The sequence below is a fragment of the Pacificibacter marinus genome, from assembly GCF_018860665.1.
Lineage (GTDB): Bacteria > Pseudomonadota > Alphaproteobacteria > Rhodobacterales > Rhodobacteraceae > Celeribacter > Celeribacter marinus_A.
In genome coordinates this window covers 57009-172351 of the sequence record NZ_JAHKPK010000055.1, presented here as the reverse complement: position 1 = coordinate 172351, position 115343 = coordinate 57009, and the positions used below count along the sequence as shown (strand labels likewise).

Annotated in this window: 116 protein-coding genes and 1 tRNA gene (2 of these 117 cut by a window edge); 49 read left to right on the top strand and 68 right to left on the bottom strand. The window is 53.0% G+C overall.

The features are described 5' to 3' along the window. A protein-coding gene (gene purE / locus KO497_RS14795) for a 5-(carboxyamino)imidazole ribonucleotide mutase (RefSeq protein ID WP_215944846.1) crosses the window boundary here: on the top strand, positions 1 to 414 show its 3' portion. 75 nt of this gene lie to the left of the window's left edge; only the last 414 of its 489 coding nucleotides appear in the window; its start codon lies beyond the left edge, outside the window; the stop codon is at positions 412 to 414. Next, positions 407 to 1480, top strand: coding sequence for a 5-(carboxyamino)imidazole ribonucleotide synthase (locus tag KO497_RS14790; protein ID WP_215944718.1), 1074 nt, complete (start codon positions 407 to 409; stop codon positions 1478 to 1480). Before purE ends, KO497_RS14790 begins: the two co-directional genes overlap by 8 nt. A 75-nt stretch (positions 1481 to 1555) precedes the next feature. Here KO497_RS14790 and KO497_RS14785 read toward each other — a convergent pair whose 3' ends face one another. Beyond that, positions 1556 to 2380, bottom strand: a complete 825-nt coding sequence (locus tag KO497_RS14785) for a DMT family transporter (RefSeq protein WP_215944717.1) — start codon at positions 2378 to 2380, stop codon at positions 1556 to 1558. 49 nt (positions 2381 to 2429) lie between these two features. Then, on the bottom strand, positions 2430 to 3200 hold the full coding sequence (locus tag KO497_RS14780) for an esterase/lipase family protein (protein WP_252729692.1): 771 nt from the start codon (positions 3198 to 3200) through the stop codon (positions 2430 to 2432). 74 nt (positions 3201 to 3274) lie between these two features. Here KO497_RS14780 and KO497_RS14775 point away from each other — a divergent pair, with 74 nt between their 5' ends. Further along, complete coding sequence (locus KO497_RS14775) at positions 3275 to 3733, top strand: NUDIX domain-containing protein (RefSeq protein WP_215944716.1); 459 nt, start codon at positions 3275 to 3277, stop codon at positions 3731 to 3733. 7 nt (positions 3734 to 3740) lie between these two features. Here KO497_RS14775 and KO497_RS14770 read toward each other — a convergent pair whose 3' ends face one another. From KO497_RS14770 to KO497_RS14755, 4 genes are all read right to left on the bottom strand, one after another. Continuing rightward, positions 3741 to 4250, bottom strand: coding sequence for a GNAT family N-acetyltransferase (locus tag KO497_RS14770; RefSeq protein WP_215944715.1), 510 nt, complete (start codon positions 4248 to 4250; stop codon positions 3741 to 3743). Between the two features lie 198 nt (positions 4251 to 4448). Beyond that, complete coding sequence (gene groL / locus KO497_RS14765; RefSeq protein WP_215944714.1) at positions 4449 to 6098, bottom strand: chaperonin GroEL; 1650 nt, start codon at positions 6096 to 6098, stop codon at positions 4449 to 4451. An 85-nt stretch (positions 6099 to 6183) separates the two neighbouring features. Further along, positions 6184 to 6471: a co-chaperone GroES gene (locus tag KO497_RS14760; RefSeq protein ID WP_215944713.1), complete on the bottom strand. Its 288-nt coding sequence runs from the start codon at positions 6469 to 6471 to the stop codon at positions 6184 to 6186. Positions 6472 to 6786: 315 nt separating this feature from the next. Then, the gene (locus KO497_RS14755; protein ID WP_215944712.1) at positions 6787 to 7428 is read right to left on the bottom strand and encodes a DUF2161 domain-containing phosphodiesterase; all 642 of its coding nucleotides are present in this window, start codon (positions 7426 to 7428) and stop codon (positions 6787 to 6789) included. A gap of 136 nt (positions 7429 to 7564) precedes the next feature. Between KO497_RS14755 and KO497_RS14750 the strand changes: the two genes are divergently transcribed. The 7 genes from KO497_RS14750 to KO497_RS14720 all read left to right on the top strand — a co-directional run bounded on the left by KO497_RS14750 (position 7565) and on the right by KO497_RS14720 (position 12948). After that, positions 7565 to 8485: a manganese-dependent inorganic pyrophosphatase gene (locus KO497_RS14750; RefSeq protein WP_215944711.1), complete on the top strand. Its 921-nt coding sequence runs from the start codon at positions 7565 to 7567 to the stop codon at positions 8483 to 8485. Between the two features lie 76 nt (positions 8486 to 8561). After that, entirely contained in the window at positions 8562 to 8972 is a 411-nt protein-coding gene (locus KO497_RS14745) for a GNAT family N-acetyltransferase (RefSeq protein WP_215944710.1), read from the top strand. Positions 8973 to 9056: 84 nt separating this feature from the next. Next, positions 9057 to 9932 (top strand): TIGR01459 family HAD-type hydrolase, encoded by an 876-nt coding sequence (locus tag KO497_RS14740; RefSeq protein ID WP_215944709.1) that lies wholly within the window; start codon positions 9057 to 9059, stop codon positions 9930 to 9932. Between the two features lie 133 nt (positions 9933 to 10065). Beyond that, positions 10066 to 10509, top strand: a complete 444-nt coding sequence (locus tag KO497_RS14735; protein WP_215944708.1) for a MaoC family dehydratase — start codon at positions 10066 to 10068, stop codon at positions 10507 to 10509. 29 nt (positions 10510 to 10538) lie between these two features. Then, positions 10539 to 11465: a bifunctional riboflavin kinase/FAD synthetase gene (locus tag KO497_RS14730; RefSeq protein ID WP_215944707.1), complete on the top strand. Its 927-nt coding sequence runs from the start codon at positions 10539 to 10541 to the stop codon at positions 11463 to 11465. After that, positions 11462 to 11911 (top strand): YcgN family cysteine cluster protein, encoded by a 450-nt coding sequence (locus KO497_RS14725; protein WP_215944706.1) that lies wholly within the window; start codon positions 11462 to 11464, stop codon positions 11909 to 11911. The genes KO497_RS14730 and KO497_RS14725 overlap by 4 nt, the downstream gene beginning before the upstream one ends. Beyond that, entirely contained in the window at positions 11911 to 12948 is a 1038-nt protein-coding gene (locus KO497_RS14720; RefSeq protein ID WP_215944705.1) for a threonine aldolase family protein, read from the top strand. The genes KO497_RS14725 and KO497_RS14720 overlap by 1 nt, the downstream gene beginning before the upstream one ends. 10 nt (positions 12949 to 12958) lie before the next feature. On the opposite strand, the gene KO497_RS14715 is transcribed toward KO497_RS14720, so the two are convergent. Beyond that, positions 12959 to 13561, bottom strand: coding sequence for a 2-hydroxychromene-2-carboxylate isomerase (locus tag KO497_RS14715; RefSeq protein ID WP_215944704.1), 603 nt, complete (start codon positions 13559 to 13561; stop codon positions 12959 to 12961). Between the two features lie 109 nt (positions 13562 to 13670). Here KO497_RS14715 and KO497_RS14710 point away from each other — a divergent pair, with 109 nt between their 5' ends. After that, positions 13671 to 14687 carry a ribose-phosphate pyrophosphokinase gene (locus KO497_RS14710; protein ID WP_215944703.1) on the top strand — a complete coding sequence of 339 codons (1017 nt, stop codon included), beginning with the start codon at positions 13671 to 13673 and terminating at the stop codon, positions 14685 to 14687. Between the two features lie 102 nt (positions 14688 to 14789). On the opposite strand, the gene KO497_RS14705 is transcribed toward KO497_RS14710, so the two are convergent. The 7 genes from KO497_RS14705 to KO497_RS14675 form a co-directional block, all read right to left on the bottom strand. Beyond that, positions 14790 to 15137, bottom strand: coding sequence for an H-type lectin domain-containing protein (locus KO497_RS14705; RefSeq protein ID WP_215944702.1), 348 nt, complete (start codon positions 15135 to 15137; stop codon positions 14790 to 14792). Between the two features lie 230 nt (positions 15138 to 15367). After that, positions 15368 to 15778: a F0F1 ATP synthase subunit epsilon gene (locus KO497_RS14700; RefSeq protein ID WP_215944701.1), complete on the bottom strand. Its 411-nt coding sequence runs from the start codon at positions 15776 to 15778 to the stop codon at positions 15368 to 15370. Between the two features lie 136 nt (positions 15779 to 15914). Beyond that, positions 15915 to 17339: a F0F1 ATP synthase subunit beta gene (atpD, locus tag KO497_RS14695; RefSeq protein ID WP_215944700.1), complete on the bottom strand. Its 1425-nt coding sequence runs from the start codon at positions 17337 to 17339 to the stop codon at positions 15915 to 15917. Between the two features lie 18 nt (positions 17340 to 17357). Further along, entirely contained in the window at positions 17358 to 18230 is an 873-nt protein-coding gene (locus tag KO497_RS14690; RefSeq protein ID WP_215944699.1) for a F0F1 ATP synthase subunit gamma, read from the bottom strand. 21 nt (positions 18231 to 18251) lie between these two features. Further along, positions 18252 to 19787 carry a F0F1 ATP synthase subunit alpha gene (gene atpA, locus KO497_RS14685; RefSeq protein WP_215944698.1) on the bottom strand — a complete coding sequence of 512 codons (1536 nt, stop codon included), beginning with the start codon at positions 19785 to 19787 and terminating at the stop codon, positions 18252 to 18254. Further along, on the bottom strand, positions 19787 to 20347 hold the full coding sequence (locus KO497_RS14680) for a F0F1 ATP synthase subunit delta (protein ID WP_215944697.1): 561 nt from the start codon (positions 20345 to 20347) through the stop codon (positions 19787 to 19789). The genes atpA and KO497_RS14680 overlap by 1 nt, the downstream gene beginning before the upstream one ends. A gap of 626 nt (positions 20348 to 20973) precedes the next feature. Next, a complete protein-coding gene (locus tag KO497_RS14675) occupies positions 20974 to 21840 on the bottom strand; it encodes a fumarylacetoacetate hydrolase family protein (protein ID WP_252729569.1) in 867 nt (288 codons plus the stop codon). A gap of 305 nt (positions 21841 to 22145) precedes the next feature. On the opposite strand from KO497_RS14675, the gene KO497_RS14670 reads away from it, so the two are divergent. The 3 genes from KO497_RS14670 (at position 22146) to KO497_RS14660 (ending at position 25682) form a co-directional block, all read left to right on the top strand. Further along, positions 22146 to 22811: a GntR family transcriptional regulator gene (locus KO497_RS14670; protein ID WP_215944696.1), complete on the top strand. Its 666-nt coding sequence runs from the start codon at positions 22146 to 22148 to the stop codon at positions 22809 to 22811. Between the two features lie 85 nt (positions 22812 to 22896). Continuing rightward, the gene (locus KO497_RS14665) at positions 22897 to 24195 is read left to right on the top strand and encodes a malonyl-CoA decarboxylase (RefSeq protein WP_215944695.1); all 1299 of its coding nucleotides are present in this window, start codon (positions 22897 to 22899) and stop codon (positions 24193 to 24195) included. After that, positions 24192 to 25682, top strand: a complete 1491-nt coding sequence (locus KO497_RS14660) for a malonate--CoA ligase (RefSeq protein ID WP_215944694.1) — start codon at positions 24192 to 24194, stop codon at positions 25680 to 25682. Before KO497_RS14665 ends, KO497_RS14660 begins: the two co-directional genes overlap by 4 nt. Positions 25683 to 25958: 276 nt before the next feature. On the opposite strand, the gene KO497_RS14655 is transcribed toward KO497_RS14660, so the two are convergent. Further along, the gene (locus KO497_RS14655) at positions 25959 to 26720 is read right to left on the bottom strand and encodes a glutathione S-transferase family protein (RefSeq protein WP_215944693.1); all 762 of its coding nucleotides are present in this window, start codon (positions 26718 to 26720) and stop codon (positions 25959 to 25961) included. 10 nt (positions 26721 to 26730) lie between these two features. Beyond that, positions 26731 to 27279, bottom strand: a complete 549-nt coding sequence (locus KO497_RS14650; protein ID WP_215944692.1) for a cupin domain-containing protein — start codon at positions 27277 to 27279, stop codon at positions 26731 to 26733. Between the two features lie 164 nt (positions 27280 to 27443). Between KO497_RS14650 and KO497_RS14645 the strand changes: the two genes are divergently transcribed. The 6 genes from KO497_RS14645 to KO497_RS14620 all read left to right on the top strand — a co-directional run bounded on the left by KO497_RS14645 (position 27444) and on the right by KO497_RS14620 (position 33820). Beyond that, on the top strand, positions 27444 to 28373 hold the full coding sequence (locus KO497_RS14645) for a TAXI family TRAP transporter solute-binding subunit (protein WP_215944691.1): 930 nt from the start codon (positions 27444 to 27446) through the stop codon (positions 28371 to 28373). Positions 28374 to 28445: 72 nt separating this feature from the next. Further along, entirely contained in the window at positions 28446 to 30335 is a 1890-nt protein-coding gene (locus tag KO497_RS14640; RefSeq protein WP_215944690.1) for a TRAP transporter permease, read from the top strand. A gap of 1 nt (position 30336) precedes the next feature. Next, a complete protein-coding gene (locus KO497_RS14635) occupies positions 30337 to 31095 on the top strand; it encodes a sulfite exporter TauE/SafE family protein (RefSeq protein WP_215944689.1) in 759 nt (252 codons plus the stop codon). 242 nt (positions 31096 to 31337) lie between these two features. Continuing rightward, positions 31338 to 32528, top strand: a complete 1191-nt coding sequence (locus tag KO497_RS14630) for an AGE family epimerase/isomerase (RefSeq protein ID WP_215944688.1) — start codon at positions 31338 to 31340, stop codon at positions 32526 to 32528. Between the two features lie 215 nt (positions 32529 to 32743). Continuing rightward, positions 32744 to 33172: an FKBP-type peptidyl-prolyl cis-trans isomerase gene (locus KO497_RS14625; RefSeq protein ID WP_215944687.1), complete on the top strand. Its 429-nt coding sequence runs from the start codon at positions 32744 to 32746 to the stop codon at positions 33170 to 33172. A gap of 141 nt (positions 33173 to 33313) precedes the next feature. Next, positions 33314 to 33820, top strand: coding sequence for a hypothetical protein (locus KO497_RS14620; protein ID WP_215944686.1), 507 nt, complete (start codon positions 33314 to 33316; stop codon positions 33818 to 33820). A gap of 20 nt (positions 33821 to 33840) precedes the next feature. Here KO497_RS14620 and irrA read toward each other — a convergent pair whose 3' ends face one another. Then, complete coding sequence (gene irrA, locus KO497_RS14615; protein WP_252729690.1) at positions 33841 to 34278, bottom strand: iron response transcriptional regulator IrrA; 438 nt, start codon at positions 34276 to 34278, stop codon at positions 33841 to 33843. Between the two features lie 216 nt (positions 34279 to 34494). On the opposite strand from irrA, the gene fabA reads away from it, so the two are divergent. Continuing rightward, positions 34495 to 35004: a bifunctional 3-hydroxydecanoyl-ACP dehydratase/trans-2-decenoyl-ACP isomerase gene (gene fabA / locus KO497_RS14610; RefSeq protein WP_215944684.1), complete on the top strand. Its 510-nt coding sequence runs from the start codon at positions 34495 to 34497 to the stop codon at positions 35002 to 35004. Between the two features lie 90 nt (positions 35005 to 35094). Here the strand turns inward: fabA and KO497_RS14605 are convergent, their stop codons facing one another. Next, positions 35095 to 35466 carry an STAS/SEC14 domain-containing protein gene (locus KO497_RS14605; protein WP_215944683.1) on the bottom strand — a complete coding sequence of 124 codons (372 nt, stop codon included), beginning with the start codon at positions 35464 to 35466 and terminating at the stop codon, positions 35095 to 35097. Between the two features lie 174 nt (positions 35467 to 35640). On the opposite strand from KO497_RS14605, the gene fabB reads away from it, so the two are divergent. After that, positions 35641 to 36870 (top strand): beta-ketoacyl-ACP synthase I, encoded by a 1230-nt coding sequence (fabB, locus tag KO497_RS14600; protein WP_215944682.1) that lies wholly within the window; start codon positions 35641 to 35643, stop codon positions 36868 to 36870. 127 nt (positions 36871 to 36997) lie between these two features. After that, positions 36998 to 37399, top strand: coding sequence for a hypothetical protein (locus KO497_RS14595; RefSeq protein WP_215944681.1), 402 nt, complete (start codon positions 36998 to 37000; stop codon positions 37397 to 37399). Positions 37400 to 37518: 119 nt separating this feature from the next. Here KO497_RS14595 and KO497_RS14590 read toward each other — a convergent pair whose 3' ends face one another. Then, positions 37519 to 37923, bottom strand: a complete 405-nt coding sequence (locus tag KO497_RS14590) for a carboxymuconolactone decarboxylase family protein (RefSeq protein WP_215944680.1) — start codon at positions 37921 to 37923, stop codon at positions 37519 to 37521. Further along, a complete protein-coding gene (locus tag KO497_RS14585) occupies positions 37871 to 38284 on the bottom strand; it encodes a MerR family transcriptional regulator (RefSeq protein ID WP_215944679.1) in 414 nt (137 codons plus the stop codon). Before KO497_RS14585 ends, KO497_RS14590 begins: the two co-directional genes overlap by 53 nt. 258 nt (positions 38285 to 38542) lie before the next feature. Between KO497_RS14585 and KO497_RS14580 the strand changes: the two genes are divergently transcribed. From KO497_RS14580 to KO497_RS14550, 7 genes are all read left to right on the top strand, one after another. Then, a complete protein-coding gene (locus KO497_RS14580; RefSeq protein ID WP_215944678.1) occupies positions 38543 to 39331 on the top strand; it encodes an enoyl-ACP reductase FabI in 789 nt (262 codons plus the stop codon). Positions 39332 to 39486: 155 nt separating this feature from the next. After that, positions 39487 to 40596 carry a Gfo/Idh/MocA family protein gene (locus tag KO497_RS14575; RefSeq protein ID WP_252729689.1) on the top strand — a complete coding sequence of 370 codons (1110 nt, stop codon included), beginning with the start codon at positions 39487 to 39489 and terminating at the stop codon, positions 40594 to 40596. A gap of 186 nt (positions 40597 to 40782) precedes the next feature. Next, positions 40783 to 42558, top strand: coding sequence for an SLC13 family permease (locus KO497_RS14570; RefSeq protein WP_215944677.1), 1776 nt, complete (start codon positions 40783 to 40785; stop codon positions 42556 to 42558). A 265-nt stretch (positions 42559 to 42823) separates the two neighbouring features. Continuing rightward, positions 42824 to 44311 carry an ATP-binding protein gene (locus KO497_RS14565; protein WP_215944676.1) on the top strand — a complete coding sequence of 496 codons (1488 nt, stop codon included), beginning with the start codon at positions 42824 to 42826 and terminating at the stop codon, positions 44309 to 44311. Next, positions 44308 to 44985, top strand: a complete 678-nt coding sequence (locus KO497_RS14560; RefSeq protein WP_215944675.1) for a response regulator — start codon at positions 44308 to 44310, stop codon at positions 44983 to 44985. Before KO497_RS14565 ends, KO497_RS14560 begins: the two co-directional genes overlap by 4 nt. A 147-nt stretch (positions 44986 to 45132) precedes the next feature. After that, a complete protein-coding gene (locus KO497_RS14555; protein ID WP_215944674.1) occupies positions 45133 to 45498 on the top strand; it encodes a hypothetical protein in 366 nt (121 codons plus the stop codon). Positions 45499 to 45714: 216 nt separating this feature from the next. Continuing rightward, a complete protein-coding gene (locus KO497_RS14550) occupies positions 45715 to 46827 on the top strand; it encodes a patatin-like phospholipase family protein (protein ID WP_215944673.1) in 1113 nt (370 codons plus the stop codon). Between the two features lie 232 nt (positions 46828 to 47059). On the opposite strand, the gene KO497_RS14545 is transcribed toward KO497_RS14550, so the two are convergent. The 12 genes from KO497_RS14545 to KO497_RS14490 all read right to left on the bottom strand — a co-directional run bounded on the left by KO497_RS14545 (position 47060) and on the right by KO497_RS14490 (position 56541). Then, entirely contained in the window at positions 47060 to 47935 is an 876-nt protein-coding gene (locus KO497_RS14545; protein ID WP_215944672.1) for a TonB family protein, read from the bottom strand. Then, the gene (locus KO497_RS14540; protein ID WP_215944671.1) at positions 47932 to 48339 is read right to left on the bottom strand and encodes an ExbD/TolR family protein; all 408 of its coding nucleotides are present in this window, start codon (positions 48337 to 48339) and stop codon (positions 47932 to 47934) included. The genes KO497_RS14545 and KO497_RS14540 overlap by 4 nt, the downstream gene beginning before the upstream one ends. A 2-nt stretch (positions 48340 to 48341) precedes the next feature. Then, entirely contained in the window at positions 48342 to 48686 is a 345-nt protein-coding gene (locus KO497_RS14535) for a biopolymer transporter ExbD (protein WP_252729688.1), read from the bottom strand. A 25-nt stretch (positions 48687 to 48711) separates the two neighbouring features. Further along, positions 48712 to 49326, bottom strand: a complete 615-nt coding sequence (locus KO497_RS14530) for a MotA/TolQ/ExbB proton channel family protein (protein WP_215944669.1) — start codon at positions 49324 to 49326, stop codon at positions 48712 to 48714. After that, on the bottom strand, positions 49323 to 49736 hold the full coding sequence (locus tag KO497_RS14525; RefSeq protein WP_215944668.1) for a hypothetical protein: 414 nt from the start codon (positions 49734 to 49736) through the stop codon (positions 49323 to 49325). Before KO497_RS14525 ends, KO497_RS14530 begins: the two co-directional genes overlap by 4 nt. A 10-nt stretch (positions 49737 to 49746) precedes the next feature. Beyond that, positions 49747 to 50148 carry a bleomycin resistance protein gene (locus KO497_RS14520; protein ID WP_215944667.1) on the bottom strand — a complete coding sequence of 134 codons (402 nt, stop codon included), beginning with the start codon at positions 50146 to 50148 and terminating at the stop codon, positions 49747 to 49749. Positions 50149 to 50170: 22 nt separating this feature from the next. Next, entirely contained in the window at positions 50171 to 50980 is an 810-nt protein-coding gene (locus tag KO497_RS14515; RefSeq protein WP_215944666.1) for a heme ABC transporter ATP-binding protein, read from the bottom strand. Between the two features lie 2 nt (positions 50981 to 50982). Beyond that, a complete protein-coding gene (locus KO497_RS14510; RefSeq protein WP_215944665.1) occupies positions 50983 to 52086 on the bottom strand; it encodes a FecCD family ABC transporter permease in 1104 nt (367 codons plus the stop codon). A gap of 4 nt (positions 52087 to 52090) precedes the next feature. Beyond that, a complete protein-coding gene (locus tag KO497_RS14505; RefSeq protein WP_215944664.1) occupies positions 52091 to 52951 on the bottom strand; it encodes a heme/hemin ABC transporter substrate-binding protein in 861 nt (286 codons plus the stop codon). Then, the gene (locus KO497_RS14500; protein WP_215944663.1) at positions 52948 to 54003 is read right to left on the bottom strand and encodes a hemin-degrading factor; all 1056 of its coding nucleotides are present in this window, start codon (positions 54001 to 54003) and stop codon (positions 52948 to 52950) included. Before KO497_RS14500 ends, KO497_RS14505 begins: the two co-directional genes overlap by 4 nt. Positions 54004 to 54096: 93 nt before the next feature. After that, a complete protein-coding gene (locus KO497_RS14495; protein WP_215944662.1) occupies positions 54097 to 56106 on the bottom strand; it encodes a TonB-dependent receptor domain-containing protein in 2010 nt (669 codons plus the stop codon). 270 nt (positions 56107 to 56376) lie between these two features. Continuing rightward, on the bottom strand, positions 56377 to 56541 hold the full coding sequence (locus KO497_RS14490) for a hemin uptake protein HemP (RefSeq protein ID WP_215944661.1): 165 nt from the start codon (positions 56539 to 56541) through the stop codon (positions 56377 to 56379). 616 nt (positions 56542 to 57157) lie between these two features. On the opposite strand from KO497_RS14490, the gene KO497_RS14485 reads away from it, so the two are divergent. From KO497_RS14485 to KO497_RS14475, 3 genes are read left to right on the top strand one after another with little or no spacing between them, the layout of a single operon-like run. After that, positions 57158 to 58057 carry a 2-dehydro-3-deoxygalactonokinase gene (locus tag KO497_RS14485; RefSeq protein ID WP_215944660.1) on the top strand — a complete coding sequence of 300 codons (900 nt, stop codon included), beginning with the start codon at positions 57158 to 57160 and terminating at the stop codon, positions 58055 to 58057. A gap of 3 nt (positions 58058 to 58060) precedes the next feature. After that, complete coding sequence (locus KO497_RS14480) at positions 58061 to 58912, top strand: SMP-30/gluconolactonase/LRE family protein (protein ID WP_215944659.1); 852 nt, start codon at positions 58061 to 58063, stop codon at positions 58910 to 58912. Beyond that, positions 58912 to 59916, top strand: coding sequence for an aldose epimerase family protein (locus KO497_RS14475; protein WP_215944658.1), 1005 nt, complete (start codon positions 58912 to 58914; stop codon positions 59914 to 59916). Before KO497_RS14480 ends, KO497_RS14475 begins: the two co-directional genes overlap by 1 nt. A gap of 52 nt (positions 59917 to 59968) precedes the next feature. On the opposite strand, the gene KO497_RS14470 is transcribed toward KO497_RS14475, so the two are convergent. From KO497_RS14470 to uraH, 3 genes are all read right to left on the bottom strand, one after another. Beyond that, positions 59969 to 60283, bottom strand: coding sequence for a hypothetical protein (locus KO497_RS14470; protein ID WP_215944657.1), 315 nt, complete (start codon positions 60281 to 60283; stop codon positions 59969 to 59971). 103 nt (positions 60284 to 60386) lie between these two features. Beyond that, positions 60387 to 61619, bottom strand: coding sequence for a urate hydroxylase PuuD (locus KO497_RS14465; RefSeq protein WP_215944656.1), 1233 nt, complete (start codon positions 61617 to 61619; stop codon positions 60387 to 60389). Between the two features lie 3 nt (positions 61620 to 61622). Beyond that, the gene (gene uraH, locus KO497_RS14460) at positions 61623 to 61982 is read right to left on the bottom strand and encodes a hydroxyisourate hydrolase (RefSeq protein WP_215944655.1); all 360 of its coding nucleotides are present in this window, start codon (positions 61980 to 61982) and stop codon (positions 61623 to 61625) included. Between the two features lie 164 nt (positions 61983 to 62146). Here uraH and puuE point away from each other — a divergent pair, with 164 nt between their 5' ends. The 4 genes from puuE (at position 62147) to KO497_RS14440 (ending at position 65565) form a co-directional block, all read left to right on the top strand. Beyond that, positions 62147 to 63580, top strand: a complete 1434-nt coding sequence (puuE, locus tag KO497_RS14455; protein WP_215944843.1) for an allantoinase PuuE — start codon at positions 62147 to 62149, stop codon at positions 63578 to 63580. Continuing rightward, on the top strand, positions 63577 to 64407 hold the full coding sequence (locus KO497_RS14450; RefSeq protein WP_215944654.1) for a bifunctional allantoicase/(S)-ureidoglycine aminohydrolase: 831 nt from the start codon (positions 63577 to 63579) through the stop codon (positions 64405 to 64407). Before puuE ends, KO497_RS14450 begins: the two co-directional genes overlap by 4 nt. Beyond that, entirely contained in the window at positions 64404 to 64889 is a 486-nt protein-coding gene (locus KO497_RS14445) for an ureidoglycolate lyase (protein ID WP_215944653.1), read from the top strand. The genes KO497_RS14450 and KO497_RS14445 overlap by 4 nt, the downstream gene beginning before the upstream one ends. A 599-nt stretch (positions 64890 to 65488) precedes the next feature. Beyond that, positions 65489 to 65565: transfer RNA gene (locus KO497_RS14440), tRNA-Met, on the top strand. Between the two features lie 145 nt (positions 65566 to 65710). Here KO497_RS14440 and urtE read toward each other — a convergent pair. From urtE to urtA, 5 genes are all read right to left on the bottom strand, one after another. Further along, positions 65711 to 66409 carry an urea ABC transporter ATP-binding subunit UrtE gene (gene urtE / locus KO497_RS14435; protein WP_215944652.1) on the bottom strand — a complete coding sequence of 233 codons (699 nt, stop codon included), beginning with the start codon at positions 66407 to 66409 and terminating at the stop codon, positions 65711 to 65713. A 3-nt stretch (positions 66410 to 66412) separates the two neighbouring features. Continuing rightward, positions 66413 to 67153, bottom strand: coding sequence for an urea ABC transporter ATP-binding protein UrtD (gene urtD / locus KO497_RS14430; protein WP_215944651.1), 741 nt, complete (start codon positions 67151 to 67153; stop codon positions 66413 to 66415). Next, on the bottom strand, positions 67150 to 68382 hold the full coding sequence (urtC, locus tag KO497_RS14425; RefSeq protein WP_215944650.1) for an urea ABC transporter permease subunit UrtC: 1233 nt from the start codon (positions 68380 to 68382) through the stop codon (positions 67150 to 67152). Before urtC ends, urtD begins: the two co-directional genes overlap by 4 nt. A gap of 4 nt (positions 68383 to 68386) precedes the next feature. After that, positions 68387 to 70342, bottom strand: coding sequence for an urea ABC transporter permease subunit UrtB (gene urtB, locus KO497_RS14420; RefSeq protein WP_215944649.1), 1956 nt, complete (start codon positions 70340 to 70342; stop codon positions 68387 to 68389). Positions 70343 to 70423: 81 nt separating this feature from the next. Next, positions 70424 to 71719 (bottom strand): urea ABC transporter substrate-binding protein, encoded by a 1296-nt coding sequence (urtA, locus tag KO497_RS14415; RefSeq protein ID WP_215944648.1) that lies wholly within the window; start codon positions 71717 to 71719, stop codon positions 70424 to 70426. A gap of 638 nt (positions 71720 to 72357) precedes the next feature. On the opposite strand from urtA, the gene KO497_RS14410 reads away from it, so the two are divergent. Continuing rightward, the gene (locus tag KO497_RS14410; protein WP_215944647.1) at positions 72358 to 75162 is read left to right on the top strand and encodes a methyl-accepting chemotaxis protein; all 2805 of its coding nucleotides are present in this window, start codon (positions 72358 to 72360) and stop codon (positions 75160 to 75162) included. A 269-nt stretch (positions 75163 to 75431) separates the two neighbouring features. On the opposite strand, the gene KO497_RS14405 is transcribed toward KO497_RS14410, so the two are convergent. Then, positions 75432 to 77981, bottom strand: coding sequence for an ABC transporter permease (locus KO497_RS14405; RefSeq protein ID WP_215944646.1), 2550 nt, complete (start codon positions 77979 to 77981; stop codon positions 75432 to 75434). Next, positions 77978 to 78670, bottom strand: a complete 693-nt coding sequence (locus tag KO497_RS14400; protein WP_215944645.1) for an ABC transporter ATP-binding protein — start codon at positions 78668 to 78670, stop codon at positions 77978 to 77980. Before KO497_RS14400 ends, KO497_RS14405 begins: the two co-directional genes overlap by 4 nt. Before the next feature lie 16 nt (positions 78671 to 78686). On the opposite strand from KO497_RS14400, the gene KO497_RS14395 reads away from it, so the two are divergent. Then, on the top strand, positions 78687 to 79385 hold the full coding sequence (locus KO497_RS14395; RefSeq protein ID WP_215944644.1) for an arylesterase: 699 nt from the start codon (positions 78687 to 78689) through the stop codon (positions 79383 to 79385). A gap of 3 nt (positions 79386 to 79388) precedes the next feature. Here KO497_RS14395 and ccoS read toward each other — a convergent pair whose 3' ends face one another. The 9 genes from ccoS to ccoN form a co-directional block, all read right to left on the bottom strand. Continuing rightward, a complete protein-coding gene (ccoS, locus tag KO497_RS14390) occupies positions 79389 to 79550 on the bottom strand; it encodes a cbb3-type cytochrome oxidase assembly protein CcoS (RefSeq protein ID WP_215944643.1) in 162 nt (53 codons plus the stop codon). Continuing rightward, positions 79547 to 81724: a heavy metal translocating P-type ATPase gene (locus KO497_RS14385; protein WP_215944642.1), complete on the bottom strand. Its 2178-nt coding sequence runs from the start codon at positions 81722 to 81724 to the stop codon at positions 79547 to 79549. Before KO497_RS14385 ends, ccoS begins: the two co-directional genes overlap by 4 nt. Before the next feature lie 14 nt (positions 81725 to 81738). Then, the gene (locus KO497_RS14380) at positions 81739 to 82197 is read right to left on the bottom strand and encodes a FixH family protein (RefSeq protein WP_215944641.1); all 459 of its coding nucleotides are present in this window, start codon (positions 82195 to 82197) and stop codon (positions 81739 to 81741) included. 1 nt (position 82198) lies between these two features. Beyond that, a complete protein-coding gene (gene ccoG, locus KO497_RS14375; protein WP_215944640.1) occupies positions 82199 to 83629 on the bottom strand; it encodes a cytochrome c oxidase accessory protein CcoG in 1431 nt (476 codons plus the stop codon). A 244-nt stretch (positions 83630 to 83873) separates the two neighbouring features. Then, the gene (gene yghX, locus KO497_RS14370; RefSeq protein ID WP_215944639.1) at positions 83874 to 84782 is read right to left on the bottom strand and encodes a YghX family hydrolase; all 909 of its coding nucleotides are present in this window, start codon (positions 84780 to 84782) and stop codon (positions 83874 to 83876) included. Positions 84783 to 84932: 150 nt separating this feature from the next. Further along, positions 84933 to 85793 carry a cytochrome-c oxidase, cbb3-type subunit III gene (gene ccoP / locus KO497_RS14365; protein ID WP_215944638.1) on the bottom strand — a complete coding sequence of 287 codons (861 nt, stop codon included), beginning with the start codon at positions 85791 to 85793 and terminating at the stop codon, positions 84933 to 84935. After that, positions 85790 to 85972, bottom strand: coding sequence for a cbb3-type cytochrome oxidase subunit 3 (locus KO497_RS14360; protein WP_215944637.1), 183 nt, complete (start codon positions 85970 to 85972; stop codon positions 85790 to 85792). The genes ccoP and KO497_RS14360 overlap by 4 nt, the downstream gene beginning before the upstream one ends. An 11-nt stretch (positions 85973 to 85983) precedes the next feature. After that, positions 85984 to 86709: a cytochrome-c oxidase, cbb3-type subunit II gene (gene ccoO / locus KO497_RS14355; protein WP_215944636.1), complete on the bottom strand. Its 726-nt coding sequence runs from the start codon at positions 86707 to 86709 to the stop codon at positions 85984 to 85986. Positions 86710 to 86722: 13 nt separating this feature from the next. Beyond that, a complete protein-coding gene (gene ccoN, locus KO497_RS14350; protein ID WP_215944635.1) occupies positions 86723 to 88318 on the bottom strand; it encodes a cytochrome-c oxidase, cbb3-type subunit I in 1596 nt (531 codons plus the stop codon). Positions 88319 to 88577: 259 nt separating this feature from the next. Between ccoN and KO497_RS14345 the strand changes: the two genes are divergently transcribed. Beyond that, positions 88578 to 89417: a universal stress protein gene (locus tag KO497_RS14345; protein ID WP_215944634.1), complete on the top strand. Its 840-nt coding sequence runs from the start codon at positions 88578 to 88580 to the stop codon at positions 89415 to 89417. A 120-nt stretch (positions 89418 to 89537) separates the two neighbouring features. Here KO497_RS14345 and fnrL read toward each other — a convergent pair whose 3' ends face one another. Then, positions 89538 to 90269 carry a transcriptional regulator FnrL gene (fnrL, locus tag KO497_RS14340; protein WP_215944633.1) on the bottom strand — a complete coding sequence of 244 codons (732 nt, stop codon included), beginning with the start codon at positions 90267 to 90269 and terminating at the stop codon, positions 89538 to 89540. Between the two features lie 74 nt (positions 90270 to 90343). Here fnrL and hemN point away from each other — a divergent pair, with 74 nt between their 5' ends. Beyond that, a complete protein-coding gene (hemN, locus tag KO497_RS14335; RefSeq protein WP_215944632.1) occupies positions 90344 to 91699 on the top strand; it encodes an oxygen-independent coproporphyrinogen III oxidase in 1356 nt (451 codons plus the stop codon). Positions 91700 to 91920: 221 nt separating this feature from the next. Here hemN and KO497_RS14330 read toward each other — a convergent pair whose 3' ends face one another. Together KO497_RS14330 and KO497_RS14325 are read right to left on the bottom strand one after the other, a co-directional pair. Next, on the bottom strand, positions 91921 to 93063 hold the full coding sequence (locus tag KO497_RS14330) for an HPP family protein (protein ID WP_215944631.1): 1143 nt from the start codon (positions 93061 to 93063) through the stop codon (positions 91921 to 91923). A 176-nt stretch (positions 93064 to 93239) separates the two neighbouring features. Beyond that, complete coding sequence (locus tag KO497_RS14325; protein WP_252729687.1) at positions 93240 to 94082, bottom strand: LysR substrate-binding domain-containing protein; 843 nt, start codon at positions 94080 to 94082, stop codon at positions 93240 to 93242. 163 nt (positions 94083 to 94245) lie between these two features. Between KO497_RS14325 and KO497_RS14320 the strand changes: the two genes are divergently transcribed. Further along, positions 94246 to 95421 (top strand): MFS transporter, encoded by a 1176-nt coding sequence (locus KO497_RS14320; protein ID WP_215944629.1) that lies wholly within the window; start codon positions 94246 to 94248, stop codon positions 95419 to 95421. Positions 95422 to 95565: 144 nt separating this feature from the next. Here the strand turns inward: KO497_RS14320 and hemC are convergent, their stop codons facing one another. Then, on the bottom strand, positions 95566 to 96510 hold the full coding sequence (gene hemC / locus KO497_RS14315) for a hydroxymethylbilane synthase (RefSeq protein WP_215944628.1): 945 nt from the start codon (positions 96508 to 96510) through the stop codon (positions 95566 to 95568). Between the two features lie 100 nt (positions 96511 to 96610). Here hemC and hemE point away from each other — a divergent pair, with 100 nt between their 5' ends. Together hemE and KO497_RS14305 are read left to right on the top strand one after the other, a co-directional pair. After that, complete coding sequence (gene hemE, locus KO497_RS14310) at positions 96611 to 97648, top strand: uroporphyrinogen decarboxylase (protein ID WP_215944842.1); 1038 nt, start codon at positions 96611 to 96613, stop codon at positions 97646 to 97648. Then, entirely contained in the window at positions 97645 to 98142 is a 498-nt protein-coding gene (locus tag KO497_RS14305) for a GNAT family N-acetyltransferase (RefSeq protein WP_215944627.1), read from the top strand. Before hemE ends, KO497_RS14305 begins: the two co-directional genes overlap by 4 nt. A gap of 123 nt (positions 98143 to 98265) precedes the next feature. On the opposite strand, the gene KO497_RS14300 is transcribed toward KO497_RS14305, so the two are convergent. The 3 genes from KO497_RS14300 to hemF form a co-directional block, all read right to left on the bottom strand. Continuing rightward, complete coding sequence (locus KO497_RS14300; RefSeq protein ID WP_215944626.1) at positions 98266 to 98991, bottom strand: DUF1499 domain-containing protein; 726 nt, start codon at positions 98989 to 98991, stop codon at positions 98266 to 98268. A 70-nt stretch (positions 98992 to 99061) separates the two neighbouring features. Next, on the bottom strand, positions 99062 to 99337 hold the full coding sequence (locus KO497_RS14295) for a helix-turn-helix domain-containing protein (protein WP_215944625.1): 276 nt from the start codon (positions 99335 to 99337) through the stop codon (positions 99062 to 99064). Positions 99338 to 99421: 84 nt separating this feature from the next. Continuing rightward, complete coding sequence (gene hemF, locus KO497_RS14290; RefSeq protein WP_215944624.1) at positions 99422 to 100315, bottom strand: oxygen-dependent coproporphyrinogen oxidase; 894 nt, start codon at positions 100313 to 100315, stop codon at positions 99422 to 99424. Between the two features lie 115 nt (positions 100316 to 100430). Between hemF and KO497_RS14285 the strand changes: the two genes are divergently transcribed. After that, a complete protein-coding gene (locus KO497_RS14285) occupies positions 100431 to 100805 on the top strand; it encodes a hypothetical protein (protein WP_215944623.1) in 375 nt (124 codons plus the stop codon). Positions 100806 to 100811: 6 nt separating this feature from the next. Here the strand turns inward: KO497_RS14285 and KO497_RS14280 are convergent, their stop codons facing one another. Genes KO497_RS14280 through clpS form a run of 3 tightly spaced genes read right to left on the bottom strand, consistent with a single transcriptional unit; the run spans position 100812 to position 102979 of the window. Then, a complete protein-coding gene (locus KO497_RS14280) occupies positions 100812 to 101624 on the bottom strand; it encodes an SDR family NAD(P)-dependent oxidoreductase (protein WP_215944622.1) in 813 nt (270 codons plus the stop codon). Positions 101625 to 101653: 29 nt separating this feature from the next. After that, a complete protein-coding gene (locus KO497_RS14275) occupies positions 101654 to 102634 on the bottom strand; it encodes a class I SAM-dependent methyltransferase (RefSeq protein ID WP_215944621.1) in 981 nt (326 codons plus the stop codon). A 21-nt stretch (positions 102635 to 102655) separates the two neighbouring features. After that, complete coding sequence (clpS, locus tag KO497_RS14270) at positions 102656 to 102979, bottom strand: ATP-dependent Clp protease adapter ClpS (RefSeq protein WP_215944841.1); 324 nt, start codon at positions 102977 to 102979, stop codon at positions 102656 to 102658. Positions 102980 to 103115: 136 nt separating this feature from the next. Between clpS and KO497_RS14265 the strand changes: the two genes are divergently transcribed. After that, a complete protein-coding gene (locus KO497_RS14265) occupies positions 103116 to 103814 on the top strand; it encodes an HAD family hydrolase (RefSeq protein WP_215944620.1) in 699 nt (232 codons plus the stop codon). Positions 103815 to 104119: 305 nt separating this feature from the next. Then, positions 104120 to 105616: a D-alanyl-D-alanine carboxypeptidase family protein gene (locus KO497_RS14260; protein WP_252729719.1), complete on the top strand. Its 1497-nt coding sequence runs from the start codon at positions 104120 to 104122 to the stop codon at positions 105614 to 105616. A gap of 51 nt (positions 105617 to 105667) precedes the next feature. Here KO497_RS14260 and KO497_RS14255 read toward each other — a convergent pair whose 3' ends face one another. The 5 genes from KO497_RS14255 to KO497_RS14235 all read right to left on the bottom strand — a co-directional run bounded on the left by KO497_RS14255 (position 105668) and on the right by KO497_RS14235 (position 112187). Then, positions 105668 to 107275 carry an ABC transporter ATP-binding protein gene (locus KO497_RS14255; protein WP_215944618.1) on the bottom strand — a complete coding sequence of 536 codons (1608 nt, stop codon included), beginning with the start codon at positions 107273 to 107275 and terminating at the stop codon, positions 105668 to 105670. Next, a complete protein-coding gene (locus tag KO497_RS14250; RefSeq protein ID WP_215944617.1) occupies positions 107272 to 108378 on the bottom strand; it encodes an ABC transporter permease in 1107 nt (368 codons plus the stop codon). The genes KO497_RS14255 and KO497_RS14250 overlap by 4 nt, the downstream gene beginning before the upstream one ends. Beyond that, positions 108375 to 109469: a microcin C ABC transporter permease YejB gene (locus tag KO497_RS14245; protein WP_215944616.1), complete on the bottom strand. Its 1095-nt coding sequence runs from the start codon at positions 109467 to 109469 to the stop codon at positions 108375 to 108377. The genes KO497_RS14250 and KO497_RS14245 overlap by 4 nt, the downstream gene beginning before the upstream one ends. Before the next feature lie 62 nt (positions 109470 to 109531). Next, entirely contained in the window at positions 109532 to 111430 is a 1899-nt protein-coding gene (locus KO497_RS14240; RefSeq protein ID WP_215944615.1) for an extracellular solute-binding protein, read from the bottom strand. A gap of 241 nt (positions 111431 to 111671) precedes the next feature. Beyond that, positions 111672 to 112187, bottom strand: coding sequence for a c-type cytochrome (locus tag KO497_RS14235; RefSeq protein WP_215944614.1), 516 nt, complete (start codon positions 112185 to 112187; stop codon positions 111672 to 111674). A gap of 122 nt (positions 112188 to 112309) precedes the next feature. Between KO497_RS14235 and KO497_RS14230 the strand changes: the two genes are divergently transcribed. Beyond that, positions 112310 to 113140, top strand: coding sequence for a prephenate dehydratase (locus KO497_RS14230; RefSeq protein ID WP_215944613.1), 831 nt, complete (start codon positions 112310 to 112312; stop codon positions 113138 to 113140). Positions 113141 to 113239: 99 nt separating this feature from the next. On the opposite strand, the gene KO497_RS14225 is transcribed toward KO497_RS14230, so the two are convergent. Together KO497_RS14225 and nudC are read right to left on the bottom strand one after the other, a co-directional pair. After that, positions 113240 to 113713, bottom strand: a complete 474-nt coding sequence (locus KO497_RS14225) for an SRPBCC family protein (protein WP_215944612.1) — start codon at positions 113711 to 113713, stop codon at positions 113240 to 113242. 45 nt (positions 113714 to 113758) lie between these two features. After that, positions 113759 to 114700, bottom strand: a complete 942-nt coding sequence (gene nudC / locus KO497_RS14220; RefSeq protein WP_215944611.1) for an NAD(+) diphosphatase — start codon at positions 114698 to 114700, stop codon at positions 113759 to 113761. 289 nt (positions 114701 to 114989) lie between these two features. Between nudC and KO497_RS14215 the strand changes: the two genes are divergently transcribed. Then, on the top strand, positions 114990 to 115343 hold the beginning of the coding sequence (locus KO497_RS14215) for a bifunctional 2',3'-cyclic-nucleotide 2'-phosphodiesterase/3'-nucleotidase (protein WP_289846688.1). Its footprint extends 1557 nt past the window's final position; the window shows 354 of its 1911 coding nt (coding positions 1–354); the start codon lies at positions 114990 to 114992; its stop codon lies off the right edge, out of view.

The following is a 115343-nucleotide window of genomic DNA, read 5'->3' as shown; positions in this document are numbered from 1 at the left end:
TTGGATGAATTGGGCGTGGCCTATGAAACCAAAATCGTCTCTGCCCACCGCACACCAGATCGCCTGTGGGCTTATGGTAAAACCGCTGCTGAGCGTGGTCTAAAAGTGATCATCGCGGGCGCTGGCGGCGCTGCACATTTGCCGGGCATGATGGCCTCAAAGACCCGCGTGCCTGTTGTGGGCGTGCCGGTGCAAACCCGTGCCCTGTCTGGCGTGGATAGCCTGTATTCTATCGTGCAAATGCCCAAAGGTTTTCCTGTGGCCACCATGGCCATCGGCGAAGCGGGGGCTGCCAACGCCGGCCTAATGGCCGCTGGTATTTTGGCCACCTCTGATGATGCCTTGGCCGCACGCCTTGATGCATGGCGCGACGCTCTTGCCGCCTCAATTCCAGAAGAGCCAAGCAATGACTGAAGTGCTTAACACCGGATCGACCATTGGCATTTTGGGCGGTGGACAACTGGGCCGGATGCTGTCTGTTGCGGCCTCGCGTTTGGGGTTTAAAACCCATATTTTTGAACCAGGAGCCAATCCCCCTGCGGGTCATGTGGCAGACGTGGTGACGACAGCATCTTACGACGATGAAGCCGCCCTGAAAGCTTTCGCGTCTTCTGTGGACGTGATCACCTATGAATTTGAAAATGTTCCGACATCTGCGCTGGATTTACTGGAATCGGTGAGCCCTATTCGCCCAAACCGCCGGGCTTTGGCCGTGTCGCAAGATCGCATCACGGAAAAGGATTTTCTATCCGGTCTTGGCCTGAAGGTTGCGCCCTATGCGGCTGTAGATACGGCTGAGGATTTGGACAAAGCGCTGGCCGAGATTGGCGCGCCTGCGATTTTGAAAACCCGCCGCTTTGGCTATGATGGCAAGGGCCAAGCCCGCATCATGGATCGGGCTGATGCTGCGTCTGCATTGGCTGATATGGCCAGTGCACCGTCGGTTTTGGAAGGCTTCGTGAGCTTTTCCCACGAGGTATCGGTGATTGCCGCGCGCGGCCAAGCGGGCGATGTGTCTTGCTTTGACCCCGGTGAAAACGTGCATGTGAACGGCATTTTGCACACCACCACTGTGCCCGCCAACCTGACCAGCACCCAGCGTATGGACGCTGTGCTTTTGGCCGCGAACATCCTCAATGCGCTTGATTATGTTGGTGTTATGGGGGTTGAGCTGTTTGTCACGCCTGAGGGTTTGGTGGTCAACGAGATCGCGCCCCGCGTGCACAATTCTGGTCACTGGACGCAAAACGGCTGTGTGATCGATCAATTCGAGCAACACATCCGCGCTGTCGTCGGCTGGCCTTTGGGCGACGGCAAACGCCATTCAAACGTGGAAATGCTAAATCTGATTGGCGACGACATGGACAGCGTGGCGGACTACGCTAAAGACGGCAGCGTGGCCTTGCATCTTTACGGCAAGGCCGAAGTCAAAGCAGGTCGTAAAATGGGTCATGTGAACAAGGTGACAGGCGCCGCGTGATACGCGTCTCGAGTATGAATAAAACGCCGTGCAAGAGTTTGTGCGGCGTTTTGCGTTTCGACGTTTCAAATAATCTTAGCGCTTCACCAATGAAATTCCTACACCGCCCAACACCAAGGCGCTTGAAATCATCAGTTTCAGCGTCACGGGCTCGGCAAGCCAGATCACCCCGCCAACCGTGGCCAAAATTGGCACGGACAGCTGCGCCACACTGGCACGGCTGGCCCCAAAACCGGGCAGAACAGCGTACCAAATTGCATAGCCAACGCCCGAAGTGATCGCTCCTGCGATGATCCCCAAAAGCACGCCGCCAGCCGTGATATCATCTTGCACGATGAACCAAGCAAAAATCGCAGGCACAAGAGCCAAGGCAAAGTTATAGGCCGTGTCCGCCAATGGATTTTTAGCGCCACGCCCCAGCAATGAATAGACGCCCCAGCCAAAACCAGCGGCCATCATCGCCAAACAGGCAGCAAAGGGCAAAGCAACATCATCACTTGGCCACAAAAGATAGCTCAAGCCGCCAAGGGCCACCAGCGCCCCAAGCCAACGCAGAGGGGGGATCACATCTTTGCCAAGGCACGCGCCACCAAACATGGTGATCTGCACGGTGCCAAACAACACCAAAGCCCCCGCGCCAGAGGGCAATGCGAGATAGGCGATAGAAAACCCGAGCATATAGAGCGCGAGCATGGTGGCGGGCATAAGCCGCGTCTTCAAACGCAAAGCGGGCATAACGCCACGCATACGCGTTAAAACCAGCAACATAACAGCACCGGCCGCCAGTCGCACAAGTGTAAAGGCAAAGGGATCAGATCCCCCGACGATGGCAAGGCGCGTCAAAACAGAGTTCGCGGCAAAGGCCGTCAAAGCAGCTATTGTGAGCCAAAGAAGTTTCATACGCGCGGATCCTTATCGGGGCCTCAGCGTCATCCTTTGCTGAAGATCATCAATTGCCAGCCTTGAGATATTTCACGGCCTGAACTGTGGTCATACTGACCTCGAACCGTCCTGTCTTTAAAAACATGAGGGTTTGCGCCATCACTTTTGGGTTATGCATCATAAAAGTATGCGTCACAGGCAAGGTGATATGGGCGCGCATCCCAGCGACTTTGGTGGACTCGATGGACACTTTTCCATCGTCGATCCCGTCAACCAAAGCCGAAGTCGCTGGGTTCAAAGATTGACTGCCCGCGATGACGCCCGCCTCAAATGGCACAGACGGCAAGCGGTCAGGCAGTCCCCCTGTTTTCAGCTGTTCGGCCGCAGGGCCGTTGAGCAACTGAAACCATTTACGGTCACCATGCTCGTCAATAATGCCAGACCCATGATTGGGTGGGGCCAACATGACCACGCGCCCCCAGTCAAGTTTGGGGTGCGCTTGCGCATAGGAACGCAGTAAAATGCCCCCCATCGAATGGGTAACCACGTCAGGGGCACTGTCATCGGCGCAAGTCTGACGTGCCGTTGTCAAAGCCTTTTCGGCCAGTGCCTCAATCGGGGCCGAACGTGATGGGTAGCCTTGGTTCACCACGTCAAAACCCGCATGGATCAATGATTGCTCAAGTGTCATCATAGAGGTCTTGGTACGAGCCAACCCGTGTAACAAAATCACGCACGGGCGCGAGCTGATAGATGGCGCGATCTCAGCCAGTACAGGCCGACTTGGCGTGCCAACGGCCAACGCCAAAAATAAAGCAAAAACAATAGGTTTTTTCATGTTTTGAATATGGAGATCAACCTAAAGGGTTTCAATAGGCTTGCATCAAGGCCCGCCTCTGCCCATGCTGAGATATGTCACCCGCAATTCAATCCCCCCGCTTGGCCGCCCGTGCTCTCATCATTCAAGAGGGCCGCTTGCTGCTGGTGAACGCTTATCCGAAACATCATCTGGGATTGTGGTGCGCCCCAGGCGGCGGAGTGGAACGTGGCAGTTCAATCCCCGACAACCTGATCCGCGAAGTGTTTGAAGAAACGGGGCTCATCGTCACGGTCGGAGACTTGGCGTTGATCAACGAATTTCATGACCCTCAAAGTGGGTTTCACCAAGTGGATTTGATCTTTCACTGCACGCTTGTGAAGGGACAGATTGACCCCAATTGGAAAGACGTCGCCGGTGTCGTGAGCAAACGAAAATGGGTCACGAAAGCGCAAATGGAGACGCTGACCATCAAGCCCAGCAGCTTGGCAGACATCGCTTTTGCCTCACCCGGTCCTGCGATTTACGACCCTCTAGAGGCCATATTAAAATAGAGCGCGTTTAAGCAGAAGCCGCTCTAGGTACATCACCAACAGGTTTGAAAGCGTCTGGGTAGACCAATTCATGCCGCGACAACCCTGTGCCTGGGGCAATAGGGTAAAGCGATGTGAAGTCTTTTGCGTATGGCAAATCCAAATTTTGTGCAGCCGCCTGTGAGAACCCCACTTGCGCAAAATATGCAGGATCACCGACCACAACAACAGCAGGCGCGTTTTCGCGACGCGCATGGTTCATACCACGGTACACCAACTCGCGACCAATACCCTTTTTGCGGTGGCTTGATGAGACGACCAAAACAGATAAAACCCACCAGTCAGATGGGTTAACCATCTTGGCACAGCACAGATAACCAACGATTTTGGTGCCCTCAAACGCCAAACGCTCCATCGCAACCATATTGGTATCGCGCAACTTAAGAACAGTTTGATAGGTATTATGTTTTCCAAACTCGCTGTCCAAAAAGATGGAAAGAGCAAGGTTGTCTGATTCAGTGAAAGGGCGAAGGTTCATAATCTATTCTTTCGAACATTTGTTGCCTACTGATCTCGCGTTCAGGTGGGAATATCAAGTCAAAACTTGGTAATTTTTTATTTGCAATTCGGGGAGGGCATTGCGCGGTGAAATCCTGTGCGATTCCCCAAAAAACGCGAAAACGGAGGGCGCTTTACGCACCCTCCGCCTTATAGTGTCAGTCAGATGACCGGCTGATTACATCATGCCGCCCATGCCGCCCATGCCACCCATGTCAGGCATACCGCCACCTGCAGCGCCGCCGTCTTTGGATGGTTTTTCAGCAACCATAGCTTCGGTTGTGATGAGCAAGCCAGCGATAGAGGCCGCGTCTTCCAATGCTGTGCGTGTCACTTTGGCTGGGTCAATCACGCCGAAGGAGAACATGTCGCCATATTCTTCTGTTTGCGCGTTGAAGCCGAATGACAGGTCATCAGATTCACGAACTTTGCCAGCCACAACAGCACCGTCAACACCAGCGTTTTCAGCGATCTGACGCAAAGGTGCCTCAATCGCGCGACGCACGATTGCGATACCAGCGTCTTGGTCAGCGTTTTCGCCTTTAAGATCGATAAGACCTTTACCAGCTTGAACCAGAGCGACACCGCCACCCACAACGATACCTTCTTGAACAGCAGCGCGTGTCGCGTTCAATGCATCGTCAACGCGGTCTTTGCGTTCTTTCACTTCAACTTCGGTCATGCCGCCAACGCGGATCACTGCAACGCCGCCTGCGAGTTTAGCAACACGCTCTTGGAGTTTTTCACGATCGTAGTCAGATGTTGTTTCTTCGATTTGCGCGCGAATTTGGCTTACACGTGCTTCGATTTCAGCTTTTGCGCCATTGCCTTCAACGATAGTTGTTTCGTCTTTGGTGATGGATACTTTTTTCGCAGTGCCGAGCATGTCCATAGTGACGTTTTCAAGCTTCATGCCGAGATCTTCGGAAATCACTTGGCCGCCAGTCAGGATCGCGATGTCTTGCAACATGGCTTTGCGACGATCGCCGAAACCAGGTGCTTTCACAGCTGCGATTTTGAGGCCACCGCGCAATTTGTTCACAACCAAAGTTGCAAGCGCTTCGCCTTCAACATCTTCTGCAATGATCAAAAGTGGTTTCTGGGATTGGATCACAGTTTCCAAGAGTGGAACCATGGCTTGCAAAGAAGACAATTTCTTTTCGTGCAAGAGGATGACGCAGTCTTCCATCTCGGCAACCATTTTGTCTGGGTTTGTCACGAAGTATGGTGACAAGAAACCACGGTCGAACTGCATGCCTTCGACAACAGTTGTCTCAGTTTCCATGCCTTTGTTTTCTTCAACAGTGATCACACCGTCGTTGCCAACTTTTTGCATCGCGTCTGCGATTTGGCGACCGATTTCAGCTTCGCCGTTGGCAGAAATTGTACCAACCTGCGCAACTTCAGCGGAATCGTTTACAGGGCGTGACGCCGCTTTGATCGCTTCAACAACGTTTGTTGTCGCAAGATCGATGCCGCGTTTCAGATCCATCGGGTTTAGACCAGCAGCAACCTGCTTGAGGCCTTCTTTGATGATCGCTTGCGCCAAAACAGTCGCGGTTGTCGTACCGTCGCCAGCTTCGTCATTGGTACGGGAAGCAACTTCCTTAACCATTTGCGCGCCCATGTTCTCGAACTTGTCTTCGAGATCGATTTCTTTGGCAACTGACACACCGTCTTTGGTGATGCGTGGTGCGCCGAAAGATTTGTCCAAAACAACGTTACGACCTTTTGGGCCGAGTGTCACTTTAACAGCGTTTGCGAGGATGTTCACGCCGCGGAGCATTGCATTGCGGGCGTCTGTATCGAACTTGACTTCTTTAGCCATGAGTTCTCTCCTTAAGTCGGATTAAATTGAATGAAGGGACATCAGCGCGGCGCGCGGATTTGCGGCTGCGCCAAAGGGAAATCGCTTAAGCGATGATACCCAAAATGTCGGATTCTTTCATGATGAGCAGCTCTTCGCCGTCAACAGTGATCTCTGTACCGGACCATTTGCCGAAGAGAACTTTATCGCCAGTGGCAACAGACATAGCGATCAATTCGCCGTTGTCTTTGCGTGCACCTTCACCAACGGAAACAACGATAGCTTCTGCTGGTTTTTCTTTTGCGGAATCAGGGATGATCAACCCGCCAGCTGTTTTCTCGTCGCTTTCAACGCGGCGAACAACGACGCGGTCGTGAAGTGGTTTAAAGGCCATGTGGAACGGCTCCTTGCACAAAGTTTCAATTCTATTTTGCCCGTAAGCAAACTTTGATCCCCGCCTAAACGGCAAAGGTAAATTCATCGTTAGCACTCAAGGTGTGCGAGTGATAACGATGCATAGTTAGGAACGGATTGAAGATGTGTCAACACGCGAGGTCAAGAATTCTTCAAATACGCGTGTCGATCTGTGCGGGTAATCTCTGGGCACTGAGCATCCCCCATTCCCCTGCCCTATTGAAAATCAGGCTAAAGAAATATGAGCGCCCCCTCTGGTAGTGATGGTCGCCAAGAGAGACACAATAATCTCGTGTTAATCTCGTGCGCCGTAAACGCCCGTCTCAACTTTCTCAAACCATCCATAATGATTAGATCGCATGATAGCCGTCGCGCGCTCAACGCCGGTTTCTTTCGCGACCACTGCACCTTTGGTTGGTCCGTGTTTTGCTAAGTAGTCACGGCATTTTTCCGCGTCTTGTCGGTAGGCTGTGTTACGCGCACCGCCGGGCGTGCCGCCTATATTGCGGTCGCCGGTTCTGCCCTTGAATTCCTTCAGCGTGGTCTCTTTGCGTTTTAGGTTTTTGCGGGGCTTGAATGGCTTTGGCTCGTTATGCACTTGCACCGTACCCTCTGCCACGTTCACCGAAATCACACCCATCTCAAGGCGTTTGCAGATAGAGATATTGCCCTTGAACACTTTCCAAGCGGCACGGCCTTTCCAGCGGGGCACGGCAACATAGACTTGATCTGTGATGCTTTGGCGCGCGATGGCTTGGTGCAAAAGTTTGAGTGAAAAAACTGTCTTCAACTCGACAATCACAGGCGGCGCCTCTGGATCATCGGGGCGTATGGCCATGACATCCGCATCCTTGACCTCGGCTTTCACCTCATAGCCAAGCGCCTCGAAATGGGTTTTCACAGGCAGATACAGATCGGTTTCGCGTAGTTTGCTCATGCCGTGTTGTAACGAGGCAGACGAAGATGGGAAAGCCCCGCGACATGCTGATCGCCGCGCCCTGATCTGAACAGGTGACAAGCAATGCTGCACTGCCTATAAGAACGAGAAATCGCTCTTTTTACGGATATATCACATGACAACTTTCGTTTTTGGCCACAAATCCCCTGACACCGATTCCACAGGTTCCCCTATCATCTGGGCGTGGTACCTAAATGAAATCAAAGGCGAGACATCCGAAGCTGTTTTGCTGGGCGAGCCAAATACAGAAGCAGCTTTTGTGATCAAAAAGTGGGATTGCCCAAAACCACAAATCAAGACCGCATTTGACGCAGACACCAAAGTTGTCATCGTTGACACCAACAACCCAGCTGAATTGCCAGATAATATCAACGACCTTGATATCACGGCGATCATCGACCACCACAAACTGGTAGGTGGCTTGGAAACCAAAGGCCCGATTGACATCACCATCCGCCCTCTGGCCTGTACCGCGACGATCATGTTCGACCTGATGGGGGATGATACGGCCAAAATGCCGGATTGGGTCAAAGGCCTGATGCTGTCTTGCATCTTGTCTGACACGCTTGAATTCCGCTCCCCCACCACAACGGATCACGACAAAGCTGTGGCCCAGAAACTGGCCACTGAATTGAACATCGATATGGCGGCCTATGCGGCTGAATTGTTCGAAGCCAAATCTGACGTCTCCGCCTTTTCTGACGCTGAACTGATCCGCATGGATTCAAAAGAGTTCACGGTTGAAAGCACAAAGTTCCGCGTCTCTGTTTTGGAAACGACTGCACCGAAAATCGTGCTCGACCGCAAAGCCAGCCTTTTGGGTTCCATGGTTGATGTCGCCGCCGAAGACGGCGTGGATCACGTACTCTTGTTTGTTGTCGACATCTTGAACGAAGAAGCGACTTTGTTCATTCAAAACGACACTGTCAAAACCGTCGCAGAAAAATCATTCGGCGCGACAGTGACCGGCGATGCAGTTGTTCTGCCAGGTATCATGTCTCGCAAGAAACAAATCATCCCGAACCTCAAAGTCTAAGCGTTACGGAATATCTAAATGATCTAAAGGGCGCTCCATCGGGGTGCCCTTTTCGTTATTATGCATGAGGTTTTACATGATAGAGCTGTCACACGTCGAAAAAACTCCCGAAGGCGAAGCACGCATTTTGGACCTTTTGATCGCCGATGCCCTGCACAAAGGTGTCCCCTTTGAAACAGAGCATTGGCAAATTGATGCAACTGAAGATGATGTTTTCCTTGGCGGACTAACAGCCAAGGCCAGCAAAGACATGATTTTTGTGCAATTTCTTGCTGTCGATGTCGCAGCCCAAGGGCGCGGTATCGGACAACAGTTGCTAAGAGCGGTCGAAGAGCGTGCACGTAAAGCTGGCAAGCACGGCATTTGGCTCGACACATTCGCGTTCCAAGCGCCTGAATTTTACAAAGCACTCGGCTATACGGAATTTGGACGCCTGACGGAGGCGCATTTTGGCCAAGACCGTCTGTTTTTCGTAAAATACCTTTGAAGACTGCGCGTACGGCCGCCCGTCTCTTTCCTTTTACATGTCCAATCTATACCACAGCCATGAACCGCAATGCATGAGGCCGCTATGACCCGCTTGATCCAAAACCTGTCCGAGATTTCCACCAATTACGACGCACTTTTTGTCGATCTTTGGGGCTGCGTACACAACGGGATCAAAGCCTTTCCCGAGGCTGTGAAAGCCTTGCAAGACTACCGCAAGGGCGGCGGTATCGTGATTTTGGTGACCAACTCTCCACGCCCTTGGCGATCTGTCGCGGCACAGATGCTCAGCTTTGGCGTGCCCGAAGATGCCTATGACTCCATCGCCACCTCAGGCGATTCTGCGCGAACAGCGATGCACATGGGCGCTGTCGGGCAAAAAGTGTACCACATCGGCACGCCTGACGAGATCGCAGTGTTCTTTGCCCCCAGCGACATTTTGGACAACGCGCTTGAGATTGAAACTGTGCCCTTAGAAGAGGCCGAAGGCATCGTTTGCACTGGCCCGCGCGATTCTCTGGCCGATGTTGATGTAAACCGGCCTGAGTTTTTATACGCCAAGCAAAAGGGGCTCAAATTGCTCTGCGCCAATCCTGATATCGTTGTGGATCGTGGCGAAACACGGGAATGGTGTGCTGGCGCTTTGGCCGCTCTTTACACGGAAATGGGCGGGGAAAGCCTGTATTTTGGCAAACCTCATCCACCTATTTATGATCTTGCGCGTCGACACTTGTCGAAAATCGCGCAGGTGGATGACGCGAAAATCTTGTGTATCGGTGATGGCATTGGCACTGATGTTATGGGTGGCATTGGTGAAGGCTTGGACGTTTTGTTCATCACCGGCGGCTTGGCGGCGCATGAGTTTGGCAACGATCCAGCACATCCCGACCTTGAGCGTTTGAAAATGTGGTTGGCGGACCAGAACCTGTCACCAACAGCGGCAATTTCCTTTCTGCGCTAAGTTCGATTAAAAATTCATCGCGCAACTTGATGCCCTCAAGAGGTCAATTTAAGAAATTAAATTGCGCTATCAATTGATATCTGATCTGCCTTGTGTTATGCTGCAGCGCAACATAACCAAGGACTCGCCTCATATGCTCGACAATTTTCCCCGCGGGACGATCTGTATCGAAGATATCGAAATCGGTATGACCCGATCCTTGCGCAAAATCGTCACAGACCGTGATATCGAACTGTTTGCCGAGGTTTCGACCGACCGCAATCCCGTTCATCTGGACGAAGACTATGCCCAAGACACCATTTTTGAAGGCCGTATCGCCCATGGCATGCTGACCGCAGGTCTCATTTCTGCGGTGATCGGGGAACAGTTGCCGGGGCATGGGACGGTCTATTTGGGGCAAACGCTTAAGTTTCTCGCCCCTGTGCGGCCCGGTGATATGGTGCTGGCAGAGGTCACAGTCAGCGATATCATCCATGCGAAACGACGTGTCGCCCTTGAATGTAAGTGCTCGGTGGGCGATACCGTGGTTCTAAAGGGCGACGCCATGGTGCTTGCGCCCAGCCGCAAATTTGATTGACGCGCGGGGGTTGCCCCGCGAGGAGCCCCATGAAGACGCACACACATTGGACAAACATCCCTGACACCGCCCGTGGGGCAAGTGCCGCTATCGGAAACTTTGATGGCGTTCACCTTGGCCATTGTGCGGTGATCGATATCGCGCGCGCGCATGGCCCGCTTGGCATTTTGACGTTCGAACCACATCCCCGAGAATATTTTGCCCCCCACAGCAAATCGTTTCGCCTGATGAATGCGGAATCGAAACAAAACCGTTTGGAAAAAAACGGCGTCGAGCATCTGTTTCAGTTGCCTTTTGGGGCTGAACTGGCGGCGATGCCCCCTGAAGAGTTTGCGCGAAAAGTTCTCAAAGACGGGCTTGGCCTCAGTCATGTTGTGGTCGGTGCGGATTTTTGCTTTGGCCAAGGCCGCGCTGGCACCGCAGACGATTTGGTACGGTTTGGCAAAGAGATGGGCTTTGGCGTCACCGTCGCGCCTTTGTTGAAAACCGAAAGTGGCATTTCGTCTTCATCCGCCATTCGCGAAGCCTTGGCAGACGGGCGCATGACCCACGCCAAAGATATGCTGGGCCATTGGCACCGTATCGAGGGCGCAGTGAACCACGGTGACAAACGTGGACGCGACCTTGGATTTCCCACTGCAAATATGTCCATCGACGGGCTGCACGCACCAAAATTTGGCGTCTATGCCGTGCTTGTCGATGTGCTGACAGGCAAGCACCAAGGCAGCTATCACGGCGCTGCGTCCTTGGGCGTCAAACCGACCTTTGGCGCGAATGTGCCTTGTCTGGAAAGCTTTATTTTTGATTTTGATGGCGATCTTTATGGCGAGCATCTGTCAATCGGGTTTGTCGAATTCCTGCGCGGTGAAGAAAAGTTTTCCAATTTGGATGATCTGATCACCCAAATGCATGCCGATTGCGATAAAGCGCGGCGCATTTTGGCGGCCCTCGCATGACCCTGCGCCCTCGATTTTGGGAAGAAGTGCCTCTGACCAAAATGAACAGTGATGAATGGGAAGCGCTTTGTGATGGCTGCGGTAAATGTTGCCTGAACAAGATCGAAGACGAGGATACAGGCGACGTGTTTTTGACTCGCGTGGCCTGTCGTTTGCTTGATGATCAAAGCTGTCAGTGCGGCCAATATGAGACGCGCAAAAGCCTTGTACCGGAATGCATCATGTTGACGCCCAGCACCCTGGAAAAGCACATCTATTGGATGCCCGAGACCTGCGCCTATCGCTTGCTGCACAAAGGCCATGCCCTGCCCGAATGGCACCCGCTTTTGACCGGCGATCCGCAAAGCGTCCATGACGCAGGCGTGTCGGTACAAGGCATGACAGTCTCTGAATTAAACGTAGAAGATGACGACTGGGAACACCACATCATCGAGGAGCCAGTCTGATGTTTTTCGCCTCTGACAATACTTCTGGGGTTCACCCCAAAATCATGGAAGCCTTGGTCGAGGCCAACAGCGGCTTTGCCCCTGCTTATGGCAATGATCACTACACAGGCGCGCTGCAAGAACGCTTACGGGATATGTTTGATGCCCCTGATGCGCGGGTTTATCCGATGACCTCTGGCACGGGCGCCAATGCGGCACTTTTGGCGGCTATGACCCCGCCTTGGGGGGTGATCTATTGCCACGAAACAGCGCATATCGAAGTCGATGAACGCGGCGCTGCGACGTTTTATGCAGGCGGTGCTAAGCTCAAGGCGCTACCGTCACATGACAGCCGTATTGACGCTGACCTTTTGCGCACAAAAGTGATTGAGGATCGTGGCAACACAGATGTACACAGCATGCCGCCCGCCGCTGTGTCGCTCGCCAATCTGACCGAATTTGGTGAACTTTATACACCAGCCCAAATCGCAGAGATCGCCACGGCATCTGCCCTGCCCGTCCATTTCGACGGTGCGCGTTTCGCCAATGCCATGGCCACAAGTGGCGCGACACCTTGGGAAATGACCCGCGAATTGAGCACGCTCTCGCTCGGCGCCACGAAAACCGGCGCGATGGCCGCAGAGGCCGCCGTGGTGTTTGACCCGCAACTGGTTCAGTCCTTTGAAAGCCAAAGGATGCGCGGCGGGCACAATATATCAAAAGCGCGCTTTGTGTCCGCGCAAATTTTGGCTTGGCTTGAGGATGATCTTTGGCTTGAATTGGCCTCACACGCCAATGCTATGGCCACGCGCTTGTCCAAAGGGATCACTGATCTGGGCGGGCAGCTGAATTATAGCGTCGACGGCAATATAATCTTTGCCACCCTGCCCCGCGCAAAACATGCGCAGGCCAAGGCGAAAGGTGCTGTCTATCATATTTGGGGCGCAGACACCGCGCTGATCGGTGATCCGGACACCCCGCAGATGGCGCGATTTGTGGCCAGCTGGTCCACAACGCCTGCGCATGTGGACGCTTTGCTGGCCGCTTTCGCAGATTAGACTGAAGCGTCTAGATTTTGCCCTCAAGGTGAAGCTCTAGGTCCTCAAGGCTGTTTTGGCCCCAAAAGCGCTCACCTGTATCTTTGACGATGTAGAATGGTGATCCGAACACGCCCGCAGCCAAGCCCTCTTCCGTGTTACGCACATAAGTGTCCGCCCCTTGCAGCATGCCTGTCATCGACAGCATAGGATCGAACCCGCCCGCTTTGAGCGCCTCGGCGATCACAGCGTCATCGGCGATGTCTTTATCCTCAGCCCACATGGCATGGTTCAACGACGCGATCACAGCAGCAACATCACCGCCGCCCGCGTCAACCGCCGCAATAATCGCGTAGGATGCAGGCGCTGCGTTGGTTGGCCAGAACTGAGCGTTCAGTTTCAATGGCAGGCCGGTTTTCTTGGACAAACGCGTGAGCTCTTGGGTGCGATAAACTTTGCGTCCTTCAGGACGATCCGCCGGTTTTGGCACGCCCAAAGCCGCAAACAGCGCCATGATGTCATAGGGTTTATAGTTGATGGTCACGTCATGTTTGGCTGCAATCTTTTCCAAACGATCCCCCGCCATGTAGGCAAAGCCTGAAAGCAGTGAAAAATAGTAGTCAATTTGTTTCATTATGCGTCTCTCCTGATCAGCGCTGTTTTCAAGACCGTAGAGGGATGGTAAGCGGTGTCAACATCACGATTCCATGACATTTGCTCAATAACTCATCGGGAATGCTGCAATGGCGAACGCTTCTGAACCTAAACTTATTTCTGGTAACGCGAACAGACCGCTCGCACAGTCTGTCGCCCGTCGCTTGTCGATGCACCGCGGTATGAATGTGCAGCTGTGTGACGCGCGTGTTGAACGCTTCAATGATGGCGAAATATTCGTCGAGGTCTACGAAAACGTGCGCGGTGAGGATATGTTTATCATCCAGCCCACGTCTAACCCGGCCAATGACAATTTGATGGAATTGCTGATCATCACGGATACGCTGCGCCGCTCAAGCGCAGGGCGTATCACGGCTGTGATCCCCTACTTTGGCTACGCGCGCCAAGACCGCCGTACAAAGGCCCGCACACCTATTTCCGCCAAGCTGGTGGCCAATCTAATGGTCGAAGCAGGAATCGAGCGCATTTTGACCATGGACCTGCACGCGACACAGATCCAAGGGTTCTTCGACATTCCGGTGGACAATCTCTACGCATCGCCTGTGTTTGCCTTGGACATCAAACACCACTTCAAGGACAACATGGAGGACATCATGGTGGTCTCTCCTGACGTTGGCGGAGTGGCCCGCGCCCGCGAACTGGCCAAACGTATCGATGCCCCTTTGTCCATTGTCGACAAACGCCGCGAAAAGCCCGGCGAGATTGCAGAAATGACTGTGATCGGCGACGTGGCAGGCAAGAAATGTATCATCGTCGATGACCTTTGCGATACGGCTGGCACGCTGTGTAAGGCGGCTGAGAACCTGATGGATCACGGTGCCGCAGAGGTACACGCCTATATCACCCACGGCGTGCTGTCAGGCCCTGCGGTTGAGCGTGTGACCAACTCTGTGATGAAATCTTTGGTGATCACCGATTCTATACAAGCCTCTGATGCAGTTAAAAATTGCCCGAACATTCGCATTGTGCCCACAGCGCCGCTGTTTGCCCAAGGCATCATCAACACATGGAATGGCACATCGGTGTCGTCTTTGTTTGACAACGAGACCTTGGTGCCTTTGTACGAAGGCCACTACCACTTCTAAGCGGTCAGCACGTCGGATACAAAAGTGGCGCGGAAGGGAAACCTTGCGCGCCACTTTTCAATTTAGGCTCAGGCTTTGGACCATTACCTGTCTGTCAGGGTGTTAAACGTCCCAGTCATCCGCATGGCGCACTGGGCCAATGGCCATCCAGTCGGCGCGCACACGCGCCACACGGGTGTCCCCCCAAGTCCGAAACACAATCACAAACCCTTCTTCGGTTACCATCTCTGCGCAAATATCAACACGGTGGTTGGTGGCTTGATCAATATCAAGCATCGACAGACCTACGGTGATCATAGGCGGCGCTGAGAAAGATTCATCAAAATCAATCAGGCGGCGTAATTCACGCGGACCTGTGCCTGTCCACATCACCCCACCGTCTTGGAAATCGGAAAACAACAAAAGGGAATCTTGCTCAATGCCCAGTTGGTGCGTGTCAATTCTTTGCATAAGTCAGTATATCTCTAGCGTTCTCAATCGGTCAGACTAAATCTAAGGGGCAGCCAAATGTCAGTTGTGCCACTCTAAGCTGCACGTTTAGGCTTGTCCACGTTCAGACGATCTAAGTGCGCATTACGGCATTTTGATGCTGCCACAATGACGATAATCGGGATATAATATGCAAAAAGCCCCATGGCGCGAACCAAGGGGCTTTTAAAAAATCAAAACAGTGCCAGACGTTACAGGTGAGCGTCGAAGCCCAAGTGTTCAGCAATGTGGACGAGATCCGCGAGAAGCTTTTGCGTCTCGTGATGCGCATCTACCTCTGCCTCTTCATGCGCCTGAGTGGCTGTGGCCACCAGATCGGCAAGAATCTCAGGTGTCACTTCAGCACGTGGCAAAGCAATTTCAGCCAAAACAGAAATGGTGTCTGCTGACAGTTCAGCAAAACCGCCTGTGACAACAAACTGCTCTTCGCCTGCAGTTCCCTTTACGGTCAGGAAACCAGGGCGCAATGACAAGATAGTTGGCTCGTGGCCAGCCATCGCAGTCAAGTCACCGTCGGCGCCTGGGATCTGCACCTCTGACGCAACCATAGACGCAAGTTTGCGCTCAGGAGAGACGAGGTCGAATTGGACAGTATCAGCCATGAATGGCCTCCTTTAAAGCGTTTTGCCCCCGCCACCGATCCGTCACAATAGAAGGCATCTACGAGACGGTTGGTGACAAACGATCCGAGATCACGCCCTGATGGGCATAGACCCCGAACCGCTTGGAGTGTCAGACTTAAGCAGCGTCAGCCGCCATTTTCTCAGCTTTAGCAAGCACTTCGTCGATGCCACCAACCATGTAGAAAGCGCCTTCTGGAAGGTGATCGTACTCACCAGCCACAACAGCTTTAAACGATTTGATAGTGTCTTCGAGAGGAACCTGTTTACCGTCAGCGCCAGTGAACACTTTGGCAACGTCAAATGGCTGGGACAAGAAACGCTCGATTTTACGGGCGCGTGTCACAGTCATTTTATCGTCTTCTGACAGCTCGTCCATACCAAGGATGGCGATGATGTCTTGCAAAGACTTGTAACGCTGCAAAATTTGCTGAACGTCAGTCGCCACTTTGTAGTGCTCGTCGCCGATGATCAAAGGATCGAGCAAGCGAGATGTGGAACCGAGTGGATCAACCGCTGGGTAGATACCTTTCTCAGAGATAGAACGATCGAGAACGGTCGTCGCATCCAAGTGAGCAAAAGATGTCGCAGGCGCAGGGTCAGTAAGGTCATCCGCAGGAACGTAAACCGCTTGAACCGACGTAATGGAACCGTTTTTCGTGGAAGAGATGCGTTCTTGCATCGCGCCCATGTCGGTCGCCAATGTTGGCTGGTAGCCCACAGCGGATGGGATACGACCCAAAAGCGCAGACACCTCGGAACCCGCTTGTGTAAAGCGGAAGATGTTGTCGACGAAGAACAGAACGTCTGAACCGGATTCGTCGCGGAATTGCTCGGCCAGTGTCAAACCAGTCAAAGCAACACGCATACGCGCACCGGGAGGCTCGTTCATCTGACCGTAAACGAGAGCAATTTTGGACTCTTCGAGGTTGTCAGGAACGATAACGTTGGATTCGATCATCTCGTGGTAAAGGTCGTTGCCTTCACGTGTACGCTCACCCACACCCGCGAACACAGACACACCAGAGTGCACTTTCGCGATGTTGTTGATGAGTTCCATGATGAGAACTGTTTTACCAACACCCGCACCACCGAAGAGACCAATTTTACCACCCTTCGTGTAAGGCGCGAGAAGGTCGATAACCTTGATGCCTGTCACGAGGATTTCAGTCGCTGTGGACTGTTCTTCAAACGCAGGGGCGTCGCCGTGAATTGGGCGGCGATCAGCTGTGTTTACAGGACCTTTTTCGTCAACAGGATCGCCTGTGACGTTCATGATGCGGCCCAAAGTCGCTTTACCAACTGGAACAGAGATCTGGTTGCCAGTTGCTGTGACGGCTTGACCACGTACGAGGCCTTCAGTCGCATCCATAGCGATGGTACGTACAGTACCTTCACCAAGGTGTTGCGCAACTTCGAGAACCAAACGGTTGCCATTGTTGTCTGTTTCGAGCGCGTCCAAAATCGCCGGCAAGTCGCCGACGAACTGAACGTCAACAACGGCGCCAATCACCTGCGTGATTTTGCCTTTTGCTTGTGCCATGTTTCGTTACTCCGGTTCTTAGAGCGCTTCAGCGCCCGAGATGATTTCGATAAGCTCGTTGGTGATGACAGCCTGACGCGAACGGTTGAATTCGATGGTCAGTTTGTCGATCATGTCGCCTGCGTTGCGTGTGGCGTTGTCCATAGCGGACATACGTGCACCCTGCTCGGAGGCAGCATTTTCCAAAAGAGCTGCAAAGATCTGCGTGGCGACGCCGCGCGGCAGAAGGTCTGCGAGGATGGCTTCTTCGGACGGCTCGTAATCGTAGAGAGCACCTCCGTCATCTTCGCTTGCTTCATACGCTGCCGGGACAACCTGCAAAGCCGTTGGTATCTGGGACACTACGTTGACGAATTTCGAGTAGAAAATCGTCGCAACGTCGAATTCTTCTGCGTCAAAGCGACCAAGGATATCCTTGGCAATGCCTTGAGCGTCAGCATAGCCCAGACGTTTCACGCCGCTCAGATCGACGTGATCGATCATGAGGTCGCCAAATTCACGGTTCATCTGTTCGCGACCTTTTTTGCCAACAGTGAGAATTTTCACTGTCTTGCCAGCCGCTTGCAATTCTTCGACGCGTGTTTTTGCGAGTTTCACGATCGAAGAGTTGAAGCCGCCACACAGGCCGCGCTCTGCAGTCATCACGACGAGCAATTGCACATCGTCTTTGCCCGTCCCGGCAAGAAGCCGGGGCGCGCTATCAGAGCCACCAACTGAGGCGGACAAGGCACCCAGAACGGCGTTGAACCGTTCTGTGTAGGGCCGTGACGCTTCAGCCGCATCTTGGGCGCGGCGCAATTTTGCGGCCGCGACCATTTGCATGGCTTTCGTGATCTTGCGTGTGGATTTCACACTCGCGATCCGATTTTTTAGGTCCTTGAGATTAGGCATTTAACTGTCCTTTTCCCGGGATTAAGCGAAGGTTGCTGCGAATTCGTCCAGAACAGCCTTCACCTTATCGGCGGCGTCGCCTTTGATTTTTGGATCTTCATCAGAAATCCAAGTCAAAAGGTCTTTGTGCTTGCCGCGCAAGAACTCAAGAAGGCCTTTTTCGAAACGGCTCACATCGGACACTTCGATTTTGTCGAGGTAACCGTTTGTACCCGCGAAGATCACGCAGACGATTTCTGCGTTGGTCAGCGGAGAGTACTGAGCTTGTTTCATCAATTCTGTCAAACGCGCACCACGGGCCAGCAATTGCTGAGTGGAGGCATCAAGGTCAGAGCCGAACTGAGCAAAAGCAGCCATCTCGCGGTACTGAGCGAGAGAGAGTTTCACTGGACCAGCAACGGAAGACATCGCTTTTGTTTGCGCAGAAGAGCCAACACGAGACACAGACAAACCAGTGTTCACCGCAGGGCGGATACCTTGGTAGAAGAGCTCTGTTTCAAGGAAGATCTGACCATCGGTGATGGAAATCACGTTGGTTGGAATAAACGCAGAAACGTCGCCACCTTGGGTTTCGATGATCGGCAGAGCCGTCAAGGAACCTGAACCGTAATCTTCGTTCAATTTTGAAGACCGCTCAAGAAGTCTGGAGTGAAGGTAGAAAACGTCACCTGGGTAAGCTTCACGTCCTGGTGGACGGCGAAGCAGCAAGGACATCTGGCGGTAGGACACAGCTTGTTTGGAGAGATCATCATAGATGATCAAAGCGTGGCGGCCATTGTCGCGGAAGTGCTCAGCCATAGCTGTGGCAGCGTATGGCGCGAGGAACTGCATAGGTGCAGGATCGGACGCCGTTGCTGCCACAACGATAGTGTACTCAGACGCACCGGACTCTTCGAGCTTTTTCACAAGCTGAGCAACAGTGGAGCGTTTTTGACCAATCGCCACGTAGATACAGTACAATTTGTCGTTTTCAGACGTTGCAGCATCGTTGTAGGATTTTTGGTTGAGGATAGTGTCGAGCGCCACAGCTGTTTTACCAGTTTGACGGTCACCAATGATGAGCTCGCGCTGGCCACGGCCAACTGGGATCATCGCGTCAACAGATTTAAGACCTGTCGCCATTGGTTCGTGAACGGATTTGCGTGGGATAATGCCCGGCGCTTTCACGTCTGCAACGAGGCGTTTGGACGTTTTGATTTCGCCCTTACCATCGATTGGGTTGCCAAGGCCGTCTACGACGCGGCCCAGAAGTTCGTCACCCGCAGGAACGTCCACGATGGAGTTCGTACGCTTAACGGTGTCGCCTTCTTTAATGTCTTTGTCAGACCCGAAGATAACGATACCGACGTTATCGGCTTCAAGGTTCAGTGCCATCCCGCGGATACCGCCGGGGAACTCAACCATTTCACCAGCCTGAACATTGTCGAGACCGTAAACGCGGGCGATACCATCACCAACGCTCAGTACACGACCAACTTCAGCAACTTCGGCATCTTTGCCAAAGTCTTTGATCTGATCCTTGAGGATCGCAGAAATTTCAGCTGCTTGGATTCCCATTATCCGACCTCTTTCATAACATTCTGGAGGGACGCGAGTTTGGAGGCGATTGACGTATCAATCATCTTCGAGCCCACTTTAACGATAAGACCGCCGATGATGCTATCATCCACGGTCGCATTGATGGTGACGTCTTTGCCAAATTGAGCCGATAAAGTCTTGGCCAATTTGTCACTCTGCGTTTTGGTCAAAGCCTTAGCAGATGTAACGTCCGCAGTCAGTTCGCCGCGCTCTTCTGCAAGCATGGCGTTCAGTGCGTCCACGAGTTGTGGAAGCACAAAAAGACGACGGTTTTGCGCCAGCAAGGCCAAAGTATTGGCCATGATGGGCGAAAATTTCGCTTTTTTCGAGATTGCTGCAACAACAGCACCATGTTCCTCACGCGAGACAACAGGTGATGCGATAACCGCATTCAAGTCAGCACTATCGGCCAAAGCCGATGCGAGAGACGCAACATCGCCCTCAAGCGCTTTTAGCTCTTTGCTTTCCTTGGCCAGATCAAACAAGGCCGTGGCGTAGCGTGCGGCAATACCGCGGGAAATCGAAGCTGGTTCGGACACGTCCACCCTTCCGATGTCGTTGGGCCTTTCCCTCTCAATACACGGATTTGCGCACATCAAAGGTCGGGCATCTTGAGAAGCCCGTGCGGATGCACAGGCAGCAAAAATCGCGCTGGGTATAGCTGAGCATTTGCCACCTCGCAACCTTGTTACTGACCTTTCGTGCCAAGATGTCGCGGGTGCATTTACACAATTTCAATCACTTAGATGAAATGGCACACCAAAGGGATGAAAAAAAGTTAAATAACGCTGCCGTTTTGCCGCAGAAATTGGCGAATCCGATCTTTAAATGACGAGGTGACTCGATTTTAGAGTACCGGTCCTGTCCAGAGCAAAACCAAGTTCAACGCAGCATTTTTTTGCCTCAGCGCAGCAATGCAAAATCGTTTCGACTTCGACATAATGCCTCACCGCGCTACACGCAGGGCCCCGCGGCATGAATAACGACAAAAGTTGATCGATTTTAACATGATGGCGCATCAGGCATGAGAACGATTTAACCTGTTGCAAGTAGGCTTGATCTAACATTGTCCTGACAGGATCATCCGGCCTTCAACTGACGGCACATCCGGCTTAGAAGATGCACGCGACAAAATGCTGCCTTTGCACCCTGCTCAATACACTCATCACGCGTTCACCTCGTCTACGATTGGGTTTGAACAAATGCCGATGCCTTCGATTTCGATGTCCACAATTTCACCGGGCTTCAGCCAACGCGGGTTTGGCTTTTTGGCGTGGCCCACGCCGGGGGGCGTGCCCATGGCAATCAGATCGCCGGCCTCAAGCGTCGTGTATTCGGAAATCGTCGCAATCGTTTGTGCGACCGACCAAATCATGTTGCCTGTGTTGGACGATTGTAAAATCTCACTGCCAACACGGCTTTCGATTTTCAGACCGCTGGCCCCTGCTGGCACTTCGTCAGGGGTCACGACAATAGGACCAATCGCGCCGGTGTTGTCAAAGTTTTTCCCCGGCGTCCATTGATGTGTTTTGCGCTGATAATCACGCACAGACCCGTCGTTAAACACAGTGTAGCCAAAGACGTGATCCAGCGCGTCGGCTTCAGAAATATGACGCCCGCCTTTGCCGACGATGATCATCAATTCGGCTTCGTAATCAAGCTTGTCTGAACAGGTCGGACGCACGAGCGGCGCGCCGGCAGCCATGATGGAATTCTTGGAGCGCATGAAAAGCGCGGGGTAGTCGGGGATCTCGTAGCCGCCCTCTTTGATGTGGTCTGTGTAGTTCAAACCAAGACAAATGATCGTGCCGGGCTTGGCAACAGGCAGTGCCGGCGTGATGGAGGAGACCGCCACTTGCGGTGCGCCCGCGATTTGATCAGCCACCGATTCGATCAATTCAGGAGACTGGATCAACGCCATCAAATCCGCCCCGATCGCAGGGTTCAAAGCCGTAAGATCAACAGCGTTTTCGCCCTGTACAGCAAAAACTGCAGCGCCCGAAGGTGTTTGCCCAACCAAATATTTCATCATCTCAATCCTTGTAAGTTCACACCATTTCTGCCTACTATATTGTCATATGTCAATTAATATCGATATTTTTGAGATTCTAGAGCAATTCGTCTTTGCCAAGCCAATTTGCAAAGCTTAAATGGATTGTTTCATAAAGAGAGCCTAGACACTGCCCGTCGAAGGGCAAAGGCTGGCTCGATGCATAAAAGCGGAGCGTGTGCTTTCACGTTGCGGCGGTGGATGATAAACGAAGGGTCACTGCCCTTCCTATCTACGCTACAACCAAGGCAGTTAACCTGACTTAAATACCAGCATAAGGGCGTGCAATGAATATGAACGATGACATGAGCGGCAAAGAAAGCTCCGCGACACACGGCGCCTATATGACTCTGCGCGATATGATTTTAACGGGCGAATTACCCGCAGGTCAAAAGCTCAAGATCGAGCAACTGCGCGGATTACTGAAGACGGGCGCCTCGCCTGTGCGTGAAGCACTCAGCCTGCTGACGTCTGATATGCTTGTTGAACGGATAGACCAACGCGGGTTTCGCGCGGCCCCCGCCAATAAAGCAAATTTTGAGGAAATTTTAGAGCTGCGTTGCACGTTGGAAGATCTTGCACTGCGCAAATCCATTGCCGCTGCCACCCCTCAATGGGAAGAACAACTCATCCTGACGCACCATCGTATGCGTAAATCCGTTGGACAGGACATCAAAGTTTTTGAAGAGGCTCATAAGACATTTCACATGGCGTTATTGGCCAATAGTGGCTCGCCAATGCTGGAACGCTATTGCGCGCAGCTTTATGATTTAAACATCCGCTACCGTAATCTTGCAGCGGGCGGCAGCAAATATCAAAGCCGTGACATTGCAGCTGAGCACGAAGAAATTTTAGAAGCGGCAGTTCAATACAATGCGGATTTGGCCTGCACTTGTCTGCTGAAGCATTACCGCCTGACGGGCGAGTATTTAGCACGCGAAATGGATGCGTAACTCTTTTTTTGACGATTTAATTGGACGCGTTTAAAAAATATCGATATTAATTATTCCAGCGAGTCTTGGATAGCTGGAGATTATAATGCAACGAAATCGGTTTCTCGGGGATCTATTGTCCCAACTCTTTGACCGCAGTAGCACCGTGCGCGGCAAAGATGATCAACGTGATATTTACATGCTTTGTGACGCGCTTATGTCTGCAGAGGGCGAAGTCTCTGGACTGAGGCTGGCCTCGTCCATCCTTGCGCGCTACGCCGATCTAAACGAAGACGAAAAACTGGCGTTTTTCCTGTATCTCAACTCGGAACTGGACGTCGACGCGGCACATGTTGCAAAAGTCGCAACTGATTACGCCGAAACCAAAAGCCCAGCCGGGTTTACTGAACTGTGCAAAGCCGCCGAACCAAAACGCCAAGAATTATTGCGCCGCTTGAACCAGCCGTTTGGCGCCACGCATTTGCTGGTTGAAATGCGCGTCGATCTTCTCAAACTTCTAAAAACGCACCCCGAACTCGCGCGGACGAACATTGATTTTGTACATTTGTTGCGCAGTTGGTTTAATCGCGGATTTTTGGTGCTCAAGCAAATCAATTGGGACACGCCAGCGCGCATCTTGGACAAAATCGTCGCCTATGAAGCCGTGCACCAGATCGATGATTGGGATGATTTACGCCGCAGACTTTATCCACCTGATCGCCGCTGTTTTGCATTTTTCCACCCTTCCATGCCCGAAGAACCGCTTATTTTTGTCGAGGTCGCCCTGACGGCTGACATTCCAGGGTCCATCGATGCGCTGCTATCCGACAACCGTACACCCCTTGATGAAGATCAAGCGAAGGTTGCCGTTTTCTATTCCATCTCAAACTGCCAAAAGGGACTGACTGGTATCAGCTTTGGCAATCTGTTGATCAAACAAGTCGTGGCCGAACTGTCCTTGTCCTGCCCCAACATCGATACCTTTGTTACGCTCTCACCAATCCCCCTTATGACACGTTGGCTTGCAGCACCTGAAAGCGACGATGACCTGACATCCTCTGCCAAATCGGTATTGGATGACAGCGCCAGCGCCGAAACCGTGCGCGCGATGGCAGCAAGGTATCTTTTGACGGCCAAGCGCGGAGATGGCCTGCCCTATGACCCTGTCGCGCGGTTCCATTTGGGAAATGGTGCCGAAATTCACGATGTTCATGCGGGGGCGGATAGCTCTGAAAATGGATATAAACAGTCGCGTGGTGCGATGGTCAATTATCTCTATAATGTTGATCACACCGAAAAAAATCATGAAAATTTTGCACTGAGATCGACCGTTAAAGCGTCGCGCACTGTGCAAACCCTGTCGACCGCAAAGCTAGAAGCAAAGACAAAGGAACCAGCGTCTTGACCAATACACTTTATGACGCCCTGATCGCGCCGCACGCCACCAATACAAATAATTTTTTGATTTGCGACGATGGGTCGACGATCACTTATGCGGGATTTGTGCGCCGCGTGGCACAACTTGCCAATGTCCTCAAAGATGCCGGAGTCCAAGCAGGCGACCGTATCGTGGTGCAGGCGCCAAAGACCGCTGATACGATCGCGCTTTATGGGGCAGCGGTCCAAACCGGTGCAGTTTATCTGCCGCTGAACACAGCTTACACGCAGTCAGAATTGTCTTATTTTATCGGCGATTCTGGTCCACGCGTGATTGTCTGCGATGCCAAAGACACTGCGATGATGCAAGCGTTTGACGCCAAAGTTTTGACGCTGGATATGACGGGCACCGGCACGCTGTCACTGGCGGCCAATGCGGCAAGCGATCAATGCGCAACCTGTCCGCGCGGACCAGACGATCTGGCCGCACTCTTGTATACATCCGGCACCACTGGACGCTCTAAAGGCGCGATGTTGTCGCATAAAAACTTGTTGTCAAACGCGGCCTCATTGACGGATCTTTGGCAAATCACGGATCAAGACCGCCTGATCCACGCCTTGCCTATTTTCCATACGCACGGGCTTTTTGTGGCAATGAATACAAGTCTTTTGGCGGGGGCTCAGGTGCGTTTCATGGCCGCGTTCAACCAAGATAGCGTTATCGAAGAATTGCCAAAATCCACAATGTTGATGGGTGTGCCCACGTTCTACACGCGTCTTTTGGACGATCCGCGTATGGACAAAGCCCTCTGCGCCAAGATGCGGTTGTTCGTGTCTGGATCTGCGCCGCTTTTGGCCGAAACACATACCGCATTCCATGACCGCACAGGCCATCATATCCTTGAGCGCTACGGCATGACCGAAACCAATATGATCACATCAAACCCTTTTGATGGCGCGCGCATCGCAGGCACAGTGGGCTACCCATTGCCCGGAACCGAGGTGGAAATCACCAACGCACAGACAGGCGAGCCCCTTCCATCTGGCGAGATCGGCATGATCGAAGTGCGTGGGGACAACGTGTTTCAAGGCTACTGGAACATGCCTGAAAAAACGGCCGAAGAGCTGCGGACGACAGGTTTTTTCATGACCGGCGATCTTGGCATTAAATCTGCTGATGGGCGCGTGAGCATCGTTGGCCGCCAAAAAGACCTGATTATTTCTGGTGGTTACAACATCTATCCCAAAGAAATCGAAGACGTGATCAACGACATCGATGGCGTGGTTGAAAGCGCTGTTTTTGGCGTGCCACATCCGGATTTCGGCGAAAGCGTTTTGGCCGCCGTGATCTTGGAAAAAGGCGCGGACATTGCGCCTGAGACCATTGCGGCACATGTCGAACCTCTGCTGGCCCGTTTCAAACACCCGCGCAAATACATCTTACGCGATGCCCTGCCGCGCAACACGATGGGCAAGGTCCAAAAGAATGTTTTGAGAGACGAATTCAGCAGTTAATCTAAGGCGGGGGACTTACGACGAGCGCCCCGCATATAGACTTAAGCACTTATGCCTTTTGGCATCTTTGACGAAGCCGATTGGCTTCGTCTTTTTTTTACCTGACAAATTTGAGTGCGTTTTGGTTCAAAACACGATCAAGTCCGACGTCCCTCACATCTAAAATGAGTTCAGCCACATCGCAAAGTCCACCAACACCATTGATGTGGGGTGAAACTTGCGACATGGCTGATTGTCTTAGCACATATATGTCAGGGGGCGGCTTTCGCGTCAGCCTTAGTTTTCTTCTTTAAGAAGGGCCGCAATGGCGTGGGTCTCAGACAGGCGTGCGCCTTTGTACATCGCGACATCATAGCTAGAGCGCGCTTTGAGGCGATCAAACCAATCTTGTACCAATGGGAACTCTTCCGTCCAAATATCACCCATTCCTAAATCATCGATCCGGTCGATCAGAGGCGCTGCGACGACATCGGCAAGACTGAACTCATCGCCAGCAAGCCAAGGCCCGTTTTCCAATGCACGCTGCATTCGTCCACAGGTGAGCTTCATTTGATCGATGCTTTCTTGAACCGCATCTGACCCAAAACCATCTTTGGACATTTTGAGATAGAAGTGCTTGCGCAAAGGGCGCGGGCCCGCTTGTTGGTCGGCGAATTCTTCGTTTGAAAGGCCATCAAAGCGCGACAAGAACGCTTTGTTAAAAGACGGAACCCGCACTGCGTAAGTGGGCACTTCTTCAAGGAACCGCATCCAAGTGCGTACCTTTGCGCGAGCGACAGCATCTTTGGGAACAAGTGGATGATCAGGGAAGACCTCATCGATGTATTCCACGATGACACTGCTATCCATAATGGAATCGTCGTCATGCACGAGCGTTGGCACAACACCGTTTGGATTGATCGCAAGATATTCGGGCGTCAGGTGCCCTTTGTTCGCCAAATCGACGATGATGCTCTCGTATTCCAAGCCCTTTTCAGCCAAAGCAAGGCGGACTTTTTGACTGCACGTTGAATGATGTGCGTGGTATAATTTCAACATCTTTTTGCTCCTACCAGCGATCTACATCGCCATCTGCATCCATCAGGACAAAGGCGATAATACAGGTTTCGTCGAACTTGTTTGACCAAGCGTGATTGTTGCCGCGCTGAACAAGCACATCGCCAGCTTCCAAGACAAGGTCATCTTCTTCTTCATCCATCATCATCACGATCTTACCTTTGACGACGACAGCATAATCAACACTGTCCGTGCGGTGCATGAAAGGATGGCGTTGATTGTCTTTGATCCGATCCGCAGCGCCCATTTCAGCAAAGGCAGCGCGACCATCAAGCGTTTTCATCACTTCAGGGTCTTCGGGTTCAAATTCAACAAAGCGGAAAACTGTGCCATTTTTTGGTGGTTTAAGCACCAAAGGACCGTCGAGCGTCTCATCTGGTCCGTCGAATTGTGGATGGCCTTCTGTTTTCCAGAAGTTCGTCAGCGTCACGCCTGGGCGATTTGGCCTGCTTAAGACATTTGTCGCGATGTCATCGGAAACGACAATTGCTTTTCCTGTTTCATCATGCCCTGTAACGACACGCCTGATACCTTTTGACATTGAGATGTCCCCCTTTCACCTAGAATCTAGGCCAAACGGTAGCAATGCACGCAATAAATGTCGATGATTATTTTCTAATGCTTAAATATCGATATTTTTGATTGACCCGAGAATGATCAAAAGAGTAGCATCCAAGGGAGGAAAATAAGATCTGGGAGGATTCTATGCTTAACTTCAAAACATTCGCGCGCGGCGTTTCACTTGGCATGATGCTGATGGCATCACCGCTTATGGCTCAAGAAGAGCTACGTATGGGAACGGCAAGTCTTGGCGGCGCGTTCTATCCGGTGGGCCAAGCGGCCTCTAACCTTGTGAACAAATACGCCGAAGGCTACTCCATGGTCCCCGTTGTGACCTCTGGCGGCACAGAAAATCCGCGCCTGATTGGCAACGGCGAACTCGACTTTGCCATCGGCAACGCAAATACATCCTTCTTTGCACATGAAGGCCAGGCCCCTTACGCAGACCCCATCGCAATCGCGTCGATTGGTACATTGCACAACTCAGTTTTACACATTGTTACGCTCGCAGGATCTGATGTCACCTCTATCGCGGACCTCAAAGGCAAACGTGTCGCTGTAGGCCCCGCCGGTGGTGGCACATTGAACCTGCTTGGCGATGTCATGGAAATCAACGATCTGAGCTTTCGCGACATAACACCAAGCTTCGTGTCTTATGCAGATGGTTTCAGCCAGCTTTCTGATGGTTCAGTAGATGCGGCAGTTGCCTTGTCAGGCTATCCCGCTGGTGCGGTGATCCAAACGAGCACAACAGCTGATATCGCATTCGTTGATATCGGAACCGAAGGTTTGAATGAAATCATCGCCAAGCATCCCTACTACTCTATCGTTGAAGTGCCTGCAGAAGCTTACGGCACTGATGCACCGCTGACCTTGCTCGGCACGAAAAACATTCTAATCACGCAAGCTGATGCGGATGAGGAAAAAGTCTACCAAGTGACCAAAGCGATCTACGCGCATTTGGATGAATTTGCAGCCGAGAACGCCAATGCGGCACAGATCGTTGCAGAGGACGCATATGATATTGCTGTTCCCCTTCACCCAGGCGCCAAGCGTTACTTTGACGAACGCTAAGTCGTAAAATCGCCCCGTCGCATCACCAGATGTGACGGGGTTTTTCTGTCGCAATTTACTGGACCGATCACCATGAAAAAAGCCCTGTCAGCACTCACCTTTACAACCCGATGGATGGCTATTGGACTCAGCCTTTGGCACCTCTACGTTGTATCAGGCTTTGCATCCTTTTCGACACTCGAAGTGCGCATTACACACTTAACAGTGATGTTGGTTCTTATTTTTCTGGTGCTTGCATTGCGACGGTTGGAAACCCGCCCAGAAACAGGCCCGCTTATGCTGGCGATGGACCTCGGCTTGGCCGTTGCGGCGGCGGGGACCGGATATTACCTCTTTTCACGTTGGCTAGACATTGCCATGTCTGGCGGGATCACCACAGCAACCGATGCGCAAGTCGGGATGGTCGTGATCGCACTGGTAATGATCGCCGTTGTCAGACGGATCGGCTGGTTTCTCGCTGGTATTATTCTGATCTTTCTCGCCTACCCGCTGATCTCTCCTATCTTGCCCGGAGTGTTCACTTCTCGCGGCTATTCTTTGACGCGGATCTCTGAGTTTATGACAACCTCGTCGGAGGGCATCTATGGCATTCCATTGGGCGTCTCGGCCACGTTCATCATCATGTTTTCGATCTTCGGATCATTCCTCAATGTCTTTGGCGCGGGCGATTTCTTTTTCCAAATCTCCAGCCGCTTAACCAAAGGGTCTAAGGCTGCATCTGCAAAAACAGCTGTCGTGTTTTCCACATTGCTCGGTATGATTTCAGGATCTGCGGCAGGCAATGTCGCCGTCACAGGCACCATGACAATCCCGATGATGAAACGCGAAGGATATAAGCCGCACCAAGCTGCCGCTATTGAAGCCGTGGTTTCAACAGGCGGGCAACTTATGCCACCGGTCATGGGGGCTGCGGCCTTTATCATGGCTGAAATTATCGGCGTGCCCTATTCGGAAATTATGGTCGCAGCCTTGATACCTGCCATCTTGTTTTTCACATCGATCTTTTTCATGGTACACCTACAAGGCGAAAGAATGGGCATTGCGCCCGCGCCACAAAACGAAGACGAACTGCCGTTAAGCGCCATCCTTATTCCGGGTCTGCGGTTTATGATCCCGTTCTTTTTACTCGTTGGCATGATGGTCTCTGGATATTCGCCGTTCAAGTCGTCATTCACAGCACTCGGTGTTTTGCTTCTTGGATGCATTATTTTCGAATTCAGAGACTTGCGCGGTTTCTTCGCAAAATGCTTTGACGCATTGGAATCTGGCACGCACTCCGTCATGTCGATTGCCGTAGCCTGTGCGGGCGCGGGGTTGATCGCTGGCATTTTGGCAATGACCGGACTTGGATCCAAGATTTCCGGCCTGATTATCGGCGTCTCTGCTGGCGTGCCATTGATTGCGTTGATCTTGACGATGTTCGTCTCGATCATTCTCGGAATGGGGCTGCCCACAACGGCTGCCTACCTTATCCTTGCGACCGTCGTGGCCCCCGCCCTTGTTGAAATGGGTGTGCCGGTTTTAACTGCGCATTTGTTCGTGTTCTTCTACGGATGTATTTCAACCATCACCCCACCCGTTGCCCTTGCGTCCTATGTCGCAGCAGGGATAGCTGGTTCGGATATAAACAAGACAAGCTGGACCGCCTTTGCCTTTGGCATCACCAGCTACATCTTGCCGTTCATGTTCTTCTTCGGACCCGCGCTTTTGATGCAAGGCACCCCTATAGAAATTGTGGCATCTGTGACAACAGGCCTGCTCAGCGTGTTCTGTTTTTCAATCGCTGTTGTTGGTTACTTCCAACGCACTTTGGGACTGAATCTACGCATTGTGTTTGCCGTGACAGGAATCGTCATGATGTATCAATCTTGGCTAAGTGATGCGGTTGGCATCGCGGTCTTTGTCGGACTGGTCTTGTTCTTGCGTGCAGGTTCAACGTCAAACCCAAAATTGCAGGCATAAAATGAATATGGACATATCTGTCACCGACCCATGGGCGCTCATAGCCGTCGCAATTGCTATGACGCTCGGTGGCATCTTAAAGGGTGCAACCGGCGCTGGACTGCCCGTTATTGCGGTGCCAGTTCTTGCGTCGATCTATGACGTACGGGTAGCTGTTGCCGTGATGGTGGTGCCAAACCTGATTTCAAACTTGCGACAGGTTTGGAAATTCAGGAAAGCGCCCGTGGACCCTGTATTTGTTAAAATTTTGGCTGTTGTTGGGGCACTGGGCGTTGGTCTTGGCACATTTGTTTTGGCCAAGATAGAACCCGTCTATGTGCAGTTTGTGATGATCGTAATCATAGTCGTCTATATCGGCCTGAGGCTTTCAAAGCTCGACCTAAGGATCACGAAAACCAAAGCGCGTCGCTGGGTTGCCTCCGTTGGCATAATCGGCGGCGTGCTTCAAGGCGCAGTGGGTATCTCAGCACCAGTCGCTGTCACATTCCTCAACGCGATCCGACTAGACAGACCCGCCTTCATCTTGACCGTATCGACGTTTTTCGCAGCCATGTGCGTGGTGCAACTGCCAATGCAAATCAGCTTCGGCATTATGACGTTCCACACCGCACTCATCGGCTTACTTGCATTGATACCTCTCACTTTTGCGATGCCGATAGGAGAATGGATCGGCAGTAAATTCAGCGCGCGCGTTTTTGACCGAGTCATCCTCTTCTTCTTAGCAAGCCTTGCTGTAAAACTCCTGTTTGATTTATTTTAACCCACACCAAGGCTCAATGAGTTTAGCGTTGAAGGGTCAATTCGAGTTGAAGGCGTATAAAAGCGGGGAATAATCCCCCGCAAGCCCCCCAAACACATGCATTGGAGTGTTTGCGGAAACTTTTCCCACATCACGATCATAGTGACTTGCAAGATCAGACCACTGTGCGAAAACAGGCTTACAATTACAAATCTGGCTTTTGCGGGTGCTGGATGCAATTACGTTCAAATGGATATTCATCGATGACAAAAGACGCACAACATTGGTCTCAATGGTTCTGGAACAGCTTTTTTGCCGATTGGCTGGCTCGTGTTCAAGACGATCAAGGCGGCGTATTTGACGCATTGAATGCCGACGGCACCCCTGATCCAACCGCTAAAAAATCGCTTCTGGCCCAAGCCCGCACCTTATTTACGCTGTCACATGCCGCATTGGTGACGGGTGACCCATCCTTGATTGTTGCAGCCAAAAGGCAGGTCACTTTCTTGGAACACTTCCAAAAAACATCTGGATTGTATCGCTGCATGACTGCGCGTGATGGCAGTCTTACTGGACAGATAGAGGACGAATACGCGCGCAGCTATGACCAGACTTTTGTCATTCTTGGGCTGGTGACGTGGAATAAGTTGTCACCATCAGACGAGGTCTGCGCGCGGATCGATGACTGTTGGACCGCACTTGAATTGCACCTGACAGACCCCGTCACAGGACTGCTTCGCAACGATGACAGCGGCGCAAATACAGGGCCCGCACAAAACCCGCATATGCATCTGTTCGAAGCCTGTCTTCAGGCCTTCCGCATGACAGATGATGCCATCTGGCTCGCACGTGCTGCAAAGTTGCGTGCGACCGGATTGCGGTATTTTATGGACGATCAAAGCGGCAGCATTGCTGAGTTCTTGACACCCGACCTGAACCCCCTGCCCGATGCCGCAGGCCTGCGCCGCGAGATTGGGCATCAGTGCGAATGGGCTTGGCTTTTGATAGAAGAAGCCGAGCTTGCCAATGACGACAGTCTTCGTATCCCAGCAAATAGGCTCATCAACTTTGCCGATACATATGGTTTCGCGCAGGACGGTATGTTGAAAGGTGCAGCTTTTGATGCGGTCTCAACCACAGGAGATGTGGTTGAGAACAGCTTTCTGATGTGGCCACAAACCGAGGCAATCAAGATTTTAGCGACCCGTCACAGAGCCGGAGAAGCAAAGGTCGGCGCACGCGCTCAGCAGTTATTATGCCAGATGTTCGAGCACTGGTTTGAGCAGCATCCTGTCTTTATCAATCAAGTCGATGCGGCAGGAAACGTCTTATGGGATGAAGGTCTGACACGGTTGATGTATCATATTGTCATAGCAATGAGCGAGGGCGCGCGGGCAGGATTATGGAGCCTGCCATCAGCCCCCCGCACTTATTCGGTACACAAAACATCTTAAATCCAGGGCCCCATGCACCCAACTGGAACAGTCAAACGAAACACCCTGTTATTATCAGCCGCGAAGGCCCTGTTATGGGCAACTGACCGAATACAAGGTTTGCATGGGTTTACACCCCGACAGGTTTTGTTATCTTGGCGACCAATCTTGAGCACCCGCGCCACATAGGTTTGAAGCGGCCTCACAATTCACCCCAAAATCGAAAGAGTTTTCTGATGTCCGAAGTCAAATCCGGCGACAAAGTTCGCATTCATTATAAAGGCACCCTTACTGACGGCACTGTTTTTGACAGTTCCGAAGGCCGTGACCCATTGGAATTCACTGTTGGCGCGGGCCAAGTGATTGTGGGCATGGACAAAGAAATGGTTGGTATGACTGTTGGTGAAAAGAAAACCATCGTCGCTGTCGCCGAAGAGGCCTATGGCCCACGTCAAGACGAAGCGCAGCAAGACGTGCCACGCGAAATGATCCCCGCTGAGATCCCACTCGAAGTTGGAATGCAATTGCAAATGCAATCGCCAGAAGGCCAAGTGATCCCTGTGAGTGTTGTGTCTATCGGCGAAGACGTCGTGACATTGGACGCGAACCATACGTTGGCTGGGAAAGACCTGACATTCGACATCGAGCTTGTCGAAATCGCATAAGGGATAACGGTGCGATGGTGACCTTAGACCTTTACTGTCTTAAGGGCTCACCACATGTACCGATCTTACGTAGAAGACGGCTCGTCGTGGCGGGCCGTCTTTCTTCTTGCCACAGATGCCGTGGAATGACAGATTTTTCAGATGATAAAACCTATAGATTTCACGTCTGATTGCGCCAATTGCGCCGCCCTGTGCTGCCTGTCTTTGGCCTTTGACCAAGGCGACAGCTTTGCCCACAACAAGGCGGCAGGAACACCCTGTCATAATCTGTCTGGTTTTGGCTGCGCCATCCATAAAGACCTGACATCACAGGGGTATTCTGGCTGCGTCGCCTATCAATGCTTGGGCGCAGGGCAGCGGGTTACAGCACTGTTTGACATCACATGGCGCGATGACCCAAAAATGACGGCCCCAATGATGGACGCGTTTCGGCAAATGCGTGCGGTGCAATCCGTGCTGCAACTGCTTGATGCCGCAAGTGCCCTGCCCTTGCCCACCTTGCAAGAACAAGAACGCCGCCTTTGGCTGAACCAGCTCACGCCAGACCACTGGACACCGCGTGCGTTGGAAACCTTTGAGAATGAGGGCGTAGAGGCCGCGATTAAAACTTGGCTGCGTGGATTGGCAAAGTTCGTCCCAGCCGCGTGATCAATCAAAAAACGCGTCGCTTAGGTTTTGCGCAATCGGATCACCACATCAACTGAGGCAATTTCCATACCATCTGGCGCTGCGGGCAGACCAACAATTTTGAGATCTTCAGCGGGGGCGTCGGTCAATTCACCGCTGTCTTCCCAAAAGAAATGCGGATGCTCGTCCATATTGGTGTCGAAATAGGACCGCGTGCCATCGACGGTAACCTCTTGCATCAGCCCCGCATCACAAAAGGCGCGCAGCGTGTTATACACTGTGGCCAATGATACTTTTTCGCCAGACCTGCACACATTTGAAAACAGACTTTCCGCTGTGACATGCCGATCTTGACCATCCCCCACCAATAACGCGGCCAAAGCAACACGTTGACGTGTGGGGCGCAAATCGGCACTGGCCAGCCACGCTTCGCCACGCCGCGTTTGCACGGTCAATGATGGGCTGGTCTGTTGGCTCATGTCACTCATTCGCGTCTCGCTTCGAAAAAAGCCCCTTAATGAGGCCCTCCAATTGGCTAGTTTTGACAGTATAAGGCCTTGCGCGGGTGTTATTCAAACGAAATCCCCATATTCGCTTTAACCAAGGCTGCCCCCTGTACACTTGCACGTTTTGCTCGCACAGTGATACAGAGCCTTCAAACTGAAAAAAGACCCTAACATAAGGCAATCGCATCTATGGCCGATTTTCCGACGAGCTTCGACAAAGAAGACCTACTTAAATGCGCCCGTGGCGAACTGTTTGGTGCAGGCAATGCCCAACTTCCAGCCCCCCCCATGTTGATGATGGACCGCATCACCGATATCTCAAGTGATGGCGGCGCACATGGCAAAGGCCACGTGATGGCGGAATTCGACATCACACCAGACCTATGGTTCTTTGAATGCCACTTCCCAGGCAACCCGATTATGCCCGGCTGTCTTGGCCTTGATGGGCTGTGGCAGCTTACAGGGTTCAACCTCGGTTGGCGCGGCTGGACAGGTCGCGGTTACGCACTCGGCGTTGGCGAAATTAAACTCAAAGCCATGGTGCGCCCTGAAGCCAAGCTTCTCACATACGAAATCGATTTTACCAAAGCCATCCAAACCCGCCGCCTGACCATGGGTGTGGCCGATGGCATCGTCAAAATCGACGGCGAAGTGGCCTATGAAGTGAAAGACATGAAAGTGGCTTTGTCTGAAAGCTAGGTGCCTGCGGCACGGCGCTTTGACGTTGAAAATAAGGGCGGCGGCATGAAAGTGCTGCCGCTTTTTCACATCCGACTGACCTGCGGATCATCAACTTTTTGGGCTCAGCCACCCCTCAGCCAGAGCAGCCTCACTTGGCTCAAAGCTCTTGATCTCAAGCCCCGGGAATAGCGCGCCCTCAACCATAGCAGCTTTTCGTAGCCACGCTGATTCAGTGACCACAGCGCACTTGTCGAATTTGGCCAAAAGGCCGAACAGCTTTGGAAGGCGACTCATTTCAACCCCGAACGCTCCCAATGTTGGCATCGAGAAATCCGAAATTCTGTACAGCATACGACCTTGCGTCACATCCTCAGACAACGCGATCAATTGATCCAATCCTGCGCGCATCCCATCCGCATCAAGCGTACCAGACAGCTTGATATCCAAACGATCGGCTGTGTGTTTCGTAACATCAAACATAACAATGTCCTCCTGACTTATCCCCTCTATCCTAACAGATAAGAACGTAGGGTCGTTGATCTCAATCAACACGCAGGGCTTACCGCGCCTAAACCGTCCCTCACTGCCCCTCCCCCCTTGCACCTCTTGCCCAAGCTGCCGTACAAAAGGCCAAACTTATAAAAGGAGCACGCCATGCGCCGTGTCGTTATTACAGGTCTGGGAGTCGTCTCCTCTATCGGCAACAACGCCGAAGAAGTTTTGGCATCCCTGAAATCAGGCACCTCTGGCATCACTGCCAATGAAGATATGAAAGAATATGGCTTTCGCAGTCAGATCGCGGGCAATGTGAAACTCGACATCAAAGACCATGTTGAAAAGCGTGCTTTGCGCTTCATGGGGCCTGGTGCGGCCTATGCCTCTATCGCGATGTCTCAGGCGATTGCAGATTCAGGTCTGGAAGAAAGTGATGTCATCAATGTGCGCACAGGTCTGATCGCTGGCTCTGGCGGCCCGTCCACATCGGCGATGTTTGCGGCGCATCAAACTGTGCTGAAATCAGGTGCCACTAAGCGCGTTGGTCCGTTTGCTGTGCCAAAATGCATGGGCTCGACCATCTCTGCGAATCTCGCGACAGCGTTTCAGATCAAGGGCATCAACTATTCCATCACCTCGGCCTGTTCCACATCTTTGCACTGCATCGGGTCTGCCTCAGAACAGATCATGATGGGCAAGCAAGACGTGATGTTTGCAGGCGGCGGCGAAGAGTTGGATTGGTCACTCTCTTGCCTCTTCGATGCAATGGGCGCGATGTCCAGCAAGTACAACGACACGCCGACACGCGCCTCACGTGCCTTTGACGCGAACCGTGATGGTTTTGTCATCAGTGGTGGCGGTGCTATCTTGGTGCTTGAAGAACTCGAGCACGCAAAAGCGCGCGGCGCGAAAATCTATGCAGAAGTCACAGGCTACGGCGCGACATCTGACGGCGCTGACATGGTGGCTCCATCCGGTGAGGGCGGTGAACGCGCCATGAAAGTGGCCCTGTCCACACTCGGCGCTGATCGCAAAATCGGCTACATTAATGCACACGGCACATCCACGCCTGTCGGCGATGTGGGCGAAGTGGAGGCGGTCCGCCGCACATTCGGTGAAGGCTCAACGCCACTAATTTCATCCACGAAATCCATGACCGGCCACTCTCAAGGGGCGACGGGCGCGCAAGAAGCCGTCTATTGTCTGCTGATGCTGCAAAACGATTTCATCGCACCGTCGATCAACGTGGAAACGCTTGATCCAGCGATCAACGCAAATGAAATCGCAACCACACGCATCGACAATGCGGGCCTTGATAGTGTCATGACCAACAGCTTCGGCTTTGGCGGCACCAACGGGTCTATGATCATGTCAAAATACCGCGATTAATTTTGAGACCTATACAACATGTCAACGGCCGCGCCTCATCGCGTGGCCGTTTTGCGTTTACCCATACGTCACAAGCAACACACCGACGAGCCCCCCACAAAAACGCTTTGGGTTAGGAATGAGTAAAATGAAAACAATATTGAAAATTTGTATTTTGGGAGCCGCTTTGGCGGGTTGCACGCAAGGATCAGGCAATCTGCCTGTGCGCACGACACCACAAGCCCAGCACCCAAGCCAGTGGGCGCGCGCACAAAGTCATGCGACCCCTAGTTATACAGCTGCAAGCGCTGTTACGGTGGCACCTGTAGAGCAAGCCGACACATGCGGCGCGTCTCGGTATCAAAGCCTTGTTGGCGGTCCGTCCCGTGCGACATCTGGGCTAAATATCCCCAGCAGCTCAAGACATTACGGCAGCGATGAAATCGTCGCCACAAACACGCCCTCACGGTTGAATTTTGTTCACAGCGGCACGGCTGTCGAATCTGTGATTGATCCCATGTCCAAAGTTATCCGCGTCTTTTGTGGATAGACATAGCTGAGATTATGCACGCCAGTTTCCCACATGAAAGAAACGAAAAAATCAAAACGGAAACGCCCAGGCAATAGCTGCTTGGGCGTTTTGTAATATGCATCCTACTGCAAATCAGTTTAGGCAGCGGCTCTCGCTGCAAAGATTTCTTTTGCGGCGAACAGCCCATTTAAGGCAGCAGGAAAGCCAGCATAGACAGCCATCTGCATGATAACCTCTACTATTTCGTTTTGCGTCAAACCAACATTCAAGCCCGCCTCGATGTGGACTTTCAATTGTGGCGTGGCGGTTCCCATCGCGGTCAGTGCGGCAATCGTTGCAATTTCCCGATCCCGAAGAGCAAGCGCGGGACGTGCATAGATATCCCCGAATGCAAACTCGAGCAGATAGGTTGCGAAATCGGGCGCTATATCTGCCAATGCATCGATGACATTCTGGCCAGCTTCTCCGTCGATTTCAACCAAAGCGCGCTTACCGCGTTCCAGCCGCGTCAGGGAACTGTCTATCTGGTGTGTTGTCGTCATGGTGCGTCCTTTTCTCTGTGTCGACATAACTGTCGATTTTGGTGTCAAGAACGAGAAGGCTGACCTGTAAGGCGTTAAGTTTGCGCCGAACCATTTCACGATGCGTTTCAAGAATCGCGCGACGTTCAAGTCCCGTATGCGTACCTTGTTCGCGCAAACGCGCATAGCGCAACATGTCTTGGATCGACATTCCAGTGGTTTTCAGGCGGCCCAAAAACTCGGTCCAAATTAAGATCGAGGGATCATAGTCACGCCGCCCCCCAGCATCACGATCCGCAACAGGCAACAAGCCGATCCGCTCATAATAGCGGATCGTATGTGTCGACAATCCCGAACGTTTCGCAAGCTCACCAATCTTCATTTCAGTATGATTCCCGTTAAGACGCGGCAACAGATACAGGTTAGAGTGTACTCTAAGTCAAGAACTTCGCTGATAAACAAAACCATGGTCCAGTCTGTGATGCACGGCGCTCAGCAAGATCGCCGAAATATCTCGACGACTTTTAACTGCAATGGAGGCGCGCTAAAATAAGTGCACCACCCTTTGGGCCCTTCCAAAAACTTGACGTTGCCTGCGAAACACGCCAAACACACGACCAACAAAATAAGGGGTTTTACGATGGCGGATCTACTCAAAGGCAAGCGCGGTCTCATCATGGGCGTCGCGAACGAGCGCTCAATTGCTTGGGGCATCGCGCGATCTTGTGCAGCTGAAGGCGCTGAATTGGCATTTACCTATCAAGGCGAAGCCTTTGGCAAACGTTTGGCCCCTTTGGCAGCAACCGTTGGCTCGGACACGATGGTCGACGTTGACGTCACCAACCCTGAGCAAATGGATGCGGCGTTTGCAGCTCTCAAAGACAAATGGGGCACGCTGGATTTCGTTGTCCACGCCATCGCATATTCTGACAAAAACGAACTCACAGGTCGCATCCGCGACACCACTGTCGAGAACTTCAAAAACTCGATGCACATCTCGTGCTATTCGTTCATCGACGTGGCCAAACGCGCGGCTGAACTGATGCCTGATGGCGGGTCGCTGATCACGCTCACTTACGGTGGTTCAAACCGTGTTACGCCAAACTACAACGTTATGGGTGTGGCCAAAGCCGCACTTGAATCTGCTGTGCGCTACCTCGCCAATGATCTCGGCCCGCAAGGTATTCGCGTCAATGCAGTTTCACCTGGTCCGATGAAAACACTTGCAGGCGCTGCCATCGGTGGCGCGCGTCGCACCTATCGCTTTGCCGAAGAAAACGCGCCTTTGCGTTCGAATGCGACTTTGGACGCTGTTGGCGCAACTGCTGTATATCTAAACTCAGATGGCGGCGCCTATACCACTGGTGAAATCATCCGTGTTGACGGCGGGTTCCACACCATCGGTATGCCGCAAGTCGAAAACCTGTAAGGCAACGTGATATCCAAAATGAAACGGCTCGCAATTTTGCGAGCCGTTTTGTGTTTTTTCAAACCCATGCTGCCTGAATGAACCAAGACAAGGCCAAACGCTAGACAAGAAAATCACGCGCGAGATCAGGCGTAAACTAAAAGGATGTTAGGTCTATGAAACGTTTAAAACTTGGTATGGTTGGTGGCGGTCAGGGTGCGTTTATCGGAGCAGTGCACCGTATTGCCGCCCGTCTTGACGCAAAGTGGACTTTGACGGCGGGAGCCCTATCGTCCGATCCCAAGCGCGCCGCGGCATCAGCAGCCGATCTCGGCATCGCAGCGGATCGCGCCTACAGCAGTTACAGTGATATGGCCAAGGCAGAAGCCGCGCGCCCAGACGGGATTGACGCTGTTGCAATCGTGACCCCAAACCACATGCACGCAGGACCCGTGATCGCATTTTTAAACGCAGGCATTCATGTGATCTGTGACAAACCACTCACAACGACACAAAAAGATGCGGATGCCATAAAGGCCGCCACCCAAACGTCTAAGGCAAAATTCTTCCTGACTCACAATTACACTGGATATCCGCTCATGCGGCAAGCCCGCGAAATGATCGCGCGAGGTGATCTGGGTCGATTGCGTGTGGTTCAAGCCGAATATGCGCAAGATTGGCTGACCGAGGACATCCAAAACAAGCAAGCCGATTGGCGCACGGATCCCAAACGATCAGGTGCAGGCGCGATTGGTGACATTGGTACCCATGTTTACAACCTGCTGACTTTCGTGTCTGGGCTTAAAACCGACGCGCTGTCAGCAGAGCTGCACAGTTTTGTGGATGGACGTCAGGTCGATGACAACGCCCATATCCTTTTACGCTTCAAAGGCGGCGCAAGAGGCATGATTTGGGCAAGCCAAGTCGCTGTAGGATGTGAAAATAATCTGACGCTGCGCATTTACGGCGACAAAGGCAGTATTGAATGGGACCATGTAAACCCAAACCAAATGCGTTTTACCAAGTTTGGCACCCCCACACAGATCTTAACCCGCGGCGGTGCTGGATTGGGCGTGGGGGCTGACCGCTGGACTCGTCTCCCACCAGGGCATCCCGAAGGCTATCTTGAGGGCTTCGCCAATTTGTACAGCGATGCTGCAAAGGCAATCATCGGTTCGCATCATGACGACCTTCTGCCAGGAATCGATGCTGCGATGGACGGGATGTGGTTTATTTCAGCTTGTCAAAAAAGTTCAGCGCAAGATACGGCGTGGGTTTTCAAATGAGGCATTAATCTGCATGTGACCGACAAAATGGTGTTGAAGCCCTCTGATCATTCATGCTCCGTGGTCGTATTTCAATGCGTCGGTCACCTTCAGTTTTCCCCCTGTAGCCTGCATAGGTTAGAGCAATAAAACGACGCTTCGCGAATGGGGATGTATGTGCCAGCACAATTGGGCTAGATTCGACACATGCACATTGAACTCCTCCAAATCTTCGCTCTCCTCGGTCTCGTCTTTGCTCTACTGATCTGGGGGCGCATCAGATACGACCTTGTCGCCTTTGGCGCCTTAATCCTTGCTGCGGTCCTTGGTTTGGTGCCGACCGAAGACATATTTTCGGGCTTCGGACATTCTGCAGTGGCGATCATCGCCTTGGTTTTGATCGTCAGTCGCGGGCTGTCATCGTCGGGCGCGGTTGAACTGGCAGCGTCTAAACTGATTGACCCAGAGCGGCCTTTACCACTTCATATCGCCGTGATTGCGGCACTCGCGGCGGGCTTGTCTGCAATCATCAACAATGTCGCGGCCTTAGCCCTTTTGATGCCGCTTGATATTGAAGCCGCCCAAAAAGCAAAACGCGCCGTTGGTCAAACTTTGATGCCGCTGTCTTTTGCGACAATTCTTGGCGGCATGGTCACTTTGATCGGCACGCCGCCGAATATCGTGATCTCAGAATATCGGCGTGGGGCCTTGGGTGACCCCTTTGGAATGTTTGACTTTGCCCCCGTTGGACTTGCCGTCGCCATCACAGGAATTGCCTTTGTTGCCCTGATCGGGTGGCGCTTTTTACCTGCGCGCACCTCGCTGCATGACGCGGAAAAAGCGGTTCATATCGGGCGGTATGTCGCCGAAATTCGCATTGGCGATCAAAGTTTTGAAGACGGTATGGTGGTCGAAGATCTGTATCCAAGCGCCAATGAGGTGGACGTTCATATATTGGGTCTTATCCGGCGCGGAAAACGCATTCCCGGCCTTGCGCGCCGCACGGAATTGCGCGCAAGTGATTTCCTTGTTGTCGAAGGTGAACCCAAATCCATCGAAGCCTTTATGGGGCAAGCTAAACTTGATTTCGCAGGGTCCGAAAAACACGAGGGCGGTGTCGTTGCACCGGGCCTGACATTGTCCGAGGTCATTGTCCCTGATGGCGCACGCATACAAGGTCGGACCTCAAGAAGCCTCAAACTGCTGCAACGCCATTCGGTGACGCTTTTGGGTGTGGCACGCAGCGGCAAGAGTTTTCAAGACCGCGTCCGGCTGCTGCCCATTCATGCAGGTGATGTTTTGCTGCTTTTGGGCACACCAGAGAATGTTGAAGCCGCGACAGAATGGCTGGGCGCGCTGCCGATTGAAGGACGCAAAACCGAAGTGGTTCAACGTAAAAAAGCAGGGCTGTCCATCGGGGTTTTCCTGCTTGCTGTGGCCTTAACTGTTGCAGGGCTTGTTCCGCTGTCTGTGGCTCTTGGGGGAGCTGTCATCGCTTTCGTCGCTTTGGGCTTGGTCAGCGGACGTGAGGTCTATGCTTCCGTCGAATGGAAGGTCATCGTTCTACTTGCCAGCTTAATTCCACTTGCTGAAGCTTTTGAACACTTTGGCGGGGCGGAACTGATCGCCAACCAAATCGTTACGCTGACGGCTGGCTATCCGGCTTGGGTGTCTCTGGTTGCCCTGATGATCGTCACCATGACCCTATCCGATTTTCTCAACAACGTGGCCACGACACTGATCGCGGCTCCGATTTCTATGTCGATTGCACAGGCTACAGGCACAAACCCAGATACCTATCTGATGACCGTTGCCGTTGCCGCGTCCTGCGCCTTTCTCACGCCGATCGGACATAAGAACAACACCATCATCATGGGGCCAGGCGGATACCGGTTTGGGGACTATTGGCGCATTGGTCTGCCATTAGAAATCATCGTCGTCTGCGTCGCTGTGCCAACCATTCTGATTGTCTGGCCTTTATAAGCATTCTTGGACAAAAGGTTGATATGATCTTGAACAGCGGCACTGCCTGCCACTGCAAAACTGTGACAATTGAACGGAACTGGAGCCGCCCGCTTTGGGCTCAAAACACTTCACAGATGTTCCACCGCTGACCGAAGTTCTTATGAGGTTGCAAGAGCATAAACCCTCTGTATAGAACCCCAAGTCTGACCGCACTTTGGACGTGTCACGACAGGAGCACTAAAAAATGCATCCTCTTTGCACATTTTTATGTCAAAGGACGATAATGACTTTTGTTCGCAATTCCCTCGCCATCCGCATCTTTCTCGCCATCGCTGCAACCTCCATCGTGATTGTTGCAATCATGGCCGTATTGGTTGCGCTTTCAATGCGAGATGGCTTTGCGCGATACATATTGCGCAGCGAGCTTGCCCGTTTTGATGCGCTTGAGCAGGCATTGGTTTTATCGCATGCCTCAAATGATCAGGGGTGGCCGGAACTGACAGCCACGCCAAAAGCATGGAACGATTTTGTCAGGTTATATATCTCTCCACCGGATCTGCCCACAGGCCCACCACCAGACCACCCTTTTGAAAGTTTAGGCTTTGAGGGGCTGATGTTTGGAGGACCGCCTCCCGGCGGACCTAAAGGCGGCCCAGAGGGGGATGGTACGTTTAAGATCGGCGATCGTTTGACTTTGCTCGGTCCAGATGGGGAATGGATTGCCGGATCAACCAACAGCTCTGGCCTGTTTGAACGCCGCGCGATTTGTTCTGATACGCTATGCGCGGATCAAAATGTGCTGGGATATCTTGGCCTGAGCGCACCACTGTTGGCTAAAACTCCCAGCGATACCTTTTTTCTGCGCGGTCAATATGCCTCGCTGGCGCTGTCGGCTTTGATTGCGATTTTGGTTTCAGCGGGGGCTGCAATCATCGTTGCGCGTTACGTTTTGACCCCGATCCGCCAGCTTGAGTCAGGTGCTAAAACCATGGCCTTGGGAGATTATTCAACTCGTATTGATCTCAAACGTACCGATGAATTGGGCCAGTTGATCGACCATTACAATGTCTTGGCGGCGACCTTGGAAAAAACGGACAAAGCCGAACGGGAATGGATATCCAACACCAGCCACGAATTGCAAACTCCACTGGCCACGCTACAAGCACAAATCGAAGCCGTGCAAGACGGTATCCGCAAACCAGATGCAGAAACCTTATCACAAATGCACGCAGCCACGATGCGACTGTCGCGTTTGGTGGAAGATGTGAAAATATTGTCCCATTCGCGTGAAAAGGGTTTAACCACAGCGTTTCATCGCGAAGACCTATGTAAAATCGCACGCAGCTGCGCAGCTGTTGCGCGCCCGCAAATGTATGACAAAGGCCTAACCCTTACAGTCGATATGCCTGACACAATGCCCATTGTTTGCGATCGCCTGCGTATCGGTCAAGTAATCGACAACCTCCTGCAAAATGCAGTCCGCTATACCAATGCCCCCGGATCGGTCCGGCTCTGTGTCCAGAGTGAGGGCGATGTGGTGCACTTGAGTGTTGAAGACACCCCGCCAGCCCCACGCAATGAGGATCTGCCAAAACTTTTCGACCGGTTCTTTCGCGCTGAAAGTTCTCGCTCTCGCGCTCATGGCGGATCGGGTCTTGGGTTGTCGGTGTGCAAAGCCATCGTGGACTCACATAGTGGCACGATCACAGCGGGATTATCGATGAAAGGTGGACTTTGCATCACCGTCACCCTACCGAAAGCGACACCATGACCGGACCACGCATTCTGATTGTCGAAGATGAAAGTACACTGGCCGAAATTATCCGCGATTATTTGATCGCTGAAGGCATGGCGGTCGACCATCTTGTTGAGGGGACGGACGCCGTCGCCACGGCCTTGCAGAATCGCCATGATTTGGTGGTGTTGGACATCATGCTGCCCGGTGTTGACGGGCTAACGATTTGCCGCGAATTGCGCAAAACATCTGATGTGCCGATTATCATGACAACTGCCAAAGTCGAAGAAATTGACCGTCTATTGGGGCTTGGGCTTGGGGCTGATGACTACCTGTGCAAGCCTTATTCACCGCGCGAACTTGTGGCGCGGGTGCAGGCCATTTTGCGCCGTACGGGCCACCGCAAAGATACCCCCCCCACGCGCATTGGGCGCCTGCTCACCAATAGCGAAAATTGGACCGCAACCTTGGACGGCACCTATCTTGATCTCACCCGCCGCGAATTTATGCTGGTGACCGCCCTTGTTACGCGCCCTGGTCGGGTCTTTTCACGCAATGAACTTCTTGGGCTGGCCTTCCCTGACGATGCGGATGTGTTCGACCGGACCATCGACAGTCATATTCGCAACATTCGCCGCAAAATTTCCAAGCTCACGGATGCCAATCCTATTCGTTCTGTTTATGGTGTTGGATATGCCTATGACGATTGATAAAAAGTAAAATCTCATAACAAAATCAAAATAATATAAGATTTTAGCCCCTTGCACACTCGCTGCATATTGACTGCAAAACTGCTCCTTAATGATCTGGCAAATTGGCTTTATACCCACGAACCAATCTCATCACAGGAGAGAAAAGTGTTTACCATATCAAAGAAAAAGGCCGCCGCATTCAGCAAGCCACGCAGCACGCCCATGCGTTTAGCGCTGACTGCACTGGCCTTGGTCGCCCTGTTTACCGCGTCCTTTGCACCACAAGCCTATGCACAGGAAAAACATGGTCCAAATCCGATGGATGATGTGGCCGAAGCGCTGAGCCTTGAGCCGGAGCAATTACGCGGATGCCTTGGCGAGCCACCAGCCCCCGGAACGCAGCCCTCAGACAGTGATCGTGCGGCCATGATCACATGCCTGCAAGGTCAGAATGCCTCTCTTACCGCAGATCAAATTGATGCAGCGATGCAAGCCATGCATGATGCGCGCCCGCCCAAGCCGAGAAGCTAAAACACCTCTTTCCGTTCTCGCACAAAAGCCCGCCGCCCCAAAAGCGGCGGCGCTCATGCCCCAATTGTATCGAGACCGTATTGCCCGATTAAAATGATAGTGGCGTGTGACAGTGAAACCGCGATGCCTTGCCTGCCCAGCATCAGACAAAGTTTAAACCTTTTTGACAGAACCTCGTGATCGACACTGCCCAAGACCATTGATCGGACGATAATCATGACATCCCTTATGCCACGCAGGAAGGTGCTTTTGGGCCTCGCAGCCAGCACTCTGTCTGCCTGTGCCAACACCAGCACACTCTTGAAGCCTGCCCCAACACCAAGCGAGGCTGATCCCTTCGCAAAGTTTCGTATGGACGCCAATGCCGGTGCTGACGAATGGGCTTATCACCTGAACCCGTCACAAAATATCACCAACCGAACCATGCTTGCCATTTCCGCAGGTGGCGAAGATGGCGCGTTTGGCGCTGGTGCGTTGACGGGGTGGTCGGCCACAGGTCAGCGGCCTGAATTTGATCTGGTGACAGGTATATCCAGCGGCGCTTTGATTGCGCCTTTTGCCTTTCTTGGCTCCAATTATGATGATGAAATCACGCGCATTTTCACCACGCATGATGGAAGTGACATCATGCAACTGCGCCCGATGCAGGCGGTGTTTAACGGGTCCTTATACGACACAGCACCGCTTGCGGCACTGATCGCGCATTTCATGCCCGATAGGTTTCTAGATCAGGTCGCTGCGCGTCACGCATCGGGAGGACGGCTGTTTGTTATGACCTCTGAACTGGACAGCGCGCGTGCCTTTGTCTGGAATATGGGTGCGATTGCACAGGCCCGTCAGTATGATCTGTTTCGCCTCATCATACGTGCCTCAACGGCGCTTCCGGGGCTCTTTTCGCCTGTAAAACTGCGATACAGCTCAAATGGAGTGACCTATAAAGAAACCCATATTGATGGCGGGGTTCATATGCAATTTTTAGCCATCCCCAGTTTTGCACTCACAAGCTCCGACCCGAAATTTTCAGGCGGGCGTCTGTTTGTGCTGATCAATAATACCCTAAACCCCGCGCCAGTCACGACATCAAGCTCGGCCCTTGCCGTGTCGCAGCAAGCCTTATCAACAATGATCCGTGCCAGCGCGCTGGCGTCAGTTCAAACGACCCAGCTTTTCTCCAGCAAGAACAACATCGATTTATTCATCACCTCAGTCGATCCCGCGGCTGGCATTGTCTATGATCCGTCAGAACGATTTGCCTCTGCCTACATGAATGCTCTTTATGAGCACGGGTACGAGCGGGCGATAGATATGGAATTATGGACGTTTCATTAGCGTGAAATCGTCGTGCTTTTTGAACGGTTTTATCGCTTGGTTAAGATGTAAACGGGTTGTTTTCATGCCGCCATTTGATTTCGCAATCTGTAGCTGTCTCGTTTTGCCCCAAATGTTCGTATTACCCACCCTGTGCATAGGTTGATCGTAACGACGGCTCCCTTAGGTGCTGCGTCACGAGATCTACACGGGAAAACACAAACAAGGTCGAACATAAGGGCCTCAATCCACCTCACGCAGCACTATCAAATCGCACCACCACATTCATAGATTTGCCATTGGGCGGGGGCGCGAACGGTCCTGCGCGTTTGACCTGTGCCACGGCCACTTTATCAATGCCTGCATGCCCTGATGACGTAACAATCACCACTTTCGAGATGGCACCTGATGCGGAAATGGTGATGCCAACCATGGCCTTGCCGCGTGCACCGGCAGAGCGCTTAGGAACACGCGCGATCTTGCGCAGCACAGTGCTTTTGTACGATCGCACAGCCCCATCACCGGCTGCTTTTGCCGTTGATTTTGTCGCGTTTTTCGACGTTTCTGCTTTTGTACCTTGCGACGTGCCTGCGGCTTGTCCTTTGCGTGCGCTGACCGGCGCATTTCCTGCTTTGGCTTGCCGTGGTTCCGTTTTTTTCTGCGCAGGCGCTGCGGCTTGCCGTTTCGCAGGTCTCGGCATGGGAGGTGTGGCAGACGGTTTTGATACCTCGGTTTGCGCAGTCATAGAGTGGCCAGTGATTATTGTCGGTTCTGCTGCCGGCGCTGGTTTGTAGCCCACGTGAGACGCGTCATTTGGCGTCGCTTTTGCGGCCATCATTGGGGTGGGACTGGGTTGAAGTGATGCGGGCGGCGCAATTGCGGCCATGACTGTCGGAGTGGCCGCAGCCACGACAGCATCAGGTGTTACAGGTTCTGTGACGGGCGCAGAAGTCGCTTTGGCTCCAGCACGCGCTTTGACCAGATCCTCAAATCCCAACCCTAGCGCCACCACGCCTGAAACCTCTGCGCCCTCAAGCACGGGCGATGGTGCGCTTTGCCCCAAGCCTGCGCCGAAAACGTGCAATGTGATTGACAGCCCAAGCGCAGCGGGGAACCAGTAGGGTCTCATGGCAAACTCTTTTCGGTCATAATCATAACCTTCTGTGTCTGTGACGTGGTATGGGCCGCACGGGCAATTTTTAATAATTCAAGCGCAGGGGCATCGCGATCAGGCATAATGCGCAGCTGTTCTGCATCTTCGCTATCTTTTTGCATGTCACGCATCGCGGCCAAGCCTTCATCAATCGTCACGGTTGATCCGAGCCACGTCAGCCTGCCGTCTTTGTGCAAGACCAACGCATCACTCGGCGGAATCACATTCGGATCGTCCATCTGAACCAACGACAGGTCCGCATCCAAAGGGCGGGCAACCTGCGCGGCCACAAGGAAAAAGATCAACATCAAAAACACGATGTTGATCAAAGGTAATGTTGGCTCACTCCCGCCACCTCGGCGTTTTGCGACAAAGCTCATGATCACTCCAAAACGGCAAATTTTACATTGGGCAAAGTGTTAAAAACCTGCAATGTGTCGACCAATCCCTGCGCCTGCGCGTCTTGGCCAATCGATAAAAGCAAATGTACGTCCCCATTGCGCCGCAAAGGGTCGATGGCGGTAGGCAAGGCGTCCAAGGTCGTTGTCTGACCATTGATTTTCAGCCCATCTGCCGTGAGACGGGCAAAAACAAGGGCCGTGTCGTTGAAATCCGTGCGAGTCGACCCGCCTGCCACCGTCAACTCAATGTCCCCGAATTTCGAAAACGTCGAGGACAACATGAAAAACAGCAAGAGCAGAAAAATGACATCAATAAGAGAGGTCAAAGACAGCCGCCCTCGTCGTTTGGCACTACGCCGGTGCATGTTCACCTCGTGCTGGGGTTAGATCCACAGCGCCTTGTGCAAGGACCTGAGGGGATAGAATTTCTTCCAGCGCATCGCGAACCACAAGATCGAAACGTTCCAAACGGCCATCAAACCACGACAATGCCATAGACGCAGGCATGGCCACGACCAGCCCTGCAGCGGTTGTCACCAAGGCCACCCAAATCCCACCTGCCAAAACAGCAGGGTCTGCCGTGCCGCCTGCCTCTTGAAGGGTGCGAAAAGCGTCGATCATGCCCAAAACTGTACCGAACAAACCCAGCAAAGGGGCGACTTGCGATATCACATCTAACAAACGCAAACCTGAGCCAGCCCGCTGGAAATCTCGTTCCAGACGTGCAGCGGCGCGTGCGCGCAAGGCCTCTTCTGTGACGCCATTTGCTTTGGCCTCGGCGATCTGCGCCAGAATGGATCGTGCAAATCCACGGCTCACACGTGGCCCAATGCCTTCAACCGCAAACACGCTGAGTTTCCATAAAATACAGGCCAAAGCGATCACGGAAAACCCCAACAAGATCGCGACAACTGGCCCCCCCAAAGCGACGATCTCGGACAGACGATCCTGAGCAATCGCAATCATTGCTGAACCTCCATGGTATCAACGCGCGACGAAAACCTCGGCATGACGGTGCAAGCGGCCCCATCCGTCGTCGTACAAATGGACACTTCGTTGAACAGAACCATTTTTATATCGTCGCATTGGGTCTGTGGCATATCAAACTGACGCACGCGCACCCCCTGAGACGGTACCGCCCCAAAATCAAACAAGGTAAAGGTCTGCACCGCGCCGTCTTGATCAAACAACACTGTTTGGGTTTGCAGTTCGGACAAGCCTTGCTCGGCTGTGACAGTAAAGGTCAGGCGGCACGCCTTATCAGTTTGCGCGATGCTGTTCAAATCGACCACGGCAGGCTGTACGGCAAAAGCAGGGGTGGATGACAGCGCAAGCGCAAGTAGGGTCGCCTGTATAATATGTGAGGTCTGGGTCATAAAAACTCCATCATGAAAGAGAAGTGGGCGCAGGCCCTTCGGTGGCGGAGCGTCCAAAGACAAGCAAAATGCCAGACGGGTCCGACACATAAAATTCAAACATATTCCATGGGGTCTGAACAAAGCTACGAAACCCTGGTACGTTACGCGCGGCGAATTCGTCATGCAGCGCATCAATACCTGCACCACGAATGTAGCAGCGCGCTTCGGTGTTCAATGGACCTGTACCGTCGGCGGCATAGGATTGCGCATGATCAGGTGGGCAAAAATGCAACTCGATCTGATCTCGGCGCATAATGAGATAATCTGGCGCAACGCGTTCCGGCGTAAATCCGAGTTGGTCAGTATAGAAGGCTGACGTTTTATTCAGATCACTCGATCTGAGGACTGGAATAACGGTTAACTCTGTCATGTTATGTTCCCCATATAGTGGCTCATTCTGCAAAACCCGCAGCGCAAGACGCCGCTTGGGGCAGTATCCATGGCCCCCCCAAAGGTGGCGGGGTATTGGTGCGCACGGCGCAGCCATAACACATCGACAAGTTCTCATTCGTCAGAACATGTTGCGGCGTGCCGGTGCTTTGCACCTTGCCTTTGTTGAGCAAAATCACTTTGTGCGCGAACATGGATGTTAAATTGAGGTCATGCATGACTGCGATTACCCCACCACCTGCTTGCGCAAAATCACGTGCGATTTCCATCACCACCAGTTGGTGTCCGATATCGAGCGCAGACACGGGTTCATCAAGTAAAAGCCAACGCGAAGAACCATCCAATACTGGATCCCATATTTGCACCAGAACACGCGCCAACTGGACACGCTGACGTTCTCCGCCAGACAGATCTTGCACAAACCGCCCTTCAAATCCACGCAGACCAACACGCGCCAAAGCTTTGTGTGGCAGCGCCTCCATGGCTGTTCGGCTATCGGTGCCACGACCACTGGTCAGACCAAGGCGCACCAATTCCAGCACGGTGAATGGAAAGGCGACAGTTCCTGACTGTGGCAGCACCGCCCTGCGTGTAGCGCGCTCTACGGATGACATATCTGACAGCAAACGCCCATCCAATAGCGCATCACCTGTCGATGGAACTTCTCCGGTGATGGCTTTCAATAGCGTGGTTTTACCAGAACCATTGGGCCCAACGATTGCAGTCAATTCACCTGGGCGCGCCTCGAAATCAACGCTTTGCAACACTTGTCGCTGACCAAATGTGACCGTGATATTTTTGGCTTGTAACATTGTTAAACGTCCAACATCGCGCGATTTTTCAGCAAGATCCACAAAAAGAAAGGTCCGCCAACTGTAGCTGTTACGATACCGACAGGCAGTTCTGCTGGCGCCACAACAACACGGCTCAACATGTCTGCAATCAAAAGAAACACAGCCCCCAAGAGCGCCGCGTTTGGCAGAAGCATACGGTGTACAGGTCCTTGGAAGAGACGCAAAAGATGCGGCACAACAATGCCCACAAACCCGATACCGCCCGTGATGGCGACAGATGCACCAACAGAGGCGGCAACACTTAAGATGGAAATGCGTTTCATCCGTTGAACATCGATCCCCATATGTTCCGCAACCGGTTCGCCCAATGCCAAGGCATCAAGGGCGCGGGCTAAAAACGGCGTTGCAACCAGTGCCAAAATGATAATCGGACCTGCTGTCATAAGTTTGAACCAAGACGCACCGGCCACCGACCCCATGCCCCAAAAGGTCAGATCACGCAGTTGGTCATCATCGGCGCGGTAGACCAAAAAACCAGTGGCAGCGCCCGTAAGCGCGCCAAGCGCGATGCCTGCAAGCAACATCGTAATCACGGATGTCCGCCCGCCACGGGTCGCAATGCGATACAGAATTAATGTAGATGCCCAGCCGCCAAAGAATGCCGCCAAGGGGATGAGATAAGGTCCAACAAGACCGAGCAATGCTACAGGCAAGAACCCACCCAAGACGATGGCGACAACTGCGCCAAAACCCGCGCCAGCGCTGATGCCGACCAAACCGGGGTCCGCCAGCGGATTGCGAAACAGCCCCTGCATCACCGCGCCAGATACCGCCAGTGCGGCACCGACCACAGTGGCTGTCAGCATTCTGGGCATACGAATATCCCAAACGATGGACATGTCGCGCGCGCTTGCGGAACCAACCCCAAATTTCGCGCCAATTGCACCTAAGACATCCGTATCAGACGCAGCGCCCCAACCCAAACTGAGCAACATCATCAACAGCAAAAGAACCAATAGGCCGGCCTGTAGGGCAAAAGATTTTGCCGTTCGGTCCCCCTGCTGTGCAGGCGTGCGTAGAGTGATCAAGGTGCGTTTTACGGCAGGAAAAGATACAAATGCCATCGGATTACTGCGCCTTTGCCGTCGTCACAACCGCCAAATCCGCATTGAGCGCTCTTGCGAATTCGGCTGTACGGGGGCCAAAACCAAGAGCGGCGGGGTCAATGGTGATGAAGGCATCATTCAAAGCAGCAGGACTATGCGCCAAGGACGGAAGCGCAAAGATATCTTCTTTACGGCCCGCATGATCTTCGCGTCCTGTCATCATCAAAACGACATCTGGAGCGGCCTCGATCAAGGCTTCATCGCTCATGATTTTGTAGCCTTCAAATGCCTCGCCCATGACGTTCTCACCGCCCGCAAGCGTGATCATGCCATTCGCGCCCGTGCCGCGCCCAGCAACATTCAACCGTCCACCTTGGTTGGACAGAATAAACAATACACGCGGAGCTGTTTCTTGTTGCGTGACCACTGTTTCAAGCGCGATGAATGCCCCTTCGATCTGTTTGTACAACTGCGCCGCTGAATCTTGCTTGCCAAGGGCTTCGCCGATAATTTCGACCGAAGTCAAAACGCTTTCTTTTGTGAAAGCATCGTGAACCTCAACCAAAGGCACGTTGGCGGCGCGCAATTGATCTAAGGTCTCAGGCGGACCAGCTGTATCCCGCGTGACGATAAGATCAGGACTGACGGACAGCACGCCTTCTGCTGACAATTGGCGCATATAGCCAACGTCAGGCAGGGCTTCTACCGCGCTTGGGAAATGCGATGTGGTATCGCGTGCAACAATGCGGTCCCCAGCGCCGAGGGCGTAAATCACTTCTGTGACGGGGCCCCCGATGGAAACGATAGATCTGGCATCTGGATAACTTTCGGCCGGTGCCATTGCCGGAAAGGCAACAACCATCGCTGCAAGGAAATACTTCATGCCAAGGCCTCTTCTTCGGTGTTCAATGCGGCCAAAATATTAGCCCAACGCGCGGCATCCTCCTCTTCGGCCTTTTGACCAAAGCATTGAAAGATCAAATTTCCGGCTGCATCGAAGGCCTCGAATGACAGCGCAGGGCCACGTTTGGTTGGTTTTTCAACGACATAAGCTTCGGCGACATGGTCATCGCGCAGGTGCAGATTGAATTTCGGATCAAGCACATTAAGCCACGGCCCCATTGGTTTGATCGTATCAAGCGTACCCCAATGGATTTGAATGTTACCAAGATTGCCAACAAACAAGATCACCTTTTGACGCGCTTCAGACACAGCATTCAAAAAGGTCGCAGAGCTGTCCTTGGCCACAGGGCGCACCCATTTTTCACCTGACACAAGCCGATAAGCCCCAAGGCGGTTCATACCAAGATTGCGCGTGATACGATTAAATTGATGTGTGTCTGTCATCGTCGCCCATGCATCAAGCAAGGCATCGCGTTTATCCGCACTGCCTTGCGCGCCCTCAACGGGCTTGCGCGGCGCAACCTCCAAACTGTCGCTGGTGTCATCGATTTTCAGCGCTGCAACAAGCGGTGCCCAGGCGTCGTGGTTTGACGTCTCACGCATGTAAATTTTTTGCAGCGCGTCGCCTGAGGCATCAAAGAACTGCAAAGATTTGCGCAGACCTTTTTCGGTTTGTGTCTCAACAGCAAAACCGAAGCTCCAGTGTTTGGGAAAAATACGGGTGTCGATATCGGGGCCCAGCACCATAGAGGCGTGTTGGCCAGACGTGTATTTCTCAAATGTGCCAACACGTTCATGCACACAAGACTCGTTACGCGTGAGTGCCATGACCTCCCCCAAAGAGGTGATCTGCGGCATCACGTCATCGGGATGGTGAGCGATACGAGTGACACTTTGACCGTCATGTTGCCCAACAAAGGCGGCAACCAATTGGGCTTCGGAAATACCCAAGCTTTGCGCTAGATCACGATCTCGCATCGTGGCATCGGATTTGGCTTGGCGAATATCAGTGGCGGAAAGAGGCGTTGTCATAGCAGTGTCCTGTTGGCTTGAATTGCGTGGAAACACAAAAGAGGGAAAGGGCGATGCTGCGCACGAGGGTACGCCGCATCGCCAGCACCAAGATTAGAATGTCTTGGTGATTGAAAGCGTCAGATTGCGGCCAGGCGCAGATCGACTGCTGAGATAGGGCTGGTAGTCAAGATCAAAGACGTTATCGAGCGATGCGCGAAACTCCACACCCTGAGTCAAACCACTGTCTGGAATATAGGCCGCCGTTAGACCTGCGACTGTGTAGCTGTCACTGGCTGCGGTGGCCCCTGAGGTGCTGGTCGTGCGATCATTCGACCACCCGTGCAGAACTTCAACAGCCAAATCCAACTGGTCGTTAAGGAAATGTTTGCCAAGCGTGAGCTGCGCTGTGTCACTTGGTGTGTTGTTGAAATACTCACCCGTGACCCATTCGCCGCGAATGCGGGAGGCGTTGAAATCCATATAGAACGCCGCAGTGGCGTATGAGGCTTCAAATTCGACACCCTTCAATTCGATATCTTCGTATGAGCCTGTTGAATCGGAATAGGTTGTGTTGTCCCATATTTGTGTTTTGAAACCCGTCAATTTGGCTTTCACACTGTCACCAGATTTGAACACATCAGCGGCGTCATAAGAGACACCAAATTCAACAGTTGTGGCTTTTTCAGATGTCTCGATAAAGGCGTTGGACAGGTCATCGATGATCGGCATGTTCTCGTTGTATGCAAGCGTACCAAACACGGCGAAGTTTTCACCAAGCCTGTAACGCGAAGACAAAGCACCTACGGTGGAGTCTTTTTCATATGACGTGCCATCGGCGACTGTGTCATTGCCTTCAGAAGTGATTTTTTGTTTCTCAAAGCGCAGTTGAGGCGTCAGCGTGAGATTGCCCATAACGATTTCATCTGTCGCGTAGACTGCAATAAATTCATCAGTTCCACCCGGAGACGAACCTGCATTTGAACCGGTGTGACTGATGGAAGAACGCGTACGCTTACCTATTTCAGCACCAACCAATACGGTATGATCTGCGCTTCCTGTCGCGAAGATCGCTTCGTTTTCAACGCTCAAAGACAATCGTTCGGTTCTGTTGTCAGCATTGTAAATTGTCGAAGATGTCGTATCTGAAATATTCGAAATCAACTCGTCAGAATATGTGAGTTTAGCGGTCAAATTCACAAGATCATTGTCGAGCGGATTATATTGCACCTGCGCATAGGCTGTGGTGTCTTCGATATCCGCATCTACACGCGCGTCAAACAAAGAGCCGATATAATCATAGCTCACATCCTCTAGACGATTCTTGGTCTTCGACACGGATGCGGTAAAGCTTAACGCCTCGGTCGCGCTGTATTTGAGCTTGAGCATCGCGGACGGCATTTCATAGGCCGTATCAACTTGTGTCGTGCCCGACCCGTCAGTGTAATCGTCATTGGACCGGTAACCGTAGAATCCAAGCACTTCGAGTTTGTCATCAGGGGCCCAAGCCACGATTGAGCTGCTCAGAAATCCATCGCCATTGCTTTCATAAGCCAGTTTTTGGCGAACTGAGAAAGTGTCGCCATCCTCTAAAAAATCAGACGCATCTTTGGTGACAGCTTCGACTGTTCCCCCAATCGCCCCTCCAGAAAAACGAAAGCTTTCGCCAGGACCACGGATCACTTTGACAGTTTTGAACAACTCTGGTTCCATCGTCAAAATACTGCCTTGGCGATAGATCTCTTCTTGGCCTTTTGCGACACCATCGATCACAACAGCGACTTTGGTGTTCGACCCGTATGTGCCAGCGTCCGCGCCAAGGCCGCGAATGTTGATAGATGACCCCTGAGGCGTGGCAGAGTTTGAAAGCGTCACACCCGGAATCGTACCGAGCAGTTCGGCCAAGGTAGAGGCCTGACGCGCATCGAGTTCTTCTTGCGAAATAACGGTTTCGGATGTTGCGGTTTCGGTCTGAATGCCCCTGCGGCTTTCCCCCAATGTCACTACGCCGATGTAGTCGCCAAAATCTGTCGTATCGATGTCTTGGGCGAAAGTTGCCCCTGCCAATGCCGGTGCAACTGCGACTGTTGTCATAAGCGCACGCAAGCTTGTTTGAGTTCTCATGGTTGTCCCCTTGGTTGTTCCTTTTAGCTGGCTACCAAGGGAGGGAGCTTGCGTCATTTGTGGACCAACTACCCTAACCTTATTATTTTTGTCAAGAATATATTGGCCGCGGTTTTATCTCATTTTTAACCACATTTCTTGTCTGTGCTTGATGACTAAAATCTTGCACCAGATGCAATCCCCCGCATGTGGGTGAAATGTCATGCAAAAAAGTGGGGCGGCCAACCAACCGGTAGACCGCCAACGAATTCTTTTATTTTACGTGTTGACCTATTTGGTCAAGATGAGCTTGCCAGCGCGGGTTATGCGCAAGACATAGGTCTGGTCACCTAAGACAATGCACGCGGGCTGCCCGTCAGGCATTAAATCTTGTGCGTCATATGTTTTGGGGCGCGCAACATCTCGGGGCTGCGTCGGGATCGCTATATCTGTCATTGCAGATCCCCTTCTATCCCAAACGCGCCCAAAACATCATGTGGGCGACAGTCACCACAAAACATGTCTGTGGTTTTGCTCGGCTGGAGTGTTTTTTGATTGCGCTGCATAGGGCATGTCTGTGTGCGCCAGACCATGACATTTCTCCTTAATGGTTATGGTCTGGGCTTTCCATTGAGGGTGGCTGGGACCGATTTCACACATTCTGACTAAATTAGTCGGAAATGTCAATGCAAGGAAACCACTCAAATAAAAACCAAACCCAGTAATCAAGTTAAATAAATAATTTCAATTACTTGAATGCAAAGCGCCCCCCTCAAAACACTTACTGTAAATCCCCTGATTGACGACGGACGACGTAATCAAATCAATCGAAGAACGCGGCATTTAGCGCCGCAAAGCGATGAGAGTACCACGCGGGACCAATTCGGGAGGCTGCATCAAACGAACCTGTGAGATATGTCACGATAAACGCTCCATCTTTCCAAAATAATCAAAGTGTTGCGACATCTCCCTCAAACCACAGGAGCAAACTTGCCATTGCATACCGACAGACTGTTGGCGATAACGCTTGCGTCCAACAGTAAGACTTTTGATTGCCAAAGGAGACGTATAGGTGAACACCGACTGGATTGCCGTTGACTGGGGAACCTCATCTTTGCGCGCTTGGGCAATGGGGGCGGATGATACGGTCTTGGCCGACGCACAATGCGCCAAAGGCATGGGAACAGTGACACCTGCTGCGTTTGAAAGCACGCTGCTTGAACTCATCACGCCATGGCTGGAAAACGCGCGCCTGCCTGTCCAGATCATCGCCTGCGGCATGATTGGCGCGCGCCAAGGTTGGGTTGAAGCCCCTTACGCCAGCGTTCCGTGCTTGCCGATCAGCGCGAGCCTGACCAAGGCCCCAACGGCAGATCCACGGATTAACGTGCATATTGTCTCAGGCCTGTCGCAAAACACCCCTGCGGATGTGATGCGTGGCGAGGAAACTCAGATCGCAGGCTTTCAAGCCGAATTTCCGAAATTTGATGGCATCATCTGCCTGCCTGGCACCCACACAAAATGGGCGCATGTCAGCGCGGGTGAAGTGGTGTCCTTCCAAAGCTTTATGACCGGCGAACTCTTTGCGTTTTTATCTCAACACAGCGTGTTGAAACACAGCCTGCGCGACGGCATTTGGGATGACACAGCTTTTGATGACGCTGTGTCAGACAGTCTTTCTCGACCTGAACGCATTTGCGCCAAATTGTTTTCCCTACGTGCCGAAGACCTGTTACATGGGCTGAACGGCGGCGCAGGCAAAGCACGTCTGTCTGGCCTGTTGATTGGTGCGGAACTTGCGGCGGCCAAACCCTATTGGTTGGGGCAAATGGTGGCATTGATTGGCGCTGATGGATTGACTGATCTATACGCGACCGCGCTGAAATCCCAAGGTATCATCGCCCAGCGCACGGATTCGACGGACATGACACTCGCTGGGCTCAAGTCCGCCCGCGCCAGCATTTTGGAGTAATCTATGAGCTATACCGTTTACAGCGATACGAAATCGGAGCTTGGCGAAGGGCCGATTTGGCACCCAACCCGCAACCAATTATTCTGGTTCGATATCATCGGCATGTGCCTGCACACAATGTCGGATGGCGCACAGGTCACATGGCAGTTCGACGAACATGTTTCCGCCGCAGGTTGGGTCGATCACAACACTTTGCTTATGGCGTCAGAGACGTGTTTGCAGGCCTTTGACATCGAAACCGGCGACACGGAATTCATTTGCGCTTTGGAAGCAGACAATCCCGCGACCCGTTCAAACGATGGGCGTGCAGACCCCTTTGGCGGGTTTTGGATTGGCACCATAGGCAAAAATGCCGAAGCCAAAGCTGGCGCGATTTACCGGTATTTTGACGGCGCTTTGCGCAAGGTTGTTAGTAATCTTACTATCCCCAATTCCATTTGCTTTTCCCCTGATGGACAGCACGCCTATTACGCCGACACAGCAACCGATAAAATCATGCGCCTCAATTTGGATGATGACGGCTGGCCCGTAGGCAAAGCGGACCTATTTGTCAAAGATGCCAACCACCCAGACGGGTCTGTTGTCGATGCGGATGGCAACCTGTGGAACGCGCAATGGGGCAGCTACCGCGTGGCCTGTTACGCCCCTGATGGGGTATTGCAGCATCATATCGAGGTGGGCGGTGCGCAAAGCTCTTGCCCTGCCTTTGGCGGCGCTGATGGCACCACCCTGTTTGTCACCTCAGCGCAACAAGGTCTCTGTGATGCTGATCTTGAGAAAAGCGATCTGCACGGGCATGTATTTTGCGTTGAAAATGTCGCCAAGGGCCAGACAGAACATCAGGTGATCTTGTAATGACCGCCTTTGGCACCACGCGAAACGGCCAAACGGTTGAGGCCATCACAATAGCCAAAAACGACCTGACAGCAACCATTTTGACATTCGGCGCCACGCTTCACAGCCTCCACCTGCAAGGCGTGCCCCATAGTCTCACCTTGGGCAGCGACAGCTTGCAGGCTTACGAGGCTGATCTGTTATACTTTGGCGCATTGGTCGGGCCGCTTGCCAACCGCATCAGCAATGCCTCTGCTCCACTCAACGGACAAATGCTGCAACTGGTGGCCAATGAAGGCACGACATCTTTACACGGTGGCCCCCGTGGCATCCATCAAGAGGTCTGGACGGTCTTAGCGCAAAGCACCGACAGTGTGACGCTTGAGCTTGTGCTGACAGATGGCAAAGACGGTTACCCGGGTCATAGGGTGATAACCGCCCGCTTTACAATTTCCGAGGCCGCCCAGCTAACACTTGAGATTTCGGCCACCACAGATGCCGACACGCTGATCAATATTGCCAATCATTCCTATTGGAATTTGGATGGGTCCACCACCATTGACGGCCATATACTGACCGTGCCCGCCGACAGCTATGTGCCCATTGATGCCGCCTGCATTCCCACGGGTATTGCAACCGTTGACGGTACAGGATTTGACCTGCGCGAAGCCACCGTCATGGACCCGAAGCACAGACAACGACTTGATCATAATTTTTGCCTGAAAGGCGATGAAGGCGTTCTCAAACCCGCCTGCACATTGACCGGACAAAACGGCGTGACGATGGTGATGCAAACCACAGAGGTGGGCCTGCAAGTCTTTGACGCTTGGCCCATTTCATCTGGTGAATTCAAAGGCCATAACGGTGCACCCTATGCGCCACATTCCGGCATCGCGCTAGAGGCACAACGCTGGCCAGACGCGCCCAATCAGACAGGTTTTCCGTCTTGCATGCTGCGCGCAGGTGAGACTTATCAGCAGGTCACAAACTGGACGTTTACGCGCCTAAACCTATGTCAACCTTAGGCTGGTTCAATGGTTCATTTACCATAAATAAAGTAATTTATTAGCCCCTCGATTAAGGTAGCTGCAGCAAGATTATCCCATATGGCACCGCCATTCTAGGTTGACCTGGCAGTTGAAAAATAAAGTGGTCCATACCTGCTGCTATGATTGCTCCACCGCCACTACGTACAGGCGTAGCTCTCAAATACTGAGGGAAGTTACTGTTAAACGCTATTCTATAGCCGAGGTTCTTCAATTCAGACATCCTCTCCCCCATAGAGAAGAGACCTTGCTTGGCAAACTCTAGCTCAGTCCTCAAATTTTCTACTTCGCTTTCACTCAGCGGGGTGAATTCGCTTGTCACGATACTTTCGTCAAATTCGATCACTATTTTTCCTCCTTCAAAAGGCCACGAGCTTATACGTCAACCGCACGTCGAGCAAGTTTCTCAAAGCGCCACCTTAGTGCACAAGCGCTCCCCACAAAGCGTGTCACCCCTTCAAACCTGCCTCGTACCATTTGCGGATCATCGCGCGGCTCTCGTCTTCCATATAGGTGAGGTTCGCAGGGGGCATCGCGTGAGTTGCCCCAGCCTGAAGCCAGATCTCGCGTGCATGGGTGGCCACTTGCTGCGCCGTTTCCAACACGACACCTTTCGGGGGCGACGCCATGCCATCCCATGCAGGCTCAACCGCATGGCACATGGAGCAGTTGCCCAGCACCAGTTCATGCACATCCTCAAACCCGTCTGCGCTGGCAAAGCGCTGCGCCACGGGGCCTAGTTGAGACAGATCATCATCGCCGCTGTCTTGGTTGTAAATCCCAATTGTTGACAACCAAATCACCGCCACAAACAGAGCCGCCGTTAAACCCCAAGTCCACCACAACATGCCTTCGCGTTTGTGCATGGTGTTGAAAAAGTGCCGAATGGTCACGCCCATCAAAAACACCAGTGCCGCGATCAGCCAATTGTACTGGGATGCAAAGGCCAAGGGGTAGTGATTGGACAACATCATGAAAAGCACAGGCAAGGTCAGATAGTTGTTATGGGTTGAGCGTTGCTTGGCGATCTTGCCGTATTTCGCATCCGGCGTGCGGCCTTCTTTCAGGTCCTTCACCACGATACGTTGGTTTGGCATGATCACCATAAACACATTCGCTGTCATGATCGTCGCCGTAAAGGCCCCCAAATGCAAAAGCGCGGCACGCCCTGAGAACACCTGCGTATAGCCCCATGCCATGACCACAAGGATCACATACAACAAGATCATCAATCGCGTGTTATCGTCGCCAAATTTACTTTTACAAATAAGATCGTAAGCAATCCAACCGAATAGCAAAGACCCGATGGAAATCGCGATACCAGCCCAAATCGGCATCTCTAACACATTGGGATCAACCAAATACAATTCGGCCCCAAGGTAATAGACAAGGACCATCAAAGCAGCGCCCGACAGCCATGTCGCGTAGCTTTCCCATTTGAACCAAATCAGATCCTCTGGCATCCGTTCTGGGGCGATCAAGTACTTTTGAATAAAGTAAAATCCGCCACCGTGTACCTGCCATTCCTCACCATGAACGCCTTTGCGACCGTCGGTTGAAGGGCGCAGACCCAAGTCCAAAGCGATAAAGTAAAACGATGATCCTATCCATGCGATCGCCGTGACGACATGCAGCCAACGCACCGCGAATTCCAACCATTCCATTAAAATCGGATAAATCATTTGTTAGCTCCCGCGGTATGTTGAAAATCCAAACGGCGACAGCAAAAGCGGGACGTGATAGTGCGACGCCATATCGTTTATGCCAAAGCGGATTGGGATGATGTCTAAGAAAAATGGCTCAGGCTGCGTAGTGCCTTGAGCGCGCAGATAATCGCCAGCATGAAACACCAACTCATACGCGCCACATTGAAAATCACCTTTGGGTAAAATTGGACTGTCGGTACGCCCATCGTCATTGGTGATCATCTCGACCAGCTTGACCCGACTGTCCCCGTCCAAGGCAAACAGTTCGACCCTAAGGCCACCCGCAGGCAAACCAAGCGCTGTGTCGAGAACATGTGTCGTCAAATATCCGGAAGTCATAGGTTATATGCTCAATTTATTCGCTATTTGACTTTAAGCTGTCGGAAAGACGGCTCTTGCGCAATCAATCTTTTGCAGACCTTAGGGAAGAAACGGTAGTAAAAGAGGCGAAAAGCCTATCAATTAGTCAAAAATTTTGAAAGCCTCTCAAAATGCAACAAAAACTGTCTCGTTACCCACGCAATATGACCGGCTATGGCCCCAACGCGCCGGATCCGAAATGGCCGAACAATGCGCGTGTCGCGGTGCAATTTGTGCTGAATTACGAGGAGGGCAGCGAAAATTCCGTGCTGCACGGCGATGCGGCATCAGAGGCGTTTTTATCCGACATTGCGGGCGCAGCACCATGGCAAGGCCAAAGACATTGGAACATGGAAAGCATCTATGATTACGGCGCGCGCGCGGGCTTTTGGCGCTTGCACCGCCTGTTCACGGGCGCAGATATTCCGGTGACCATTTATGGCGTCGCAACAGCGCTCGCACGGTCCCCTGAACAGGTTGCAGCCATGCAAGAGGCCGATTGGGAAATCGCCAGCCACGGTTTAAAATGGGTCGAACACAAAGACATGCCTGAGGCAGACGAGCGCGCCGCCATCAAAGAGGCCGTGCGCCTGCACACCGAGGTCACAGGCGCCCGTCCCCGTGGCTGGTACACTGGGCGTTGCTCGGAAAACACAGTGCGCCTTGTCGCTGAGGAAGGCGGTTTCGATTATATCTCAGACACCTATGACGACGACCTGCCCTATTGGATCGAGGTCGGCGAACGCGACCAATTGATCATCCCCTATACACTCGAGGCCAACGATATGCGCTTTGCCACTGCTCCGGGCTATATCACTGGCGAGCAGTTTTACACCTATCTCAAAGACGCTTTTGATGTGCTTTATGCCGAAGGCAACGAACACACGCCCAAAATGATGTCCATCGGCTTGCATTGTCGCCTGATCGGACGCCCTGGCAAATTGGCGGGGCTGAAAAAATTCATCGACTACATCCAAACCTTTGAAAACGTTTGGACTCCCAAGCGCGTCGAGATCGCCGAACATTGGGCACAAACGCACCCCCATGTCCGCAAGACCCGTCCCAGCCAAATGGATCGCACAGATTTTGTAACCACGTTTGGCAGCATCTATGAACATTCCCCTTGGATCGCCGAGCGCGCTTTTGATCTTGAACTTGGGCCTGCCCATGACGGCGCAACAGGCATCCACTCTGCGCTGTTCCGTATGTTCCGCTCAGCTTCACAGGATGAGAAACTTGGTGTTTTAACAGCCCATCCCGACCTTGCAGGTAAACTTGCCGCGGCCAAACGCCTGACCGCAGAAAGCACCGCCGAGCAAGCCTCCGCAGGCTTAGATGCCTTGACCGACGCGGAACGTGCAACCTTTCAAGATTTAAACGCGCAATATGTCGAAAAGTTCGGCTTCCCCTTTATCATCGCTGTCAAAGACAATACCAAGGACACGATCTTATCGGCGTTTCACACCCGATTAAATCACTCACGCGACACCGAATTTGCAGCCGCCTGCGCCCAAGTGGAACGCATCGCATGGCACCGGTTGCACGACCTATTTGACACATCTGAAAGCCAAAAATGACCTACGCCTTCCCCCCCGGCGGCTTGCCCTCACAAAGTGAAAATCCTGAAAGTACCGCAGTCTTTACAGAGGCTTACGCCGTCATTCCCGCAAGTGTGCAACGTGATATCGTCACCAGTTTCCTACCTGGCTGGAACGGCATGCGGATGTGGATCTTAGCGCGCCCCATGACGGGATTTGCGGAAACTTTCGCGCAATATGCGGTCGAATTGGCCCCCGGTGGTGGCACATCCTATCCTGAACCAGATCGCGAAGCCCAAGCCGTTATTTTTGTCGCCTTTGGCGAGCTACGCCTGTCTATAGGTGGCGCGCGCTCGACCCTCAAAGCAGGGCATTTGGCCTATATTCCTGCTGGTGCTGTTTGGGAAATCTGGAACACCACAGATGCGCCCTGCGGCTTTCATTGGATCCGCAAACGTTATGACCATATGCAAAGCCTGAATCCGCTCGAAGCCTTCACCGTGCATGAAACGGAAGTCCCCAAAAGCGAAATGCCAGACTGCGATGGCGTTTGGGCCACGCAACGCTTTTTTGACCCCTTTGATTTGCGCTATGATTTCCACGTCAATATCGTCAATATTCTGCCTGGTGGGCGCATTCCTTTTGCCGAAACCCATGTGATGGAACACGGGCTTTATGTGCTGTCGGGCACAGCTAAGTATCTGTTAAATAAAGATTGGGTCGAAGTCGGCCCCGGTGACTTTATGTGGCTGCGTGCCTTTTGTCCGCAGGCTTGCATTGCCACAGGCGACGCGCCCTTTCGCTATCTTTTGTACAAGGACGTCAACCGTCATGTATCGCTTGATCTAGCAGGCCATCGGCGATGAAAAACGCTATTGTCATCACCCCTTTGACAGCTGAAGCCTTTGCCCCCTACGGTGATGTTTTGGATGCGTGTGGCCCACCGGACAAGATCATCAACGCGGGCAAATGCGGACGGTTTCATGACCGCGCAAAGGTCGATGTGATGCAAGCCCGCGTGGGCATTTCCATCTTTAAAGCTGACGTGCGATCCCTGCCCTATCAACTTGATCTGATCGAGCGTCACCCTGAGGGATCACAAGCCTTTGTACCGATGTCGGATGATCCGTTTTTGGTGATCGTCTCGGACGGCCCTGATGCAGTACCAAAGGCGTTTATCACCGACGGCGCGCAGGCAATCAACTTTCACCGTGGCACTTGGCACGGAGTGTTGACGCCTTTGGCAGGCAACGGCATGTTCGCCGTGATCGACCGCATTGGTGAGACGCCAAATTTGGAAGAGTTCACCTTTGATGTGCCTTGGATGGTGATGGCGGGCGAGACCTAGAGTTTTAAAACTTTGCAAGACTTTATGGCGCGGATTTTAAACTGTTTAAAGATTTGGGTCAGTGCCACTTTACATGTTTTAATGGTTTTTGAAGTGGTGATTTTAACCGCAGCCGCTTGTTCGCTCAAAAAACATTGAGGCAGATCCGACGACAGCCTCACTCAAATGTATAAGCAGATCGCTCGAATCACGAGATCTTAACCCATTGGTTCAAAACATTTGCTGCGCAGCATTTTGACCTCTTGAGAATCGGCTTTCACCGAGGGTTTCTAAAACGAGATCCTCATCTGTCGGCTGCTCGATTTCATCCATGCCCTGCAAATTCACTTGGGTGCCCGCGGGCAGGATGGTGTAGTTTAACCCGACCTGTCCGCCGTCAGCGCCGCCGACATCAAAGAGGGCACCACGCAGTGCGAACAGATAGAGGAGACAGTCAGGGGGTCTAAAATGATGATCTCAGCGACGCCCTTGCGGGCCATGAATGGCAACAGGCTGCGCACCTAAAAAGCCCGTCAGAAAAAGAAAAACAACGTGATCAAGAAAAGTGGCAGATTCTCTCTTGACCCTGCCAGAGTGACGGACTACTTACGCGGCACTTCGGCGGAGTAGCTCAGTTGGTTAGAGCAGCGGAATCATAATCCGCGTGTCGGGGGTTCAAGTCCCTCCTCCGCTACCATTACCCCTTACAATGTTGATTGATCGCATTGTCTTTGGGCAATGGTGGCGATGCTTTTAAGGCTTCGCGCAAACAGCCCCACATATGACGTCAAAACGCGCAGGATCGTCTTAGATCCCACGCGCATTTTTTTCATTCAAATGATTTAGGCGATACGGAAGACTTTGGCAGCTTCTTCTTTGGTGATGTCAGCCTTATCATGCACAGATGTGACACGACCGCGTTCCATGAACACCAATTGATCGGCCAAATCGTAGGCAAATTCAAAGTACTGTTCCACAAGCACAATCGCCATATCGCCACGATCACGTAAAAGCGCAATCACGCGGCCGATTTGTTGGATGATATTGGGCTGGATGCCCTCTGTCGGCTCATCCAGTAACAAGAGTTTCGGCTTGATGATCAGTGCCCGCGCGATGGCCAATTGTTGCTGTTGCCCGCCTGATAGGTCGCCGCCACGGCGGTGCAAAAAGTCTTTGAGGATCGGGAATAATTCGAACACCTCATCTGGGATGTAATGTTCGGATTTCGGCAGACAGGCAAAGCCGGTCTCAAGGTTTTCTTTCACGGTCAGCAGCGGGAAAATCATCCGCCCTTGCGGCACAACACCGATGCCTTTTTTGGCCAGTACATCAGAATTGGCACGGCCTACGTCTTCGCCGTCCAGCATCATCGTGCCAGAGGATCGAGGATGCGCGCCGCAGATGGCTTTCAGAAGGCTTGTCTTGCCAACCCCGTTGGTGCCCATGACACAGGTCACCTTGCCCGCCTGAGCGCTCAGCGCCACGTCATGTAAAATCTGCGAGCCACCATAATGCAGCGATAGGTTTTGAACATCGAGCATTGGTTATCTCCCCAAGTAGACGTCGATGACGCCTTGGTTTTTGGTCACGTGATCCAGCGAGCCTTCGGCCAAAACGGACCCTTCGTGCAGCACGGTCACTTTACACTCTAGCCGCCGGATAAATTCCATATCATGTTCGATCACCACCACGGCGCGGGTTTTCCCGGCCTCTTTCAAGATGTCGGTGGTGTGTTCGCGTTCGCCCAAGGTCATGCCTGCGGCGGGTTCATCCACCAGCAGCAATTTCGGGTCTTGCGCCAGCAACATGCCGATTTCCAACCACTGTTTTTGTCCATGTGATAGCTCGCCTGATTTGCGCGCCAACTCGTCTGTCAGACCGATGGTGTCAGCCAGCTCATGCACTTTGGCGATGTCTTTGGCTTTGGGGCGAAAGAACAACACAGCGACCGGCGAACGATCATTGCTGACCGCGATCATCAGATTGTCGAAAACCGATTGATCCTCGAACACGGTCGGGCGTTGAAATTTGCGCCCAATACCGATGCGGGCGATTTTTGCTTCGTTCATGCCGATCAAATTGCGCGACAAATCCCCCCACAAGACAGTGCCCTCATCGGGTTTTGTCTTGCCAGTGACGATGTCCATAAAGGTGGTTTTACCCGCCCCGTTCGGCCCGATGATGGCCCGCATTTCGGCGTGACCGATTGAGAACGACAGATTGTTGATGGCTTTAAACCCATCAAAAGACACGGAAATACCTGAGACTTCTAAAAGCTGGCTCATTTCTCGGCCTCCTCTTCACGCAAGGACCCAGCATCAGGCCCAAGTGGCGCACCCTTGCGGTTCGGCGAAAAACGCCCAGTGAAGATATCGACCAAACCACCGATACCTTTGGGGGCAAACAAAGTGACCAGAACAAAGGACAGACCCAGCAGAACTTGCCACCAATCGACCCATTTCACCTCGTAAAACCCAAGATTGATATTGGGCGCTTGACCGCCTGTGAACCACGTGGAAACCAGCGAGACCGCCACAGCGCCGATCACAGCGCCATAGATACGCCCCCGTCCACCGATGGCGACCCAAACCGCGAGGTAAATCGACGCAATCGGAGCGATTTCAGCGGGGTTGATGATGCCCGCTTGCGGGTAATACAGCGCGCCACCGATGGCGGCCATAATGGCGGTGAGCACGAAGACGAACAGCTTATACCCCTCAACAGAATAGCCCAAGAACCGCACCCGCGCCTCGTCATCGCGAATGCCGCGAATAACAGACCCGAACTTGCCAGAGACCACAAAAGACGTAGCGATATAGGTGAGTGCCAGCGCCAAAGCCGAGGCCCAAAGGAACCAAATCGACATCACACTTTGCGGAATATCATCGGCACCGGGAAGGTTTTGCAGACCAGACAACCCGTTGTTGCCACGCAGGCCAGAGTCGTTTTGAAACAGGTACAAAGACAGCGCGAGGGTCATGGCTTGAGTCAGGATCGACAGGTAAACCCCAGTGACGCGCGAGCGAAAGGCGAGCCAACCAAAGACCAAAGCCACAAGGCCCGGAACCAAAACCACCATCATCAATTGCAGGGTCAGACTATCGGCAAACATCCAAATCGCGGGAAAGTCCGACGATCCGACGACGCCGAAAATCTGACTGCCGATGGCGTCTGAAATTTCCGATGCTGTGGCGGGAATGGGTGATGAGGCCAATGAGTTGACCACGATGATTTCGGTGCGCGCATACATCAGCCACATGCCGATCATATAGCCGCCCACACCAAAGAAAGCGAAGTGGCCGAGCGATAGAATACCTGTGTAGCCCCAGACCAGATCCATCGCGATGGCGACCAAAGCAAGGCATAGCGTTTTGCCCAGTGTTTTAACGAAAGAGGTCGAGACCAAGCCCGATCCGTAGGCCTCTGACATCAAGGTGACGCCAAGGGTGAACAGAGCCAGCAGGCCGAGGAACACCAAGAGAGACGGGTTTTTCATAAAGAATGAGTTTTTCATGTGATCAATCCCCCGCCGCACGGCCTTTGAGGGCGATGATACCCTTGGGCCGGAACTGGATGAAAATAATGATAAAGACGATCATATAGGTCTGTGCGGCCAAAGTGTTGGACGGGTTCAGCCATTCGATGCCTTTTTGTAAGAAACCGATGCCAAGCGCGCCCAGCAAAGTCCCCCAGATATTGCCAACACCGCCAACAACCACGGTCATAAACGACTGCACGATGTAATCTGCACCCATCTCGGACGTCACCTTGGCGTAAAGCCCGATGGCCACGCCCGCGATGCCCGCGATACCAGATCCCAGCCCAAATGTGAGCATATTCACGCGGTCAGGGTTAATGCCCATTGATGCGGCCATTTTCGGATTTTGCGTCACGGCACGGGTCTCTAAACCAAGACGGGTTTTCTTCATAATGAACAAGAACACCCCAAGGAAAATACCCGCCAGCACGAAAATCGCGATCCGAATGTAAGAGATCGCCAGCACATCATTGAACACCAAAGCGCCGTCTAACCATGCAGGCGAAGTCAGCGGACGGGCCTGCGTGCCAAAGATGTTTTTCGCGATTTGTTGAAGCGCGATGGCCACACCGAATGAGGCCAAAAGCGTCTCAAGCGGACGGTTGTACAGCCAGCGAATGATCAAACGCTCCATCGCCACGCCAGCGGCGAACGTCACCATGAATGCCGCAGGAATCGCGACCAGAATAGAGACGGTGTAATCAGGGATAATCTGCTGCACAACGTAACCGGTGTAGGCGCCCATCATAATGAATTCGCCATGCGCCATGTTGATCACGCCCATCACCCCAAAGGTGATGGCCAGACCGATGGCGGCCAGAAAATAGATCGAGGCCAAAGACAATCCATCAAGGGCCAAATCCATGGTTTGGTTCAAGCCAACAGCACGATCAATGGTTTTCAACGTGGCCTCGGCCGCGTCTGTAACAATCTTGGACGGCTCGGTGTAAACTTCGACAAACTCGGTGGATTTCACGGCATCTTCAATCGAATAGCCCGCATCCCATTCAGGGACGACACCTTCGGACACCAAGACCATATAGGCACGATCACGGGCGTCTTGGTCGGCGAGGTCTGCCACAGCAACACCACCAACCATGCCGTCTTGGATATTGGCGACAAGCGCATCTTTGCGCTCTGAAATTGTAGGTTGCGCAGGCATCATGCCTGCCGCGACCATACGCGCCAGCGCGTCTTCAAAGGGCAATGCCTCAGAGCCTGCGATGACCCTGCGTTTGATATTTGCATCATCCGGCAGGCTGTCTTTTAGCGCGATTGTCGTGGTCAAAACGGGGTTTAACACGGCACGGACATCCAGTGACAAAGCCCCGTTAAACCCTTGGATCGCAGCCACGCGCGCGGCATCATCTGTGTCATAGGAAATTGTCAGCAAGCGCTCGGTCACTTCCTTGAGCGCTTTGATGTCAGGATCGGTCTCGCCAGCGATCGAGGCGCGTAAAGGGGCCAAATGAGAGGCCTCGCCATCACGTTGAATGGCCAAAATGGCTTCTGAGCGGCGCGCAGGATCAGGGTCGTTCAACTGAAACTGCACAAGGGCCGCGCCAATAACCGCACGAATACCCGAATTGGGTTTCAACTGTGACAGATCGCCTTTGGCGAAATCGCCAACAGCCGTGTCACTGTCGAAATCATAAAGGGTGTAAGTCTTTGAATCCACTTCCTCAGCATAGAAAAACATCCCATCTTCTTTACGTTGCCACATGTCCCTCGACTGCCATTTTTGCAAAACATTTTGCGCGGAGGGCAAGCCTGAGGCAGCGATGGCATCAATCGCAGGGCCGATTGTTCTACGGGATGATTTTTCGATCACCTCACGATGCTGTTGCAGCACCTCTTGGATCGTTTGATCTTGGGCCAAAACAGGCGATGCAAAAGCGGCCAAGACAATGAAAATGGCTGTCAGAAAGCGGATCATAGGGATCTTCTTTGAATGGAATGAAAAGGGCGGCAAAAGCGCCGCCCTTTGAAAGTCATATGGGCCAGCAAAAGCGAACTCTTAGTAGTTAGATTTCAGCTGAACACATGTTTCCGTTTCGGTGTTGTACATGCCACATCCGAGGTCTTTCCAATCGGACATCAGCACTGCGGATTCTGGCAAGAAGTCCGTCCACGCATCGCCAGGCACTTCAGTTGTCTGGGAGATAATGTCGAATTGACCGTCAGCTTGGATTTCGCCGATCAGAACAGGTTTCGCGAGGTGGTGATTAACGCCCATCACTGCAGTGCCGCCCGTCAAGTTCGGGAATTCTTGGCCGTACATCGCGGTGCGCACCGCGTCTACGTCTGTTGTGCCTGCCGCTTCAACAGCGTTGACCCACATGTTGAACCCGATGAAATGCGCTTCCATTGGATCGTTTGTAACACGCTCTTCGCCCATTTTCGCTTTCCATGCCGCGATGAATTCATCGTTCAGCTCGGATTCTGCAGATTGAAAGTAGTTCCAAGCGGCCAAGTGACCCACAAGATTGGATGTGTCCAAACCGGATAGTTCTTCTTCGCCAACTGAGAAGGCAACAACTGGAATGTCGTCAGCTGAAATACCAGCGGATGCCAATTCTTTGTAGAAACCGATGTTCGCATCGCCGTTGATCGTAGAGATCACGCCGACTTTTTTGCCGTCTGCGCCAAGGGCCACAACGTCTGCGACGATTTTGGACCAATCAGAATGGCCGAAAGGTGTGTAGTTTACAAAGATATCTTCTGCCGCGATGCCTTTGCCCTCAAGGTAGGATTCGAGGATGTTGTTTGTTGTGCGTGGGTAGACATAGTCTGTGCCAAGCAACGCGAATTTCTCAACACCAAGCTCGTCGAGGAAGTAATCTGTCGCAGGAATAGCTTGCTGGTTTGGCGCAGCCCCTGTGTAGAACACGTTTTTCGATGACTCTTCGCCTTCGTACTGAACAGGGTAGAACAGCAAGCCGTTCAATTCTTCGATCACTGGCAAAACAGATTTGCGTGACACAGATGTCCAGTTGCCGAACATCACGTCAACCTCGTGTACTGTCAAAAGTTCACGGGCTTTTTCTGCGAAAAGTGGCCAGTCGGAGGCAGGGTCAACAACAACCGCTTCCAATTGGCATCCAAGAACGCCGCCTTTGGCGTTTTGCTCGTCAACAAGCATCAACATAACGTCTTTAAGTGTGGTCTCTGAAATCGCCATAGACCCTGACAAAGAGTGCAAAACACCTACTTTTGTGGTGCAATCTTGTGCCAATGCGGCAGTTGTCATAGCAGTTGTGGCGATGAGAGCAGAGGCCAATGTGGCTTTAAGTTTGGTGGTCACGTCGATCATCCTTTATGGATGCCAAAGGCGTGCAGTTTCAGCCCGCAAAATTGCGAGTGCCATGGACGACTTCCATTGTTGGCTTGAAACGCCTACATTCCCCTAGCAGCGTTAATCAGTTGCATTCGTGTGGTGGTGGCGACCTGCAAGTCTGGCCATCATCACACATTACCCCGCAAATCTTCCGGTGCCTTTGAATAAGCTGCCAGTTGAATTGCTTTAAACACTTTGCCCCACTGATTGGTTTTGAACACGACTAGGTGAACACAGGCCTCTTGTGCCGCTTGATTTCCACACAACAGTCTAATTTTTGTGCGAAATCACTATTAAAGATGACAAATTAATCTAATCAATAAAAAATCACGCGCTACCAAAGCAATTGCACAGAAAACATACACAGAAACATCTGCCACCGATTCCACCTTTGCGCCCCCAATCGCGCGTGCCTTCCTCGATGCCCCCCGCATTTCGACCTCAAATTCGGCCGCCTAGAGTGACAAGTGCAAGCGCCAACTCCTAAAAATTTTGAGCGTAAACACTTTATTCGTTGATTTCGCCCATTTTAAGCCAAACGACCGATCCGCGCAGTGATCACACCGCTGTGCCTGTGCAGGATTGAATTTCTAACATGTGGCCTAGGGAAACAAATGAATAAACTATTTGGGAAAGCTATCGGCTCAATCGCCATCAAAATGGCCATCGCCATTCTCGCACTTGCGGGCACAACCGCTGCAGCAATCTTGATTTCAACTTCACTCATTTCCACCATAACGGATGAAGTCGAAACTTTGGTCGAAGACAATTTACCGCCACTTGACGCCGCGATGCAAGTTTCAGACGCCCTGCTCAAGTTCAAAGACGCAACAAACGCGCTTATAGCATCCTATTCCCTGATCGGTTTTCCGACTCACCAAGACAATATAAACACAGCTGCGCAAGAACTACTTGAAGCGGCGCAAGCAATTCCCGGCGAAGGTCACGAAAACCTCAACTTATCGGTGCAAGCACTGCTCAGCGACACCCGCCAACTTATCGCCCAAAAACATCTCGCCCTCACCTCAAGCTCAGATAATCTCAAACTGATGGCCGCGCTCAATGATCTGTCGCATAAGGTGTCTGGCGAGCTGACTGACATCAACAAATCAGCCTCGTTCCGTCTGATGATTGCAACTGGCGAAGCGATCCAAGCGGCTCAAACCGGTGTCGATGCATTAATCGACGCAAATATGGGCGGGCTGGCCACGCTCTATGAACTCAAGGCAAGCGCGGAACACGCGACAAGCACGACCCTCGCCTATGCCGCCATCGCCGATCCAAATAACGTGGCGGCGCTCGCGGCCAAAAAACTCAGCTTGAACACAATCAAAGATCTTGAACGCACCGTGAATCGAATTGGCATCATCAACGGAGATGTCCCCGCCTTAGCCGCCAGCAAGGAACTTTTGGGGCACTTACATCAAATTCACACCACCAATGGGACTGTCTCTTCGCAGCAACGCGAAACCCTGCTGCAAGCTCAAGCAAAATTTGCCAACACAACCAAAATGATTATCGCGAATGACATGCAAGCTCTTGATGATGCAGGACAAAGTTTTCTTCGTGGGAATGACGCAATCATTAAAAACTTAACTGATGTGAAATTCGCTGAAATTCGTTCCGTAGACTCGCTCAACATCGCGATCAAATCTGCGCTGCTAAAGCTGCAACAAGGCGCCTCATCCATCAATCCAGGTTACATCCAAGCCCTACAATTTGAACTGCTTCAAGACCGAGAAGATATCCAGAAAAACTTAAACCTCGTTGCGGATGAAACGGCAGACAAAGTGCGTCAAATTCTATCGGCAACCGACCCTGAAACAGGGGCGCTGGCCACGCGTCTGCAAGCCATAAACGCGCAATCGTCCTCTCGGACCAAAGCCACGCATCTAATTGAAAAAATTCTATCCATCTCGCATGAAGTGACTGACATTTCACACGAAAGCCTTGCTGCCATAGACGAAGCAGGTTCCATCGTCGTCACAGACGCACGCAATGCCTCAGCCACCATGCGCTCCATTAGTACCATCGCGGTTATCGCCGTCACTGCGGCACTGTTGATGATCCATTTCACGATTGTACAACCTTTAAAGGTTGTCACCCAAAGTACAGAGCGGCTTGCAAATGGTGACATGTCCGAGCTTAAGAAAACAGGCGGAACGCAGGGCGAAATTGCCCGATTGATGTCAGCTCTGCGCGTTTTCAGAAACAACCTGCTTGAAAAAGAGCGTATGGATGCCGAAGCTGTCGAACGCGCCGAAAGCGAACGCCTCGCAGAAATTGCTGCCGCTAAGCGCGCAAAAGAACAAGAAGCAGAAGAACAAGAGCGTGCCCGCAAAATTGCAGCACGTGAACAAGAACTTGCCGCGGCGGCGGAGCGTGAAAAGGAAAAAGCACGAGCCGCAGCTGAGGCTGAACGCACCGAGCGTCATGAAGAGCAATCTGCCATCGTGAAGGCCCTTGCCGATGGTCTTCGTAGATTGGCTCAGGGCGATATTTCAAAGACACTCGACGAAGATTTTCCAGCTGGCTATGAACAGCTGCGCAGTGACTTCAACGATGCTGTGATATCCCTAAAAGATGTCGTCTCAAAACTATCAGACACCTCGCAAACCATTCATACCAATTCCAAAGAAATTTCTCACGCTGCCGACGATCTGTCGGTGCGCACAGAGCGCACAGCCTCAACTTTGGCTGAATCCGCTGCGGCACTAACACAGCTTACGGTTTCCGTTAAATCTGCGGCAGATGGCGCGGCGCTTGCCAATCAAACAGTAAAAGCCGCACACCAAAACGCGGAGTCGACGAACCTTGTGGTCAAGGATGCCATGAACGCCATGGATGCTATTTCGGCCTCATCCTCGAAAATTTCGAAAATTATCAGCGTCATCGATGATATCGCTTTCCAAACAAACCTTCTGGCTTTGAACGCAGGCGTCGAGGCGGCGCGCGCAGGTGAGGCTGGCAAAGGGTTCGCTGTGGTCGCTTCCGAAGTCCGCGCCTTGGCCCAAAGATCGTCTGAAGCGGCGCATGAGATCAATCAATTGATTTCCGACTCAGGTGAAGAGGTCAAACGAGGCGTATCTTTGGTCGATCGAACGGGAGAAGCACTCAAATCTATTGTGGGGGATGTCACAAAAATCGCTGGTCATATGGCTGAGATCGAAACATCGGCGACCGAACAATCTGCCGGAATTTCCGAAATAAACCTTGCCGTGGCCGATCTGGATCAGGCAACGCAGCAAAACGCGGCCATGTTTGAAGAGACGACAGCCGCCAGCCATTCTCTCACACAAGAGGCCTCAACACTGACAGCGATTGTTGCTCAATTCAAAACGGAAAGCACGGGAGACACGCAAAACGCAGCCTCGTCCCAATGGGATTCTGATCTTGGTGATGTTGAGCTGGCGTCTTAAACGTGCCTGCTTAACGATCCGACAGGATGTAACATCTATCGTGTAAGGAATTTTCCCCTAGCCCGCAGCATTATCTAAGAAGGCCTCGCAAGGTTTATTGGGATGCGCCGCTTAGGGCGGGCAGCAATACGTAGATGAACACTGATCCTAAGGCCATTTGCGTGGGATACCTGCCGCGGCGATGCTTTCAATGTTACCCTGCGCAATCACAGAGATGGCGCAGAAGGGAATTGCTTTCACTATGACATTTCCAGTGCGCCCGCGCGCTTTTAGTCCTTTGACCGCAAGACACCTGCTGGGCGCGCGCGCATAGCGCGCCAAGAAAACCACAGCGATGTGCACAATGTCAGTCCGATGCCGCCCAAGACAATCGCAAGCGACGCGCGCCATTCAAAGGTAAAGGATGCCTCCATCACGAAATGCGTCACCGCCCAACCGGCCAAACCGCCTGCACCGACGGCGACCGCGCCTGCCGCAAACCCCATGTAGAGCGAACGCAAGGCGAAGCTCCACAACACACGCAAACGGGTCGCGCCCAAAGTTTTCAAAATTGCGGCCTCATAACGGCGTTTTTCTTCGCCTGCGGCGGCAGCACCGATCAAAACCACAGCACCTGTAATCAATGTCGCCAGTGCGCCAAGGGTTGTGGCGGCCGCGATGCTTGTCATAACGGCGACCACGCGGTCGATGGCATCGCGCACCCGAATGGTTGTGATATTTGGGTAGGCTTTCGATAGGGTACGAATGAGCGGTGCTTCGACCTCTTGATCGGCATAAATTGTAGCAATGTAAGTGTGAGGGGCATTCTCAATAGCCGCCGGGTTCATCGACAACACAAACCCCATTCCCGCGCCTGAAAAATCGACCTCGCGAAACGATGTGACGCGTGCTGTGATGTCACGCCCCAAAATATTGAGCGTCAAAGTATCGCCCAAAGACAGACCAATTTCGGCGGCCTCTTCGGCAGCGAAACTGATTTGCGGCTCGCCCATATAATTCTCAGTCCACCACGTGCCTTGGGTGATCCGTGCATTTTCGGGTTTTTGGGCCGAATAGGTCACGCCGCGATCACCGCGAATAACCCAATGATTACCCGCCACCTCTTTGGCGTCTTGGCCATTGATTTTGGTGATGAAGCCGCGCAACATCGGTGCCGTTTCATATTTTTTCACGCCGTCACTTGAGGCCAAATGCGAGGTAAACCCATCAATTTGGTCTTTTTGAATATCGACGACAAAGTAAGAAGGCGCAATGTCAGGCAATTCGTTCGCGATTGCACCGCGCAGATTGGTGTCAATTTGTCCAACTGCCGACAAGACTGTGAGACCCAGACCGAGAGAAAGCACGACAGACAAGGTTTCTCCGCTAGGCCCGCCAACGGACCCAAGCGCCAAACGCAAATAAGGGCGACCTTTGGTAAAATTCCGCCTAGCCATCCAACGCGCGAGAAGACGCAACAGCGCAGCGCAGACCACCAAAAGCGCAAACGTACAGGCCAATCCGAAAAAGGACCAAAGCACCAAAGCGCGCGTATCGGTGAAAGCCACAGCAAGGGCAACCAATATAGCCACCATGCCCGCAATCGCGATCAAATAGGGCGGGCGCGGCAAGCCTTTGAGACCCAATTGAGAGTCGCGGTAAAGCGCTGCTGGGCGGATTTTTTCTGTTTTCGCCAAAGGCCAGGTCACAAAAATGGCTGCAGCCAAAGCACCATAGACCGCGGCCTCTAGCAAGGACTGCGGGTAGACAGACATTTCAACTGGCACTGGCAGCATAGATTCGATGATCGGCGCGACCATCAGGGGCACAGCTGCACCCAGAACCAGCCCAATCGCGATGGCAAAACTGGTCAACACACCGATTTGAATGGCATAAACCATGAAAATGGTGGCGCGATCTGCCCCAAGGGTTTTCAAGGTCGCGACGATGGTGGTTTTGCGGTCCAAATAGGCGCTGACAGCGGATGAGACACCAACGCCACCAACGGCCAATCCTGCAAGTCCGACCAAAACCAAAAACGATCCAAGGCGTTCGACGAAACGCGCCATGCCCGGTGCGCCATTGCGCGCATCGCGCCAACGATAGGCCGCATCGGGTAAGGCGGCTTGGGCGGTTGTTTTTGCCGTCTCTAGATCTGTGCCCTCCGGCAATTTCAAACGATAAGCCGTCTCGAACAAGGTGCCAGGCGACAGCAAATTGGATGCGGCCAGCGCGGATGTGCGCACAAGCGAGCGCGGTCCCAGCGAGAAACCAACGGACGCATTGTCAGGTTCATTTGTCAGCTCGGCCATCACAATAAAAGGCACCGCGCCGATTTGGATTTCATCGCCGATGGCAAGGCCAAGACGCTCAAACAGCATCGGGGCCAGCACCACGCCAGCAATACCATCACGCCCATCAAGTGCTTGCGACAAAGGCATATCGGGCGACAAGGTGACAGAGCCAATCAATGGATAGGCGTCATCGACGGTTTTCACTTGGGTCAAAGCCCGCTCGTCACCGCGTGTGACCATAGAGCGAAAATCCGTGATCTCGGACACGGCCAAACTGTTGGCTTCAAGCCATGCGCGTTCGGTGTCTGTTGCGAACCGATATGTGAATTCCAGTTCCGCATCGCCCCCCAACAAGGCTGCGCCTTCGCGGTCAAGTCCTGCAGAAATACTTTCGCGCACCGATGTGACCGCCGCGATGGCCGCGACGCCCAGCGCCAAACAGGCCACCAGCACTCGAAACCCACGCAAGCCGCCACGCAATTCTCGGCGGGCAATTTTCCACGCCATTTTAACTTTGGCCAAGTTTTTGTGCTGCAGCGCGGTCATTGCGCGGCCTCAGCCGATGCAAGATCAAGGGCGCCATCGCGCAGGCGGATCACACGATCACAACGCGCGGCCAGCTCTGGCGCGTGGGTGACCAGCACCATCGTCGCGCCGTGGCGGTCGCGCAGGCTCATCAGCAAATCCATGATCGCCTCGCCCGTTGTCCCGTCCAGATTCCCTGTGGGCTCATCGGCCAGAAAAATCGCAGGACGTGGCGCTGCGGCACGGGCCAAGGCCACGCGTTGCTGTTCGCCGCCAGACATTTGCGACGGGAAATGATCGCAGCGCGCGCCAAGCCCCACGGCCTCAAGTTCTTCACGCGCGCGATCAAAGGCGTCTGCATGTCCGGCCAATTCCAAAGGCGTTGCGACATTTTCAAGCGCGGTCATTGTGGGGATAAGGTGGAAAGATTGGAACACCACCCCCATATGATCTCTACGAAAGCGCGCAAGAGCATCTTCATTCATGTCGGTTAGATTGTGCCCTAACACGGACACGACACCGGTGGTGGCCTGTTCCAAACCGCCAAGCAACATAAGGAGCGACGATTTGCCTGACCCAGATGGCCCAATGAGACCTACGGTTTCGCCCCGCATCACATCGAGCGAGATGTCATGCAAAATATCGACAGGCCCCGCGTTGCCGTTTAAAGACAGTCCGATATCTGTGAGGGAAATAACTGTGTCGGTCATAAGATGCTTTCTAAATATGTATCGCTATCGATATGGCGGCGCGGGCCGTGTGAACACGTTTTTAACGGCGCATATCGTATCGGTTTTTCTAATACTGGCCAGCACCGATGCGCAGGCTCAAGACACTGTGACAATTGCAGCGCTTGGTGACAGTCTGACGCAAGGCTACGGTTTGGTTCAAGAAGACGGGTTTACGGTCCAATTACAAGGCTGGTTGGATGCCGCTAACCAAGACGTGATCATCATGAACGCTGGCGTGTCGGGCGACACCACCGCGGGCGGGCTTGCCCGTGTGGATTGGACGCTGACGCCTGATGTTGATGCGATGATCGTGGCGCTTGGGGGCAATGATGTGCTGCGCGGCACCGATCCGGCTGTGGCGCGCGCCAATCTGGACGGGATTTTATCCGTGGCCGCTGATAAAGATATCCCTGTTTTGCTTGTGGGCATCGATGTGCCGGACAATTTTGGGCCAGACTACAAGGCTGATTTTGCAGCGATCTATCCTGATTTGGCGGCAAAATACGACACGCTTTATGTGGAAAGCTTTCTGCGCCCGCTGACCGATTTGGGCACGACGCAAGAAGTCTTGGCGACCTATTTTCAAGGCGATGGCATTCACCCGAACGCTGTGGGTGTTGGAATTATCGTCGACAGCATAGGCCCGAAAGTTGTTGAACTGGCGCAAGAAGCGCGCGATCAAACAGCCAAATAGACATCAATCTTCGCGCGGATGGTCATCGTAATCCGTGGTCAAAATACGCGCGGCGTCCCCTTGGGGGTCGTCGAATTGACGCGACTTGATCGACCAAAAAAACGCCACCAGTCCGATGCCGCCCAAAAGCAATGAAATCGGGATCAAAAACACAAGAACGTTCATTTAAAACCTCTCAAACGCAGCGCATTGAGCGAAACCGTAATCGATGACGTCGACATGGCCAAGGCAGCGGCCAGAGGTGTGGCGAACCCCGCCAAGGCGATGGGAATGGCGATCATGTTATACCCCGCAGCGATGGCGAAGTTTTCTTTGATACGGCGGGTGGCAGATACGGCCAGCGTGGTGGCGTCCCCAATCGGGGCCAGAGAATTGCCCAACAAGACAATGTCAGAGACAACGCGGGTGGCTTCCAACGCAGAGGCTGGCGAAATGGACACATGGCTTGCGGCCAAAGCGGCCGTGTCATTCAACCCATCACCGATCATCAAAACCTTGCGCCCTGCCTCGGCCAATTCTTTGACCCGCGATGCTTTGCCAAGGGGCAGGCATTCGGCCTCCCACGCGTCAATGCCAACGCGCGCGGCAATATCAGCCACGGCGGCAGGCGCATCGCCTGACAGCAAGATAACATCTTTGCCTTGGGCTTTGAGCGCCGCCACGGCCTGTTCCGCCCCGTCGCGCAGATGATCGACAAAGGTGAAGGCCACAGCAGGCTGATCACCGATTTGCAGATAAGTGGCGGTTTGCGCCAAGGCCTCAGCCCCCAACCAAGCGGCGCGGCCAAGGCGGATGCGCTGGCCATTCCACTGGGCCTCGATCCCTTGACCTGGAACTTCGGTAATTTCTGAAACGTCCGCAGGGGCGCAATGAGATGCACGCGCCGCGTCATACAAAGCGGAGGACAATGGATGTGCCGATCCTGCGGCCAAGGCCATCACGATGGAGCGCGCCTCAGGCGCAATCGCATCCCAGTTTGAGGGCTGCGGGCGGCCTTGGGTCAGCGTACCGGTTTTGTCGAACACAACCGTATCGACCTCGGCCAGTCGTTCCAATGCTGTGGCCGATTTGATCAGCATGCCAGCGCGAAACAACCGCCCAGAGGCAGCGGTGGTCACGGCAGGCACGGCCAATCCTAGCGCGCAAGGACAGGTGATGATCAAGACGGCCACAGCGACATTGAGCGCATGACGCACATCGCCCGTGGCCACAACCCAGCCGATAAAGGCGAAAAGAGCCAACAAATGCACCAAGGGGGCGTAAATGCGTGCGGCGCGGTCGGCCAAAGACGTATAGCGATTGCGCGAAGTTTCCGCCATTGCGACCAAATCGGCCAAGCGGTGCAAAGAACTGTCCGCGCCCGCAGCCGTGACCTGCACCAGCAATGGTCCTGTTAAATTCACCTCGCCTGCGCTGACGAGAGAGCCTTTTGCTGCCCCCACAGGCAGGGTTTCCCCTGTCAGCAGCGAGCGATCCAATTCAGACGCGCCGCCTGTGACGATCCCGTCCACAGGCACCCGCGCACCGGGGACAACCCGCACGATGTGATCGGTGGTGAGGTCTCCGATGGGCACAATTGTCCCGTCGTCCAGCATGGCGCGGGGCACTTCTAAGGCCGCGAGTTCTTCGGCGGCAGAGCGTGCAATGGACCGCGTGCGGTAATCGAGATAGCGCCCAGCGAGCAGGAAAAACGTCAAAGACAAAGCCGCGTCGAAATAGGCATGTCTGCCCGACAATGAGATCTCGTAGAGTGACATGCCAACGGCCAACAAGATGGCCAAGGAAATCGGCACATCCATATTCAATCGCTTGGCGCGCAGGGCTGTCCATGCCGAGATGAAAAACGGCTGGGCGGCATAGGCGATGGCTGGCACAGCAATAGCGGCCGAAATCCAGTGGAACATATCGCGGGTGGCGTCCGAGGCACCCGACCAGACCGCCACGGACAGCAGCATGACATTCATCATGGCGAAACCCGACACGGCGATGCGGGTCAAAATGGCTCGGCCCGCGCGGTCGGTTTGTGTGGCGGCCAAAGTGCCCGCGTCCAGCTCATAGGCTTCAAAGCCGATGGCGGTCAGCGCATCGGCCAGCTCTTGGCCGGATGTCGTGTCGTCTGCCTCTACTTGCGCGCGTTTTAGGGTCAGATTGACCCGTGCCGCCCGCACGCCTGATTGTCGCATAAGCGCGCGTTCCACGCCTGAAATACAAGCGGCGCAATGAATAGCTGGCAGCGACAAGGTGATCTGACTGTCTTTCATATCCCGCTCATGAGCCATGTCTTTGGCAGCGGGGGCTGCAAGACAGGCTGGGCAGGCGGATATTTGAGCTTGAGACATAACGCGCGCCTTGATCAGCGTTTCACATGGATAACGACGCGTTGTTTAAACGGCGTGCCGTCAAGCGCTGTGGCCACCATGCGGTAATTCCAATTGCCCGTCGCCAACGGGCCAGTGTCGGCCACGTAAGACGTGCCGTTAAAGGTGAATTGGGGCGTTTGATCTTGGCTGGTGTTGGTCGCGCGCCCCAAGGTGCCCGCAATAGAGGCCACTTGAACCGGCAATCCGTCTGCGCCGGTGATGGTCACGTAAAGCTTTTCGTCTTTGTCGGTGGCATCAATCGTCCACCCCAAGGCTTCTTGCGAGGCCTTGTCGACGTCAAACGTTTGTGAGGCGACGTAAGAATTTTTCACCTCAAGCCCCGGAAAGGTGCGAATGGCGCTATAGGCCATAAACAGATTCACCCCGATGATAACCGAAAAAGCCGAAACAGTCCCGATCAAGACATGTTTGCCAGTGATTTCACGTGTCATATTAATTGCCTTTTCCATTGAAAACGGTCTCGGTTGAGGCGCGATCATCATTGGTTGTATCTGTCACCCACATGGTGAACGGTGTTCTGTCAGATGTCGCTGGCCCAGATTGTGCGGGTGCGATCACATAAACGCGCTGCAATTTGGTGCCATCTGCGGGCACAAGCACAGTTTGATCTTCGCCCCCTTCGATGTCCACCAGCAAATCGTCAGAGCCCGTGGTCGAGATTTGGAACGGGCGATCCTCGCCATGTTTATTGCGCAGACGCACATCGTAAATGTTGCGAATAGAGCCATCAGACAACATCACATAGGTCGGGTTGCGCACAGGGGCGACGGTCATATCGATGTCGGACTGAATGAACAGCGCGAACAGCAGACCAAATCCGACAAGCGACCAAATGCCCGTGTACATGATCGTGCGTGGGCGCAGGATGTGTTTCCAAATGGGTTTGGGCGCATGACCTGCGATTTCGCGAGGCTCATCGGTCAAGGCCATGTAATCGATCAACCCGCGTGGCTTGCCGATCTTGTCCATAACGTCATCACAGGCATCAATACACAAACCGCAGGTGATACATTCCAACTGCTGACCGTCGCGGATATCGATACCCACAGGACAGACATTCACGCAAGCCATGCAATCAATGCAATCCCCCAAGCCCGAAGTATCTATGCCCTTGCGATGCTTTTCACGGGGCTCGCCGCGCCAATGACGATATCCCACCACAAGCGTATCTTCGTCCATCATCGCAGATTGGATACGCGGCCATGGACAGGCGTAGATGCAAATCTGTTCACGGGCAAACCCGCCAAAGAAAAACGTCGTCGCGGTCAAGACGGCCATAGTCCCGTAAGCCACCGGATGCGCATTGCCTGTCACCAGATCGACCAACAATGTGGGCGCATCTGTAAAGTAAAACACCCAAGCCCCGCCTGTCGCCAGACCAATCAGCAGCCAGACGATCCATTTGGTCACACGCAGGCGCGCTTTGCGAAAATCGAGCTTTTTCTGACGGTGCAGACGCAAACGTGCGTTGCGATCACCTTCGATCCAACGTTCCACCAGAATATACAGATCTGTCCAAACTGTTTGCGGGCAGGCATAGCCACACCACACCCGCCCCGCCGCCGAGGTGAACAAGAACAGCCCCAGCCCTGCCATGATCAAAAGACCCGCGATAAAATAGAATTCATGCGGCCAAATTTCGATCCAGAAAAAGAAAAAGCGTCTGTTGGCCATATCCACCAGAATCGCCTGATCGGGCAGTTTCGGCCCACGATCAAAGCGCAGCCATGGCGACACGTAATACACGCCCAAGGTCAGGATCATGATGATCCACTTGAGATTGCGAAACACGCCTGAGACGCGACGCGGGAAAATGGGTTCGCGGGCTTTGTAGAGCTTGGGTGTGCTGTCTGATGAGCTCATGAGAGCGGCCTTTTCGACTGTTCGCGTTTGCACCTTAATGGGCGCGCGGGTTGTCCTAAACCTTGATTTGGATCAAGCTGGCCGTAAGTTGTATCTTGGATGTGACTTTTGTCGCAGCCGATGCAGCTTTTGTCGCACCCCTAAAAAACGTTAATGAGTTCAGATAACTTTAACAAATTTAAACGGCTGTCATAAATATGCGCCCGCAAAGCAAGGCGGGCGCATGAAATCTTTAATCGGATAATCACGCAAGGTAGGTGCGGAACCAAGCGATCATGCGTTTTTCGGCCAATTTCGCCATTTCCGCGTCATAGCGCGGCGTCGTGTCGTTGTGGAACCCGTGGTTCACACCGGGGTAAATATCGGCCACATAACGTTTGTCATTTTTTTCCAAAGCGTCTTGGTAAGCAGGCCACATGGCGTTGATGCGCTGATCAAGCGCTGCAAGCTGGATACGCAGCGGCGCTTGAATGGCAGCCACTTGTTCAGCGGTTGGTGTAGACCCATAGAACGGCACACCTGCGGCCATTTCAGGATAGGCCACTGCCAATTTGTTAACCACGCCACCACCGTAACAGAACCCTGTCGCACCGACTTTGCCGTTGGTGCCTTCCAGCGCTTGCAGATATTCGAACCCTGCAAAGAAATCATTAAGCAAAGCCTCTTGGTCGATGGTGCGCTGCATATCGCGCCCCTCATCATCTGTGCCAGGATAACCACCAAGCGAGGACAGACCATCGGGGCCCATCGCGATGAAACCGGCTTTGGCCAAACGACGCACAACATCGCGGATGTAGGGGTTCAGGCCACGGTTTTCATGCACCACAAGCACAGCAGCTGGCGGATTCGCGGGATCGATATTGGCAGGACGCACGAGATAAGCGGTGATCTCACCGGTGCCATCGGGGCTTTGGTAGGTGATGTCTTCGCCGATGATGTCGTCATCGTCTTCGGCCACTTGCTGTGCCAGCGCGTAATTCGGCGACAAAGTGCCAAGAATCGCAGCGGCAGTCAGACCACCGACGGCCCACTTGCCCGCGCGGTCCAAAAATTCGCGTTTTGTAATTTTGCCATGGGCGTAATAGTCGTAAAGATCAAGCAGATCTTGATCGAAATCGGCGGCCGTGAGACGTTCTTGGGTGGGTGTATTCATTGGGCAATCTCCTTGTGCATGACCTGACGTTAGCGCGACCAGTTCAAAAAGCTAATCAAATATTCGTTGGTGGGGAAATCTTGCCTGCTTGCACAAAAAAGCTGGCCACACGCGCGGCCAGCTTTGTCAGTTTTAAAAACCTCGGTGGAGTTATTCGCCACCGCCGCGTGTGTGCACATAGATGGCTGCGGCGTTAACCTCGGCTTGGGTCAAACGTTGACCCCAAGCTGGCATCACGCCGAAACGCGCCTCGGACACACTTTCATGGATGGTCTCGCGATCACCACCGTAAAGCCAGATCGCATCCGCCAGATTTGGAGCGCCGAAATCGCGATCACCGGTTCCGTCGTCTGCATGACAGGCCGCACAGTTTTCTTCGAACACAACCGCGCCCTCGATGGCCAGTGCTGAATCGAATTCAGACCCAGAGAGTTGCAACACGAATTCCACAACCTGGTCGATCTGTTCGGGTTCCAGAATTTCATCCGCTCCAAAGCGAGGCATCTCAGAATAGCGCGCATCATCTGTCTCGTTGCGAATACCGTGCTGGATCGAATAGGCGATTTCATCCACAGTGCCACCCCAAAGCCAATCATTGTCCAAAAGATTCGGATAGCCTTTGGCACCCGCCGCTCCAGAGCCGTGGCACTGCGAACAATTGGAGCGAAACACAGCCGCGCCCATGTTTGTTGCATAATCGCCAAGCGGTGTGTTTGGCAGGATGTCAGCCACATTGGCAGCGGCCAATTCGGCGTTGATGCCAGCGTTCATCTCGTCAAAGGTTTGGATATCCTTGGCCACTTCTGCGCGGGTTGAATACCCCAGCAAACCAGTGGTAGCCCCTTTGATCAAAGGCCAAGCGGGATAGGCGATAGAATAGCCAATCGCCCAAACGATACACAGATAAAAGGTCCACAACCACCAACGCGGCAAGGGGTTGTTATACTCTTCAATCCCATCCCAAGAATGGCCTGTGGTTTCGACCTCGGTCTTGTCTTGCTTCTTACTCATGACTGAGACTCCTCAGTATCAAGGGGGGCGTCTTCATGGCGAAATGGAATATTCGCGATCTCTGCGTGCCGTTTGCGACTGCCCGGTCTGAACGACCAGACAACAGCGCTGACAAAGAACACAAACATGGCCAAAAGCACCCAAGAGTCTGCGAGTTCACGAAAGATATGATAATTCATGGCACTCTCTCCTATCGAGACGCGTCGGGGGTAAAGGTCGAGAAATCAACCAAAGTCCCCAGCATTTGCATGTAAGCGATCAAAGCATCCATTTCTGAAATGCCAGCCTCACCATCAAAATTGCGCACCTGCGCGTTTGGATAGCGTTCCAACAAAGCATCATAATCAGAGTCGGGATCAGCCTGCGCCAAAAAGTCGTCGCGCGCGGCTTCGATCATCTCGTCGGTGTAAGGCACCCCAACCATTTTATGCGCCTTGAGCAGATCATCGATATACTCAGGCTCGATCATCGTATCCGTTAAGAAGCCGTATTTCGGCATCACGGATTCAGGCACAACGGATTGCGGGTCGGTCAAGTGATCCACATGCCATTCATCTGAATAGCGCCCGCCAACACGGGCCAAATCTGGCCCTGTGCGCTTTGAGCCCCATTGGAACGGGTGATCGTATTGCGATTCAGCCGCCAAGGAATAGTGGCCATACCGCTCGACTTCGTCACGCATCGGACGGATCATTTGCGAGTGACAGACGTAACAGCCTTCACGCACATAGATATCGCGACCGGTGAGTTCCAAAGGCGAATAAGGCCGCATGCCTTCCACGTCTTCGATGGTGTTCTCAAGATAGAACAAAGGCGCGATTTCGACGATCCCGCCGATGGACACCACCAAGAGCGACCCAACCAATAGAATGGTTGCGTTGGTCTCGATGAACTTGTGTTTGTCTAGAAGTCCCATATCTGAGCGCCCCCTATTCTGCCGGAGCCATGGCCGCCGCGTCTGCAATTGCAGGCGCACGACGCACAGTCATCCAGAGGTTATAGACCATAATGAGCGATCCAGCGAGGTAGAGAACCCCACCCAACGCGCGCACGACATACATCGGATGTTTGGCGGCCACTGTGTCGGCGAATGCGTTGACCAAGAACCCTTGGCTGTCGACTTCGCGCCACATCAGGCCTTCCATAATACCGGTGACCCACATAGACGCCGCGTATAAAACGATGCCGATTGTGGCCAACCAGAAGTGCCAAGACACCAGACCCAAAGAATACAAACGCTCTTTGTGCCACAGTTTGGGCACGAGGAAGTAGAGCACACCAAAGGTGATCATACCGTTCCAACCCAAAGCACCAGAGTGCACGTGGCCGATGGTCCAGTCGGTATAATGCGACAGCGAGTTCACAGCGCGGATCGACATCATTGGACCCTCAAATGTGGACATGCCGTAGAAACCGATAGAGATCACCATCATGCGAATAACAGGATCAGTGCGCAGCTTGTCCCATGCGCCAGACAGCGTCATCAAACCGTTGATCATCCCGCCCCAAGACGGCATCCACAACACGATCGAGAACACCATGCCAAGGGTCGACGCCCAGTCTGGCAAAGCGGTGTAATGCAAGTGGTGCGGACCCGCCCAGATGTACAAAAAGATCAAAGCCCAAAAGTGGATGATGGACAATTTGTACGAAAACACCGGACGCTCGGCTTGTTTTGGCACGAAGTAATACATCATTCCAAGGAAGCCCGCGGTCAAGAAAAAGCCCACAGCATTGTGGCCGTACCACCACTGGGTCATCGCGTCTTGCACGCCTGAGAACAGCTGCACAGATTTGGACCCAAAGATGGACACGGGCACAGCCAAGTTGTTGACGATGTGCAGCATCGCGATGGTCACGATGAACGACAGGTAAAACCAGTTCGCCACATAGATGTGCTTTTCTTTACGGGTCATCAGCGTGCCAAGGAACACCAGCAAATAAGCGACCCAAACGACAGTCAGCCAAATATCGATGTACCATTCAGGCTCAGCGTATTCTTTGGATTGGGTGATCCCCAGCAAGTATCCTGTTGCCGCCAGAACGATGAACAGGTTGTAGCCCCAAAACACGAACCACGCCAAATTTCCGCCCCAAAGGCGGACAGCGGATGTGCGTTGCACCACGTAAAAGGACGATGCGATCAAGGCGTTACCGCCAAATGCAAAGATCACCGCAGAGGTGTGCAAGGGACGCAAACGCCCAAAGTTGCCGTAGCCTTGCAGGAAATCAAAGTTCAGTTGAGGAAAGGCCAATTGAAACGCAATGAACGTTCCAGCCAGAAACCCAACAACACCCCAGCCAGCAGTCGCAATCACCCCAAAACGCACCGGACCGTCCAGATAGCCTTTGGGCTTTTCAACGACTTCGCCAGCTTGGCGCAGTGTGTAAATAAATGTCATGGCGGTGGCCGCCATGAAGATCAGCGCATGGATCTGATAACCCAAATCGCGCCCGTAATTTGCAGCCAGACCAGCGAGGATCATCACGACCCCCAATACGGCCAGCTTAATATAGCTCCACATTTTCGCGTCCCTTCGTCGAATGGCCTGTTGATCGGCCATAATGGACCCGCAGATGAGACTACGAGTCATGATATATCGGGTTTGTACGACATCGGCTTAAGACACATTGATCTAAGTCAAAGGATTGATGGATCGCGCGACAATTGCGACATTTGTGGCGGGCGCTTCTGCTCAAATAGCCACATTGATCTCAATCAAAGCCCGAAATCGCGCTCAGGCGCACAATGGAGACAGATAGACCTCAAACAGGAGTCTCCAAATGTCCTTTAAAACCCTCACCACCATCGTCTGCGATGAAACCGCTGACATGCATGCTCTGAACGCCGCTGTCGCTTTGGCGCGCAGCAACGGAGCCCATCTCGACGTCATTTGCCTTGGCTTGGACCGGACGCAGCCTGGGTTTTATTACACAGGCACCAACGCTATGGTTTTGCAGGACAATCTGCAATTCGCGCTGGCTGAAAGTGAACGAATCGAATCCGTCATTCAACAGCATTTGCACGCCGAAGACATCTCATGGGCGGTGCGGCCGATGACTGCACAAATGGCCGGCCTTACGCCACAGCTGTCAAGCATTCTACGGTTCTCTGATCTTGTCGTTCTGCCGCGTCCTTACGGCGACGGTCGCGGCCATGAGCACGAAGAAATTTTGGAAGCTGCACTATTTTCATGTCGCGTCCCCGTGCTGGTCATGCCCGACAACGCCACCCTGCCCGATCCTATCAGTCGTGTTGTGGTGGCTTGGAATGAAAGCAATGAGGCGCTTGGATCTGTGCGGTCAGCTTTGCCAATTTTGACCGAGGCCGACAGTGTGAACATCACCATAATCGATCCGCCTCAACACGGCCCCGATCGCTCTGATCCAGGCGGGGCGCTGTGCCAGATGCTCAGCCGCCATGGCGTAGCGGTCGAAGTGTCCGTGCTGGCCAAAACCATGCCCCGTGTGTCCGATGTGCTGTGTCGTCACCTGAACGATCAAGATGCACAGCTATTGGTTATGGGCGCTTACGGTCATTCGCGGTTGCGTCAATCGATCATGGGCGGCGCCACACGCAACATGCTGGAAATGGCAGAACTGCCTGTATTCATGGCGCATTAAAACGCATCAACGCCCCTGCCCGCGTCACAGAGCACCGTCGTTTTGTGGCGCGGAGACATTTCAGACCAATGAACTGGACTGGACCTTACCTGATTTCAATCCGCGCATGCGTAAACGGCGCTATGACACCATGCCGCCGTCAGCGTCATCACCGGTTTCGGCCATCAGCGCATCGAAATCTGGGATGATCACCTTGCGTTTGCCCTCAAGCAACACAATCCCCTCACGTTTGAACGCAGACATCTGCCGCGACACGGTTTCCAACGTGAGGCCCAAATAATCCGCCATCGCCTCACGGGTCAAAGGCAATTCAAACGACGTGCCGTTTTCTGCGGTTTGCAATGCAAGCGATGCTTCGCGACGGGCCAAAATCGTCAGCAAGGACGCGATTTTTTCCCGCGCAGTTTTGCGCCCCAAAATCAACATCCATTCGCGCGCGGCATCCAATTCGTCCAACGTCATTTCAAGCAAGCGTTGTCCGATATGCGGCGTTTGCAACATTATGTTTTCAAAAGGTTTTCGCCGAAAGCAACATAGGGTCAGATTGCTGACAGCCACGACATCGTAGGCGGCAAATTCACGCCCGGGGCGGCCCAAGAAATCAGAGGGCAATAACAGCCCAACCATTTGCGTGCGCCCGTCTTCCATCGCTTGGCTGAGCGAGGCGACACCCGTCACCACAGAGGCGACAAAGTCCATAGTGTCACCGGACCAAATAACAGGCTGCCCCGCTTCAAAGGACCGATAAAATTTGATCGAGTCGAGCGTTTCCAGCTCATCCGCTTCACAACGCGCACAAACGGCACGGTGACGGATGGGGCATGTACCGCAGTCTTTTGGGTCAAATGTCATAACTATCCTGCTCACTCACGCATTTTGATCTGGGTCAAAGCGCAACCAGCTTGTGCCCCGTAAATCCTACTCTCATGACGATCCACACACAACTCCGCAATCTGGGCCTGTTTGATGCTCGTGTACCGCGCTACACGAGCTATCCAACCGCGCCACATTTTTCAACCGACATCACTGCGACACAAGTGAGCAGTTGGATGACGCATCTTGACCCAAATGTGCCCATATCGCTGTATGTTCATGTGCCGTTTTGTCGCCGTTTATGTTGGTTTTGTGCTTGTCGGACCCAAGGCACCAGCACCCTTAGTCCCGTCGCGGCCTATATCGAGACGCTCAAACTTGAATTGCAGCTGGTCACAAGCCACCTGCCCGCGGGCATTCAGATCGGCCATTTGCATTGGGGGGGCGGCACGCCGACCTTATTAGATGCCAGCATGATCGCCGATTTGACCTCTGCAATCAATGATCTGGCCCCATTTGCGCAAAATTATGAATTTTCGGTCGAAATTGATCCCAACGAAATCGATGATGACCGTCTGGACGCTTTGGCAAAAGCGGGCATGAATCGTGCCTCTATCGGCGTACAGGATTTCAACCCAGAGATTCAAAAGACCATCGGCCGCATGCAGTCTTACGAGATCACCAAGGCCGCCGTAGATGGCTTGCGCGCCCGTGGGATCAAATCGCTTAACGCTGACATTTTATACGGATTGCCGGGGCAAACCCGCGAACGCATCGCCGACAGTGTGAACAAGCTTTTGTCGCTGTCGCCGGATCGTGTGGCGTTGTTCGGATACGCCCATGTGCCATGGGTGGCGCGGCGTCAATCGATGATTCCGACAGACGCCTTACCAACCCCACAAGAGCGGTTGGACTTGTTCAACGTTGCCCGTGATCTGTTTACGATGGATGGCTATGCCGAAATTGGCATCGATCACTTTGCCCGCAACGGCGATGGGTTGGAAATCGCAGCACGATCCGGCAAGCTACGTCGGAATTTCCAAGGGTATACAAACGATAAATGTCAGACGATGATCGGTGTCGGCGCGTCCTCAATCGCCAAATACGCCGACGGATATGCGCAAAATGCGCCTGCGACATCTGAGTATCAAAAACGGGTGCGCGCAGGCGAATTGCCGATCAGCAAAGGTCATGCCTTTACCGCAGAAGACCATTTGCGCGGGCGTATTATCGAAGCCTTGATGTGTGATTTTCAAGTCAACTACAGCGACCTTGCGGCGCGGTTTGACCTGAGCCAATCCGACTTTGACGCTTTTGCGATCTCGGTCGATGCAGCCTTTCCCAAGATGCTTGGCATTTCAAAAACATCGATTAAAATCCGCGAACAGGCGCGTCCTTTGACCCGCATGATTGCGCGCCATTTTGACACTTACGCGATGGCGCAAACACAACACTCCTCTGCTGTATAAGCACAAGCACGATCCACGATATCATTTCGGCCATTGGCGTTCGTCATATGGTCGTTTGTGGTATTCTTCAACCGCGTGGGTTGCGCGCGGAATGGGTGGTTCCGTAAACTGAGATCGATTTCGAATGTGGCAAAAGCGAGGGATTATAACGCGCGCTGCGCCAAGGTACTTTTGTAAAAAATCTTGCATATGCACGTCAGATTTTTTTTCGATTCTATCACTCATTTATCCAGACTTTTCCGCGCCAAAGCGGCGATAAGATCAGTGCAAGTGACGATCCCTATTAGCTGACCGCGCTCCAAGACGGGCACGGCGTCAACCGCTCCGTCAGCCATCTGGGGAAGAAGCGCAGACAAAGGGGTGTCCGCCGTTGCACGCGGCCCGCCAACGCTCATGATATCTGTTGCCCGCACCGGCATTTCACGGCGTCGATCAAGAAGCCGTTTCATCGCCTTGCCAAAACCGCGATTTAGACGAAGACTATCTTCACGCGCTCTGTCGATGAGATGTATTTGGAAAATAACCCCCAAAAACCGGCTATCATCCCCAACGACCGGCAATGCTGTAAATCGGTGACGCCGGAACAAATCTGCGATCTCTGTTAAAGGCGTGTCTGGCTCTACGGTAATCAGATTGCGCGACATGATATCAGCAGCAACTGTCGGCCCCGATCTGTTGGCCGCGACCTGCAGTTCCGCAGCTCCTATCAATCGCGCCAGATCCTCGACACCAAGGTTAAAAGATTGCCTATAACGGTCCAGAATGTTGGTCAGGTCAGCTTCGGACAATCCAAAACGTTCCATTGGCTCAGGGTCTTGTGTTCCGTAACTGTTCGGATCATCGAATTGGCGAAATGGATAATGTCGCCCAGTCATGCGCCCGTACGCTATGGCAATGAGGACCAGCAAGACCGTACCGATTCCAATCGGCATCAGGGCAAAATAAAATCCCAATTCTTGCACTGTTTCGGGGCTCATGGCGACGGTCATGGCGACAGCACCCGCGGGTGGATGCAGCGCCCGACACAGCATGATCGCGGTAATTGCCAGCCCCACAGCTAAAGCAATACGAAGAACGGGATCATGCACGACCAAACAGACAGCGACACCGACCAAAGCGGCGACCACGTTGCCAACGATTGCCGACCAGGGCTGCGCCAAAGGGCTATTCGGAACGGCAAAAAGAAGTACCGAACTCGCCCCGAATGGCGCGACCAAATATAAACCAAGTTTCAAATCAACTGTCGGTGCCAGAATAAAGGCACCGGCCAAGGCAAGTCCGATGAAGGCTCCTAACCCCGCCCGCAACGCTTCTATCGGAGGACTTTTCGCGACGGCAGGACCAAACGAACCAAGGAGTGACACAGTAAAACCTTTCAGTAATCAGCAGGCTCGTCTTTTTCAAAACTTAAGCGAATTGGCAATACCTTTACTTAAGGTCAACAAGACCTGAACATCGCTCGACCGCGTGTGAGCTTTTTAAAAACAAGTGTGATTGACGTGGTTTTAGAAGACTTCGCAGTTGTGACAGACCTATCATTTCATTGAGCAAATGTTTCAAGGCACCATGACCAAACGGTATCCAACATAGGACGAGGTCGCTGTGATTTTTTTCTCACAAGATAATAATTCCGCTCTGACACGTCGCCAGCGGGACCGACATCAATCAGTCGCCCAGCCTCTAAATCCGCTTGAACAAACGCACGACTGACGATTGCCACCCCTTGCCCTGCCAAAGCGGCATCAATCGCCAAAGAAATCTGGTTGAAGACCGGTCCCAACAATCGATCCTCGGTGTCGAAGTATTTTTGCCAGTGACCATAGGCATCGTGCAGAAGTGGCATAGAGCGCAGACTGACCTGCGTCGGGGCGCGCCCCCCATTCTTTAAAAGATGCGGACTGCAGACCATGATGAAATCTTGACGGAACAGCAGTTGCGCCTCGTGCTCTGGCGAAAAGGGAGGGCAAGTTTCGCGTACGGAAATATCAACTTGATCGCGGTCAAAATCCGTTATCGCAACCGTCGCGATTGTGCGGATGTTTACGTCAGGAAGAAGGGCGTTCAAGGATGGCAGGCTCTGGATCAAGAGCCTCGTCGCGAAGGTTGGCGTCACGCTGATCGTCAAGCTGTCATCGGCATCACTGATCTGATCCGTCGCCTCCAGCAAAATATCGAAAGCGTGTTTAACCTCAGCGTGGTAAACAGCGCCCCGCGGTGTCAAGGCAACGCCTCGTGGCAGGCGTATAAATAGGGCCTGCCCCAAATAATCTTCCAACAAACGGATCTGCTGCGCCACCGCGCCTTGCGACACGCCAAGGTCTTCTGAAGCCGCACGAAAGTTAAGGCGTCGCCCAGCAGCAGCAAAGGCACGCAGAGCATTCATTGGCGGTAATTTTTTTCGGATATCGCGCATAATAAGCCTATAGATTTTCTACAGCCTACAGCGTTCCGATTTGAGGTGAAACCCCCGTAAATATCCGTCATTGATGCTTCAGCTCACGACTGGTCCATAGTCGGTGATGTTCCCTTAATTAAGGATAAAGACGATGACGCAACGCGCCGCAATTCTACCGACATCTTATTCCGTGATTCTCGCAGTCAGCAGCACACATCTCATCAATGATTTGATCCAGTTTTTACTGCCTGCACTCTATCCCCTGCTGAAATCCGAATATGCCCTCAGCTATTTCCAACTCGGTCTGTTGACGCTGGCACAGCAAATTACGGCCTGCATTTTACAACCTATTCTCGGACTTTATGGCGATCTGCGCCCCAAGCCCTATTCACTTGCCGTTTCTCTAGCGATCGTCGCAATCGGCGTGGTTATGTTGGCGACAGCAGGATCGTTCGAAGGGTTATTACTGGCCTCTGCCGTACTGGGACTTGGCTCTGCGTTGTTTCACCCAGAGGCATCGCGTGTCTGTCGTATGGCGTCCGGCGGCCGTCTTGGGTTTGCCCAATCCAGCTTTCAGGTGGGCGGAAATACAGGCACAGCTCTTGGTCCCTTGGCTGCTGCGCTGATTGTATTGCCACTTGGCCAGTTCAGCACAATCTGGTTCGGCCTGCTTGCGGTTTGTGGCATTATGATCCTTTTGTGGGTCGCACGATGGTTTACACAACACCAGCGCATGATGCAGGCCACCGGAACACCCGTTGTAGGACCAGCCATACCGCGCAAGCGTCTTATCATTGCATTCGCGGTGCTTGGGGCCTTGCTGCTCAGTAAATTCGTTTATATCGAAACTTTTAAGGCCTATTACGTCTTTTTCCTGATCGAAAAATTCGGTCTCGACATTCCCCACGCGCAGGGTCTGCTATTCGTCTTTCTTGCTGCGGTTGCTTTTGGCACGTTTTTCGGGGGGCCGGTCGGGGATCGTATTGGCCGCAAAAAAGTCATCTGGGGGTCAATTCTTGGCGCCCTTCCTTTTGCAGCTGTGTTGCCCCACACCCCGCTATGGATCGCCGTCTGTCTAAGCGTTATTGTAGGATTGGTCTTGTCATCAGCCTTCTCGGCCATTGTGGTCTATGCGCAAGAACTGTTGCCACAAAAGGTCGGAATGGTTGCTGGGTTCGTCTTTGGTTTTGCATTTGGCATAGGGGCGCTTGGCGCAGCGGCCCTTGGGGCATTGGCAGACCACATTGGAATGCAACAGGTTTTTGGCTATCTGGCCATGCTTCTCTGTCTTGGGTTCCTGACGATATTTCTACCCGATATTGAATGACACTTGGGGGTTGGAAACGTCCGACAAAGGCACTATCTGGCCTTCCATCCCCCATTGCGCAAGCAGTGTTCTGCAATCATGACGTTATTTGATGGCTGTAGCTGCGAGAGCCTGCAACACATTTAATAACGTCTAACAGCGTCGCTATTTCCAGTCGAAAAATCCATCGCCAGCGCGGGCTAGAAGACGTTCGGCCAACTCAATTCCCATGGCTGCCCCTTGGTCAATCGGGCCTGAGATGTCATCGCTCAGCGCCTCGGACCCATCAATGCGCAGAATTTCACCGCGCAGGTGTAAAGTGTCGCCGTTCAATGTCGCAAGCCCCGCAATCGGTGTTTCGCAAGACCCGTCCAAAGCGGCCAAAAACGCGCGCTCTGCCGCCAAGCGCTGCCCCGTTGGCACATCATGCAAAGCCGTCAACAGCCTCTGGGTATTCGCATCATCCAAGCGCCGCTCGATGCCAATGGCCCCTTGGGCCACGGCTGGCAACATTTCTTCGGGCGTAATTTCACTGCGCGGCACGTCTGCAGCATTCAAACGATTCAGCCCCGCCATGGCCAAAAACGTCGCCTCTGCCACGCCGTCTTTCAGCTTTTTTAGCCGCGTTTGCACATTGCCACGAAACTCAACAACATTCAGATCAGGACGACGGTGCAACAATTGCGCTTTGCGGCGCAAGGACGACGTGCCAACCGTTGCCCCTTGGGGCAGGTCTTTTAACGCGCCGCCACCAAGCTGCACAAAAGCATCACAGGGATTTTCGCGCGGCAGGTAGCAATCAAGGATCAGGCCTTCGGGTTGATCGACGGGCATATCTTTCATCGAATGCACCGCAATATCGATGTCACCCGCCAAAAGCTGGTCTTCGATTTCGCGGGTGAACAACCCCTTGCCGCCGATTTCTTTGAGGGCGCGATCTTGCACGCGGTCGCCTTGGGTGGAAATCACCACCACCTCAAACGCCTCAACCGGCAGATCAAAGGCGGCCATCAATCGCGCACGGGTTTCATGGGCTTGTGCCAGTGCCAAAGGCGATCCACGGGTACCGATTTTCAAAGTGCGAGCGGGGGTTGGGAATGTGACTGTCATATCCAAGACCTACCTGCGACGTGATGGCCTGACAAGCATGGAATGCTTGACAAAACACCGCAGGCACGAGACCAACGTCCAAGCAATTTTGGAAGGGCAGATCATGGCAGATAAAACAATTCTCAAGGCATTGCGCGGTGAAACGCAAAGCGTGCCGCCGATTTGGATGATGCGTCAAGCGGGGCGCTATTTGCCCGAATATCGCGCCACCCGTGCCCAGGCCGGAGATTTTTTGAAACTGTGCTACAATCCTGAGCTGGCCGCAGAAGTCACCTTGCAACCGATCCGCCGTTTCGGCTTTGATGCGGCGATTTTATTCGCTGATATTTTGCTCTTGCCCCAAGCTTTGGGCGCCGATCTTTGGTTCGTCACTGGCGAAGGCCCGCGACTGTCCACAATCACCCAGCAATCCGATTTCAACGCGCTTAAAGGCAAAGACGACATCCACAAGGTGCTTTCCCCTGTTTACGAGACCGTCAAAATCTTAGCCCAAGAACTGCCCGACGAGACCACATTGATCGGTTTCGCAGGCGCGCCTTGGACCGTTGCCACCTATATGCTGGCAGGTCGCGGCACGCCGGATCAAGGCCCCGCCCATGCGCTGCGGATGGGCAATAACGAACTGTTTGAGAATGTCATAAACCTGCTGACCGTCAGCACGATTGAATATCTCGACATGCAAATTCGTGCAGGTGCGGAAGTGGTGAAGATCTTTGACAGCTGGGCGGGGTCTTTGAAAGGCGAGGCGTTCGAGAAATATGCTGTTGAACCTGCACGCCTTATCACCCGCGAGTTGAAACGCCGTCACCCGACTGTGCCGATCATCGGTTTTCCGCGTGAGGCTGGCGACGGTTACATCGGTTTCGCCAAAAAGACTGGTGTAGACTGTGTGGCGCTTGATAATTCTGTGACCCCTGAATGGGGCGCGGCCAATGTGCAAGTTGACGGTTGCGTGCAGGGCAACTTGAAATCATCACATATGGTCACAGGCGGTCAGGATTTAATCGACGAGGTGCGCCATGTGCGCGACACCTTCGCAAAGGGTCCGCATATTTTCAATCTCGGCCACGGTATCACGCCCGATGCTGATCCAGAAAACGTGGCTCTGATGATCGAAACACTGCGAGAAAACGCATGATCCGCGCCGCTATTCCCGCCGATATGGAATCCATCGCCGCGTTGCAAATCGCCAGTTGGCGCGGGGCATACCAAGGTCTGCTATCTGACGCATATCTCGGCCAGCCCGTCGTCGACGATCTGCGCGCCAAGTGGGTGGGCATGGATGTGCCTGCGGGCGATGTGCTGCTGGTGTCCGAAACAGATGGCGTCGTGGATGGGTTCATCTATGTGATGTGCGACCGAACCCCCACCTATATCGACAACCTGCATGTCTCGCCGACCCGCAAACGCGGCGGCATTGGCGAGGCCCTGTTGCGAGCCGCCGCCAAGCGTCTGATCGATCTAGGGCACAGCGCAGTTTCGTTGACAGTGATCACAGACAATCTACCCGCCGTTGCATTCTATGATAAAATGGGCGGAACGCGCGGCCCTGCGCAGGACGAAAAGCTCTACGGCGAACCGGTGCAAACCTACCCCGTGACGTGGGACGATTTACAGGCTTTGGCTGGATAAGCGCCTCTCACGCAAAGCACGCATATAAAAAGGGGCCGCGCTGAGGCCCCTTTTCTTTTTGAAGTCTCACGCTTTGCGACTTTAGACAAAGGCACTAACCTTTTATGCGCGTGCGACTGGCCTTTATTCGGAAAACGCGCTTTGAAACGCACGGATACGGGCCGCGTTCACGCCTTGGTCACTGCGCCCGACCCGCGACACGCCGCGCATATCCACACGCGCGGCATCGCCCTCAGGGGTGACAACCACAACGATGTCATCGGCAAAATAGAACACAGGCGTGCGGGCTGTTGCCTCAAAGCGCAAGCGCGCGTCATCTGAAGCGACAATATCCCAGCCCGTATCGGCAGCAACATCCAAAGCGCGCTCGAACGCCGCCTCAGGTGACAGATCCGTTAGAAGTGGTGCGATATCAGGGTAGCTTTTGGCCTGCGCCGCAGCAACATCTGCACCGCCATAGACAAGTGTATTGGACGCGCCCGCGCGGGTTTCATTGATCACCTCGAATTGCGGAACGTTCACCATATCTGTTGAAATATCATGGATCGGGGCGGCACGCACAGGTGGGTTGGCCAAAGCCAGCAGCCAAGGCGTCAAAGACGCGAGCCCGATCAGACAAATGACCCCACCAAGGCCCGCCTGTTTGCGTTCTGCACGCACGAGATGCACGAGCATGGCAAGCACGCCCGCTCCCAAAATAACAAAGCCGATCAGGTTGAAATAGGACCTATAAAGCTGGAAACCTTTGATCGGTTCCCACAGCCCAAAGCGCGCGCCAAAGAATATGGTCGCCATCAAGCTCAATCCCAGAACCGCAGTGATCACTGCAAGTATGACAAATCTTTTCATTTTTAAACTCTCTTGAAAATTTCACTCACAGCATAAACAGATGCAGGACACGGCCCACGTCATCACGCGCTTAGCCGCAACATCCAGTCGTGCAGCCCTGTGCGGCATGCGGTTTCAAATCCGCCTCAGTCACGTCAAATTCACCCGTCAAGGTTGGCAAAGGCACCTGCAAAGCGTCTGACAGCATATGCGCTGTGGCACCTGCCAAAGCTGCGCTTTTCGACGTCTCAAGTTTCGTCAACTGACGTTCCGTCATACCGATTTGCTTGGCCAATTTAGGGCGGCCAATTTTACGCGCCTTGCGGATAAGTTTAATGCGTCCCGTATCAATCGTAATATCTGTCATTAGAAATCTCCGTAAAAACTGTTCAAAGTGTTGCGCGCCATCGAACCTAGATTGCGCCGATAGAATTTAGCCCAAGGCCATCCGTCAAACCCATTTTGCCATGGGCGGTAAGGACATCAGCACGGCATTGGCATCATGACCTGTCTCAAGGCCAAATTTTGTGCCGCGGTCATAGACAAGATTGTATTCCGCATAGAGCCCACGATGCACCAATTGCGCGTCTTTGTCGGCCTCAGTCCAAGGCGTGTTGCGGCGCTTTTCGGTGGCCCCAAGAAAGGCTGGCAGAAAGGCACGCCCGACATCTTGGGTAAAGGCAAAGTCTTTTTCCCAATTTCCCGTGCAGTGGTCGTCAAAGAAAATGCCCCCCACGCCACGCGCGCGATTGCGGTGCGGGATATAGAAATACTCGTCCGCCCAATCTTTGAACTTGGGGTAATAGGACGCGTCGTGGCGGTCGCAATGTTCTTTTTGTACGGCGTGAAAGGCGGCAGTGTCTGCCTCATATTCAATGCAAGGATTCAGGTCTGACCCGCCGCCAAACCACCATACATGCGGCGTCCAAAACATCCGCGTGTTCATATGCACGGCAGGGCTGTGCGGGTTTTGCATATGCGCGACCAATGAAATGCCAGCCGCCCAAAAGCGTGGATCATCTTTCATACCCGGCAAACCTTTGCGCGCGGCCATAGCGTTTTGCGCCCGCGCGCCTAGCGTGCCGTAAACGGTGGAAATATTGACGCCAACCTTTTCAAACACACGGCCACCGCGCATGACAGACATCAATCCGCCGCCTGCGTCACTGCCGTCATCAGAGCTGCGCTTGGTCTCGCTCACTTCGAACCGGCCTGCGGGGTGATCTGCAAAAGGCCCCGTTGTTTGTGTGTCTTCCAAGGCTTCAAACGCACCGACGATGTCATCACGCAGGCTGCGAAACCAAGCAGAGGCGCGGGCTTTTTCGTCTTGTAGATCGTCGGTCATGAGGCGTCCTTATTCACAAATTTACGCCCATCTGTTAGCAGGATTACGCCGACACTGCCAAGAGCGCTTATGGCGCGGCAAATAAGCGCTATGATACCAACAACAGGAGTTTCACATGCGTCCACTTTTCGCCCTACCCGCCTTATTGCTGTTGGCTGCCTGCTCGGAACAGCAAATGTGTATTTCACGCGCGACGCAAGATTTGCGGGCTGTGCGCAGCTTTGTGAATGAAGCTGAGGGCAATCTGGCGCGCGGCTATGCTTTGGTCGAGACCGAAGTCGTCGACTATGAGCGCAAACAATGCGGCGAGACACCCAATGGTGACACCAAATATTGCAGGGTCGCCGTGAAAGATACCGTGATCAAACGCAAGTCCATCGACCTTGATGGCGAAGCCGCAAAACTTGCGGTTCTACGTCAGAAAGAAGCGGTCTTGGCCGCTAAAGCGGATGCTCAAGTGTTGGCCTGCCAACAGGCCTATCCTGATTAAAGCCGATTAATGCGCGGGTTTGCCGACGGGATCGACCAAGGTACGCCCGCCATCGACGGTCAAAATTTGACCTGTCATAAAACCAGAACCCTCAGAGGCAAGGTATTGAACTGTCTCTGCAACTTCTGTGGCGGATGCGATGCGCCCAAGCGGCGTTTTGTCGATGATTTCGTTGCGGAACTCTTCATGGGTCGCCAACATATCTTGCAAACTTGCACTCATCACCGACCCGAACGCCACAGCATTCACGCGAATGCCATGCGGCGCCATCGCCACCGCCATCGAACGGGTCATTTGATCTACCGCCGCACTTGAGATCGAAAACGCCATCATGGACGGATGGGTCCTGCGCGCGGCAATAGATGACAGATTCACGATTGATCCGACAGGCCCGTTCGGATTTTCATCACGCTTTGAATGTTCCCGCATCCACTTTGACACCTGCTGCGTCATGCGCAAGCTGGTCATCAAGTTTTGCTCAAGCAGGTATTCAACCATATCTTCTTTGGCGATTGTTGGATCACATGGCACCACTTGGCGCGAGGCGTTGATCAAAATATCGACACCATCAAAGGCATCGATGGTGGCGGATAACAGATTGGCGATGGTAAGCTTTTTACGCAAATCACCAGCAAAGTAACGTATAGATGACCCATCATCTATGCCAGCATCGCCAAATTCATCCGCCAGTTTGCTTTCATCCATATCCGCGCACATAACCTTCGCGCCTTGGGCCTCGAAATGACGTGCAATCGCTAGGCCAATGCCATTGGCGGCGCCGGTCACAATAGCGGTTTTTCCTGCGATCGAGAAGCTCATATCGAATCTCCAATTCTAGTATGCCAAGACTACGACATTCTTTTGCCGGTGCGAAGAGGCTTGGACGCCTGTAGAATTTTAAAGGCTGGCGTGCCGCCAATTTCAGCGACAAGCCCGAAATGTTCGCTCAATGTCGCCTCGTATGGCAGGTGGCGGTTGGCCACCATCCACAGATGCCCATGCGGGGCCAAACAGCGCGCAGCAGAGGCAATGAAAGCTTGTCCAAGCCCAGGGTCGGCGGCACGTGTGGTGTGAAATGGCGGGTTCATGATGATGCCATCATAGGCTGGTTTGGCTTCATGCGTTGTGACGTCTGCCCAATGAAACACAGCGCGGTCATCCGTGATATTGGCGCGGGCGCACTCCAATGCCGTGGCTTCAGCCTCAACAATATGCAGTTTTTTCACACCCTCAATCGCCAAGATATGGCGCGACAAGTACCCCCAGCCCGCCCCGAAATCGGCAATTTTTGACGGCAGCTTGTCTGGCAAAGCCGCGACCAACGCCGCAGAGGCTTTGTCCACACGATCCGCAGAAAACACGCCAAGTCGGGTTTCAAACCCATCGATGGCGTTCAACGCTCCGGGATCGGCCCAGTCGGTAAAGTCGCCGCCCTCAAACATAAAGGCTTTGCCATGCGCCTTTGACACAAGTGCAGTCACATCGGCGCGTTTGCGCACATCTTTAAGCAGGCTGTCGATGCCATCCGTCTTTTGCCCGTCAACCACAACACGCACAGAGCGCATGGCCGCATCCGCAATCAAAGCGCGGGCTTCGCGTTTGGCACGGGGCACAGCCACAATGGCCAGATCGAATGATCCCTCAGCCGCTGTACGGGTGTCATACCCAAGCGATTGAAAGGCGGCAAAGTCGGGTTTGAACCCTTGAACAATTTGCACGGATGCATCACCGAAACCACTGTAATCGGCATCGGAACGCGGGCGATAGACCACGACCCGATTGGGCTGGTCTTGTCCATCAAGGACGAGGGAAAGTCTTGGGGATACCATTGGCAGGGTCGGCGCGAACGCCTATTCCTTTTCCATTGTGCATTGCAGCGGGTGTTGGTGGCGACGGGCGAAATCCATCACTTGGGCCACCTTTGTCTCGGCAATTTCGAAGGCAAACACGCCCACGACGGCCAGACCTTTTTTGTGAACAGTCAACATAATCTCTGTCGCTTTAGCGCTGCCGATTCCGAAAAACCGTTCCAGCACCAGAATAACGAATTCCATCGGGGTGTAGTCGTCATTCAAAAGCATCACCTTATACATCGGCGGGCGTTGGGTTTTTGGCTTTGTTTTCAAGGCCAAGCCAAGGTCACCATCGTCAAAATGGTCGTCTTTGTCGGACATTTTATAAGGCAAGTGGATCACGCTGGGTGCTCCCATTCGGGTCAGTCGAAAAAATCAGTGTTCGGGCGCTTTATATAGACCCTTTTTCACACGAATAAAGGGGGTTATGCCCCTAGGGGTTCAGGAGAGGTATAAAATGCGCACCAAATTGTCGACAATTGCCTTCGATGCAGATGATACTTTGTGGGAAAATGAGGCCTTTTTCCGCATGACACAAGACCGGTTTGCCGAGCTTTTGGCACAATATACAGATGCAGACCATCTGGCAGATCGCCTCTTGGCGGCTGAGCGGCGCAACCTCGGCCACTACGGGTTTGGCATCAAAGGCTTTGTGCTGTCGATGATCGAAACCGCGATTGAAGTCACCGAAGAACGCGTGCCCGCCTCTGTGATCAAGGAACTGATCGCCGCAGGCCAAGACATGTTGCAGCACCCTATTCACTTGTTGGAAGGCGCTGCAGAAACCGTGGCGCAACTCGCGCAAACCCATGATATTTTGTTGATCACCAAAGGCGATCTGCTGGACCAAGAACGCAAACTGGCACAATCAGGTTTGGGCGAATTATTCGATGGTGTTGAAATCGTGTCGGCCAAGATTCCCAGCGTCTATGCGGATATTTTTACCGCCCGCGGCATCGCTGCTGATTCGGCGATGATGGTGGGGAATTCGATGAAATCCGATGTCATTGCCCCCATCGAGGCAGGCGCTTGGGGCGTTTTTGTCCCGCATAATATCACTTGGGCGATTGAGCATGCCGAGCCACCAACTGGGCACCCGAAGTACCGAAAATTGAACAGTTTGCGCGCCCTGCCCGCCTTGATTGATAATCTTTAAGGTCTTTCATGCACCGTTTCTTTCACCGTTTCCTTTTTACGACCAAATTTACGCTCAAAGTTTTACGCAGCCTTCAAAAAAGATATGTAGCGGACGGGCGCATTCACCATACAAGATATAGCGTTGCACCAATGCATCCCTTGAAACCCTTTGAAAATTGGGAGTTTTCTCATTTCAAACCCTGTGCTAGGCTGACCCAATAAGTCGGGCGAAACGATCCGATAAAATGAGGCAGATATATTATGGCAAGAGACGTGCAAGCACGCGTGAAAACGTGCGCCCGCTCCACGAGCATTTTTTCCGTGATGCTTATCGCTTTGATCTTGGGGCTTATCCCGATCAAGTCTGTAATGGCCGCAGAATATGCGGCGCTCGTCATGGATGCGCGCAACGGTAAAGTTCTTCATGCCAGTAATGCCGACACCCGATTGCATCCTGCCTCTTTAACCAAAATGATGACGCTCTACATCGCGTTTGAAGCGATTGAGAACGGTGAAATTTCACTAGACACCATGGTCACGATCTCGCGCCAGGCCGCCTCTGAGCCGCCTTCACGTTTGGGTCTCAAAGCGGGACAAAAAATCAAGCTGCGCTATTTGATCCGTGCAGCAGCCGTGAAATCCGCCAATGATGCTGCCACGGCCATCGGCGAAGCGATCGAAGGGTCCGAAGCGGCCTTTGCCCGCCGCATGAACCGCACAGCCAAGGCGCTTGGCATGTCACGCACCACCTTTAAAAACGCCCACGGATTGACTGAAAGTGGCCATCTGTCGACAGCCCGCGACATGACCGTTTTAGGGCGTCATGTGTTTTACGACTACCCTGACTATTATAACCTCTTTTCGCGCAAAACAGCTGATGCAGGCGTGCGCACCGTCACCCATACCAACTCGCGCTTCCTGAACAGCTATAAAGGTGCGGACGGGATCAAAACAGGATACACCTCTGCTGCTGGTTTTAACCTTGTCGCCTCAGCTCAACACGGCCAAGAGCGCATCATCACCACGGTCTTTGGCGGGCGTTCCACCATCACCCGAAATGCACGGGTGACTGAATTGATGGATCTAGGGTTCAAACGCGCAGGCACCAATGTGGCCGTGCACAAACCCCAACGCCCGCCCTATATGGGCAAGGCGTCCACGGGGGCTGTTATGGTCGCGGATTCGGGCCGCACACCAAACACAGCATCAAAAATTGTACGCGCGCGCATCACCATGGCCTCAAGCCCCTTGCCACAAATGCGCCCCTTGCGCGCACTCGCGCCAGAACAAGAGAACCTGTTGCTGGCCATGTCTGACGATATTTTCGATGTGGTCGCCGAAGCCAATCAAGCGGATGCGGTTCTGGCAGCGGCAGATGCAGCGACAAGCATTGCTACGGATTTGATGCAAGACGCCGCCGTAACGCCTGATGTCGTGGCCCCCAGCGGTATGGCCGCATATCGACCGAAAGCGCGCCCAAACACGCTGCAATTGGCCTCAATCGAACCTGTGTCGGCGCCGGTCACCCCAGCATTTGTCAGCACAACACCTGAAGTCGTCACGCGGATATCCACATCGGGCAGTCGTCATTGGGGCGTGAATATTGGCACCTATGGGTCGGAATATGAGGCACGTAAAGTCCTGTTGAAAACAGCCTTATCGGAGCTTGAAAACCTCGATGGTGCCTTGCGTAAAGTCACCCGCAGCAAAGGCGGCTATGACGCGAATTTCTTAGGCCTGTCCCAAGAGGTCGCGGCACTGACTTGTCGCAAACTGGAGGCGCGCGGCAACACCTGTGCAACGATGGGCCCATCGTCCTAAGACGTCGCCTTCCCCAGAACATTTCGAGATATAGATAAGGGCGCAGAGGTTTTAAACCTCTGCGCCCTCTTTCACAGCCAAATCAAAAGCCGCCGCGATCAAGGCTTGGGTATAGGGCTCAGCTGGCGCGTCAAAAATTTGCGCGGCCTCCCCTGCCTCAACAATATCGCCACGTTTCATCACGATCACTTTGTGACTGAGTGCGCGCACAACCTTTAGATCATGTGAGATAAACAGATAGGCCAGCTTGTGTTTCACTTGCAAAGCACGCAAAAGCGCGACGATCTGCACTTGAACCGTTTTGTCTAATGCAGAGGTCGGCTCGTCCAACACCAATAGCTTAGGGCGCAACACCATGGCGCGCGCGATGGCGATCCGTTGGCGTTGCCCGCCTGAGAACTCATGCGGATACCGATTGCGGGTGTCGGGATCGATGCCGACCTCGGTCATGATCTCGATCACAGCGGCCTCGGCCGAAGGGTATTCGCCCAAGCCATGCACGCTCAGACCCTCGGCGATAATTTCAGCCACGGTCATGCGTGGCGACAAAGATCCGAAGGGGTCTTGAAACACGATCTGCATGTCTGCACGCAAAGGCCGCACCTGTTTTTGCGACCAGCCTTGGATGTCTTTTCCAAGCACCACAATCGGCCCGTCAGCGTCGACCAAGCGCATCATCGCCAGCGCCAGCGTGGTTTTGCCTGATCCGCTTTCGCCAACCACACCAACAGTTTCGCCAGCGCGTATAGAGAATTCCGCGGCATTCACCGCTTTGACATAGCCAACCGTGCGTCGCATCAGCCCGCGTTGAATGGGGAACCACACGCGCAGGTCCTTGGTCTCGGTGATCACTGGTGCATCGTCAGGTACAGGCGCGGGATAGCCCACGGTTTCAGCGTCCAGCAGCATTTTGGTGTAGGAGTGTTGCGGCGCATCAAAGATGTCTTTGGTCACGCCCGCTTCAACAATTTCGCCATTTTTCATCACGCAGACGCGGTCGGCCAATTTGCGCACGATTCCAAGGTCATGGGTGATAAATAACATCGACATGCTCATAGAGGCCTGCAAGTCGCGCAATAGCGTCAAAACCTGCGCTTGGATGGTCACATCCAAAGCCGTCGTGGGTTCGTCGGCGATCAATAGATCAGGCCCGTTGGCAAGCGCCATGGCGATCATCACGCGCTGACGCTGCCCGCCAGACAGTTGATGCGGATAGTCTTTAAGACGCCCTTCGGGTTCATGAATGCCCACTTGGGTTAGCAATTCGATGACGCGATTTTGCGCCTCTTGGCCACGCAGACCTTGGTGAACCAGCAAAATCTCAGCCAGTTGTTTTTCGATGGTGTGCAACGGGTTAAGCGAGGTCATCGGCTCTTGAAAGATAAAGCTAATGTCATTGCCGCGCAGTTTGCGCAAATCAGCCTCGGGCGCACCGCACAACTCTTGCCCATTGTACTTGATTGAGCCGTTTATCACAGCACTGTCGGGCAGCAAGCTGACAGAAGACAAAGCGGTGACAGATTTCCCTGATCCAGATTCCCCGACCAAAGCAACGGTTTCGCCTTTTTTCACATCGAATGACACGCCTTTCACAGCAGGGCTTAATCCGCCATCTTGCTTGAACGACACATGCAGATTTTCAAACGACAACAGGCTCATTGGAAGGTCTTTCTGGGATCAAATGCGTCGCGGATGCCTTCAAAGATAAAGACCAGCAACGACAGCATAACCGCGTAGGTGAAAAAGGCGGTAAAGCCCAACCACGGGGCTTGCAGGTTCTGTTTGGCTTGCGCGGTCATTTCGCCCAAAGACGGCAATGATGTGGGCAGACCAAAGCCCAAGAAATCGAGGCTGGCCAGCGTGCCGATGGCCCCTGTCATGATGAACGGCAACATGGTGACGGTGGCGACCATGGCGTTTGGCAACATATGGCGGAACATGATGGTCCAATTCGAGACACCCAGCGCCCGCGCCGCACGAATATATTCGAAATTGCGCGCCCGCAAAAATTCAGCGCGCACCACGCCCGTCAAAGCTGGCCAACCAAACAGGATGGTCACGAACACGAGCAACCAAAACGATCTGCCCAAAATGGCAAAGACGATGATGATCACGTAAAGCTGCGGGGTTGAGCTCCAGATTTCCAACACACGTTGAAAAATCAAATCGACACGTCCGCCGAAATAGCCCTGAATGGCCCCTGCGACGATGCCGATGGCAGAGGACACCGCGGTCACAGCCAGCGCGAACAGGATCGAAATGCGGAACCCATAAATCACCCGCGCGGTGACATCGCGTTTGGTGTCATCAGTGCCAAGCCAGTTTTGCATGGTGGGCGGAGACGGAGCAGCGCCCGGTCCCTCGACTTGGGTGTTGAAGGAATAGGGAATGATCGGCCAGATCATCCAGCCTTTTTCAATCGGCGCGCCGTCGACCACGCCGTCTTGTGCATCCGCAATCAGCCCTTCGGGGTCGTCAAAGCAGTCCACCAGCCCGCCGGTTGTGATCAGGCATTCGACTTCGGCGTAGCGGTATACAGCCTCGGTGCGAAAATCACCGCCAAATTCGGTTTCAGGATAGAAGTTGAAAATCGGCGTGTAATAGCTGCCGCGATATTGCACCAAGATAGGTTTGTCGTTGGCGATAAATTCGGCGAACAGCGATAAGACAAACAGTCCGGTGAAAATCCAAAGAGACCACAAAGCACGGCGGTTGGATTTGAAATTGCGCCAGCGGCGCTGGTTGAGCGGAGACAGTCTCATGAATCCCTCTTTTCAAAATCGATACGCGGATCAATAAAAATATACATCAGATCAGACAGAATCCCGACGATCAGGCCAATGAGACCAAAGAAAAACATCGTGCCAAAGATCACGGGATAATCGCGTCTGAGCACGGCTTCAAACCCCAAACGACCGATGCCATCAAGCGAAAATATAGTCTCGATAATCAACGAGCCAGAGAAGAACACACCCAAGAACAACGCCGGAAACCCTGAGATCACGATCAACATCGCGTTGCGAAACACATGGCCGTACATCACGCGATTCTCGGATAGGCCTTTGGCGCGGGCCGTGACCACATATTGTTTACGGATTTCGTCCAAGAAAGAGTTCTTGGTCAAAAGCGTCAGCGTTGCGAAAGACGAGATCAGCATCGCCAAGACCGGCAAGGTGATGTGCCACGCGTAATCGACCACTTTGCCCCATAACGTCAGCTCGTCAAAATTTGCCGAGGTCAACCCGCGCAAAGGAAAGATTTGCCAATAGGACCCACCCGCAAAGACGACGACCAGCATGATGGCGAACAAAAAGCTGGGGATTGCATAGGCGACAATGATGATGGCTGAGGTCCACGTATCGAACCTTGATCCGTCTTTCACTGCTTTGCGAATGCCCAAAGGGATCGAGATCAGATAGGAAATCAAGGTCGCCCAAAGGCCCAGCGAGATAGACACAGGCAGTCGGTCCCAGACCAGATCCAGCACGCCTTCGGATTTGAAATAGCTTTCGCCAAAGTCAAACCGCACATAGTTCCACATCATGTGCAGGAATTGTTCAAGCGGTGGTTTATCCAGCCCAAATTGCACTTCAAGTTCTTTGATGAACTCAGGCGGCAGGCCCCGTGCGCCAATGTATTCAGAGGTGGACGCGCCACCTTGAATTTCAACCCCAGCGGCATCGCCACCACCGCCATTGATCGAAGCAAAGACATCGCCTTCACCATTGATTTCGGCCAAGACCTGTTCAATCGGTCCGCCGGGCACAAATTGGGTCAGCGTGAAATTGACGATCATAATGCCCAACAGCGTTGGTATGACCAGCAAAAGCCGCCGAAGAATATAGGCTCCCATGTTTCAGAGGTCCTTCCACCTGTTCTCGTCTCGGGGCTTGGTTGCCCCTGTTTTTCTATCTGCTACTTGATCGCGCCAGCCGCTTTGAGCGTCTCGGCTTTATCTGCATTCACCCACCACGTATCCAAAACACCACTGCCAAGCGGTGGCAATTGATCGACCGGTGGATGTTCATACATATCGTAGTAAGAGACCCAAGCCGTATCATTCATATGCGCCAACACAATAAAATACTCGTCGCGCAAAATACGGTCTGCTGCGCGCAGGGTCGATTGCATATCTTCAAAACTTTTGGCCTCAAGCAGAATGTCGCCAATCTCGTCGATGGCCTCGCTACAATACCCCGCAGGGTTAAAGATGTCGTTGCGATCTTCGCAGCTGTATTTTTGCGAAAAGTCTGTGTCCTCTTCAAAGGAACTAACATAGCCGCTGTAGATGATATCGTAGTCGAAGCTTTGCGAACGCGCTTGATATTCGTTCGGATCGACGCGGTTGTAGGTCACGTCAACGCCCAGCGCGAGCAGGTTTTCAACGTAAGGATTGATGATGCGATCCCAAGACGCGAGATAGTGCAAGATCTCAACTTTCAATGTTTCCCCTGCGGCATTGCGCAGCTTGCCGTCATCGCCGGGCGTCCAACCTGCTTCAGCCATCAACCCCAGCGCTTTGCGCAGGTTGCCGCGATCCATCAGGCGTTCACCAGAGGTATGTGGCATACGCGGTTCTTCGGTGAAAATCTCTTCGGGCAGATGATCTCGCACCCGTTCGAGCACTTCCAACTCTTTGCCTGTGGGCAGACCTTCGGCTTGATACCCCGGCGCATTCCAAAAGGCTTCACGCTGCGAAAACAACCCGTATTGCAAAACGCCGTTGGTCCAAGTGAAATTATACATCAGACCGATGGCTTCGCGCACGCGTTTGTCTTGGAACTTATCTTGACGCAGATTGAACAAAAACCCCACAGGGCCACGCATCGTGCCGCTGGGCAGGGTTTCTTTAACCACAAAGCCGTTTTCAATCGCGGGAAAATCATAACCTGTCGCCCATGTCAGCGATGAGTTTTCAGCGCGATATGTGGTTTCGCCAGATTTAAACGATTCAAATTCTGATGTGGAATCGCCAAAGTATTCGATGCGCACCGTATCCACATTGCCGCGCCCCAACATAAGCGGATGGGTATCGCCCCAATAGTCAGGATTGCGTTTGTATTCGACCCATTTGCCCATATCATAATCGGCCAGAACATATTCACCAGTGCCCGGTGATACATCGACACGTTTTTCGTCAAGCTTCGCCCCTGTTTTCTCGAACCAGGCCTTGCTCATCACTGTCGTCGCACCAGCTTGACCGATCAAACCTTTGCGCGGCGCGTCCGGATTGAATGTGAATTTGACAGTGTACGGGTCCAGCACTTCAACCTTTTCGATCATCTGGCTGACGCCTGCGCGCCAAGACAATGTGCCTTCAGCGATGAATTTGTTGTGGGTAAAGGCAACATCTTCGGCCGTCATCGGCGTGCCGTCAGAAAATGTAACATCTTGGCGTAGGTGAAAAATCACCCAATCTTGAGATTCAGGATATTCGATCGTTTCGCACAGAAAACAATAAGAACTGGACTGAAACTCGTCAGCGACACGTGGGCTTGAGGATGCGCCATTGCTGGCCATCAAACGTTCATAGCCAATCGATGACAAGGCGGCAGGCGTGCCAGACAGGGTTGAATAGGGATTGAAGCTGTCGAAATCCCCCACTGTGCCTTGCACCACCCGCCCACCTTTGGGCGCATCAGGGTTCACAAAATCCAAGTGGTCGAAAGGTTCTGAATATTTAGCTGTGCCCCAATCAGAAAACCACGTTGCCACCACCGTGTCGCCATCTGCTGCTTGAGCAGCCCCAGCGCTGCTGATCGCCAAAGACGACAAGGCCGCCAAAAGATATGAACGGTGAGACAGGTGAAACATACAGAACCTCCGTTGGGATATGAGCTTAAATACTCTTATCCACAATCTGATCTGTATTTGCACGGGTTCCAACCGCGAAGTTGCACAACTGTGAATAAACCGTGACGAAATGTGAATGGCGGCGCCAGAAAAGCCAGCCCCAGCATGAGCACACCGACTTTAGCGCAAAAGAAAACCCCACCGGAAAAACCGATGGGGTTTGAAATCTCATGGTCATGAGGCTCAGCCTCAATCGCTAGTCTTAGTTGCTCAAGGACTGCAAGTAGGCAATCACATCTGCGCGCTCGTCGATTTTCTTGAAACCAGCGAATGTCATTTTTGTACCTGGTGCAAAGCCTTTTGGTTTTTCCAAGAAGTGGTTCAGCGCGTCTGCAGTCCAATTGCCTTCAAGTTCGGTCAAGATACCAGAGTAACCAAAGCCAGCAACGGAACCGATGTCACGATCAAAAGAGCCATCAAGATGCGGGCCGGTTTTGTCTGCGCCATTGACAGTGTGACATGCCGCACATTTTTTACCGAAAATGCTTTCGCCAGAGGCAGGATCAGCCGCAGCCAAGATCGGACCAAAGTCGACTTCAACAACTTCTTCTGGCTCAGCACCAGCGTCATCGACTTCAATCACATAGGCTTGCGCGTGATCGCCGTGACCACCGCCTGTGTGGTAAAGCGATTCTGCAGCCCAAGCGCCGAAGAGAAAGAACAAGAATGTGCCGCAAAGAGCTGCAACAGCTTTGGTAAGGGTCATAGTGTCGAACATGTCGCGTTCCGTATATGTGCATCTGTTGAAGGGTATCTACCCGTTTCCATCGGTGCATTTCAAGGTATAAGACCCGCGACCAAACGACTTACTTCAGAAACTTCGCTAAAATGGGGGCGCAGATGGCCGCACGTATCGCTTTTCAAGGAGAACTGGGTGCTTATTCGCATCAGGCCTGTGTCGAGACTTGCCCTGATTTTGACCCGCTCCCCTGCCCCACATTCGAAGATGCACTGGAAGCCGTGCGGTCTGGCACTGCTGATTTGGGTATGATCGCAGTTGAAAATTCGACTTATGGCCGCGTGCAGGATGTCTATCATTTGCTGCCACAGGCTGGTTTGCACATCGTTCAAGAAACATTCGTGCGCGTGCATGTCAATCTTTTGGGCCTGCCCGGTGCCGCTTTGGCTGACATCACCCACGCCCATGGGCATCCGGTGATTCTGCCGCAATGTGGAAAATTCTTGCACGACAATGAAATCAAAGGTGTGACCAGTTCTGACAACGCCCGCGCCGCGCGCGATGTGGCCGCAGGTGGTGACAAAACCCAAGCTGCCCTTGCCTCGGAACTGGCAGCAAAACTCTACGGGCTTGAGGTCATCGCGCCCCAAATCGAAGATCATAAGCTGAACACCACGCGATTCTTGGTCATGGCCCGCGATGCCGATCACACACGTCGCGCAGATAAGATGGTCACAGCCTTTATGTTCCGCGTTCGCAACATCCCTGCCGCCCTATACAAAGCGATGGGGGGATTCGCGACCAATGGCGTCAACATGACCAAGCTGGAAAGCTATATGGTGGATGGCGTGTTCACCGCGACGCAGTTTTATGCGGATATCGAAGGCCACCCAGACGATGCAAACGTCAAACTGGCGATGGATGAACTTGGCTATTTCACCGAAATGGTGGAAATTTTGGGCGTTTATCCCGCTGATCCGCGCCGGTCGTAGCTCTCTGTCACAAACATTCTGATTTAAACAGTAAAACGCGCCCGAACTGGCGCGTTTTGACGGGGACGATTTTGCATCTCAAATCGTAAGTCTTTGGACTTAACTGCGCGCTTGCAATTCATAGCGGTCAGAAATGCCCTCGCAATACGCACTGACACGTCGATCAAAACGACGCTGCAAAGAGGCTTTCGCGAATTTTACAGATTGTACAAGAATACGCGCGGACAGTGTTTGCGGACGCACCTCATACCCAAGCGTGACACGGGTGCGCTTGGGCGACAAAGGCACCAACTCAATGTTCAAGGTCATATCAAGCCCGCCAGATTTGGCATCGGCAACAAAAGAGTTGGGCGAATCAAATTCGGACACATGCGCGTCGACATCGCGCAATTTGCCGCGAAACGGCGCCTGCACAGTCCAAGCCGCACCAACCCCACGCGGTTGATTGGGGTTTTTACGTCGCACCTCAATGCCGCGTCGCATGGCCTGCCGTTCGAGCCCATCAAAATCGGTGATTTGATCAAAAACATAATCTGCTGGTGCTTCAATGTCTTGTCGGGTCGAAAATTTCATGCCGGTCCACCTGTCTCGCTTTATTCAAGTGTTATCGGCCCAAATCTATTCATCCGCAAGCCACTTAGTCAGTAGAAAGTGCGCTATCGCACCTTCTCGAGCTGGCAAAATATCTGGATGCGTGCCTGCCATGACCTCTGCGCACTCTTCTTTGGTCAACCAGAGCGCATCTTCCAGCTCATTTTCGTCAATTGTAATGTCACGCGATAAAGCTGTACCGCGACACCCGATCATCAAGGACGCAGGGAAAGGCCAAGGTTGACTGGCCATGTAAGACACATCCCCGACGGGGATACCGGCTTCCTCCATCACTTCGCGGCGCACAGCGGCCTCAATCGGCTCGCCCGGCTCAACAAAACCAGCCAACAACGAATACATCCCTGGCGTGAAATGCGGGCTACGCCCCAAAAGCACTGAGTTGCCATGAGTGATCAGCATAATCACAACAGGATCGGTGCGGGGAAAATGCGATGTGCCGCAAGCCCCACAGCTGCGCTGCCAACCGCCAACCGCCACGTCACTTTGTTTCCCGCAAGCTGCACAAAATTTATGCGATTTATGCCACCCCAATATCGCCCGCGCGGTCGAAGCAATTTCAGCCTCAAGCGGACTTAAATCCGTCATCAGTGTTTTCAAATCCCGAAAGCTGGCGCGGGGCAAGCTATCGTGGCGCTGCTCAGATGTGTCGAACAGCCCCTCTGGCGTCACTGCGCCATCCTTCATCTCAGCCGTAGACACATCGACCGCAAACAAAGGCGCGCCTGAATCATCAAGCCCCAAGAACACCGTGACGCCCGCAAATTTAAGCAAAGGATGCCCTTGCGGCACCATCATCAAACCGCCCGCGTCATCGATCAAAGGCTTAAAAGTCCAAAGCGGCAAAAAACGCGCTTCAGGGGATGTTTGCAAGACATCTGCGGTCTTTCGAAGGTCGTCTCTGCGATGCAAAAGCCCGGCTGAAAAGGTCACTGTGTCTGTCATCATCATTTTCGCCTTTATGGTCCGCCACGGCAATTTGGCGACATTTCAATATCTTACGTACATTAATCGTTGCGCATAGGTAACACTCGAATCACAATACAACCAAAAGTTGCACTCCAATCCCCCTATTTAACCGGCAAGCATTGGAAGTGCTCAAAACATAGTTAATATCCAACTCGTTACAAGTTGTCGCGCTCGTCAGTCGTTAAAGTCTTAAACCCAAATATGATCGAGAGCGCAAAACCCTAATAGACCATGTCGGGGATATATATCCCAACCATTTGCAGGCACCGCATTGATCGCACTCCACCCCTTTTCTGCTCGCGCCAACGTCAACCAAGCTCATCTGCGCATTATGGAAACGACGGATTTACATGTCCATGTTTTCCCTTACGACTACTACGCAGATCGCCCCAGCGACAGCGTTGGTTTGGCGCGCACTGCTGCGCATATCAATGCGATCCGCGCTGAGGCCGACAACGCGATTTTGGTTGATAATGGCGACCTTTTGCAAGGCAATCCCATGGGTGATTACATCGCTTATGAACGGGGGATGCAAGACGGCGACATGCACCCGATCATCACAGCCATGAACTCATTGGGATATGACGCCGCAACCTTGGGCAATCACGAATTCAACTATGGGCTC

Coding starts and splice junctions, on each gene's coding strand:
- KO497_RS14790 (WP_215944718.1), top strand. CDS start 407: ATGACTGAAGTGCTTAACACCGGATCGACCATTGGCATTTTGGGCGGT.
- KO497_RS14785 (WP_215944717.1), bottom strand. CDS start 2,380: ATGAAACTTCTTTGGCTCACAATAGCTGCTTTGACGGCCTTTGCCGCG.
- KO497_RS14780 (WP_252729692.1), bottom strand. CDS start 3,200: ATGAAAAAACCTATTGTTTTTGCTTTATTTTTGGCGTTGGCCGTTGGC.
- KO497_RS14775 (WP_215944716.1), top strand. CDS start 3,275: ATGTCACCCGCAATTCAATCCCCCCGCTTGGCCGCCCGTGCTCTCATC.
- KO497_RS14770 (WP_215944715.1), bottom strand. CDS start 4,250: ATGAACCTTCGCCCTTTCACTGAATCAGACAACCTTGCTCTTTCCATC.
- groL (WP_215944714.1), bottom strand. CDS start 6,098: ATGGCTAAAGAAGTCAAGTTCGATACAGACGCCCGCAATGCAATGCTC.
- KO497_RS14760 (WP_215944713.1), bottom strand. CDS start 6,471: ATGGCCTTTAAACCACTTCACGACCGCGTCGTTGTTCGCCGCGTTGAA.
- KO497_RS14755 (WP_215944712.1), bottom strand. CDS start 7,428: ATGAGCAAACTACGCGAAACCGATCTGTATCTGCCTGTGAAAACCCAT.
- KO497_RS14750 (WP_215944711.1), top strand. CDS start 7,565: ATGACAACTTTCGTTTTTGGCCACAAATCCCCTGACACCGATTCCACA.
- KO497_RS14745 (WP_215944710.1), top strand. CDS start 8,562: ATGATAGAGCTGTCACACGTCGAAAAAACTCCCGAAGGCGAAGCACGC.
- KO497_RS14740 (WP_215944709.1), top strand. CDS start 9,057: ATGACCCGCTTGATCCAAAACCTGTCCGAGATTTCCACCAATTACGAC.
- KO497_RS14735 (WP_215944708.1), top strand. CDS start 10,066: ATGCTCGACAATTTTCCCCGCGGGACGATCTGTATCGAAGATATCGAA.
- KO497_RS14730 (WP_215944707.1), top strand. CDS start 10,539: ATGAAGACGCACACACATTGGACAAACATCCCTGACACCGCCCGTGGG.
- KO497_RS14725 (WP_215944706.1), top strand. CDS start 11,462: ATGACCCTGCGCCCTCGATTTTGGGAAGAAGTGCCTCTGACCAAAATG.
- KO497_RS14720 (WP_215944705.1), top strand. CDS start 11,911: ATGTTTTTCGCCTCTGACAATACTTCTGGGGTTCACCCCAAAATCATG.
- KO497_RS14715 (WP_215944704.1), bottom strand. CDS start 13,561: ATGAAACAAATTGACTACTATTTTTCACTGCTTTCAGGCTTTGCCTAC.
- KO497_RS14710 (WP_215944703.1), top strand. CDS start 13,671: ATGGCGAACGCTTCTGAACCTAAACTTATTTCTGGTAACGCGAACAGA.
- KO497_RS14705 (WP_215944702.1), bottom strand. CDS start 15,137: ATGCAAAGAATTGACACGCACCAACTGGGCATTGAGCAAGATTCCCTT.
- KO497_RS14700 (WP_215944701.1), bottom strand. CDS start 15,778: ATGGCTGATACTGTCCAATTCGACCTCGTCTCTCCTGAGCGCAAACTT.
- atpD (WP_215944700.1), bottom strand. CDS start 17,339: ATGGCACAAGCAAAAGGCAAAATCACGCAGGTGATTGGCGCCGTTGTT.
- KO497_RS14690 (WP_215944699.1), bottom strand. CDS start 18,230: ATGCCTAATCTCAAGGACCTAAAAAATCGGATCGCGAGTGTGAAATCC.
- atpA (WP_215944698.1), bottom strand. CDS start 19,787: ATGGGAATCCAAGCAGCTGAAATTTCTGCGATCCTCAAGGATCAGATC.
- KO497_RS14675 (WP_252729569.1), bottom strand. CDS start 21,840: ATGATGAAATATTTGGTTGGGCAAACACCTTCGGGCGCTGCAGTTTTT.
- KO497_RS14670 (WP_215944696.1), top strand. CDS start 22,146: ATGAATATGAACGATGACATGAGCGGCAAAGAAAGCTCCGCGACACAC.
- KO497_RS14665 (WP_215944695.1), top strand. CDS start 22,897: ATGCAACGAAATCGGTTTCTCGGGGATCTATTGTCCCAACTCTTTGAC.
- KO497_RS14655 (WP_215944693.1), bottom strand. CDS start 26,720: ATGTTGAAATTATACCACGCACATCATTCAACGTGCAGTCAAAAAGTC.
- KO497_RS14650 (WP_215944692.1), bottom strand. CDS start 27,279: ATGTCAAAAGGTATCAGGCGTGTCGTTACAGGGCATGATGAAACAGGA.
- KO497_RS14645 (WP_215944691.1), top strand. CDS start 27,444: ATGCTTAACTTCAAAACATTCGCGCGCGGCGTTTCACTTGGCATGATG.
- KO497_RS14640 (WP_215944690.1), top strand. CDS start 28,446: ATGAAAAAAGCCCTGTCAGCACTCACCTTTACAACCCGATGGATGGCT.
- KO497_RS14635 (WP_215944689.1), top strand. CDS start 30,337: ATGAATATGGACATATCTGTCACCGACCCATGGGCGCTCATAGCCGTC.
- KO497_RS14630 (WP_215944688.1), top strand. CDS start 31,338: ATGACAAAAGACGCACAACATTGGTCTCAATGGTTCTGGAACAGCTTT.
- KO497_RS14625 (WP_215944687.1), top strand. CDS start 32,744: ATGTCCGAAGTCAAATCCGGCGACAAAGTTCGCATTCATTATAAAGGC.
- KO497_RS14620 (WP_215944686.1), top strand. CDS start 33,314: ATGATAAAACCTATAGATTTCACGTCTGATTGCGCCAATTGCGCCGCC.
- irrA (WP_252729690.1), bottom strand. CDS start 34,278: ATGAGCCAACAGACCAGCCCATCATTGACCGTGCAAACGCGGCGTGGC.
- fabA (WP_215944684.1), top strand. CDS start 34,495: ATGGCCGATTTTCCGACGAGCTTCGACAAAGAAGACCTACTTAAATGC.
- KO497_RS14605 (WP_215944683.1), bottom strand. CDS start 35,466: ATGTTTGATGTTACGAAACACACAGCCGATCGTTTGGATATCAAGCTG.
- fabB (WP_215944682.1), top strand. CDS start 35,641: ATGCGCCGTGTCGTTATTACAGGTCTGGGAGTCGTCTCCTCTATCGGC.
- KO497_RS14595 (WP_215944681.1), top strand. CDS start 36,998: ATGAAAACAATATTGAAAATTTGTATTTTGGGAGCCGCTTTGGCGGGT.
- KO497_RS14590 (WP_215944680.1), bottom strand. CDS start 37,923: ATGACGACAACACACCAGATAGACAGTTCCCTGACGCGGCTGGAACGC.
- KO497_RS14585 (WP_215944679.1), bottom strand. CDS start 38,284: ATGAAGATTGGTGAGCTTGCGAAACGTTCGGGATTGTCGACACATACG.
- KO497_RS14580 (WP_215944678.1), top strand. CDS start 38,543: ATGGCGGATCTACTCAAAGGCAAGCGCGGTCTCATCATGGGCGTCGCG.
- KO497_RS14575 (WP_252729689.1), top strand. CDS start 39,487: ATGAAACGTTTAAAACTTGGTATGGTTGGTGGCGGTCAGGGTGCGTTT.
- KO497_RS14570 (WP_215944677.1), top strand. CDS start 40,783: ATGCACATTGAACTCCTCCAAATCTTCGCTCTCCTCGGTCTCGTCTTT.
- KO497_RS14565 (WP_215944676.1), top strand. CDS start 42,824: ATGACTTTTGTTCGCAATTCCCTCGCCATCCGCATCTTTCTCGCCATC.
- KO497_RS14560 (WP_215944675.1), top strand. CDS start 44,308: ATGACCGGACCACGCATTCTGATTGTCGAAGATGAAAGTACACTGGCC.
- KO497_RS14550 (WP_215944673.1), top strand. CDS start 45,715: ATGACATCCCTTATGCCACGCAGGAAGGTGCTTTTGGGCCTCGCAGCC.
- KO497_RS14545 (WP_215944672.1), bottom strand. CDS start 47,935: ATGAGACCCTACTGGTTCCCCGCTGCGCTTGGGCTGTCAATCACATTG.
- KO497_RS14540 (WP_215944671.1), bottom strand. CDS start 48,339: ATGAGCTTTGTCGCAAAACGCCGAGGTGGCGGGAGTGAGCCAACATTA.
- KO497_RS14530 (WP_215944669.1), bottom strand. CDS start 49,326: ATGATTGCGATTGCTCAGGATCGTCTGTCCGAGATCGTCGCTTTGGGG.
- KO497_RS14525 (WP_215944668.1), bottom strand. CDS start 49,736: ATGACCCAGACCTCACATATTATACAGGCGACCCTACTTGCGCTTGCG.
- KO497_RS14520 (WP_215944667.1), bottom strand. CDS start 50,148: ATGACAGAGTTAACCGTTATTCCAGTCCTCAGATCGAGTGATCTGAAT.
- KO497_RS14515 (WP_215944666.1), bottom strand. CDS start 50,980: ATGTTACAAGCCAAAAATATCACGGTCACATTTGGTCAGCGACAAGTG.
- KO497_RS14510 (WP_215944665.1), bottom strand. CDS start 52,086: ATGGCATTTGTATCTTTTCCTGCCGTAAAACGCACCTTGATCACTCTA.
- KO497_RS14505 (WP_215944664.1), bottom strand. CDS start 52,951: ATGAAGTATTTCCTTGCAGCGATGGTTGTTGCCTTTCCGGCAATGGCA.
- KO497_RS14500 (WP_215944663.1), bottom strand. CDS start 54,003: ATGACAACGCCTCTTTCCGCCACTGATATTCGCCAAGCCAAATCCGAT.
- KO497_RS14495 (WP_215944662.1), bottom strand. CDS start 56,106: ATGAGAACTCAAACAAGCTTGCGTGCGCTTATGACAACAGTCGCAGTT.
- KO497_RS14490 (WP_215944661.1), bottom strand. CDS start 56,541: ATGACAGATATAGCGATCCCGACGCAGCCCCGAGATGTTGCGCGCCCC.
- KO497_RS14480 (WP_215944659.1), top strand. CDS start 58,061: ATGAGCTATACCGTTTACAGCGATACGAAATCGGAGCTTGGCGAAGGG.
- KO497_RS14475 (WP_215944658.1), top strand. CDS start 58,912: ATGACCGCCTTTGGCACCACGCGAAACGGCCAAACGGTTGAGGCCATC.
- KO497_RS14465 (WP_215944656.1), bottom strand. CDS start 61,619: ATGATTTATCCGATTTTAATGGAATGGTTGGAATTCGCGGTGCGTTGG.
- uraH (WP_215944655.1), bottom strand. CDS start 61,982: ATGACTTCCGGATATTTGACGACACATGTTCTCGACACAGCGCTTGGT.
- KO497_RS14450 (WP_215944654.1), top strand. CDS start 63,577: ATGACCTACGCCTTCCCCCCCGGCGGCTTGCCCTCACAAAGTGAAAAT.
- KO497_RS14445 (WP_215944653.1), top strand. CDS start 64,404: ATGAAAAACGCTATTGTCATCACCCCTTTGACAGCTGAAGCCTTTGCC.
- urtE (WP_215944652.1), bottom strand. CDS start 66,409: ATGCTCGATGTTCAAAACCTATCGCTGCATTATGGTGGCTCGCAGATT.
- urtD (WP_215944651.1), bottom strand. CDS start 67,153: ATGAGCCAGCTTTTAGAAGTCTCAGGTATTTCCGTGTCTTTTGATGGG.
- urtC (WP_215944650.1), bottom strand. CDS start 68,382: ATGAAAAACTCATTCTTTATGAAAAACCCGTCTCTCTTGGTGTTCCTC.
- urtB (WP_215944649.1), bottom strand. CDS start 70,342: ATGATCCGCTTTCTGACAGCCATTTTCATTGTCTTGGCCGCTTTTGCA.
- urtA (WP_215944648.1), bottom strand. CDS start 71,719: ATGATCGACGTGACCACCAAACTTAAAGCCACATTGGCCTCTGCTCTC.
- KO497_RS14410 (WP_215944647.1), top strand. CDS start 72,358: ATGAATAAACTATTTGGGAAAGCTATCGGCTCAATCGCCATCAAAATG.
- KO497_RS14405 (WP_215944646.1), bottom strand. CDS start 77,981: ATGACCGCGCTGCAGCACAAAAACTTGGCCAAAGTTAAAATGGCGTGG.
- KO497_RS14400 (WP_215944645.1), bottom strand. CDS start 78,670: ATGACCGACACAGTTATTTCCCTCACAGATATCGGACTGTCTTTAAAC.
- KO497_RS14395 (WP_215944644.1), top strand. CDS start 78,687: ATGTATCGCTATCGATATGGCGGCGCGGGCCGTGTGAACACGTTTTTA.
- ccoS (WP_215944643.1), bottom strand. CDS start 79,550: ATGAACGTTCTTGTGTTTTTGATCCCGATTTCATTGCTTTTGGGCGGC.
- KO497_RS14385 (WP_215944642.1), bottom strand. CDS start 81,724: ATGTCTCAAGCTCAAATATCCGCCTGCCCAGCCTGTCTTGCAGCCCCC.
- KO497_RS14380 (WP_215944641.1), bottom strand. CDS start 82,197: ATGACACGTGAAATCACTGGCAAACATGTCTTGATCGGGACTGTTTCG.
- ccoG (WP_215944640.1), bottom strand. CDS start 83,629: ATGAGCTCATCAGACAGCACACCCAAGCTCTACAAAGCCCGCGAACCC.
- yghX (WP_215944639.1), bottom strand. CDS start 84,782: ATGAATACACCCACCCAAGAACGTCTCACGGCCGCCGATTTCGATCAA.
- ccoP (WP_215944638.1), bottom strand. CDS start 85,793: ATGAGTAAGAAGCAAGACAAGACCGAGGTCGAAACCACAGGCCATTCT.
- KO497_RS14360 (WP_215944637.1), bottom strand. CDS start 85,972: ATGAATTATCATATCTTTCGTGAACTCGCAGACTCTTGGGTGCTTTTG.
- ccoO (WP_215944636.1), bottom strand. CDS start 86,709: ATGGGACTTCTAGACAAACACAAGTTCATCGAGACCAACGCAACCATT.
- ccoN (WP_215944635.1), bottom strand. CDS start 88,318: ATGTGGAGCTATATTAAGCTGGCCGTATTGGGGGTCGTGATGATCCTC.
- KO497_RS14345 (WP_215944634.1), top strand. CDS start 88,578: ATGTCCTTTAAAACCCTCACCACCATCGTCTGCGATGAAACCGCTGAC.
- fnrL (WP_215944633.1), bottom strand. CDS start 90,269: ATGACATTTGACCCAAAAGACTGCGGTACATGCCCCATCCGTCACCGT.
- hemN (WP_215944632.1), top strand. CDS start 90,344: ATGACGATCCACACACAACTCCGCAATCTGGGCCTGTTTGATGCTCGT.
- KO497_RS14325 (WP_252729687.1), bottom strand. CDS start 94,082: ATGAATGCTCTGCGTGCCTTTGCTGCTGCTGGGCGACGCCTTAACTTT.
- KO497_RS14320 (WP_215944629.1), top strand. CDS start 94,246: ATGACGCAACGCGCCGCAATTCTACCGACATCTTATTCCGTGATTCTC.
- hemC (WP_215944628.1), bottom strand. CDS start 96,510: ATGACAGTCACATTCCCAACCCCCGCTCGCACTTTGAAAATCGGTACC.
- KO497_RS14305 (WP_215944627.1), top strand. CDS start 97,645: ATGATCCGCGCCGCTATTCCCGCCGATATGGAATCCATCGCCGCGTTG.
- KO497_RS14300 (WP_215944626.1), bottom strand. CDS start 98,991: ATGAAAAGATTTGTCATACTTGCAGTGATCACTGCGGTTCTGGGATTG.
- KO497_RS14295 (WP_215944625.1), bottom strand. CDS start 99,337: ATGACAGATATTACGATTGATACGGGACGCATTAAACTTATCCGCAAG.
- hemF (WP_215944624.1), bottom strand. CDS start 100,315: ATGACCGACGATCTACAAGACGAAAAAGCCCGCGCCTCTGCTTGGTTT.
- KO497_RS14285 (WP_215944623.1), top strand. CDS start 100,431: ATGCGTCCACTTTTCGCCCTACCCGCCTTATTGCTGTTGGCTGCCTGC.
- KO497_RS14280 (WP_215944622.1), bottom strand. CDS start 101,624: ATGAGCTTCTCGATCGCAGGAAAAACCGCTATTGTGACCGGCGCCGCC.
- KO497_RS14275 (WP_215944621.1), bottom strand. CDS start 102,634: ATGGTATCCCCAAGACTTTCCCTCGTCCTTGATGGACAAGACCAGCCC.
- clpS (WP_215944841.1), bottom strand. CDS start 102,979: ATGTCCGACAAAGACGACCATTTTGACGATGGTGACCTTGGCTTGGCC.
- KO497_RS14265 (WP_215944620.1), top strand. CDS start 103,116: ATGCGCACCAAATTGTCGACAATTGCCTTCGATGCAGATGATACTTTG.
- KO497_RS14260 (WP_252729719.1), top strand. CDS start 104,120: ATGCTTATCGCTTTGATCTTGGGGCTTATCCCGATCAAGTCTGTAATG.
- KO497_RS14255 (WP_215944618.1), bottom strand. CDS start 107,275: ATGAGCCTGTTGTCGTTTGAAAATCTGCATGTGTCGTTCAAGCAAGAT.
- KO497_RS14250 (WP_215944617.1), bottom strand. CDS start 108,378: ATGAGACTGTCTCCGCTCAACCAGCGCCGCTGGCGCAATTTCAAATCC.
- KO497_RS14245 (WP_215944616.1), bottom strand. CDS start 109,469: ATGGGAGCCTATATTCTTCGGCGGCTTTTGCTGGTCATACCAACGCTG.
- KO497_RS14240 (WP_215944615.1), bottom strand. CDS start 111,430: ATGTTTCACCTGTCTCACCGTTCATATCTTTTGGCGGCCTTGTCGTCT.
- KO497_RS14235 (WP_215944614.1), bottom strand. CDS start 112,187: ATGTTCGACACTATGACCCTTACCAAAGCTGTTGCAGCTCTTTGCGGC.
- KO497_RS14230 (WP_215944613.1), top strand. CDS start 112,310: ATGGCCGCACGTATCGCTTTTCAAGGAGAACTGGGTGCTTATTCGCAT.
- KO497_RS14225 (WP_215944612.1), bottom strand. CDS start 113,713: ATGAAATTTTCGACCCGACAAGACATTGAAGCACCAGCAGATTATGTT.
- nudC (WP_215944611.1), bottom strand. CDS start 114,700: ATGATGATGACAGACACAGTGACCTTTTCAGCCGGGCTTTTGCATCGC.